Here is a 113,267-nt window from a genome sequence, read left to right as displayed (position 1 = left end):
CGTGTTGTTTCATTGTCTCGTCCGTATTGCCGATTTAATATTGAGCATTGAGCCAAAAAAATATCACTGGACACTTATGGTACCGTCAACATTTCTTCGTTCTAAGCCCGCGCGCTGTCTGCCCGTATTGCTGGCTACTCTTCTTTTTGCTGGCTGCGGCACCCACACGCAGGATCAAAGTACGGCGTTTATGCAGGGTACGTCGCAGGCCAACTCCAGTTTCTACTTGCAGCAGATGCAGCAAAGCACGAATGATAGCAAGACCAACTGGCAATTACTCGCCATTCGTGCACTGCTGCAGGAAGGAAAGAAGCAGCAGGCCATCGACCTGTTTAACCAGCTGCCGTCGAACCTGGACAGCACCCAGGCCCGTGAACAGTCACTGCTGGCGATAGAAGTGAAGCTGGCGCAGAACGACTATCAGGGGGCCCGTACGCTGCTGGCTAAGCTTGACCCGGCAAGCCTGGAGCAGCCTCAGCAGGCGCGCTACTGGCAGGCGCAAATCGATGCCAGCCAGGGTAAACCATCGGTTACGCTGCTGCGCGCCTTAATCGCCCAGCAGCCGCTGCTGAGCGATGCCAAACAGCGCCAGCAAAATATTGACGCGACCTGGCAAGCGCTGACCGCGATGACCCAGGATCAGGCCAATGCGCTGGTGATCAATGCCGATGAAAATACCCTCCAGGGCTGGCTGGATCTGCAGCGGATGTGGTTTGACAACCGCAACGATCCCACGCTGCTGAAAGCCGGCGTCAAAGACTGGCAGACGCGCTACCCGCAAAACCCGGGCGCCAAAATGCTGCCGACGGCGCTGGTGAACATGCAAAACTATAAGCCCGCCTCCATCAACAAGATTGCGCTTTTCCTGCCGCTGAACGGCCAGGCGTCGATCTTCGGCCGTACCATCCAGCAGGGCTTCGAAGCCGCCAAAAACGGCGCGCCGTCGGTGACGGGCAGCGCGGTTCCCGCTCAGGTCGCCCAGGCGGCGAACGCGTCCGGTAATGATGACGTGGTAAGCCCGTCGCAGGCGGAAATTAGCGATCTTACGGCTACCGGAAGTCGCGCTGAACCGGTGCAGGCCCCGGCGCAAACCCAGGCAACGCCAGCCGCGGAGCCGGCCGCTCAGGCCCCGGCAGCGGTCGCCGCGCCGCAGACCACCGCCTCTCCGGCCACCCAGCCGGTCACTGCCCCGGCCGCACAGCCGCAGCCAGTGGTCGCCACCGCCGCCAACCCCTCTGCAGAACTGAAAATTTACGATACCACCAGCCAGCCGATCGGCCAGCTGCTTGCTCAGGCTCAGCAGGACGGCGCCACCCTCGTCGTCGGACCGCTGCTGAAAGAGAACGTCGAAGATGTTATCAAGAGCAATACGCCGCTCAACGTGCTGGCGCTCAACCAGCCGGAGAAGGTCGAAGGCCGCGCTAATATCTGCTATTTCGCGCTGTCGCCGGAAGACGAAGCGCGTGACGCCGCCCGACATATCCATCAACAGGGCAAACAGACGCCGTTGCTGCTGGTTCCGCGCGGCGCGCTGGGCGATCGTGTGGTCAGCGCGTTTGCCGACGAGTGGCTGAAGCTGGGCGGCGCCAGCGTCCTGCAGCAGCGTTTTGGCTCCACGGCGGAGCTGCGCGCCGGCGTTAACGGCGGAGGGGGCATTGCGCTGAGCGGCACCCCGGTCTCCACCCTGCCATCAGCGCAGAACAGCGTCCTCGGCAGTGCGGATGAGATGCCGGTTAGCAGCGGCGGCAGCGTCGACGCGGCCTACATCCTCGCCACCCCGGAACAGATTGGCTATATCAAACCCATGATCGCGATGCGCAACGGCAGCCAGAGCAATGTCACCCTGTACGCCAGCTCGCGTAGCGCGCAGGGCACCGCAGGTCCGGATTTCCGTCTGGAGATGGAAGGCCTGCAGTATAGCGAAATCCCGATGCTGGCTGGCAGCAACCCGGCGCTGATGCAGCAGGCGCTGTCTGCGGTGCGCAATGACTACTCGCTGGCGCGTCTGTATGCGATGGGCGCTGACGCCTGGTCGCTGGCAAACCACTTCACGCAAATGCGCCAGACGCCGGGCTTCGAACTGAACGGGAATACCGGCGATCTGACGGCGACTCAGGACTGCGTGATTAACAGGAAACTGTCATGGCTCAAGTACCAGCAGGGACAAATCGTCCCGGCCAGCTAAGCAAACAGACCGGCGATGCATGGGAACACCGTGCTCGCCGCTGGCTGGAAGGCCAGGGCCTGCGTTTTATCGCCGCCAACGCCCGCGAGCGTGGCGGCGAAATTGACCTCATCATGCGCGACGGCGCCGTCACCGTCTTTGTCGAGGTGCGCTACCGCCGCAGCGCCCTGTACGGTGACGCGGCGGCCAGCGTCACCCCGCAAAAACAGCAACGCCTCCTTAAAGCCGCCCGTTTGTGGCTCTGCCGACAGAATGGGAGCTTTGAGACTGTGGATTGCCGTTTCGATGTGGTAGCCTTCACCGGAAACGACATCCAATGGCTAAAAAACGCCTTTGGCGAATAGCGTAATACCAGAAGTAAGGGATCCCGTGCTCGACAGAATCAAAGCCTGCTTTACCGAAAGCATTCAAACCCAAATTGCCGCAGCAGAAGCACTCCCGGACGCCATCTCCCGGGCGGCGATGACGCTCGTGCAGTCCCTGCTCAACGGCAACAAAATCCTCTGTTGTGGTAATGGCACTTCCGCCGCCAACGCACAGCATTTTGCTGCCAGCATGATTAATCGTTTTGAAACGGAACGCCCTGGTTTACCCGCCATTGCACTAAACACCGATAATGTGGTCTTAACTGCCATCGCTAACGATCGCCTGCATGACGAGATTTACGCCAAGCAGGTGCGCGCCCTGGGACATGCCGGCGATGTGCTGCTGGCAATCTCCACGCGCGGTAACAGCCGGGACATCGTCAAGGCAGTGGAAGCCGCCGTGACCCGCGACATGACCATCGTCGCGTTGACCGGCTATGACGGCGGTGAGCTGGCGGGCCTGTTAGGTCAGCAGGATGTCGAAATTCGCATCCCCTCGCACCGCAGCGCGCGTATCCAGGAGATGCATATGCTGACCGTCAACTGTCTGTGCGATTTGATAGATAACACTCTTTTTCCACACCAGGACGATTAAGGAGAACACATGAAGGCTCTCTCGCCCCTCGCCATCCTGCTTTCTGCACTACTGCTGCAGGGCTGCGTTGCCGCCGCGGTAGTCGGAACGGCAGCAGTCGGCACTAAAGCCGCAACGGACCCGCGTACGGTGGGAACCCAGGTCGATGACAGCACCCTGGAACTGCGCGTCAATAGCGCCTTGTCGAAAGATGAACAGATTAAGAAACAGGCCCGCATCAACGTTACCGCTTATCAGGGCAAAGTCCTGCTGACCGGTCAGTCGCCGACGCCGGACCTCTCAGCCCGCGCCAAGCAAATCGCCATGGGCGTGGAAGGAACCACGGAAGTGTTTAACGAAGTGCGCCAGGGCCAGCCGATTGGTTTAGGCACCGCCTCTTCTGATACCTGGATTACCACCAAGGTGCGTTCGCAGCTGCTGGGCACCGATCAGGTCAAATCCTCGAACGTGAAGGTGACCACGGAAAACAGCGAAGTCTTCCTGATGGGGCTGGTGACTGACCGTGAAGGCCGCGCGGCGGCGGATATCGCCAGCCGGGTGAGCGGCGTGTCCCGGGTGACTACCGCCTTTACCTACATCAAATAAAGCTGCAGTTTCCCGGCTGGCGCTACGCTTAGCCGGGCTGCAGTCCCCTGTTCGTTATGTGCCGGGTTAGGCGTAGCGCCGCCCGGCACACCATCCGGCTATCCGTACGTTTACAGCACACTACACCAGCGCCAGCGCACCGACAATCGCGCCGCACAGCGCCACCAGCCCGCCGGTCAGCCACAGCGCTTTGGCCGGGAAGGCTTTGCGCAGCATAATCAGCGACGGCACGCTCACCGCCGGCAACGTAATCAGCAGCGCCAGCGCCGGCGCGACGCCCATCCCTGCCAGCATCATCGTCTGGACAATCGGAATTTCCGCCGCGGTAGGGATCACAAACAGGCAGCCGGCGATCGCCATCGCGATGACCCAGAACAAGGTATTATCCACCACGCCATCAGCGTGCGGGAACAGCCAGACGCGCGCCGCCCCCAGCACCAGTACCGCAAGGATATAAACCGGGATGGTGTTCCAGAACAACGTCCACAGCGCCCGCAGCCAGCGGCTAAAGAAACCGCCCTGGGCCGCTTCCGGTTGCGCTTCAGGCACCACGGCAGGCTGCGTCGCCGCCTCTTTTACCCATTTTTGCACCAGCGTTGCGACAATCAGCACCGTCGCCAGGCCCGCCACCAGGCGAACCAGCGCAAACTGCCAGCCCAGAACAAAGCCCATAAACACCAATGTCGCCGGGTTGAGCAGCGGATTGCCCATCCAGAACGCCAGCGCCCCGCCCATCGACACCTGCTGTTTGCGCATCCCGGCCGCGACCGGCGCGGCGCAGCAGGTGCACATCATGCCTGGCAGCGAGAAAATCGCCCCCAGCAGCGTCCCCTGAAAACGCGATTGCCCCAGGGTGCGCAGCAGCCAGTCGCGCGGGATCAGCACCTGAATCAGCGACCCGAGCAGCACGCCGAGCACCGCCGCTTTCCAGACGGCAAGGAAGTAAACCATCGCGTAGTCCCACGCCGCCTTTAACGGATTAGCGTCGGCCTGGGCGAGAATGGATTTACCGATACTGTGGGTTTCCGCCGCGGTGAAGGCTTTCCCGTAGTACGGCTGCCATTTGACGAACCACAGGCCGACAATCACGACGAGAAAGAAAAGCGCGGGTTTCCACCATTGAAATGGTGACGCCGCCTGAGATGAAGACTGACCAGCCATAGCATTCCCCAGCAAGAAATGTGGATATGAATTGAAGCCGTGAATACTACGCCGGAAGCCTGCGTTTGCAAACCGCTATTCCGCCTGCCGCGCGGCGCGCTCCCGCAGCTCGGACGATGACAGAATTTGCACCCCTTCGTGAGTGGGCGACAGCGCCTCCTCCAGCAGGGCAATCGCCACGTCGCGGGCCGCAATGGATTTCCAGTTCCCCGGTAAGAGTCGGAACAGCGGTTCGAGGAAGGTCTCATTGGCCCGTTTTTTTTCCCGCTCGCCTGACAGCATCGACGGCCGGGCAATGGTCAGCCGCGGCCATCCCTGCTCGATCAGCGCCGCCTCCATTTCCCCCTTCACCCGATTGTAGAAAAATGGCGAGTGGGCGTTAGCGCCCATCGCGCTGACCACCAGCATATGCTGAGCGCCTAGCCGTTTGCCGGTCAGCGCCGTATCAACAACCAGCGTAAAGTCGGCATGGACAAAGGCCTCTTTACTTCCCGCTTCCCGGCGCGTCGTTCCCAGACAGCAGAAGACGATATCGACCGGGTCGACCACCTGCGCCAGGGCATCGGTCAGCTGCGGATCGTACGGATTAAACACGCCTTCCGCCGGCGCCAGTGGGCGACGCGTCGGGGCGGCGATGGTGCTGATGCGGGGTTCATTCTGCAGCAGCCGGAGTAAGTGACCGCCAACTAACCCGGTCGCGCCGGTCAATAATACCTGACTCATTGATTCTCCTTTACGGAATTCTCTGCCTTGCACTTTCGCGCTCATGTTCCAGGCTTAATACCTTACAAGGTAAGTATCCACCATCATCATGGAATTACCTCATTGACCATCCAGACAGCGGAGGAAGCATGAGTAAAAAGATAGCCGTGCTCATTACCGACGACTTTGAAGATTCTGAATTTACCTCTCCCGCCGAGGCGTTTAAGCTCGCCGGGCATCAGGTCGTGACGATCGAAAAGCAGGCTGGCAAGACGGTGAAGGGTAAACAGGGAGAAGCAGAGGTCGCCATCGATCGGGCCATTGATGACGTCACACCGGGTGAATTTGATGCCTTGTTGCTGCCAGGGGGCTATTCCCCGGACCAGCTGCGCGGGGATGAACGCTTTGTCACCTTTACGCGCGATTTTGTCAACGGCGGGAAGCCGGTCTTCGCCATCTGCCACGGCCCGCAGCTGCTGATCAGCGCCGATGTGATCCGCGGGCGCAAGCTCACGGCGGTAAAACCGATCGTGGTGGATGTGAAAAACGCCGGGGGCGAGTTTTACGACCAGGAGGTGGTGGTCGATAACGAACAGCTGGTCACCAGCAGAACGCCGGACGATCTGCCGGCCTTCAATCGCGAAGCGCTACGCCTGCTCGGCGCCGGCATCGCGCCGCCAGTGTAGCTTTTTCCCGAACCCCAGCGTGTTGTCGGTAAACTTGATTTCGTCCGGACGAATCTCCCAGACCGGCGCCGACAGCATGCGGGCCACCGGGAAACGCTTGACGTAGCGCTGGCGCATTCGCGCCTCTTCGTCGCCGCGCAGACGACGGATCTCGCCCTGGAACTGCACGCCGCGGATCAGGGCCACGGTCTTGGGCTGACCGTTGACCGTCCCGGCCACCTTCGCCCGCTCGCCGGTCATCTGGCCGTGGCGGGTGTGCTCCTCGCTGAGCAGATAAAAGGCCACGGCATCCGGGTCATAGACGTAAAAGGCATTCGCACACCACAGCTCGTCGTCACGGGAGACGCACCAGGTGACGACGTGCTGTTTACTCAGCCAGCGGCCAATGGCGGCAAGCGTATCCATCTTTCTTCTCCGTTATGCTATGGTGCATACACCTTACCATAGTGACTTTGTGACCGTGTGCTGGTTTCTGTATCTCATTCGAACCGCGGATAATCGCCTCTATACCGGCATCACCACCGATGTGCAGCGCCGCTTTCGCCAGCATCAGGCAGGGAAAGGCGCGAAGGCGTTGCGCGGCAAAGGCGACCTGCGACTGGCCTTTAGTCATGAAGTTGGTGAACACTCACTTGCTTTGCGGCTGGAATACCGCATTAAGCAGCTAACGAAGCGCGAAAAAGAGCGCCTCGTTGCCGGAGAGGATACCGTTGAAACCCTGCTGGCAAGGCTTAAAAACGATTAAAGTGGTCGCTGTATTCGACCTGGCCGTGGACGCCTTCGAGGGCGTCATCCGCCAGGCGATGCACCTGGAACGCCTCCGCGCTGTCCGGCCAGCGGCAGCGGAGATCGAAGCGCGCGGCCGGTTCAAAACCAAAGCGACGGTATAACGCCGGGTCGCCCAGCGTCACCACCGCGGCATAGCCAAACTCATTCAGCGAATCCAGCCCTTCATAGACCAGCTGCCGGCCAATGCCCTGTCCGCGATAGCGTTCATCCACCGCCAGCGGCGCCAGGCCGACCCACTGCAGCTCTTCACCTTCCACCGCAACCGGGCTGAAGGCAACGTAGCCGATCACCTGGCCTTCATCATCCGTCGCCACTACCCCCAGCGTGATCAGTCCATCTTCACGCAGATCGTGCACCAGCTGCGCTTCGGCATCGCGGCCGAAGGTACGACGCAGCAGCGCGTCGATTCCCGGTGCATCAATCCCAATTTCCACTCGAATCAGCATGCCTCACCTACCGATGTCTGTTCAGGTTTCTGCGGGCTCTTCAGTCCAGCTTCGACAAAATCCGCCAGTTGCAGCAACATCACGCGCAGCGCTTTGGGCATCTGCTCGAGCTCAATGGCGTCCATCAAATTTTTTACATACAGCCCCAGCTCCGTATCGCCTTCAATAACCAGACGACGCTGGAAGAATAGCGTATCCGGATCCTGCTTGCGCGCGGCGATCATTAACAGATCGCTGGCGTCGGCGCTGAAGCTGACGTCGGCGTCGGCCTGCTGGCTGACCACCAGGCGACCATCGACTACCGAGGTATACCACAGCAGACCGATGTCACGCACATGAATACTTAACCAGCGCCCCTCGAGAAACTCCAGCTCACCCTCCGCCAGCGCCTGGCGAAACTGCCAGCTAAGCACCTGCTCCAGCACCTGGCGCTTGAGGGCAAAAGGCGCCAGCTTAACCGGCACGCTCATTAAAGACGGGCCAAAGTGGACCAGCCGGGAACGCAGTTTATCCAACACAAGCTTTACTCCATGAATGCAATTGTGCCGCTATTGTGCCATATCACATAAACAACATAGCGGCGTAAATCAACAAAAACGCGATGACGGCAGCCAGTTATTGGCGCCGCCAATACACTTTTAACTGCCTCAAATCAAAAATTGTCACCAGAAGGTTAACTAAAATCCCTGCTCGTTAACCATTCAGCGTCCCTGACGGGCCGCATTTTTCAGGAAAAATTATGGAGCTGCTCTGCCCAGCCGGTAACCTTCCGGCGCTTAAGGCGGCCATCGAAAACGGCGCCGATGCCGTCTATATCGGGCTGAAAGATGACACCAACGCCCGCCACTTTGCCGGCCTTAATTTCACCGAAAAGAAACTGCAGGAAGCCGTCAGCTTTGTGCATCAGCACCGTCGTAAGCTGCATATCGCCATCAACACCTTCGCCCACCCCGACGGCTACGCCCGCTGGCAGCGCGCGGTGGATATGGCGGCTCAGCTGGGCGCCGATGCGCTCATTCTGGCCGATATCGCCATGCTGGAGTACGCCGCGGAGCGCTATCCGCATATAGAACGCCATGTGTCGGTACAGGCTTCCGCCACCAATGAAGAGGCCATTCGCTTCTATCATCGCAACTTCGACGTGGCGCGCGTCGTACTGCCGCGGGTGTTATCTATTCACCAGGTCAAACAGCTGGCCCGCGCCACGCCGGTGCCGCTGGAAGTCTTTGCCTTCGGCAGCCTGTGCATCATGGCGGAAGGCCGCTGCTATCTCTCTTCCTACCTGACCGGCGAATCGCCCAACACCGTCGGCGCCTGTTCGCCTGCGCGCTTCGTGCGCTGGCAGCAAACCCCGCAGGGGCTGGAATCGCGTCTCAATGAGGTGCTGATTGACCGCTATCAGGATGGGGAAAACGCGGGCTACCCAACGTTGTGTAAAGGCCGCTACCTGGTCGATGGCGAGCGCTATCACGCGCTGGAGGAGCCCACCAGCCTCAACACTCTGGAACTGTTGCCGGAGCTGATGGCCGCCAATATCGCCTCAGTGAAAATCGAAGGCCGTCAGCGCAGCCCAGCCTACGTCACCCAGGTGGCGAAAGTCTGGCGCCAGGCGATCGATCGCTGCAAAGCCGATCCGCAGAATTTCGTGCCGCAATCCGCATGGATGGAAACCCTTGGCTCCATGTCCGAAGGGACACAAACCACCCTTGGCGCCTATCACCGTAAATGGCAGTGAGAAACATGAAATATTCATTAGGGCCGGTGCTTTACTACTGGCCAAAAGAGACGCTGGAAGATTTTTACCAGCAGGCGGCAAACTGCAGCGCCGACACCATTTATCTCGGCGAAGCGGTGTGCAGCAAACGCCGCGCCACCAAAGTCGGCGACTGGATCGAGATGGCGAAAGCGCTGGCCGGCAGCGGCAAGCAGGTGGTGCTGTCTACCCTCGCGCTGGTGCAGGCCTCCTCTGAACTGGGCGAGCTGAAGCGCTATGTCGATAACGGTGAGTTCCTGATTGAGGCCAGCGATTTGGGCGTGGTGAACCTCTGCGCCGAACGCAAGCTGCCGTTCGTCGCCGGGCATGCGCTGAACTGCTACAACGCCGTCACTCTGCGTCTGCTGCTTAAGCAAGGTATGGTGCGCTGGTGCATGCCGGTGGAGCTTTCCCGCAACTGGCTGGCTAATTTACTGACCCAGTGCGAAGAGCTGGGTATTCGCAATCAGTTTGAAGTCGAAGTGCTGAGCTACGGCCATCTGCCGCTGGCTTATTCCGCCCGCTGCTTTACCGCCCGCTCGGAAGATCGGCCAAAGGATGAGTGCGAGACCTGCTGCATCAAGTACCCAACCGGGCGCAGCATGCTGTCCCAGGAGAACCAGCAGGTGTTCGTGCTCAACGGTATCCAGACCATGAGCGGCTATGTCTACAACCTCGGCAATGAGCTGACGTCCATGCACGGCCTGGTGGATATGGTGCGCCTGTCGCCGATGGGCAACGAGACCTTCGCCATGCTCGACGCCTTCCGCGCCAATGAAAACGGCGCTGCGCCGCTGGCGCTCACCGGCAACAGCGATTGCAACGGCTACTGGAAACGGCTGCCTGGGCTGGCGCTGCAGGCCTGATAAACCGCTCACTTTGTTAACAGCAGTGCTCAGATTTTAATGCATTATTAAAGATGCAGCTTTTCTGGCTGGCGCGTCCTGGATGCGCCAGGCTGGAAGAAGACCTTCAATCTGATGACGATGCTGTAGCAAAGTGAGCCTTTATGACTGACAAATCTGTTCCGTTCTCGGTGCTCGATCTGGCGCCGATCCCGCAAGGATCTTCTGCTAAAGAAGCCTTTACCCACTCTCTGGATCTCGCCCGGCTGGCCGAATCGCGCGGCTATCACCGCTACTGGCTGGCGGAGCACCACAATATGGTCGGCATTGCCAGCGCAGCGACCTCGGTGCTAATTGGCTATCTCGCAGCCAATACCACCACCCTGCATCTGGGGTCCGGCGGGGTGATGCTGCCCAACCACTCTCCGCTGGTGATTGCCGAGCAGTTCGGTACGCTCAATACGCTCTACCCGGGACGCATCGATCTCGGCCTTGGCCGCGCGCCGGGCAGCGATCAGCCCACCATGCGCGCCCTGCGTCGCCATATGAGCGGCGATGTCGATAACTTCCCGCGCGATGTCGCGGAGCTGGTGGACTGGTTTGACGCCCGCGATCCGAACCCGCACGTGCGCCCGGTTCCCGGCTATGGCGAACGAATTCCGGTGTGGCTGCTGGGCTCAAGCCTCTACAGCGCCCAGCTGGCGGCGCAGCTCGGCCTGCCGTTCGCGTTCGCTTCGCACTTCGCGCCGGATATGCTGTTCCAGGCCCTGCACCTGTATCGCAGCAACTTTACGCCCTCAGCGCGGCTGGAAAAACCGTATGCCATGGTGTGCATCAATATCATCGCCGCCGACAGCAACCGCGATGCGGAGTTTCTCTTCACTTCCATGCAGCAGGCATTTGTGAAGCTACGTCGCGGCGAAACCGGACAGCTACCGCCGCCGGTGGAAAATATGCATCAGCTGTGGTCAGCGTCCGAGCAGTATGGCGTGCAGCAGGCGCTGCGCATGTCGCTGGTGGGTGATAAAACCAAAGTCCGCCACGGCTTAGAGTCGATTTTGCGGGAAACCGAGGCGGACGAAATCATGGTCAATGGCCAAATCTTCGACCACCAGGCGCGCCTGCATTCTTTCGATTTAGCGATGCAGGTGAAAGAGGAATTGTTGGGTTAATCAAAATCCAGGCCCGGTGGACGTCGCGCCACCGGGTAAGCCTCTTACTGGTAAACCGGCAGCAGATTAACGCTCGACAGAATGTGCACGACCGCATTGCCCAGGCCAAACAGCAGGATCAGCACAATCATCGGTGTTCCGCCCCATACGCGGAACTGTGGGCTGCCAAAGCGTTTACGCGAGGCGCGAGCCAGCAGCGCCGGTACAATCGCCGCCCAGATCGTCGCCGCCAGGCCGGCATAGCCGATGGCGTAGAGGAAGCCATCGGGTTTCACCAACCCGCCAATCATCGGCGGAATAAAGGTCAGCAGCGCAGTTTTAAAGCGCCCCAGTGCGCTGTCGTCAAAGCCAAACAGATCCGCCAGGTAGTCGAACAGCCCCAGCGTGACGCCAAGGAAGGAGCTGGCGACGGCAAAGTTAGAGAACACCACCAGCAGCAGATCCAGGCTCCGGCTGTTCAGCACCCCGCTCAGGGCCTGCACCAGCACATCAATGTTGCCGCCCTTCTGCGCGATGTCGATAAACTGCGGGCGCGGGATATTGCCCATCGTCACCAGCAACCAGACCACGTACAGACCCAGCGCCAGCAACGTACCGTAGGTTAAGCAGCGGATGATGGTACGTGGATCTTTTCCGTAGTATTTCATCAGGCTCGGCACGTTGCCGTGGTAGCCAAACGAGGCCAGGCAGAACGGCAGCGTCATCAGCAAGTATGGCGCATAGGAGGCGTTCTTTTCCGCGACGTTAAACAGCGTCGCCGGCTCGACGTGCCCCAGCAGACTGCCGAAGGTCAGAAAGAAAGTGATCACCTTGGCGCCAAGCACGATAGCCGTCATGCGGCTCACCGCTTTGGTGCTCATCCAGACGATAAATGCCACCAGCAGCGCAAAGCCAAAACCCGCCGCCCGCGCCGGTACGTTCAGCGACATCTCGCTAAACGTATGATGCAGTATCGAGCCGCTGGCTGAAATATAGGCGTAGGTCAGAATATACAGCACAAAGGCGATCGACACGCCGTTGACCAGGTTCCAGCCCTTGCCGAGCAGATCTTTGGTAATGGTGTCGAAGCTGGAGCCGATCCGGTAGTTAAGGTTGGCCTCGAGGATCATCAGACCGGAGTGCAACATGCAGAACCAGGTGAAGACCAGCGCCGCCAGCGACCAGAAAAACCACGCGCCGGACATCACCACCGGCAGCGAGAACATGCCCGCGCCGATAATCGTGCCGCCGATGATCACCACGCCGCCAAACAGGGACGGTCGGGTTGCCGTAGTGGTTAGTGTCGCCATTTACCGAAATCTCCAGTCAAAAATACTTTCCCACGATGGGTGTGACGCACTGTACCAGTACACGAGTACAAAAGAAATAAAAAAAGCCCCAATCATAACGATCGGGGCTGTATTATTTAGTTTACGCTAGCGGGCTGCGTTAATTACGCATCGCCACCGAAGCGACGGCGACCGGCAGAGTCATCGCGGCGCGGCGCGGATGCATCGTCACGACGCGGCGCACGGCCTTCACGACGTTCGCCGCTGAAACGACGACCATCACCACGACCACCTTCACGACGCTCGCCACCGAAGCCACGACCGCCTTCACGACGCTCACCGCCGAAGCTACGACCGCCTTCACGACGTTCACCGCCGCCACGACGTTCGGTGCGCGGCTGCGCATCGCCCAGCAGCTGCATGTTCATCGGCTTGTTCAGGATACGGGTACGAGTAAAGTGCTGCAGCACTTCGCCCGGCATCCCTTTCGGCAGTTCGATGGTAGAGTGAGAAGCGAACAGCTTGATGTTACCGATGTAACGGCTGCTGATATCGCCTTCGTTAGCGATCGCGCCAACGATATGACGTACTTCAACACCGTCATCGCGACCCACTTCAATGCGATACAGTTCCATATCGCCTACGTCACGACGCTCACGCTTCGGACGATCTTCGCGATCGCCACGCGGAGCGCGGTCGTTGCGGTCGCCACGACGCTCGAAGCGATCGTCACGGTCACGGAACTCACGACGCGGACGCATCGGCGCATCCGGCGGCACGATCAGCGAGCGTTCGCCCTGGGCCATTTTCAGCAGCGCAGCAGCCAGCGTTTCCACGTCCAGCTCTTCGCCTTCCGCCGTCGGCTGGATTTTCGCCAGCAGCGCACGGTACTGGTCCAGATCGCTGCTTTCCAGCTGCTGCTGAACTTTCGCGGCGAATTTTTCCAGACGACGTTTGCTCAGCAGCTCTGCGTTCGGCAGTTCAACTTCCGGAATGGTCAGCTTCATCGTACGTTCGATGTTGCGCAGCAGACGACGCTCGCGGTTCTCAACGAACAGCAGCGCGCGGCCGGCGCGGCCCGCACGACCGGTACGGCCGATACGGTGAACGTAAGACTCGGAATCCATCGGGATGTCGTAGTTCACCACCAGGCTGATACGCTCAACGTCCAGACCACGGGCTGCAACGTCAGTCGCAATCAGGATATCCAGACGACCGTCTTTCAGACGCTCCAGGGTCTGCTCACGCAGCGCCTGGTTCATGTCGCCGTTCAGCGCCGCGCTGTTGTAGCCGTTACGCTCCAGCGCTTCAGCCACTTCCAGGGTCGCGTTTTTGGTACGGACGAAGATAATCGCCGCATCAAAATCTTCCGCTTCCAGGAAACGCACCAGCGCTTCGTTTTTACGCATGCCGTAGGCAGTCCAGTAGCTCTGGCTGATGTCCGGACGAGTCGTCACGCTGGACAGAATACGCACTTCCTGCGGCTCTTTCATAAAGCGGCGGGTAATGCGACGGATCGCTTCCGGCATGGTGGCGGAGAACAGCGCGGTCTGATGCCCTTCCGGGATCTGCGCCATAATGGTTTCTACGTCTTCGATAAAGCCCATGCGCAGCATTTCATCTGCTTCATCCAGTACCAGGCCGCTCAGTTTAGAAAGGTCCAGGGTGCCGCGCTTCAGGTGGTCCAGCAGACGACCCGGGGTACCGACAACGATCTGCGGACCCTGACGCAGGGCGCGCAGCTGCACGTCATAACGCTGGCCGCCGTACAGGGCAACCACGTTTACGCCGCGCATATGTTTAGAGAATTCCGTCATTGCTTCAGCAACCTGTACCGCCAGCTCGCGGGTCGGCGCCAGCACCAGGATCTGTGGTGCTCTCAGCTCAGGATCGATGTTGTTCAGCAGCGGTAAAGAGAACGCTGCGGTTTTACCGCTACCGGTCTGGGCCATACCCAGAACGTCGCGGCCGTCCAGCAGATGCGGAATGCACTCAGCCTGGATCGGAGATGGTTTTTCGTAACCCAGATCGGTAAGCGCTTCAAGGATAGGAGCCTTCAGGCCCAGATCTGCAAAAGTGGTTTCGAATTCAGCCATGTAGTACGTGTGCCTCAAAATTAATGGCGGCCAGTCTACATAACTCATCGTGAAAATTTACGGTAATTTTCATTGAAAAGTGTGAACCGGCTCAAAGTAGGTGTATTAACGAACAACAACGCCCTCACCCGCGAAGGTGATGGCAAGCAAAAAACTATGGGCTGATGTGTTCGTCAGCTATTGCTGGTCCGATTCTGCCAGGTCATCTTGCTCCTGGCCCAAGAGCGATAATTCCAACAATGCGTATCGGTGCTCAACGTAGTTATGTACGTTGTTGGCGACCGCCAGTTTGAACAGTGCCGTAGCGCTGTCCTTGTCCCCCAGACTTAGGTAGTACTTACCTAAATAGAAGTTGGTTTCACTGAGATGCTCAGCGAGCGAGGTGTTATCCGTTGCGTCTGCCTTCAGACGAGTCATCAGCTCTTTTTCGCTAATGTCGCCAAGGTAGAACTCGACAATGTTCCATCCCCATTGCTCTTTGTCCGACTTGTCTAAGCGCTCTCTGAGTGCTTCAAGCGCCCGCTTCTCGTCGAGTTTACGCTCGGCGATATAAAGCCACAGGCTACGGAAAGGATCATTGGGATCGTCTTGATAAAACGCCAGCAGATCATCTTGCGCTAACTTAGCCCGGCCGCCGTAATACAGGGCGATACCGCGGTTCAAGTGCGCGTAGTTGTAAGTTGGATCAAGCTCAAGTACAGAATCAAACGCTTCATAGGCAGCATCAAAATTGCCTGCCTGCGTTAAGTAAATGCCTAAGTAATTGAATACTTCAGGCATATCGGGTCGGATTGCCAGCGCTTGTGAAAAATCATTTCGCGCTAATGCCCTCAGACCGAGACTATCATACAACACTCCGCGCTCATATAAAAGCTGTGCGCGTTCGTCATCGGATAAAGCCCGACTGGCAAGAATTTGTTCCATACGTGCCAGAATCACTTCTTGCTGTAAAGTCGGTTGCAATGGTACTGCGAGGACGGCGTCCTTACGCCAGGCGGTGCTACTGCATCCTGCCAGCGTGAGAGCTGTCGCCACGAAACACCAGCGCAAAAAAGGCTTCATTTCCCACTCCCGAAGACAACGATTGGATGAACGTCCTGTTCCCCGGCTGCAAACGAGGCGTCCTGCCCGTAAAACGCCCTCCGCAAAAGCGGAGGGCTAACGGCAACCTTACTCGCCCTGCTCGGCAGCCGGAACTTCCGGCGCTGCGGCAGACGGAGTCTGTTCAGTTGCTTCTTTGATGCTCAGACGGACACGGCCCTGGCGGTCAACTTCCAGAACCTTAACCGGTACTTCCTGACCCATCTGCAGGTAGTCAGTCACTTTCTCAACGCGCTTGTCGGCGATCTGCGAGATGTGAACCAGACCTTCTTTACCGCCGCCGATGGCGACGAACGCGCCAAAGTCAACGATACGGGTCACTTTACCATTGTAGATACGGCCAACTTCGATCTCAGCGGTGATCTCTTCGATACGACGGATAGCATGTTGTGCTTTGTCGCCGTCGGTCGCTGCGATCTTCACGGTACCGTCATCTTCGATTTCGATGGTGGTGCCGGTCTCTTCGGTCAGGGCACGGATAACAGAACCGCCTTTACCGATAACGTCTTTGATCTTGTCCGGGTTGATCTTGATGGTGTGGATGCGCGGTGCGAATTCAGAGATGTCGCCGCGCGGCGCGTTAATCGCCTGCTCCATCACGCCCAGGATGTGCAGACGCGCACCTTTAGCCTGGTTCAATGCAACCTGCATGATTTCTTTGGTGATACCTTCAATTTTGATATCCATCTGCAGCGCAGAGATACCGTCGCGGGAACCCGCTACTTTGAAGTCCATATCGCCAAGGTGGTCTTCGTCACCGAGGATGTCAGACAGCACGACGAAGTTGTCGCCTTCTTTCACCAGGCCCATGGCGATACCCGCCACGGCGGCTTTCACCGGCACACCAGCGTCCATCAGCGCCAGAGAGGCACCACAGACGGAAGCCATGGAAGAAGAGCCGTTGGATTCGGTGATTTCAGACACCACGCGAACGGTGTACGGGAATTCGTCGATAGTCGGCATCACGGCCAGAACGCCGCGCTTAGCCAGACGACCGTGACCGATTTCACGACGCTTCGGAGACCCCACCATGCCAGTTTCACCTACGGAGTACGGAGGGAAGTTGTAGTGGAACAGGAAGGAGTCGGTACGCTCGCCCATCAGTTCGTCGATGTTCTGCGCATCGCGTGCGGTACCCAGAGTCGCGGTAACCAGCGCCTGCGTTTCGCCACGGGTGAACAGTGCGGAACCGTGAGTACGCGGCAGAACGCCGGTACGAACGTCCAGACCACGGATCATATCTTTTTCGCGGCCATCGATACGCGGCTCACCGGCCAGCACGCGGCTACGAACCACGTTTTTCTCGATAGCGTGCAGGATTTCACCCAGTTCGTTAGCGTCCAGGGTTTCATCTTCTGCAACCAGCGTAGCGATGGTTTCAGATTTGATCACATCAACCTGAGCGTAACGCTCTTGTTTGTCGGTGATACGGTAAGCATCGCTCAGGCGGGATTCAGCCAGCGCAGCCACGCGCGCGTTCAGCGCTTCGTTGACGGCTTCCGGCTGCCAGTCCCAACGCGGTTTACCGGCTTCTTTCACCAGGTCGTTGATGTTCTGAATAACAATCTGCTGCTGCTCGTGGCCAAAGACCACCGCGCCCAGCATCTGGTCTTCGCTCAGCAGTTCCGCTTCGGATTCCACCATCAGCACGGCCGCTTCGGTACCGGCAACCACCAGATCCAGTTTGCTGGACTTCAGCTCTTCCTGGGTTGGGTTCAGTACGTACTGGTCGTTGATGTAACCCACGCGCGCGGCGCCGATTGGGCCATTGAACGGAATACCAGACAGGGACAGCGCTGCGGAAGCGCCGATCATCGCGACGATATCCGGGTTAACCTGCGGGTTAACGGAAACCACGGTGGCGATAACCTGAACTTCGTTAACGAAGCCTTCCGGGAACAGCGGGCGAACCGGGCGGTCAATCAGACGCGCGATCAGGGTTTCGCCTTCGCTTGGGCGGCCTTCACGACGGAAGAAACCACCCGGGATTTTACCGGCAGCGTAGGTACGCTCCTGGTAGTTAACCGTCAGCGGGAAAAAGTCCTGGCCTGGCTTCGCTTTTTTCTGGCCCACAACGGTCACAAATACCGCAGTGTCATCCATGCTAACCATTACAGCGGCCGTTGCCTGGCGCGCCATCATGCCGGTTTCCAGAGTCACGGTATGCTGGCCGTACTGGAATTTACGAACGATCGGATTAAGCAAAATTCTATCCTTTTTATCTATAAATCACGCCATATCTACGACATAGCGTCTATTGACCCGATCCTCTGCATCCTCGCGACTAATGACAACCTTTACCCGCCCCTGCGGATGAAGCCTCTCATTAGCCGCGCGAACCTCTGCATGAAGATCATTACTAGCAACAATACATGAGTTTTGAATGAATTGCTGCCGCCCGGTCGAAAAAAGGGGCCGTCAGGCCCCTTTTTCTGAAACTCGCAGAATTAGCGACGCAGACCCAGACGCTCGATCAGCGCAGAGTAACGTGCAACATCTTTACGTTTCAGGTAGTCGAGCAGTTTACGACGCTGAGAAACCATGCGCAGCAGACCACGACGGCTGTGGTGATCTTTTTTGTGCTCTGCAAAGTGGCCCTGCAGGTGGTTGATCTGTGCAGTCAGCAGTGCAACCTGAACTTCGGTAGAACCGCTGTCGTTTTCGCCACGACCAAACTCAGAAACGATTTTTGCTTTAGCTTCAACGCTTAGAGACATTTTAGAACTCCAAAATTAAAAGAAAGAAAGGGTGCCGATCTCTAATTCAGCGACCCCTGATGCAACGCCCGAAAATGTTAAAACACTTTAGCGGACGTTAAGCGGCGATATTCTACTCGTAGCAGGCTTTTATCGCAAGAAAAGCGCTTACGCCGGGTATTCCACCACCAGACGACGCGGCGCCACGCGGCCTTCATCGTCAATTTCGCCCATGCCGAGAAACTTGCCGGATTCGCTTTCCATCACCCGCACCAGCCCGTTAAGCGGCGCGCCTGACTGACGTACCGGGTTGCCGTTTTTAAAGTAGACCGCGGAGGTCTCCGGGATCGTCACCAGCGGATAGTCCGACGCCGGGCTGTCCATGGGCATCAGCAGCGGATCGAGCAGCTGCGCGGCAGGAATATCCTGCGCCACCGCCTGATCGACCAGCGCCTGCAGCTGCTCGAGGGTCACCATCCGCTCAACCGGGTATTTGCTCACCGCCAGGCGACGCAGGAAAATCACGTGCGCGCCGCAGCCGAGCTTCTCACCTAAATCATCGATAATCGTCCGGATGTAGGTGCCCTTCGAACAATGGATCTCCAGCTCCAGTTCATCGCCTTCATGGCGAATAAACAGCAGCTCATAAACGGTAATCGGCCGAGCTTCACGCGGGACCTCAATCCCCTGACGGGCATATTCGTACAGCTTCTTGCCCTGATATTTCAGCGCCGAATACATCGACGGCACCTGCTGCGTCTCGCCGCGGAAGCTGTCCAGCGCCGCCGCCAGCTGTTCATCGCTAAAGGTCAGCGGGCGCTCTTCCACCACCTGGCCATCGGCATCGGAGGTATCGGTGCGCTGGCCAAGTTTAGCTATCACGCGGTAGCGCTTATCGGAGTCCAGCAGGTATTGGGAAAACTTGGTCGCTTCGCCAAGACAGATCGGCAGCATACCGGTCGCCAGCGGATCCAGCGCGCCGGTGTGTCCGGCGCGATTGGCGTTATATATACGCTTTACTTTCTGCAGCACATCGTTGCTGGAGGCGCCCTGAGGCTTATCCAGCAGCAATACGCCGTGCACGTCGCGGCCGCGACGACGAGGACGACTCATCAGTCCTCCTTGCTGTCGTCCGGGTTCACACGACGCTCATCGTCGTGTTTCACCACGCTGGTGACCAGGTTGGACATACGCATCCCTTCCACCAGTGAGTTGTCGTAGAAGAAGGTCAGCTCCGGCACGATGCGCAGGCGCATCGCTTTCCCCAACAGAGAGCGGATAAAGCCAGAGGCTTCCTGCAGCGCTTTGATGCCCGCTTTCACCGCGGCTTCATCTTTGTCGTTGAGGAAGGTGACATACACCTTGGCATAGGCCAGGTCACGGGACATTTCCACACCGGAAACGGTGGTCATCATGCCCAGACGCGGATCTTTAATTTCACGCTGCAGGATGATAGCAATCTCTTTTTGCATCTCCTGGGCCACGCGCTGCGGGCGACCAAATTCTTTCGCCATAATAAATTCTCCAGAATAAAGACAAAAAAGGGGCCTAAAGCCCCTTTTTAAAATGATTGCCGGGTGGCGCTTCGCTTCCCCGGCGGCTTAGCCATCCGATGATTAATCGATGCTACGCTGGATTTCGATGATTTCGAACACTTCGATCATATCGCCAACGCGAACGTCGTTGTAGTTCTTCACACCGATACCACATTCCATGCCGTTACGGACTTCGTTAACGTCATCTTTGAAGCGGCGCAGGGATTCCAGCTCGCCTTCATAGATAACCACGTTGTCACGCAGCACGCGGATTGGGTTGTGACGTTTGATCGTCCCTTCGGTAACCATACAGCCCGCGATGGCGCCGAATTTCGGCGATTTAAAGACATCACGCACTTCAGCCAGACCGATGATCTGCTGTTTCAGTTCCGGAGACAGCATGCCGCTCATCGCCGCTTTCACTTCGTCGATCAGGTTATAGATGACGGAGTAGTAACGCAGATCCAGGCTTTCCGCTTCGATAACTTTACGCGCAGAGGCATCGGCACGAACGTTGAAGCCAACCAGAATCGCGTTGGATGCTGCAGCCAAGGTGGCGTCGGTTTCGGTGATACCACCTACGCCGGAACCGATGATCTTCACTTTCACTTCGTCGGTAGACAGTTTCAGTAAGGAATCGGAAATCGCCTCGACAGAACCCTGTACGTCCGCTTTCAGCACGATGTTCACTTCGTGAACTTCGCCTTCGGTCATGTTAGCGAACATGTTTTCCAGTTTAGATTTCTGCTGACGCGCCAGCTTAACTTCACGGAATTTGCCCTGACGATACAGCGCCACTTCACGCGCTTTTTTCTCGTCACGAACCACGGTCACTTCATCACCGGCAGCCGGCACACCGGACAGGCCGAGGATTTCCACCGGAATGGACGGACCCGCTTCCAGCACTTCGCGACCCAGTTCGTCACGCATCGCACGCACACGACCGTATTCGAAGCCGCACAGAACGATATCGCCCTTGTGCAGCGTACCTTCGCGAACCAGAACGGTAGCGACCGGACCACGACCTTTATCAAGGAAGGATTCGATCACCGCGCCGCTCGCCATCCCGTTACGGACCGCTTTCAGCTCGAGTACTTCAGCCTGCAGCAGGATCGCGTCCAGCAGGTCGTCGATACCGGTACCGGCTTTCGCGGAGACGTGGACGAACTGGCTCTCGCCGCCCCACTCTTCCGGCAGGATGCCGTACTGGGACAGTTCGTTCTTCACACGGTCCGGATCGGCTTCAGGCTTATCGATCTTGTTCACCGCAACCACCACCGGCACCTGCGCCGCTTTGGCGTGCTGGATAGCTTCGATAGTCTGCGGCATCACGCCGTCGTCTGCCGCCACCACCAGAACCACGATATCCGTCGCCTGCGCACCACGAGCACGCATGGAGGTAAACGCGGCGTGGCCCGGGGTATCCAGGAAGGTGATCATGCCGTTGTCGGTTTCTACATGGTAAGCACCGATGTGCTGGGTAATACCACCCGCTTCGCCGGAGGCAACCTTAGTGGAACGAATGTAGTCCAGCAGCGAGGTTTTACCGTGGTCAACGTGCCCCATGATGGTCACAACCGGTGCGCGCGGTTCAGCCGCCGCGCCGGTGTCACGGTCGCTCATTACCGCTTCTTCCAGCTCGTTTTCACGACGCAGGATAACTTTGTGGCCCATCTCTTCGGCAACCAGCTGTGCGGTTTCCTGGTCGATGACCTGGTTGATGGTCGCCATGGCGCCCAGCTTCATCATCGCTTTGATGACCTGCGAACCTTTCACCGCCATCTTGTTAGCCAGTTCGCCAACGGTGATGGTTTCACCGATCACGACGTCACGGTTAACGGCCTGCGCCGGCTTCTGGAAGCCCTGCTGCAGAGCGGAACCTTTACGGTGCTTACCGCCTTTGCCGCCGCGAACGGCCGCACGGGCTTCTTCACGATCGGCTTTAGATTCAGCGTGTTTGTTGCCTTTCTTCGCCGGACGCGCCGCTTTGCTGCTACGGCTGCGGCTGCGGCCGCCTTCGACTTCACGATCGTTATCATCTTCAGCCTGACGAGCATGCTGTGACGTGGTGACGTGATAGTCGCTGGTGTCTTCCGGGCTGTCTGAAGTTTCAGACCAATTTTTTTCGTTTTCTTCTGCCATACGGCGTGCTTCTTCCGCTACACGGCGCGCTTCTTCTTCAAGTTTGCGGCGTGCTTCTTCTTCCGATTTGCGCTTCAGTTCCGCGGCTTCGTTCTCGCGACGGATCTTTTCAGCCTGGGCGGTTTTGGTCATTTCGTCGGTATGTTGATTGCTCACTTTGTCTTTTTCCGCAGCTTCACGTTTCGCTTTATCAGCGACTTCACGTTTAGCTTGTTCTGCGGCCTCACGTTCAGCTTTTAATTGCGCCTCGCGTTTCGCTGCTTCTTCAGCTTCACGACGGGCCTGCTCTTCCGCTTCACGCTGCGCCTGCTCTTCCGCGGCCAGGCGTTCAGCCTCTTGCGGATCGCGTTTCACAAAGGTGCGTTTCTTGCGGACTTCGATTTGTACCGATTTACTCTTTCCACCGGTACCTGGAATATTCAACGTACTGCGCGTCTTACGCTGTAACGTCAGCTTGTCTGGCGCCGAACCGTGCTCACGGTTCAGGTGCGTCAACAAAGTTTGTTTCTCTTGCGAGGTCACAGAATCATCAGCCGTTTTGCGGATGCCTGCGTCAGCAAATTGCTGTATCAGGCGATCCACAGAGGTCTGAATCTCTGAGGCCAGCGCTTTAATAGTCACATCTGTCATGCTGTTCCTTCCTGCTACAGTTTATTACGCTTCGTCGCCGAACCAACAAATGTTGCGAGCGGCCATGATGAGCTCGCCAGCTTTCTCGTCGGTCATCCCTTCGATATCAGCCAGGTCATCAACGCCCTGCTCGGCGAGATCTTCCAGCGTACAAACACCACGGGCAGCCAGTTTGAATGCCAGGGCACGATCCAGACCTTCGAGATTCAACAGATCATCGGCAGGTTTGTTATCTCCCAGGCTTTCTTCCTGAGCCAGCGCCAGCGTAGTCAGTGCGTTTTTCGCACGCTCACGAAGTGCTTCAACGGTGGCTTCATCCAGACCGTCGATTTCCAGCAGTTCTTTCATCGGCACATAGGCCAGCTCTTCCAGTGAGGAGAAGCCTTCTTCAACCAGCACTGTCGCGAAATCTTCATCAATATCGAGATATTTGGTGAAGGTATCGATAGCGGCATGCGCTTCCGCCTGGTGCTTAGCCTGCAGATCGTCAACGGTCATCACGTTGAGTTCCCAGCCGCTAAGCTGCGAGGCCAGGCGGACGTTCTGACCATTACGGCCAATCGCCTGCGCCAGGTTGCCCGCTTCTACCGCGATATCCATGGTGTGTTTATCTTCATCCACCACGATGGACGCGACGTCTGCCGGCGCCATAGCGTTAATCACGAACTGCGCCGGGTTATCATCCCAGAGGACGATATCGATACGCTCGCCGCCCAGCTCGGTGGATACCGCCTGCACGCGCGCGCCGCGCATACCGACGCAAGCGCCAACCGGGTCGATACGCTTGTCGTTGGTTTTCACCGCGATTTTGGCACGAGAGCCCGGATCGCGAGCTGCCGCTTTGATCTCCAGCACTTCTTCACCGATTTCCGGCACTTCGATGCGGAACAGTTCGATCAGCATCTCAGGTTTGGAACGGGTCACGAACAGCTGGGCGCCACGCGCTTCCGGACGGACGGCGTACAGTACGCCGCGAATGCGGTCGCCCGGACGGAAGTTTTCACGCGGCAGCATATCTTCACGCAGGATCACGGCTTCAGCGTTGTTGCCCAGATCCAGAGTGATGTTGTCGCGGTTCACTTTTTTCACCACGCCGGTGATGATCTCACCTTCGTGCTCGCGGAACTGATCGACCACCATCGCGCGCTCGGCTTCGCGAACTTTCTGCACGATAACCTGTTTAGCGGTCTGGGTGGTGATGCGGTCGAAGGTGACAGATTCAATCTGATCTTCGACGTAGTCGCCGACGTTCATGCTTTCATCTTCGAAACGCGCGGCTTCCAGCGTGATCTCGCGCGTCGGCTGGGTGACTTCTTCTACAACCAGCCAGCGACGGAAAGTGTCGAAATCGCCGCTCTTGCGGTCGATTTCAACGCGAACGTCGATCTCTTGTTCGTATTTTTTCTTGGTGGCCGTTGCCAGCGCGCTTTCCAGCGCTTCGAAAATTTTCTCACGCGGCAGCGCTTTTTCGTTGGAAACGGCTTCAACAACAGCCAAAATTTCTTTGTTCATCGGGGCCTTTCACCTCAATCCAGACTGTTAAAAGTGGGGAACCAGGTTCGCCTTCTGGATGTTACTCAGCGCGAACACTTCATCTTTGCCTTCGACGGTTACCGTGATCATTTCACCGTCTACCGCTTTGATAATGCCCTGCCATTTGCGACGGTTCTGAACCGCCATGCGCAGCACCAGCGCAACTTCTTCGCCAGTGAAACGTTGATAGTGTTCGGCGGTGAACATCGGACGGTCGAGACCAGGCGAAGAGACTTCCAGGTTGTAAGCGACAGTGATCGGGTCTTCGACATCCATGACGGCGCTTACCTGGTGGCTCACATCAGCACAATCATCAACGTTGATGCCATCTTCACTATCAATATAGATGCGCAGTGTGGATGTGCGACCGCGAATAAATTCGATGCCGACCAGCTCAAAGCCAAGCGCTTCAACCGGCGCAGTGAGCATCTCTGTCAATTTTTGCTCTAATGTGGACAAACCCACCCCCAAGACATAAAAAAAGGGCGTATAGCCCAGTTATTCTGAAGTCAGATAACAAAAAACCCCGATAAATCGGGGCTTTAGATAACTGAACCCTGAGATCGCCATGGCGATCTGGAACACCTTCCGCAAGAATTCTTTCAAATTCGGCTACGAAGGACACCTAGTCCTCACAGTATATTTGAAAAAGTACTTAATGGGAAAGTGGTTGCGGGGGCCGGATTTGAACCGACGACCTTCGGGTTATGAGCCCGACGAGCTACCAGGCTGCTCCACCCCGCGCCTGAAACGTGGCATATTTTACTCTTTTTGAGCAAAAGACGCAAATACTGCTGGGATTTGGTACCGAAGACGGGACATAAAATCGGGATGAATTGTAACGACAATTAGTATATTTTGTCAACATGCATTTTATCGCCCCCGATTGCCGTTTGTGCTGGTATTTCAGGCTTTTTTAGCAAAAAGATGATGAAGCCCTTCCTGTCACCAGTAAAAGATGGTTAAATGAATACTCACAATTAATGCATAAAAATGCAGTTAAGGTTGTTGAGTCGAACTCACCACAGTCTATCGAGCAGGGTTTTATTTTATGACGACGATTCTCAAGCATCTCCCGGTTGGTCAACGTATTGGTATCGCTTTCTCTGGTGGACTGGATACCAGCGCCGCGCTGTTATGGATGCGCAAAAAAGGCGCCGTGCCTTATGCATATACCGCTAACCTGGGTCAACCGGACGAAGACGACTACGATGCTATTCCGCGCCGCGCGAAAGAGTACGGCGCCGAAGGCGCCCGTCTGATCGACTGCCGCAAACAGCTGGTCGCAGAAGGGATCGCCGCGATTCAGTGTGGCGCTTTCCATAACACCACCGGCGGGTTGACCTACTTCAACACCACGCCGCTGGGCCGCGCGGTCACCGGCACCATGCTGGTAGCGGCAATGAAAGAAGACGGCGTCAACATCTGGGGCGATGGCAGCACCTATAAAGGCAACGATATCGAACGTTTCTATCGCTACGGCCTGCTGACCAACGCTGAACTGCAGATCTACAAACCGTGGCTGGACAGCGATTTCATCAATGAACTCGGCGGCCGTCACGAAATGTCCGAATTTATGATCGCCTGCGGCTTTGACTACAAGATGTCGGTCGAGAAAGCCTATTCAACCGACTCCAACATGCTCGGCGCTACCCACGAAGCGAAAGATCTGGAGTTTCTGAATTCCAGCGTCAAGATCGTCAACCCGATTATGGGCGTGAAGTTCTGGGACGAAAACGTGAAGATCCCTGTGGAAGAGGTCACCGTACGCTTTGAGCAGGGTCACCCGGTAGCGCTTAATGGCAAAACCTTCGCCGATGATGTCGAGATGATGCTGGAAGCCAACCGCATCGGCGGTCGTCACGGCCTGGGCATGAGCGACCAGATCGAAAACCGGATTATCGAAGCGAAAAGCCGCGGCATTTATGAAGCCCCGGGGATGGCGCTGCTGCATATCGCTTACGAGCGTCTGCTGACCGGTATTCATAACGAAGATACTATCGAGCAATATCACGCTCACGGTCGCCAGCTGGGCCGTCTGCTGTATCAGGGCCGCTGGTTCGATTCCCAGGCGCTGATGCTGCGTGATTCGCTGCAGCGCTGGGTCGCCAGCCAGATCACCGGCGAAGTCACCCTTGAGCTGCGTCGCGGCAACGACTACTCGATCCTCAATACGGTATCAGACAACCTGACCTATAAAGCAGAGCGTCTGACCATGGAAAAAGGCGATTCCATGTTTACCGCTGAAGACCGTATCGGCCAGCTGACCATGCGTAATCTGGATATCACCGATACCCGCGAGAAGCTGTTCGGCTACGCGCAGTCTGGCCTGCTGAGCGCCTCCTCAGCGACGGGTTTACCGCAGGTTGAAAATCTGGAAAACAAAGGCAAATAATCGCCTGACGATGTTTGCTCTCTGCCGGCGGCTCTCCGCCGGCTTTTTTATTTTTTGTTACCAGTCTGCACCAGAAAATTCGAAAAGAGGCATTATTTCCTTATCGCCTGGTCAGCAAAATTGTTGACTATAATATCCTCAATTGATTAATTCGTATCTGGTGATAAACATCATGAATATTAAACCGCCTATCAGGCCGCAGAAGGCCATTGACCGATTGATCGATGTGCTTGAGCCACACGCGACGCCCGTTAACGCGATCGCCAGAAAAAGACTCACGTGGGAATATAAAGGCAAAACCCAGCTCTTTATTTTTAAAAAAGGCGAGTTGTCGATTATTCGTAATTCCGACAGGCTCTTGATGGTGACCGTCTATGAACCCCACCTTTTCGGCGTGGCGGAAATGCTGCAGCCCAGCCGCAGTCATAGCCTGCGTGCAGAGGTCTCATCCGAGCTGCTACGTATCGACTACGATCTGGCGTCGGCGCTATTTCGTCAGCATAATCTGTGGGAAGAAGTGACAATCCTGCTGGCCTATCATACCTCGTATATGGTGTATCGTGACGATCTGGTCTTGCAACAGCGAACCTATTCGGTGATCCGTAACCATCTGCTGGAAATGATGCTCTTAACCGAAGAGACACGACAGCGCGTATCTATTCTTGAATATATTCAGGACCGGACTCATCTCTCACGCAGCAGTATTCTTAATGTCTTGTCAGCCTTAAAGAAAGGCGGTTATATTGCCTTTGCCCGGGGGGGTTATTTACAAAGCATTGCCTCACTTCCTGAAAAATTCTGACTCGCGCCAACCTCTGTCATTTGTGGCTATTCATCTCACAGCTGAAGTTGTTTAAATTTAAACCAATAAACGCTAACGGTAACAAAAAAATAATTTTAAGCTAAATACCTGAGTTACCGGAGGACATCCTGTGCCGGGTACGACCAGCAGACAGCCAAGGCATGCATCGCCGAGCCTGCGCAGGTGCAGGATATGCCGCCGGCAATCGGCCAGGCGTGAGCAGCGGTAGCGGGAGTTGATCCCCTCTCCTACCGCCTGCTCGACCATAACGATGAGATCCAAAAACCCGTTAATTTTGCCCGAACACCCGTATCGGGCTTTTTTTTATCTGAAGGAATTCAACAATGAAGTCTATTGCTCCAAAAATGGTAGCCCTGATGATCGCTGTGGGGGCCAGCGGCGCCGCCTGCGCATCCGTTAATCTGCATGGTGAAGCCGGTAGCGAGTTTACCAATCTATCTGCCAGCTTTGGCGCCGGGGAACCTGGAATGACGTTCAATACCCAGTGGGCGCATAGTGACAATGACGGCGACACCATTGGACTGGGTATGGGTTATAACTTCAACCTCGGGCCTTTCCTGATGACGCTGGGCGGTAAAGGCATCTATCTGAACCCTAAAGATGGGGATGAAGGCTACGCCATCGCCGCGGGTGGCGGAGCAGAGCTTCCTCTCGGCCAGTACTTCACGCTCTTCGGTGAGGGTTATTACTCGCCGGACTCGATGTCCAGCGGCGTCGATGATTATGTGGAGGCCAATGCCGGGGTACGCCTTAACGTGCTGCCGTCGCTGAATATCGAAGCAGGCTATCGATATATCGATATGGCGGGGAAAGACGGCCATCGCGACAACACCCTCGCCGACGGGGCCTACGCCGGGGTTAACTTCCGCTTTTAATCCATGCACAGGGATTGCCATCCGGCAGTCCCTGCTTCATTCTTAACTGGCCTGTGGCACGCTTTTCAGTACGCGGTTAATCTCCTGCAGGCCAGCAACATTATTCTCTTTGCGGTAAACCTCATTCATAGACGCCATCTGCTCCAGGCGGGTCAGAGCGCCATACACCTGATACGCCTCGCTGTGTCTGTCGAACACATCGCGGCGCTCAACATCCTGCAGATAATGACTTTTCAACGAATGGTTAAGGCGGCCAATCAGTGCCGTATTGTCCTGGAAATAGCGCGTCACCGCCTGGGCATTGTTCGCTGCAACGCCAGGCTCACTGTATGATACCGGTACGGTTAGCGCATTAATCGTCTCCACCGTTTTGGATGGCGATGTTGAACTGCATCCCGCTAAACCGAGCGCGCCGGCGACGATAAGCAACCCGATCTTGTTCATTGTGTCACTTCACCTCTGTTGATTAGACGTGGCGACTTTAACGACAGTAAAAGGCGGGAGCCAGTGAAGAGATGTTTATTAATAAATGACCGGTGGGGATAAAAACAAAAAAAGACGCTTTTCAGCGTCTTTTTTCTGGAATATTGGTACCGAGGATGGGACTCGAACCCACAAGCCCGTTAGGGCACTACCACCTCAAGGTAGCGTGTCTACCAATTCCACCACCTCGGTACAGAATACTTAGTGCGGGATATCGCTGGTCGGCTGAGCCGGCGCAGTTGGCTGAGTTTGCTCTGTTTTCGGCGCGCTCAGGTTATCCCACTCACTTCCTTTACTGGTCTTGTTGCTGTTGATGTTACCCAGCGCCAGACTGATGATGAAGAACAGCGCAGCCAGGATACCGGTCATACGGGTCATGAAGTTACCAGAACCGCTGGACCCAAACAGTGTGCCGGAAGCGCCTGCACCGAAGGAGGCTCCCATATCAGCGCCTTTACCTTGCTGCAGCATAACCAGACCTACGAGGCCAATCGCTACAATAAGGAAAACAACCAAAAGAGCTTCGTACATAATCAACCTGTTCCTTGCGGATTCGCCGCATACCAAGTGCTTCGACCAATAAAGCGGGACGTTTTAACGTTTCCCACTGAAGCGGGTGTGAATACTAACCAAAGCGAATGACCTTCGCAAGGGCAATTTCGACACATTGTATCAACTGCAGAAAAAAACAGCAAAAAGCCGGTGTTCGATCATAAAAAAGGCGGCAAGCGCCGCCTTTTTAACCACTTAGCCGACAAGCTTAGACGCTTTTTACCGCTTCGGCGATGCGATGCGCAAACTCGTGCACCTGATCTTCATGCTCGCCTTCCACCATGACGCGGATCAGCGGTTCCGTACCCGATTTACGCAGCAGGACGCGGCCACGCTTACCTAACGCCGCTTCCACTTCTGCGGTCACCGCTTTGACATGCTCATTCTCCAGAGGGTTACCGCTGCCCTCGGTAAAGCGCACATTCACCAGCAGCTGAGGGAACATCTTCATGCCGCTGCACAGGTCATGCAGGCTCATGTGGTTGCGTACCATCGCCGCGACCACCTGCAAACTGGCGACGATGCCATCGCCGGTAGTGGTTTTATCCAGCAGGATCACATGGCCGGAGTTTTCCGCACCGATGCGCCAGCCTTTTTCCTGGAGCATCTCCAGCACATAGCGGTCACCCACCTTAGCGCGGGCAAACGGGATGCCCAGCTGCTTGAGCGCCAGCTCCAGGCCCATATTGCTCATCAGCGTACCGACGGCGCCGCCGCGCAGCTGTCCCTGACGCAGCCCTTCCCGGGCGATGATGTAGAGGATCTGGTCACCATCGACTTTATTGCCTTCGTGGTCAACCATGATCACCCGATCGCCATCGCCATCGTAGGCAATGCCCAGATCGGCTTTTTCCGCCAGCACGCGCGCCTGCAGCGCCCGCACGTCGGTGGCCCCGACCTCTTCGTTGATGTTGAGGCCGTTAGGCTCGCAGCCCATCGCGATAACCTGGGCGCCCAGCTCGCGGAAAACATTGGGCGCGATGTGGTAGGTTGCGCCGTGCGCACAGTCCACCACCACTTTCAGCGTGGAGAGGCTCAGTTCGTTAGGAAAGGTGCCTTTACAAAACTCAATGTAGCGGCCCGCGGCATCGACGATGCGGCTGGCTTTGCCCAGCTCAGCCGAGTCCACACAGGTGAGTTCTTTCTCCATTTCGGCTTCAATCGCCTCTTCCACATCATCCGGCAGCTTGGTGCCCTCAATGGAGAAGAACTTGATGCCGTTGTCGTAGAAAGGGTTATGTGAAGCGGAGATGACGATCCCCGCCTCGGCGCGAAAGGCGCGCGTCAGGTAGGCGATCGCCGGCGTTGGCATTGGCCCGGTGAACGACGCAGAGAGCCCCGCTGCCGCCAGCCCGGCTTCCAGCGCCGATTCCAGCATATAGCCCGAAATACGGGTATCCTTGCCGATGATAATTTTACGCGAGCCGTGACGCGCTAACACTTTGCCCGCCGCCCAGCCGAGCTTAAGCACAAATTCCGGAGTGATCGGCGCATCGCCGACGCGGCCACGAATACCATCGGTGCCAAAATACTTGCGGTTACTCATAACGTTTTTTTCCCTTAGCGGCGAGAGTGGCTTCCACCACGCGCAGCGCTTCTACCGTTTCTTTGACATCATGGACGCGGATAATCTGCGCGCCCTGCATTGCTGCAATGACGGCACACGCCAGGCTGCCGTTAAGCCGTTCCGACGGCCCGACGTTCAGCAACTGACCTACCATCGACTTACGCGACATACCGACCAGCAGCGGCAGACCAAAGTGATGAAACTCTCCCAGCCTGGCCAGCAATTGATAATTGTGGGTGAGATTTTTACCGAAACCGAATCCCGGGTCGAGCAGCAATTTTTCTTTTGCGATCCCTGCCTGTTCGCAGCGCACGATGTGTTCATTAAAAAAGCGCTCCACATCGGCGAAGACATCCTCATACTTCGGCGCCTCCTGCATGGTTTTCGGCTGTCCCTGCATATGCATCAGACACACCGGCAGCCCGGTGTCCGCCGCAGCCTGCAGCGCGCCGAGTTCGGTCAGCGAACGAATATCGTTAATGATATGCGCCCCTGCCCGGGCGGATTCGCGGATAACCTCCGCTTTGGAGGTATCCACGGAGATCCACACCTCAAAGCGCTGGGCGATAGCCTCCACCACCGGGATCACCCGCGCAAGCTCCTCTTCCACGCTAACCTCAGCCGCCCCTGGCCGCGTCGATTCACCGCCGATATCAATGATGGTCGCCCCGGCGTTGATCATCAGATTGGCATGCTTCACCGCCTCAATCAGCGAATTATGGGCGCCGCCATCGGAGAAGGAGTCAGGCGTCACATTAAGAATACCCATCACGTGGGGGTGAGAGAGATCGAGGGTTGAGCCCTGGGCTACAAGTTTCATCACAAAATCCCTGAGACTGAAGAGGTTAAAAAAGAAAAACCCCGGAGCGGGCGCCCCGGGGTTTTAAGGTTAAAACAAGACATCAACAGCGGCAGCTTATTTGTCGCCCAGCTGCTCTGACATGGTGTTGCCCGGGTTCGGCGTACGCGGTTCATCGACCGGACGCGGCGCACGAGGCGTGCCATTGTTGTCAGAGTTGTTAGAAGAACCGAGTTCTTCCCATCCCGCTGGCGGACGAACATCGCGACGAGCCATTAGGTCGTCAATCTGCGGCGCATCGATGGTCTCATACTTCATGAGCGCATCTTTCATCGCGTGCAGAATGTCCATGTTGTCGTTCAGCAGCTGGCGAGCACGACCGTAGTTACGCTCAATCAGCGATTTCACTTCCTGGTCGATGATACGTGCAGTTTCATCGGACATATGCTTCGCTTTCGCGACGCTGCGGCCGAGGAACACTTCACCCTCTTCTTCCGCGTACAGCAGCGGACCAAGTTTGTCGGAGAAGCCCCACTGGGTCACCATGTTACGCGCCAGGTTCGTCGCCACTTTAATGTCGTTAGACGCGCCGGTAGAAACATGTTCCGGACCGTAGATAATCTCTTCCGCCAGACGACCGCCGTACAGGGTGGAGATCTGACTTTCCAGTTTCTGACGGCTGGCGCTGATCGCATCGCCTTCCGGCAGGAAGAAGGTCACACCCAGCGCACGACCGCGCGGGATAATCGTCACTTTGTGCACCGGATCGTGCTCCGGCACCAGACGACCGATAATCGCGTGGCCCGCTTCGTGGTAAGCGGTGGACTCTTTCTGCGCTTCCGTCATCACCATGGAGCGGCGTTCCGCACCCATCATGATTTTGTCTTTCGCTTTTTCGAACTCAACCATCGATACGACGCGTTTGTTGCCGCGGGCAGCAAACAGGGCCGCTTCGTTGACCAGGTTGGCCAGGTCCGCACCGGAGAAGCCAGGGGTACCGCGAGCAATGATTGCCGCATCGATATCCGGCGCCAGCGGAACGCGACGCATATGCACTTTCAGGATCTGCTCACGACCGCGAACATCCGGCAGGCCAACCACCACCTGGCGGTCAAAACGGCCCGGACGCAGCAGCGCGGGGTCAAGAACGTCCGGACGGTTAGTCGCCGCGATAACGATAATGCCTTCGTTACCTTCGAAGCCGTCCATCTCAACCAGCATCTGGTTCAGGGTCTGCTCACGTTCATCGTGACCACCGCCAAGACCGGCGCCACGCTGGCGGCCGACGGCGTCGATTTCATCGATGAAGATGATGCAAGGCGCTGCTTTCTTAGCCTGTTCGAACATGTCACGTACACGGGATGCACCAACACCGACGAACATTTCTACGAAGTCAGAACCGGAAATAGTAAAGAACGGCACTTTTGCTTCGCCAGCGATCGCTTTCGCCAGCAGCGTTTTACCGGTACCCGGAGGACCGACCATCAGGACGCCTTTCGGGATCTTACCGCCCAGTTTCTGGAAGCGGCTCGGCTCACGCAGGTATTCCACCAGTTCGCCGACTTCCTCTTTCGCTTCGTCACACCCGGCAACGTCAGCAAAAGTGGTTTTGATCTGATCTTCCGTCAGCATACGGGCTTTGCTTTTGCCGAAGGACATCGCGCCCTTTCCGCCGCCGCCCTGCATTTGCCGCATAAAAAAGATCCAGACGCCGATCAACAGCAGCATTGGGAACCAGGAGATGAAGATGGAAGCCAGCAGGCTTGGCTCTTCTGGTGGTTCACCAACAACTTTGACGTTTTTAGTCAACAGGTTATCGAGCAGCTTCGGATCGTTAACCGGAATGTAAGTCGTGTAACGGTTACTATCTTTCTTGGTAACGTTGATCTCACGTCCGTTGATACGCGCTTCGCGAACCTGGTCCTGATTGACCTCTTGCAGGAAGGTAGAATAATCCACCTTGCGGCCATTCGACTCGCTGGGCCCAAAGCTCTGGAATACTGACATCAGCACAACGGCAATGACCAGCCAGAGTATTAGGTTTTTCGCCATGTCACTCAAGGGATTAACCTCTTATTACAACTGTGTTAAAAACAGCGTCAGGATACGCTATATCCAGTTTCTTTCAAACTTTCATTTGAAATCTGCCGGTTATGGTTTACGCCCGGTCGCTACAATATACACTTCACGCGAACGAGCGCGGGAAGAGTCCGGCTTACGAACTTTGACCTTCGTAAACAGGGAGCGAATTTCTCGAAGATACTCATCGAAGCCTTCGCCCTGGAACACCTTCACTACAAAACTACCACCTGGCGCTAATACATCACGAGACATTTCAAGCGCCAGTTCTACCAGATACATCGCCCGGGGAATATCCACCGCCGGTGTTCCGCACATATTCGGCGCCATATCGGACATGACCACTTGTACTTTACTGTCGCCTACTCGCTCAAGTAACGCTTTCAGGACTAATTCATCACGAAAGTCGCCCTGAAGGAAGTCCACACCAACGATTGGATCCATTGGTAAAAGATCGCAAGCGATGATGCGGCCGCTGTTGCCGATCTGCGTGACCGCATACTGCGACCAGCCTCCGGGAGCAGCGCCGAGGTCAACTATCGTCATCCCCGGCTTAAAAATTTTGTCACTTTGCTGTATTTCATCAAGTTTAAACCAGGCACGGGAACGTAACCCCTTTTTCTGTGCCTGTTGAACATATTTATCGCTAAAGTGTTCCTGAAGCCAGCGGCTTGAGCTGGCAGAACGCTTTTTACCTGTCATTTAACATTCCCGTTCGGGTTCATCGTACTTTACTGCGTAAAAATCGACGCGGTAGTTTGGCGATATATGGGAGATGGCGGTAGAATGACCCGTTTTCAATCCCAACGTAAGCAAAAAAATACGATGAATCTGAGTACTAAACAAAAACAGCACCTGAAAGGTCTGGCACATCCGCTCAAGCCGGTAGTTATGCTTGGCAACAATGGTTTGACCGAAGGGGTACTGGCCGAGATCGAACAAGCGTTAGGGCACCATGAACTCATCAAGGTGAAGATCGCCTCAGAAGATCGCGAAACTAAAGCCTTGATCGTGGAAGCCATCGTGCGCGAAACCGGCGCCTGTAACGTACAGGTCATCGGTAAAACGCTGGTTCTGTACCGCCCAACGCCAGAGCGTAAAATCTCGCTGCCACGCTAAGAATATCCTCAATCCCGACACAACTTTGTGTAAAACGAGGGATTTCTGTGGCCAGGCGAGCAAAATGCCATGCTCGTGACGTTGATAAAAGGCCGCTATGCGGCCTTTTTCCTTTCTTTACAATCTATAAACATCGTAGCGGGAAATACGCCTTACAGGTATTCAACCTTGGTAATTTCGTATTCCACTTCCCCACCCGGTGTACGGATAGTCACGACGTCATCCTGCTCTTTACCGATCAGACCACGGGCAATCGGCGAGTTCACGGAGATCAGATTCTGCTTAAAATCAGCTTCGTCATCGCCCACGATACGGTAGGTCTGTTCCTCGTCAGTATCGAGGTTCAGCACGCTGACAGTAGAGCCAAAAATCACCCGGCCATTATTCGGCATTTTGGTGATATCGATAACCTGCGCATTGGACAGCTTCGCTTCGATATCCTTGATACGCCCTTCGCAGAAGCCCTGCTGTTCACGCGCGGCGTGATACTCGGCATTCTCTTTCAGATCGCCGTGTTCACGGGCCTCAGCAATAGCGGCAATGATTTCAGGACGACGCACAGACTTCAGATAATCCAGTTCTTCGCGCAGTTTTTCAGCGCCACGTAAGGTCATCGGAATCGCTTGCATTAGTTATACCTCTTTATCATTCCTTCAGGAAACGGATAGCTCCGCTCCGCCACCTGTCCTGTCCACGGGCAGGACACGAGCAAAAAGAAACCGACCCGGGAAACACTCCCCAGGTCAGCAGCAATTTTTCATTTGATAGGTATTTTACCCCGAAGTTCATTATGGGTCATCGTTTACTTTACTGGGCGTTGCACCGTAGTATGACGGCCTGGCTTCAGGTTGTTAGCGCGAGATTATGCGATTTCCCAGATTTATCATCGGATTGACTGCCGGTATAGCGCTTAGCGCTCAGGCGGCGAATATTGACGAGTACATCACCCAGCTTCCCGCCGGTGCGAACCTTGCCTTTATGGCGCAAAAGGTCGGCGCATCGACGCCGGAAATCGACTATCACAGCCAGCAAATGGCGCTTCCGGCCAGTACGCAAAAGGTCATCACCGCGCTGGCGGCCCTGCTGCAGCTGGGTCCCGATTTTCGTTTCACCACCACGCTGGAAACCAAAGGCTCACTGGACGGCGGCATGCTGAAAGGCGATCTGATCGCCCGCTTCGGCGGCGACCCGACGCTGAAGCGGCAGGATATTCGCAATATGGTGGCGACGCTGAAAAAAGCTGGCGTGCAGCGTATCGACGGCAATGTGCTTATCGATACCTCGGTCTTCGCCAGCCATGATAAAGCGCCGGGGTGGCCGTGGAACGACCTGACGCAATGCTTCAGCGCTCCACCTGCAGCGGCGATTGTCGACCGCAACTGCTTCTCGGTCTCGCTGTATAGCGCGCAGAAGCCGGGCGATCTCTCCTTCATTCGCGTCGCCTCCTATTATCCGGTCACCATGTTCAGTCAGGTTCGCACCCTGGCGCGTGGCTCATCGGAAGCCCAGTATTGCGAACTGGACGTGGTGCCGGGCGACCTCAATCGCTATACCCTCACCGGCTGCCTGCCGCAGCGTAGCGAACCGCTGCCGCTGGCCTTCGCGATACAGGATGGCGCCAGCTACGCCGGGGCGATCCTTAAAGCGGAGCTGAAGCAGGCGGGGATCGCCTATAGCGGCACGCTGCTGCGTCAGACGCTGGCCAATGAGCCCGGCACGGTATTAGCCACCACCCAGTCGGCGCCGCTGCACGATCTGCTACGGATCATGCTGAAGAAATCCGACAATATGATTGCGGATACCGTTTTTCGTACCATCGGTCATGCCCGGTTCGGCGTACCAGGGACCTGGCGGGCAGGATCCGATGCCGTACGTCAGATCCTGCGTCAACAGGCTGGGGTTGATCTCGGCAACACCATCATCGCCGACGGCTCTGGCCTGTCGCGCCACAACCTGATCGCCCCGGCGACCATGATGCAGGTGTTGCAGTATATCGCCCAGCACGACACCGAGCTCAACTTCATCTCTATGCTGCCGCTGGCGGGCCATGACGGCTCGCTGCAGTATCGCGCCGGCCTCCATCAGGCGGGCGTCGATGGCAAAGTCTCGGCGAAAACCGGGTCGCTGCAGGGGGTTTATAACCTTGCGGGCTTCATCACTACCGCCAGCGGGCAAAAGGTGGCCTTCGTGCAATACCTCTCCGGCTACGCCGTGGAGCCAGCCGATCAGCGTAACCGCCGCATACCCTTGGTACGCTTTGAAAGCCGGCTTTATAAAGATTTGTACCAGAACAACTAAAAACAAAAGGGCCGCATCAGATGCGGCCCTTTTTGATCCAGAGAAGTCAGGATTAACGTTTGTAGATGAATTCAACGCCTTCTTCGTCGTCTTCGTCCCAGTCGTCATCCCAGTCTTCGTCATCTTCCACTTCGGCTTCGGCCTCTTCAAGCTGCTGACGGTGATAGTCGTCCCACATAAACTCGACTTTCTCCGGCTTCTGCTCTTCTTCCGCCTGCACGATGGGGTTTTCGATGATGAAGGTCATCACGTCCCAGCACAGATCTTTTACGCCCTGCTGGCTGGCGGCGGAGATCAGGTAGAATTTCTCTTCCCAACCCAGCGCTTCAGCAATCGCCTTCGCTTTAGCTTCGGCTTCCGCTTTGTCCATCAGGTCAATCTTGTTAAAGACTAACCAGCGCGGTTTGGAGGCCAGCTTCTCGCTGTATTTCTCCAGCTCGCCGATGATGATGCGCGCGTTCTCAACCGGATCGGAACCGTCGATAGGCTCGATGTCGATCAGGTGCAGCAATACGCGGCAGCGCTCAAGGTGCTTGAGGAAGCGGATGCCGAGGCCTGCGCCTTCCGCTGCGCCTTCAATCAGCCCCGGGATATCGGCGACCACAAAGCTCTTCTCATTGTCCATACGCACCACGCCCAGGCTTGGTACCAGGGTGGTAAACGGATAGTCAGCCACTTTCGGCTTGGCGGCGGAGACCGCACGGATGAAGGTGGATTTACCGGCGTTCGGCATCCCGAGCATTCCGACGTCCGCCAGCAGCATCAGCTCCAGCTGCAGGTCGCGCTTATCACCCGGCGTACCCATAGTCTTCTGACGCGGCGTACGGTTAACGGATGATTTAAAACGGGTGTTGCCCAGACCGTGCCAGCCGCCCTTCGCCACCATCAGACGCTGACCGTGTTTGGTCATATCGCCCATGGTCTCGCCGGTGCCCTGGTCGATAACCCGGGTCCCGACCGGCACTTTTACCGTCACGTCTTTACCACGCTTACCGGTACAGTCGCGGCTCTGGCCATTCTGCCCGCGTTCGGCGCGGAAAGATTTTTCAAAACGGTAGTCGATCAGGGTATTCAGGTTTTCGTCCGCTTCCAGCCAGACATCGCCGCCGTCACCGCCATCGCCGCCGTCCGGGCCGCCTTTCGGAATATATTTTTCGCGGCGGAAGCTTACGCAACCATTGCCGCCGTCACCTGCTACGACCAGGATCGTTGCTTCATCTACAAACTTCATTTTACTCTCCGTAAATCATTCGCCTGAGCGGGGCAGCGGTACTACCGCCTCTCGCTTACGCCAACGTCCCCAAAGACGATGACCGATGGCGGAATACATCGCGCCCGCAACCACGACAAACGCACCGAGATAACCAATCAGGTTTAACATCGGTCTGGCGAAAACATCGGGCCAGGCCATTGATAATAAATCAGAAAACAGTAGCGTAAACAGTGGCGTCAAGGTGATTAACGCGCTGACCTGCGCCGCCTGCCAGCGCGCCATGGCTTCCGCCAGCGCCCCGTAGCCGACAAGGGTATTCAGCCCGCAAAAAATCAGGCATGCCAGTTGCCAGCTGCTTAACCGGGATATCACACCAGGCTCAGCGAGCGGCAGTAATGCAATCGTACATAAAGTGTACAGCAAAAATAGTATCTGCTGTGATGCCAGACGGCGCAATAACACCTTTTGCGCGACGCCGTAGCTTACCCACACCGTGGCGGCAGCAACGCCGAAAATTACCCCCCACGTGTAGTCCGTCAGGCGGGTAAAGATTTCAATCAGGCTGGTGTTGAAGAACATCACCAACCCGCTGAGCAGCATTAACGCGCCCACCACCTGGGTGCCGCGCATGCGCTCTTTCAGAATCACGACGCTAGCCACCATCATGCCTACCGGCGATAGCTGGCCGATGACCTGAGAAGCCGTGGGGCTGAGATACTGCAGGGAAGAACTGAACAGGATGAAGTTACCGAACAGGCCGCCGGTGGCAATCGCTAATAAGACCAGCCAGCGCGGCTTGCGAAAAATTCGCAGCGGCGGCAGTTTGCCTTTGATCGCGAGGATCGCGCCAAGGCCAATACTGGCCATCAGGAAGCGATAAAACACCACCGTTGGCGGCGCCATCACCTCAAGAACCTGCTTCATTGCAATCGGCAACGCTCCCCAACACATCGCGGTGGTAAGCGCCAGAATAATGCCAATCCCAGCCTGCTGCTTCATGCCTGTTTCCCTGCAAAAATTTTCCGGTAGACGAATGTAAAAAGCCCCGCAACGTGTTGCGGGGCTTTCATCCGTTACCGGGACGCGAAAAACTTATTCAGCAACGATGCTGATGAATTTACGGTTTTTCGGGCCTTTAACTTCGAACTTGACTTTACCGTCAGTCAAAGCGAACAGAGTGTGGTCACGGCCGCAACCAACGTTGGTGCCAGCGTGGAATTTGGTACCACGTTGACGAACGATGATGCTACCTGCCAGAACTGCTTCACCGCCGAAACGTTTTACGCCCAGACGTTTAGCTTCTGAATCGCGACCGTTACGAGTCGAGCCGCCAGCCTTTTTATGTGCCATTTAAATCTACTCCTCAGGTCTTAGGCGCTGATGCCAGTGATTTTCACATCAGTGAACCACTGACGATGGCCCTGCTGCTTACGATAGTGTTTACGACGACGAAACTTAACGATTTTAACTTTCTCGCCACGACCGTGAGCAACAACTTCAGCTTTGATTACGCCGCCCTCAACGAAAGGAACGCCGATCTTGATTTCTTCACCGTTTGCGATCATCAGCACTTCAGCGAACTCAACAGCTTCGCCAGTTGCGATGTCCAGCTTTTCCAGGCGAACGGTCTGACCTTCGCTTACTCGGTGTTGTTTACCACCACTTTGGAAAACCGCGTACATATAAAACTCCGCTTCCGCGCACCTCTTCGTGTGATTCAGAGTGCGCTATAAATATTCACAATAGGGCGCGAATATTACGCAAAACGCGAGCCTTTGACAAGAGCGATTAGCGATCAATGCAGAAAAAAAACACAACTTTCACGACAACGTTTATCTACGGCAATTTTTCAGTACAATCATAACTTCTTTTAATTCTGTCTTAATCCTTCTGTGATCCCACCTGGATTCATGGTAACAGGACATTTGGCCCGGCTTTTGCGATGAATTTAGAAAAAATCAATGAGTTAACCGCGCAAGATATGGCGGGTGTCAATGCGACGATTCTTGAGCAACTCAACTCCGATGTTCAGCTTATCAATCAGTTAGGCTATTACATCGTCAGCGGCGGCGGCAAACGCATTCGCCCGATGATTGCTGTGCTCGCCGCCCGCGCGGTGGGCTATCAGGGGAGCGCGCATGTCACCATTGCTGCGCTGATTGAATTTATTCATACCGCCACCCTGCTGCATGACGACGTCGTCGATGAGTCTGATATGCGTCGCGGCAAAGCCACGGCAAATGCGGCGTTTGGCAATGCCGCCAGCGTGCTGGTCGGCGATTTTATCTATACCCGCGCCTTTCAGATGATGACCCAGTTGGGCTCGCTGAAGATCCTCGAGGTCATGTCGGAAGCGGTGAACGTCATTGCCGAAGGCGAAGTGCTGCAGCTGATGAACGTCAATGACCCGGATATCACGGAAGAGAACTACATGCGCGTCATCTACAGCAAGACGGCGCGTCTGTTTGAGGCAGCCTCGCAGTGTGCGGGATTACTGGCCGACTGCACTGCGGAAGAAGAGCGCGCGTTGCAGGATTATGGCCGCTATCTCGGCACCGCTTTCCAGCTGATCGACGATTTACTCGATTACAGCTCCGACGGAGAGCGGCTTGGTAAAAACGTTGGTGACGACCTCAACGAAGGCAAACCGACGCTACCGCTGCTGCACGCCATGCACCATGGTACCGCCGATCAATCGGCGATGATTCGCGGGGCAATCGAGCAGGGCAACGGCCGCCATCTGCTGGATGCCGTCCTGGAAACGATGGCTGCCTGCGGTTCGCTGGAGTGGACGCAGAAACGTGCCGAAGAAGAAGCTGACAAAGCGATTGCCGCGCTGCAGGTTCTCCCTGACACCCACTGGCGTGAAGCCTTGATCGGGCTGGCGCATATCGCGGTTCAGCGCGATCATTAATCCCCTCCCCCTTCCCGCGCAATGCGCGGGAAAGTTCCAGTAAAAACCCATTCCCTACCGTAAATTTCCGGATACCTTGATACATTCTGAATATTCCGGCGCTTTAACAGAACTTGTTAGAACCTTACCTGGTGCGCGGGTATAGTGTCCCCGTCGCCCATATGGGCCGATCAGGATCTTTATCACCAGGAGAATTTATGGATAAGTTCATCGACTGGCATCCCGCAGATATTGTTGCGGGATTACGTAAACGGGGAACATCGCTGGCGGCAGAGTCGCGACGGCACGGTCTGAGTTCTTCAACGCTGGCGAACGCCCTGACCCGCCCCTGGCCGAAAGGCGAATTAATCATCGCCACGGCGCTGGATACACAGCCGTGGGTCATCTGGCCGTCACGCTACCATGATCCGGTAACGCATGAGTTTATCGACAGAACGCAGATGATGCGTCAAAAGAAGATGGACAAGTGATGTGATTGTTCGACAAGGACCCGGGATAGACGCCCGGGCCCTGACAGGATGCGGTTACTCGCCTTTCACGCGCTGAATATTGGCACCCAGCGCCTGCAGTTTATCTTCGATACGCTCATAGCCACGATCGATATGATAGATGCGATCGACGATGGTGGTTCCCTCAGCGATACAACCTGCCAGCACGAGGCTCGCCGAGGCACGCAAATCGGTCGCCATCACCTGCGCGCCCGAAAGCTGCTCCACGCCGTGACAGATCGCGGTATTGCTCTCGATCTCCGCGTGGGCGCCCATACGGATCAGTTCCGGAATGTGCATAAAGCGGTTTTCAAAGATCGTTTCGGTGATCACGCCGGTCCCTTCCGCGACCAGGTTGAGCAGCGTGAACTGGGCCTGCATATCCGTCGGGAAGCCCGGATGCGGCGCGGTACGCACGTTAACCGCTTTCGGACGGTTGCCGTGCATATCAAGGCTGATCCAGTCTTCGCCCGTTTCGATGTCGGCTCCGGCGTCGCGCAGCTTCGCCAGTACGGCGTCCAGGGTATCTGGTTGCGCGTGACGGCAGAGGATCTTGCCGCCGGAAATGGCTGCGGCAACCAGGAAGGTCCCGGTTTCAATACGGTCCGGCAGCACGCGGTAAACGCCGCCGCCCAGACGCTGCACGCCTTCGATGGTGATGCGATCGGTGCCCTGGCCGCTGATTTTTGCGCCCAACGCGTTAAGGAAGTTCGCGGTATCGACGATCTCCGGCTCGCGAGCGGCGTTTTCGATAATCGTCGTCCCCTCGGCGAGGGTCGCTGCGCTCATGATAGTGACGGTGGCGCCGACGCTCACTTTATCCATCACGATATGCGCGCCTTTCAGACGACCATTGACCGAGGCTTTAACATAACCTTCTTCCAGTTTGATCTCGGCGCCCAGCTGTTCCAGCCCGCTAATATGCAGATCGACCGGACGCGCGCCGATGGCGCAGCCGCCAGGCAGAGAGACTTGTCCCTGACCGAAACGCGCCACCAGCGGGCCCAGCGCCCAGATGGAGGCGCGCATGGTTTTCACCAGATCGTACGGAGCACAGAATACATCGACCGGGCCGGCGTCAATCCACACCGAACCATTGCGCTCTACCTTCGCGCCCAGCTGACTCAGCAGCTTCATGGTGGTATCGATGTCTTTCAGCTTAGGTACGTTCTGGATCTCTACCGGCTCTTCGGCAAGCAGCGCGGAGAAGAGGATTGGCAGGGCGGCGTTTTTTGCACCGGAGATGGTGACTTCGCCCTGAAGGCGAGTCGGCCCCTGAACACGGAATTTATCCATTGATTCTGTTCTCTATTAAAAATTCACATACGCTGCAGGGGATCCCCCACAGCTTAGAAGCCATTTAGTTTGCGGTCTCGCGCCCACTCCTGCGGAGTAAAGGCCTTGATCGACAGCGCATGGATGCGGTTGTCAGCAATATATTCCATCAGCGGCGCGTAGACGCTCTGCTGCTTTTTAACCCGACTCATGCCATCGAACATCTCACCCACAGCAATAACCTGAAAGTGGCTGCCATCGCCAGAGACGTGGACTTCCTGGAGGGGGAGTGCGTTCATCAGCACGGTCTGAATTTCATGATTTTCCATGGGCTCAAATTTATCTGATAGTGAAAACAGCCCAACATCTTAGAGGAAAGTGGCGCGGTCTTAAACAAGCAAAAAGCCCCGGCGAAAAGATTGCCGGGGCTTTCGGAATAGCTTCAATGCTAAGGCACTGAAAAGATTATGGGATCATATCGGCAGGCAGGTTGTAAAGACCGACCAGCGTTTGCAGATTTTCGCTCTTGCCGATCAGCTGCGCTTCCCGGCCCTGGCGGCGAATCAGCGCGACAAAATGCACTAACAGCGCCAGGCCCGCCGTATCCACGCGCGTGGTCTGGCTGAGATCGATGATCGCTGTCCCCGCCGTCGCCTGGGCGCGTGCCTCCCAGAGCGGGACCAGCAGATCCTGATCCAGCTCTCCGTGCAGCGCCAGCGTCTCGCCATCACGAGTCCAGCTCAGCTGCCCGCTCATTATTTTTTCTGTTCCAGGGTGATCGGCTGAGCGGAGATCGCTTTCAGCTGCGCGGTCAGGCCATCAACGCCCTTGGTACGCAGCAGATCGCTCCACTCGTTTTGTTTGGTGGTGATCATGCTGACCCCTTCCGCGATCATATCGTAGGCCTGCCAGTTGCCGGTCTGGGTGTTTTTACGCCACTGGAAGTCGAGACGTACCGGCGGACGGCCATTCGGGTCGAGGATGGTGACGCGGATCGGAATGATGGTCGCGCTGCCCAGCGGCTGTTCCGGGGCAATCTGGTAGGTCTGACCGTGGTACATGGCCAGCGCCTGGCCATAGGCCTGCTTCAGGTATTCACGGAAGGCGGCAAAATAGGCTTCACGCTGCGCCGGGGTGGCTTCTTTGTAATAGCGGCCCAGCACCAGCGCGCCGGCATACTTCACCTGCACATACGGCAGAAGCTCCTGGTCGACGATGTCGCGCAGATAGTTAGGGTTGGCCTTGATCTTCGGCTGTTCATTCTTCAGGCGATCGAAGGTTTTCTGCGCCGCTTCATTCATCAGCTTATACGGATTGGACTGGTCTGCCGCCTGGACCGCGGTCAGCGGGGCAATCACCAGCATGGCGACCATGAGTAAGCGTTTAAACATATCGTATTTCTCCTGAAATTAATGCGTCTTGCCGGCTGCCGGCGTCGCGTCAGTATGACCTTCTGCCTCGGCCTTATCATTGCCAGAATTCTGATTGTCGCCGCCCTTGCTGTTATAAAGGAACTGACCAATGAGATCTTCCAGCACCATGGCGGACTTGGTGTCCTGGATAGTACCGCCGTCTTTAAGGATAGTCGTCCCGAGGTCCGGGTCTTCAAAACCGACGTTCAGCGCCAGATACTGCTCGCCCAGCAGGCCAGAGGTGCGGATCGCCAGCGAACTGGTATCGGGGATATGGTTGTAGCGCTCATCAATATCGAGCTCCACGCGCGGCAGATAGGTTTTCGGGTCGAGGGTGATGTCCGCCACGCGGCCAACAACCACACCGCCGATGCGCACCGGCGAGCGCGCTTTCAGGCCGCCGATATTATCGAAGGTCGCGTAAAGACGGTAAGTCGGCTCGGTACGTAACGAGGTGACGTTGGCCGCCTTCAGGCAGACAAACAGCGCCGCCAGCAGCGCCACCAGTAAGAACACCCCTACCCAGATTTCATTTTTTTTCGTTTGCATGAACTCAATTCCCAAACATCAGCGCAGTCAGCACAAAATCCAGCCCCAGAACCGCCAGCGACGCATGCACCACGGTGCGCGTAGTCGCCCGGCTAATCCCGGCGGAAGTGGGGATAGCGTCATAACCATTGAATAACGCAATCCAGGTTACCGTAATGGCGAATACCAGGCTCTTAATCAGGCAGTTCACCAGATCCATTCGCCAGTCGACGGCATTTTGCATCGCGGTCCAGAAAAAACCACCGTCAATGCCCTTCCAGCTCACGCCCACCAGCGCGCCACCCCAGATCCCCACCGCGACGAAGATAATCGTCAGCAGCGGCAGCGAAATGACGCCGGCCCAGAAACGGGGAGAAATGACGCGGCGCAGCGGATCCACCGCCATCATCTCCATACTGGAGAGCTGTTCCGTGGCCCGCATCAGGCCAATCTCGGCGGTCAGCGCCGACCCGGCGCGACCGGCAAACAGCAGCGCGGCGACCACCGGCCCCAGCTCGCGCAGCAGCGACAGCGCCACCAGCATGCCAAGACTGGTCTCTGCGCTGTAGGTGGTTAAGACCAGATAACCCTGCAGCCCGAGCACCATACCGATAAACAGGCCCGATACAATGATAATCAGCATCGACAGAACGCCGACGTTGTAGAGTTGACGAACCAGCAGCGGCGCGTGCTTGCGAAACTCTGGTTTGCCGACAACGGCGTTAAACAGCATTAATCCGGCGCGTCCAAAGGTCGCGGTGGTTTTAATACCGCGATGGCCTAGCGCGGCCAGCGCATTAAACAGCATCAGTCGCTCAACTCCCTATGCCTAATAAATCATGGTGATAGTCGCCAGCCGGATAACGGAACGGCACCGGGCCGTCGGCAATACCATCAATGAACTGACGAACCCGAGGGTCGGCATTCTCCCGTAGCGACTGGGCGCTGCCGTGGGCGACAATCTTTTTATCCGCCACGATATACGCATAGTCCGCGATGCTCAGCACCTCAGGCACATCGTGCGAAACCACGATGCAGGTGACGCCCAGCGTGCTGTTGAGTTCAGAAATCAGCTTCACCAGCACGCCCATGGTGATGGGATCCTGCCCGACGAACGGTTCGTCGAACATAATGAGATCCGGCTCCAGGGCGATGGCCCTCGCCAGGGCGGCGCGGCGCGCCATGCCGCCGGAAAGCTCGGAGGGCATTAACTTCGCCGCACCGCGCAGCCCCACCGCCTCCAGCTTCATCATCACCGTCGTATGCAGCAGCGCAGGCGGCAGATGCGTATGTTCTCGCAGCGGGTAGGCGACGTTGTCAAAAACATTGAGGTCGGTAAACAGCGCCCCGGACTGGAACAGCATGCTCATCCGCTTACGCACCGTGTACAGACGTGAACGGGTCATCTGCGGTACGTTCTCGCCATCGAACAGGATCTCTCCCCTGTCCGGCGGGATCTGTCCGCCGATCAGGCGTAACAGGGTAGTCTTGCCGATCCCCGAAGGTCCCATAATCGCAGTAATTTTACCGCGCGGCACCGACAGCGAGATGTCGTCGAAGATCACGCGATCGCCGCGAGAAAAGCGGATACCGCGCACTTCAACTAAATTCGCCTGAGTTTGGCTCATAAAATCATCCTTACTAAGCACCTGATGGGCAAGCATCGCCCTTTCTTACGCCACAATCACAACATTTTTACAGAATCTTACCTGCACAGGTTAGCGAAAGCTGGCATTTGTTTTACTTTTGGCACGCATAAAGTCAAAATTAAGAATTCGTTACGCTGCGTAGGGATAACCCAGCGAGGCGACGATTATACCTGAAGAAAGGACTTTAGATGCTCTTAGCGACGGCTCTGTTAATTATTGGTTTATTGCTGGTTGTCTACAGCGCCGATCGTCTGGTCTATGCCGCCTCCATCCTTTGTCGCATGTTGGGGATCCCGCCGCTGATCATCGGTATGACGGTGGTGAGTATTGGCACCAGCCTGCCAGAGATCATGGTTTCCACCGCGGCCTCGCTGCATGGGCAGACCGATCTGGCGGTGGGCACCGCGCTCGGCTCCAATATCACCAATATTCTCCTGATCCTCGGTCTGGCTGCCTTACTCAGGCCATTTACCGTGCATTCTGATATTCTGCGCCGCGAATTACCGCTAATGTTGCTGGTCAGCGTGCTGGCGGGGCTGGTGCTCTATGATGGTCAACTGTCCCGTCTCGACGGCCTGTTTTTACTGGCGCTGGCGCTGCTATGGCTGCTGTTCACCATCAAGATTGCCCGTCTGGCGGAACGCCAGGGAAGCGATAGCCTGACCCGCGAACAGCTGGCGGAACTGCCGCGTGAAGGGTCGCTGCCGGTCGCTCTGCTGTGGTTAGGGGTGGCGATGATCGTCATGCCGATGGCCACCCGCATGGTGGTGGATAACAGCACGGTGCTGGCAAACTATTTTGCCATCAGCGAACTAACCGTCGGCCTGACGGTAGTGGCGATAGGCACCAGCCTGCCGGAGCTGGCCACCGCCATCGCCGGGGCGCGCAAAGGGGAAGATGACATTGCCATCGGCAATATCATCGGCGCGAATATCCTCAATATTGCGCTGGTGCTGGGTTTGCCGGCGCTGATCGCGCCAGGAGCCTTTGCGGCGGAAGCTTTTACCCGCGACTATGGCGTGATGTTGCTGGTCAGCCTGATCTTCGCGGTGCTGTGCTGGCGCCGTAGGCAGCAGCCGGGACGACTGGTTGGCGCGCTGCTGGTCGGTGGTTTTGTGGTTTGGTTGGCGATGCTGTTCTGGACAGCGCCGCTCTTCGTTGAATGACTCGGGATAACATCATGTCGCAAATAGATTTGCCCACGGATTTTGACTTTCAACAGGCCGGCCGTCAGGTGCTGGAAATTGAACGTGAAGGTCTGGCCCAGCTCGATCAATATATAAATGAAGATTTCATCCGCGCCTGCGAAACGATTTTCCGCTGCGGCGGGAAAGTCGTGGTGATGGGGATGGGCAAATCCGGTCATATCGGCCGCAAAATGGCGGCAACCTTCGCCAGTACCGGCACGTCGGCATTTTTTGTCCACCCTGGCGAAGCCGCGCACGGCGATTTGGGCATGGTTACGCCGCAGGACGTGGTGATTGCGCTGTCGAACTCCGGCGAATCGAACGAAATCCTCGCGCTGATCCCGGTCCTGAAACGCCAGCAGGTGAAGCTTATCTGCATCACCAGCCGGCCTGAAAGCAGCATGGCGCGCGCGGCGGATATCCATCTGTGCGTGAAAGTGCCGAAAGAGGCTTGTCCATTAGGGCTGGCCCCCACCTCCAGCACCACCGCCGCGCTGGTGATGGGCGATGCCCTCGCCGTCGCCCTGCTGGAGGCCCGCGGCTTTACCGCTGAGGATTTCGCTCTCTCGCATCCGGGCGGCGCACTCGGTCGTAAGCTGTTGCTGCGCGTCAATGATATTATGCATACCGGTGATGAGATCCCGCACGTCGGCCTGCAGGCCACCCTGCGCGATGCGCTGCTGGAAATCACTCGTAAAAATTTAGGTATGACCGCTATCTGCGATGACGACATGAACATCATCGGTATCTTTACCGATGGTGACCTGCGCCGGGTCTTCGACACCGGCGTCGATATGCGCGATGCCAGCATTGCCGACGTCATGACCCGGGGAGGGATCCGCATCCGTCCCGGCACCCTCGCGGTGGATGCGCTAAACCTGATGCAATCCCGTCATATCACCTGCGTGCTGGTTGCCGATGGCGACCATCTGCTGGGTGTGGTACATATGCACGATCTCCTGCGCGCGGGCGTAGTGTAAGTAAGGAAAAAATAATGAATAATGCTGATGCTCAGTTAGCGACCTGCTATGGGCCGGTAAGCCAGACGTTTCTCGATCGCGCGGCTAAGATCCGTCTACTGATCCTCGATGTCGACGGTGTATTATCCGACGGGCTTATCTATATGGGTAATCACGGCGAGGAGCTGAAAGCGTTCAATGTCCGCGATGGCTATGGTATCCGCTGCGCGCTGACCTCTGGCATTGAAGTGGCGATTATTACCGGACGAAAAGCTAAACTGGTAGAAGATCGCTGTCAGACGCTGGGCATTACGCATTTGTATCAGGGGCAGTCGGACAAGCTGCTGGCGTTCCGCGATCTCATTGACAAACTGGGCGTGCGGCCAGAGGAAGTCGCCTACATCGGCGACGATCTGATTGACTGGCCGGTGATGGCCGAAGTGGGCCTCAGCGTCGCCGTCGCGGATGCGCATCCGCTGCTGCTGCCGCGCGCCGATTACATCACCCGGATTAATGGCGGACACGGCGCGGTACGCGAAGTCTGCGATTTGTTACTATTGGCGCAGGGCAAGCTGGATGAGGCCAAAGGGCAATCAATATGAGTAAAACCAGACGTTGGGTTATCATTTTACTGTCGCTGCTTGCGCTGATCCTCATCGGCCTGAATCTGGCGAATACGGACGACACGGCCCAGCCGGAGGTCAATCCCAACGACCCGACGTATAAAAGCGAACACACTGACACCGTGGTGTACAGTCCGGAAGGCGCCCTGAGCTATCGGCTGATCGCCGAGCACGTGGAGTATTTTTCCGATCAGGAGGTCTCCTGGTTTACCAAACCGGTGATGACCACCTTTGATACCAATAAGGTGCCGACCTGGTCAGTCAGGGCTGATAAAGCGAAGCTGACAAATGACCGGATGCTCTATCTTTACGGGCACGTTGAGGTGAATGCGCTCGCGCCAGACTCTCAACTGCGCAAAATTACGACGGATAACGCCCAGATAAATCTGGTAACGCAGGACGTTACCTCCGATGACATGGTGACGTTATACGGCACCACATTTAATTCCAGCGGCCTGAAAATGCGTGGAAACCTTCGCAGCAAAAATGCCGAGCTGATTGAAAAGGTGAGAACCTCTTATGAAATTCAGAACAAACAAACTCAGCCTTAAGATTGCGCTCGCCGGCGCGTTACTGGCCGCCAGCCTCCCGGCCCTCGCCAAGACGGGCGATACCGATCAGCCGATCCATATCGAATCCGATCAGCAGTCGCTGGATATGCAGGGCAACGTCGTCACCTTCACCGGTAACGTGGTCGTGACTCAGGGGACGATCAAGATTAACGCTGATAAAGTGGTAGTCACCCGTCCGGGCAATGAAAAAGGCAAAGAGGTGATCGAAGGTTTCGGTAACCCGGCCACCTTCTACCAGATGCAGGATAACGGCAAACCGGTAAAAGGCCGGGCGTCGAAAATGCGCTATGAGCTGCAGAACGATTACGTCGTGCTGACCGGCAACGCGTACCTTGAACAGCTCGACAGCAACATCAAGGGCGACAAGATCACCTATCTGGTGAAAGAGCAAAAAATGCAGGCCTTCAGCGACAAAGGTCGACGCGTCACCACCGTTCTGGTGCCGTCCGAGCTGCAGGACAAAAGCGGCAACCAGCAAAAGAAGAGTAACTAATCCGTTATGGCAACCTTAACTGCGAAGAATCTCGCTAAAGCGTATAAAGGCCGCCGCGTGGTGGAAGATGTCAGTCTCACCGTTAACTCGGGGGAGATTGTCGGCTTGCTCGGCCCCAACGGCGCCGGTAAAACCACCACCTTCTACATGGTGGTCGGGATTGTGCCGCGCGACGCGGGCAATATCATCATTGATGACGAAGACATCAGCCTGCTGCCGCTGCACGCGCGCGCGCGCCGGGGGATCGGCTATCTGCCGCAGGAAGCCTCGATTTTCCGTCGCCTGAGCGTCTATGACAACCTGATGGCGGTCCTGCAGATCCGTGACGATTTGAGCAGCGAACAGCGGGAAGATCGCGCCAAAGAGCTGATGGAAGAGTTTCATATTGAGCACCTGCGCGACAGCCTCGGTCAGGCGCTCTCCGGTGGCGAACGCCGCCGCGTCGAAATCGCTCGCGCGCTGGCGGCAAACCCGAAATTTATTCTTCTGGATGAACCCTTTGCCGGCGTGGATCCGATCTCGGTTATCGATATCAAACGCATCATTGAGCATTTGCGCGACAGCGGCCTCGGCGTACTGATTACCGATCATAACGTCAGAGAGACGCTCGCCGTCTGCGAACGCGCGTATATTGTCAGTCAGGGACACCTTATCGCTCATGGTACACCGCAGCAGATCCTCGAAGATGAGCAGGTTAAGCGCGTGTATCTTGGGGAAGACTTCAGACTCTGATAGGGTAGAGGTTACAGACGTTTTAGCCGGAGATATTTACCCTGAACATGAAGCAAGGTTTGCAATTAAGGCTTAGCCAACAGCTTGCCATGACGCCGCAGCTGCAGCAGGCGATTCGTTTGCTGCAGTTGTCCACGTTAGAACTCCAGCAAGAGCTCCAGCAAGCGCTGGAAAGTAACCCGTTGCTTGAGCAAACCGATCTTCACGACGAGGTAGAGGCGAAAGAGGTGGAGGACCGCGAGTCTCTCGATACCGTCGACGCGCTTGAGCAAAAAGAGATGCCCGACGAGCTTCCTCTCGATGCCAGCTGGGATGAAATCTATACCGCCGGTACGCCGTCAGGCAACGGCGTGGACTACCAGGACGACGAACTCCCCGTTTATCAAGGCGAGACCACCCAGACGCTGCAGGATTACCTGATGTGGCAGGTCGAGCTGACGCCCTTCACCGATACCGACCGCGCCATCGCCACCTCCATTGTCGACGCCGTCGACGATACGGGCTACCTCACCGTTCAGATTGAAGATATCGTCGACAGCATCGGCGATGAGGAGATCGGCCTCGAAGAAGTGGAAGCCGTCCTGAAGCGCATCCAGCGTTTCGATCCGGTTGGCGTCGCGGCGAAAGATCTGCGCGACTGCCTGCTGATCCAGCTCTCGCAGTTCGCCAAAGAGACGCCATGGCTGGAAGAGGCCCGGCTGATTATCAGCGATCATCTCGATCTTCTGGCCAACCATGATTTCCGCACCCTGATGCGGGTGACCCGCCTGAAAGAAGAGGTGCTGAAAGAGGCGGTAAATCTGATCCAGTCCCTGGATCCCCGTCCTGGCCAGTCCATTCAAACCAGCGAACCGGAATATGTCATTCCCGACGTGCTGGTGCGCAAGGTCAGCGGCCGCTGGACCGTGGAGCTCAACGCCGACAGCATTCCACGGCTGAAAATTAATCAGCAGTATGCGGCAATGGGCAACAGCGCCCGCAATGACGCCGACGGCCAGTTCATTCGCAGCAATCTTCAGGAAGCCCGCTGGCTGATCAAAAGTCTTGAAAGCCGCAACGACACCCTGCTTCGCGTCAGCCGCTGCATCGTAGAACAGCAGCAGGCTTTTTTCGAACAGGGTGAAGAGTATATGAAGCCGATGGTGCTGGCCGATATCGCCCAGGCCGTCGAGATGCATGAATCGACGATTTCCCGTGTCACCACGCAAAAATATCTGCACAGTCCGCGCGGTATTTTTGAACTGAAGTATTTCTTCTCCAGCCATGTTAATACCGAAGGCGGCGGCGAAGCCTCGTCGACGGCGATTCGCGCGCTGGTGAAGAAACTCATCGCCGCGGAAAACCCCGCGAAGCCGTTGAGCGACAGTAAGCTCACCTCCATGTTGTCCGAGCAGGGTATCATGGTCGCGCGCCGCACTGTCGCGAAGTACAGAGAGTCTTTATCCATCCCGCCGTCAAACCAGCGTAAACAACTGGTCTGACACAACCGATAAGGAAGACACTATGCAGCTCAACATTACAGGACACAACGTCGAGATCACTCCCGCGATGCGCGACTTCGTCACGGCGAAGTTCAGCAAGCTGGAACAATTTTTCGACCGGATCAATCAGGTCTATATTGTGTTAAAAGTAGAGAAAGTGACGCAAATTGCGGACGCGAATCTGCATGTCAACGGTGGCGAAATCCATGCCAGTGCGGAAGGGCAGGATATGTATGCGGCTGTCGATGGTCTTATCGACAAGCTGGCAAGGCAGTTAACGAAGCATAAAGATAAACTAAAACAACACTAATTGTCCGGGCCCCCCTGCGTCCGCCGTCAGTTAACATCGGCGACGGGCGCGGGGGCGCTCAGGTGAAATTATGATGAACAACGATTCGGCTCTACAACTGAGCAACGTCCTGAACCAGGAATGTACCCGTAGCCAGGTTCACTGCCAGAGCAAGAAGCGTGCTCTGGAAATCATTAGCGAACTGGCCGCCAAACAGTTAAGTTTGCCGCCGCAGGTGGTGTTCGAAGCGATCCTCACCCGTGAAAAAATGGGCAGTACCGGGATTGGCAATGGTATCGCCATTCCCCACGGAAAACTGGAAGAGGATACGCTGCGTGCTGTCGGCGTTTTTGTCCAGCTGGAAACCCCCATCGCCTTCGACGCGATCGACAATCAGCCTGTCGACCTGCTGTTCGCGCTGCTGGTGCCGGCCGATCAGACAAAAACCCACCTGCATACGCTCTCCCTGGTGGCCAAACGGCTGGCCGACAAAGCGATTTGTCGTCGCCTGCGCGCGGCGCAGAGCGATGAAGAGTTGTATGAGATCATCACCGAAGCAGGAAGCAGCGATGACGCATAACGGCAGTCGCACCTTATCCTTTATCGTACTGAGGAGAAACGGTACATGGTACTGATGATCGTCAGCGGCCGCTCGGGCTCGGGTAAATCCGTCGCTCTGCGAGCGCTGGAAGATATGGGCTTTTACTGCGTGGATAACCTGCCGGTCGTGCTGCTGCCCGATCTGGCACGGTCGCTGGCTGACCGCAATATTTCGGCGGCCGTCAGCATCGACGTGCGGAACATGCCGGAATCACCGGAGATCTTCGAGCAGGCCATGAAAAACCTGCCGGAGTGCTTTTCGCCGCAGCTGCTGTTTCTCGATGCCGATCGCAACACGCTGATCCGTCGATACAGCGACACCCGTCGCCTGCATCCGCTGTCGAGCAAGAATTTGTCGCTGGAAAGCGCCATCGACGAAGAGAGCGATCTGCTGGAGCCCCTGCGCTCGCGGGCCGACCTGATTGTCGATACCTCGGAGATGTCGGTTCACGAGCTGGCGGAAATGTTGCGCACCCGGCTGCTGGGTAAACGTGAACGCGAACTGACCATGGTCTTCGAATCCTTCGGCTTTAAGCACGGTATCCCGATCGATGCCGATTACGTCTTTGACGTGCGCTTTCTGCCAAACCCGCACTGGGATCCGAAGCTGCGTCCTATGACCGGTCTGGATAAACCGGTGGCCGCCTTCCTCGATCGGCACACCGAAGTGCACAACTTTATTTACCAGACCCGGAGCTATCTTGAGCTATGGTTACCGATGCTGGAGACCAACAATCGCAGCTATCTGACGGTGGCCATTGGCTGTACCGGCGGTAAACATCGTTCGGTTTATATTGCTGAACAACTGGCTGACTACTTCCGCTCGCGCGGCAAAAACGTACAGTCTCGTCATCGGACGCTGGAAAAACGTAAATCATGACCGTAAAGCAGACCGTTGAAATCACCAATAAGCTGGGCATGCACGCCCGCCCGGCGATGAAGCTGTTCGAACTAATGCAGAATTTCGATGCCGAGGTGTTGCTGCGCAACGATGAAGGCACGGAGGCGGAAGCCAACAGCGTCATTGCCCTGCTGATGCTGGACTCGGCGAAAGGACGGCAGATAGAGGTGGAGGCCAGCGGTCCGCAGGAAGTGGAAGCCCTCGCCGCGGTGATTGCCCTGTTTAATGCCGGGTTTGACGAAGATTAAACGTGAAGCTTCCCGGCGACGGACGACTGGCGACTGTACCAGCCCCGGCGCCGGATTAACCCGCTAATAGAGCTTATGCTCACGCATGAACCCTTCCCCACCCAGCTGTCGCATCTGACGTAAGATCCAGGCCTGGCGGTTGCGCACATAGCCCGAAGGCGCGTCGGCGCGATAGCGGATCGGGTTTGGCAGCACCGCGGCCAGCAGAGCCGCTTCCCCCGGCGTCAACTGGCTGGCGGGCTTATGAAAATAGCGCTGGGCGGCCGCTTCCACGCCAAAAATCCCATCGCCAAACTCGGCAATATTCAGGTAGACGGTCAGGATCCGCTTTTTACTCCACACGGTTTCTATGCCGACGGTCAACCCGGCTTCCAGCCCCTTGCGCAGCCAGCTACGTCCATCCCACAGAAACAGGTTTTTCGCCGTCTGCTGCGACAGCGTTGATGCGCCGCGAATGCGGGTATCGTGACGCTCATTGTGCGCCAGCGCCTTTTCTATCGCCGGGACGTCAAACCCCCAGTGTTCCGGGAACTTCTGATCTTCGGCGGCAATCACCGCCAGCCCCATCCACGGGGAGATGTTATCCATGGCGACCCAGTCGGAGTGCGCCAGATAGTGGACATCTCCGGACAGCCAGGCGCTAACCTGCCGCTCAAGCATGACCGCCGAAAAGGGCACCGGCAGCACGCTAAACAGCGCGATCCCCCCGCCCCAGAAGACGGCGGCGATCAGCAGCAGACGCAGCGCCAGTCGTTTAAGCAGCGCGAAGGGCGCAATGCGGAACTTCATGCGCTCAGCGCCAGCACGCGGGCGACCAGTTTTTCGATCCCGGTAGCGGCTTGCGCAATATTCTCCGCCAGCATATACGCCGGAGTGGTAACCACTTTGTTCTCTTCATCCACCACGATGTCGTCGACCGGGCAAGGCACATGCTCCGCCCCCATCTCCTCCACCACATCGGCGGTGTCGAGATCGGTCCCGATAGTCATCCGCAGCGGAAACGCAAAGATCTTCGGCAGCAGCGCCGGAGCGATGCACATAAAGCCCAGCGGCTTGCCGGCCTGATGCATCGCCAGCGTCAGGGCCCGCAGATCGCGGTCCACCTCGCATTCGCTGCCCTCGGCGGCGAAGCTGCTTAAGTTTTTCGCCGCGCCGAAGCCGCCGGGGACGATCAGCGCGTCCAGCGTCTCCTCACGCGCCTGCGCCAGCGGCAGGATGTCGCCGCGGGCGATGCGCGCCGCTTCAACCAGCACGTTGCGTTGCTCGGTCAACGGTTCGCCCGTCAGATGGTTGATGACGTCGCGCTGCGGTTTATCGGGCGCAAAACAGACCGCCTGCGCGCCGTTGCGCGCGATCGCCAGCAGGGTAATCACTGCCTCATGAATTTCACTGCCGTCGTACACGCCGCAGCCGCTCAGTACCACACCAATTTTTTTCATCGCCTTCGCTCCTCCATGCAACTCGCTGAAACCAGTCAAAAATGTCGATTTACTCGCTATGCTTCACATATTTTACTGATTCATGTAACAAATTAGTTAAGCTTTGCTATCTTAATGAGCGAGCAATCCACTTCTCAGGTTGCGCCACGTAACAACATCACTCAAATCACACTGGCTCAACCACCAGTTCCCTGGTGTTGGCGCAGTATTCGCGCACCCCGGTCTGTCCGGGGTCATTTTTTCCCGGCCTTCGCCACCCACGCCTTCAGAACCGCCACGTCGTTTTGCCACTCGGATTTCATCTCTTCAACCCATTCAGCGACATTATCAGACCAGGCAGGCAGGTCCGGCGTCTGGATCTGCTGACCCAGCTGCTGGATGTGGCGCAGGCCAATAGAGCCCGCAGCCCCTTTGATCTTATGCCCCTCTTCAACGATCCCTTTTTGATCCCGGGCGGTGAGATTAGACTCAAGGACGGACATATAGCCCGGCATCATCTTCTCAAACACCGCGAGGCCATCGTTGATAAGCTTCGGTCCCACCAGTTCGATATATTGCTCAAGCATATCGGTATCCAGCACCGCGTCGGCTTTATGCCGATCGGCCGCCGGCGCTTCCTGCGCCTCCTCTTCCGGCGCATCCCAGAATTTTTTAATCATGGCCGTCAGCGCCGGCACCGATAGCGGCTTGCTCAGCACATCGTCCATGCCGGCATCCAGATACTCTTTCTTATTCTTCAGCACGTTGGCGGTCAGGGCCACCAGCGGCGGCAGCTCATCCGCGGCAAAATTTTGTTTTAGCTGACGAGAAATATCCAGTCCCGTCATATCCGGCAGCTGGATATCCAGCAGCACCAGGTCGTACTCGCCAGGCTCAAACATCTCCAGCGCGGCTTTGCCGGTCATCGCGACATCCACGCTGTTGCCCAGCTTTTCCAGCACCGAGCGCGCCACAATGACGTTGAGCTCAATATCTTCCACCAGCAGCACGTTGAGCGCCGGTAATGGCATGTCGTCTTCCGCCAGCGTATCTTCCACTTCTTCCGCAATGGCAGGCGCATGGACGGTGAGCGTAAAGGTCGCCCCTTTACCCGGCTGGCTGGTGACGCTGATATCGCCGCCCATATTGCGCGCCAGGCGACGCGATACGGCGAGGCCAATCCCGGTGCCGGTGGCGGGTTTGCCGCCGTGGCTGTCTTTGACCTGGTAATACATGGCGAATATTTTGTCCTGCTCCGCTTCAGGAATACCAATCCCGGAGTCTTCCACTTCGAAGTGCAGGATATCGCCTTCGTCATAGCGCACGCGGACGTTCACCCCTCCGCCCTGTGGGGTAAACTTCACGGCGTTGCTGATAAGATTCCACAGGATTTGCCGCAGGCGGGTGCCATCGGTGATCACCTTGTGCGGCAGCGGCAGGCTCGGCTCCAGCACAAAGCGCAGTCCCTTCTGCTGCGCCTGCAGACCGGAAAGGTTTTCCAGGTCGGCAAGGAAGCTGGTGAAGTCCACCGGCTGGTTATCGAGCTGCACCTTACGGCGCTCCATTTTATCCATGTCGATAATATCATTGAAGATATTCCCCAGCGTCACCGCTGAGACATGGATGGTTTTCAGGTATTTTTCCTGCTCGCTGGTCAGTTCGGTATCCAGCAAAATTCGGCTCAGCCCGACAATCCCGTTCAGCGGGGTACGCAGCTCATGGCTGATGGTGGAGATGAAGGTGGTTTTATCCCGGCTGGCGCGTTCGAGGGCGTCCTGATAGCGTTTTCGTTCGGTGATATCGCGTCCGAAGCCCATCAGACCACGACGCTTACCGACGCGATCGTAGTACGGGACCTTGCGGATTTCGAAGCACGCTTTACGACCATCGGGATAGTCCAGCCACTGCTCATAGGTCAGCGATACATTGTGGCGGAACACCTTCTCATCGGTTTCCAACACCTTTTCCGCCGCCTCTTCGCTATAGACATCCTGCGGTTTGAGGTGGATCAGCTGTTTCTCGCTTTTGCCGGTCAGCAGCTCCATCGCCCGGTTACAGCCGGAAAACTCTTTATCCTCATTGCGGTAGAAGACCAGGTCCGGGGAGGCATCGAGGAAAGAGCGCAGAAAGGAGGATTGCTGTTCGAGCTGGATCTGCGTCTCTTCACGCTCTTTCATCTCGATCTTCAGCTGCTCGAGGGTGGTCTCACGCTCGGCTTCCGCCTTTTCACGTTCGCCAATCTCCTGATTCAACTGCGCGATATTGTCTTTCAGCTGCACGTTCAGCTTCAGATCGCGCTCACGCATCTCCTCCAGTTTCTCCACCAGCCGCGAAAGACGCTGGCGGGACTCTTCAAGCTGCTCCACCACCACCGAGAGAAAATAGACCGCCCACGGGGTGATCAGCAGACCGAAGAAGATAGAGCGGATAACGTCGATGCTTTCAACCTGGCCATGCAGCACCATGGTGACCGCCATCTGTACCACGATGGCCAGCACCACCAGCGCAAGTGCCAACAGCATTGAAAAGCGGACCAGACCCAGCTTCATCATCAGGTCGACATAATACTGCGCCAGCATACGAATTTGCTTCATAGGGGATTCCTTCACGACAACTCCGCACAATAATACTCAATTCTGAGCAATGCGCTGTAAGTTGTGCAAAAAATGCGGGAAGGAGCCGATATGACGGCTGGCCGCCGAGGCGAACCAGCCGCGAAAAAGAGGCATGGTCAGGAGGGGGTTAGCGCTTGCTTAGCGCCTCCCAGAGACCTTTGAGGTAGGTCACCCCGAGTGCGCGATCGTATAAACCATAGCCCGGGCGTCCGGTCTCTCCCCAGATAAAGCGGCCATGATCCGGGCGTATATAGCCGTCGAAGCCGTTGTCGTGCAACGCTTGCATCACCTTGTACATATCCAGGGAGCCGTATTCTGACGGATGGGCGCACTCGTAAAAGTCTTTATCCTGCATCAGTTTAATATTGCGGACGTGGGCAAAATGGATCCGCTTGCGGCGGGTAAACTCAGCCAGAATAGCGTATACGTCGTTATCCGGATCTTCGGCAATCGAGCCGGTGCAGAGGGTGATGCCGTTGGCGGGTGAATCGACAGCCCGGCAGATCCAGTCCAGATCGTCGCGGTTTTTGACCACCCGCGGCAGGCCAAATATCGAGTACGGCGGATCGTCAGGGTGGATCGCCATTTTCACGCCCACCTCTTCGCAAACCGGGATCACCGCCTGCAGAAAATAGACCAGGTTCTCCCGCAGCTTATGGTCATCCACCGCGCTATATTTGGCAAACAGGGTCTGCACTTCCGCCAGCCGTTCCGGCTCCCAGCCCGGCAACGCGAAGCCGTTTGAATTCTCAAGCACCTCCTTCACCACGTCTTCCAGCCGCTTATCGATATCTTTCTTCTCAAAAGCCATCGTCAACGAGCCATCCGGCAGGACGTAGTTCATATCCGTCTTCATCCAGTCGAACACCGGCATGAAGTTATAGCAGATGACTTTGACGCCGAAGCGGGCAAGGTGGCGAATGGTCTGCTGATAGTTGGCAATATAGCGGTCACGAGAAGGGAGGCCGATTTTGATATCGTCATGGATGTTGACGCTCTCTATTACCTCCATTTTCAGGCCTGCGGCATGGGCCTGGCTGACCAGACGCTCAATTTTATCCTCCGGCCATACCTCGCCCACCGCGACGTCATAGAGCGCGCCGACCACCCCCTCCACGCCGGGGACCTGGCGTATATGCTCTAATGAAACCTTATCTTCCTCTGGTCCAAACCAGCGCATTGTCATCTGCATCGTCATCACCTGCTCAACATAGTTTAATTTCACCCTACTACCATACCAGTAATCATAATTGATTGAGCCTTAACTGTCGTGATGGCGATCACATTCCTGCTGACCGGCTCGCCGGTGAGGTCGCTTTCGCTACATTCATAATTTTTCTCAATTTATTTCAATAGATTAATCATTGCCGGGCTTTTTCTGACGACCTTCGCCAAATGTGATCCAGAGCTAGTTATGATCAATTGCATACTTGTATGGTAATAAAAGTCACGATATTTGTTCAGAAAACAGACAAGGGAAGGAACAGAAATGAGAAGCGTCGTTGTCAAAGAGCCAGGCCAACTGAACATCGAATCACGTCCGGTTCCCGCTCCGGGCGCCCACGAAGTCCGGGTGAAAATCGCCTTTGCCGGGATCTGCGGTTCCGATGTGCATATCTATCAGGGCCACAACCCCTTCGCGAAATATCCCCGCGTGATCGGCCATGAATTCTTCGGCATCATCAATGCCGTCGGCGAACAGGTCTCTCCGGCACGCATCGGCGAGCGCGTCGCAGTCGACCCTGTCGTCAGCTGCGGCCAGTGTTATCCCTGCTCGGTGGGGCGGCCGAATGTCTGTGCGCAGCTCCAGGTCATCGGGGTTCACCGCGACGGCGGATTCAGCGACTACGCCTGCGTGCCGGCGAAAAACGCCTGGCGCATTCCGGAAGCCATCAGCGATCGTCAGGCGACGATGGTTGAGCCTTTTACCATTGCGGCAAACATTACCGCCCAGCTGCAGCCCATGGCGCAGGATATCGCCCTGATCTACGGCGCAGGTCCGATGGGTCTGACGGTGATCCAGGCGCTGAAGGGGGTGTATGGCGTTAAGCAGGTGATCGTCGTGGACCGCATTGCCGAACGTCTGCAGATGGCGCGGGACAATGGCGCCGATCTGACGCTGGATAACACTCACCAGCCGCTGGCGGAACAGCTGGCGCAGCGGCAGATAGCCCCCACGCTGGTCATCGATGCCGCCTGCCACCCGGCGATCCTTCAGGAGGCCATTCTCCTCGCCTCTCCCGCCGCACGCATCGGCATACTCGGCTTCTCCGGCGAGGCGTCCACCCTCACCCAGCAAAGCATCACCAGTAAAGAGATCTCCATTTTCTCCTCCCGGCTGAACAGCGGACGTTTTCCGCTGGTCATCGACTGGATGGAGAAAGGCCTTATCCAGCCTGAGGCGTTAATCACCCACTGCATGCCGCTGGAGCAGGTAAAAGAGGCTATGGAGATTTTTGCCAACGATCGGAAAACCTGCTGCAAGGTATTGCTGCAGCTGGGGTAAATGCTAAATAACGGGCGACGTGAATATTAATATCCGTCGCGCCAGAGCTCAATAACATACTCATCACGGTGTCATCATGGGAAAAAATATCCGCTGGATTATCGTCCTGTTATTATTTTTAGTATATATGATTAATTATCTGGACCGGGTGGCGTTATCCATTACGGTACCGATGATTGAAAAGGATCTGGCGCTAAACGCCGAACAGTTTGGTATTATTTTCGGCAGTTTTTTCTTCGGCTACGCGGTATTTAATTTTATTGGCGGTCTGGCCGTGGATAAGTTTGGCGCAACGCTGGTCCTGGGGCTGGCGGTGGGGATGTGGTCGCTATTTTGCGGCTTAACCGCCTTTGCCACCGGCTTTTATTCCATGCTGATGCTGCGCGTCCTCTTCGGGATGGCTGAAGGCCCGATTTGCGCGTCGGCGAACAAGATGATCAACGGCTGGTTTCCTAAGAAGCAAGCGGCTACCGCCGTAGGGCTGCTCAGCGCCGGCTCTCCGCTGGGCGGCGCGGTTGCCGGCCCCATCGTCGGTTATCTGGCCCTCGCATTCGGCTGGCGCCCGGCGTTTATGATTATTTTCGCCATCGGTATTGTGTGGATGGTCGTGTGGTTTTTTATTGCCGCCAACTCGCCTGACAAACATAAGCATGTCAGTCAGGAAGAGCTCATGCTCATTAATAAAATGAAGCAAGAGGAGGACGCCCTGGAAACCGTAGAAAATCAAACCGCTCACTCACTGGGTTATTATCTCAAGCAGCCTATTATTCTGGTAACGGCCTTTGCGTTCTTCTGCTACAACTATATTTTGTTTTTCTTCCTCAGCTGGTTCCCGTCCTATCTGGTTCAGCAGCACCATCTGGATATTAAACAGATGAGCCTCACCACCATGATCCCATGGATAGTCGGCTTTGTCGGCCTGGCGCTGGGAGGCTATATTTCTGATAAAATTTTTAAACTCACCGGACGCCTGCTGCTGTCGCGCAAAATTGTGCTGGTGGTATGTCTGCTGATGGCCGCCATCTGTGTGGGGCTTGCCGGTACCGTCAGCAGCGTCGTTCCTGCCGTTCTGCTGATGTCGATCTCCATCTTTTTCCTCTATGTCACCGGCGCGATCTACTGGGCGATTATCCAGGACGTGGTGCATAAATCCCGCGTCGGCGGCACCAGCGGCTTTATCCACCTTATCGGCAGCGTCTCCGGCATCGTGGGGCCGATTGTCACCGGCTATATCGTGCAGTCTACCGGTAAATTCGACAGCGCCTTTGTCCTCGCCGGCACTATCGCCGCGCTCGGCGCCCTGCTGGTGCTGTTCGTGATCAAAACGCCACGCGTGACAATGAAAGCCAGTCAGGCATAGTCGACAGCAATACCATGCCCGGCGCAGTCATCACGCCGGGCATCCTCTGAGACTATTTCACCGCCTGGGGCGCGACCCAGCTGCGGCCCAGCGCCGAACCCTGAGCGCCCTGCTCATTCAGATAGCGATCCAGTTCAACCATTCCGGTCCAGCGATTTTCGCACCACAGCGGCGCGAGCAGCGTGGGCCGACGGGCGCTGGCCGATATGCGATGGTAGATCACCTCCGGCGGGGTGTGGCGGATCATCTCCCCGGCGGTGACGGTATACGCCTCCAGTTCGATGCCATCGAGACGTCCGGCCTGCCATGCTTTTGCCATAATGCTGCCTTTAACGATATGCAGCGGGTGCAGCTTGATGCCATCCACGCCGGTGGTCACGACCCGCTCCAGCGTCTCGAGGCCGTGCTCCTGGGTCTCCCCGGGCAGGCCGACAATGAGATGCGCGCAAACCTTCAGTCCGCGCTCACGCGCCAGACGCGCGGTGCGCTGGTAACAGGCGAAATCATGCCCGCGGTTAATGCGATGCAGGGTCTTATCATGCGCGGTCTGCAGCCCCAGCTCCAGCCATACCTCATACCCCTGCTGGTGGTATTCACTGAGCAGGTCGAGAACCGCCTCCGGCACGCAGTCCGGGCGGGTGCCGACGCAGAGGCCAACGATATTCGCCTCGCTGACGGCCTGGCGATACATCGAGCGGAGCACCTGCACTTCAGCAAAGGTGCTGGTATAGGCCTGAAAATAGGCCAGATAGCGCTTTGCCCGGTTAACGAGCTGCGCCTGATGGGCGAGCTGTTCGGCGATGGATCGATGCTGCTGGGCTTCATCCGCAAACGAGGCCACGTTACAGAAAGTGCAGCCGCCACGGCCCAGCGTACCGTCGCGGTTCGGGCAGCTAAAACCGCCGTGCAGCGTTAGCTTATGGACCTTTTCGCCATAGCGGCGCAGAAGATCCCCACCAAACATATTGACTAATTTCTGTAACTGCATAATCTGATAGACCGGCCTCAACAAAGGGGGCCAAGCCTGCCACTTTTCGTCACCGACGGCGATGACCTGGATCAATCGTCAGCGCGGCGCCCCGCTTCACTGCATAAACAATCATGATTACTGCAATTTCATTCATCCGCAGGGTAATGAGTTTTCCTTATATTTCTTCATCGCGCGGCCCTAATCTACTTTATAGTAAAAAACAGTATTAATATCCACAACATAAATTAATAGCAGTAAAATATGCTAATAATGAAATATATTTCAGCGCAGATCGGTAATGCAAAGCCGCGCGCACAGTGAGACAGATCACACTAGTCTTACCCTCTACGGACGTATCCAAAGCATAAAAAAAGGCATTATTTATTTTAAAAACAATAAGTTAACACCTGTATAGCACATTTTTGTATTAATAAGATTGCCATTTGACGTAAGTGTGGATTCCCGATAAGTTGGGAATCCGCTGGAAGCTTTCTGGATGAGCACTCTGCTCATCATATTTATGCAGTAATTGAGATTCCCTCTTAACAGCAAGTCCTCAAACTTGTGTACCGATGCAAAAAGGATTTAAAGAGGGCGAATGCGAGGTGCAAACCCCGTCGCCATGCTCTTTCTGTGCCTGTGCGCAATCGGTATCGGAGGGGGTCCGTAGAGCCTGGGGAGGTTCACTGATATGTTGTACGACAAATCCCTTGAGAGGGATAACTGTGGTTTCGGCCTGATCGCCCACATAGAAGGCGAACCTAGCCACAAGGTAGTGCGAACCGCGATACACGCACTGGCCCGCATGCAGCACCGTGGCGCAATCCTTGCCGATGGTAAAACCGGCGACGGTTGCGGTCTGCTGCTGCAAAAACCCGATCGTTTCTTCCGCATCGTTGCCGAAGAGCGCGGCTGGCGTTTAGCCAAAAACTACGCCGTTGGGATGCTGTTCCTGAATAAAGATCCTGAACTGGCGAAAGCGGCACGCCGCATCGTTGAAGAAGAACTTCAGCTTGAGACCCTGTCGATTGTTGGCTGGCGCGATGTGCCGACCAACGAAGGCGTGCTCGGTGAAATCGCCCTCTCCTCGCTGCCCCGTATTGAGCAAATCTTTGTTAACGCCCCGGCTGGCTGGCGCCCGCGCGATATGGAGCGTCGTCTGTTTATTGCGCGTCGTCGCATTGAAAAACGCCTGCAGGAAGACAAAGATTTCTACGTTTGTAGCTTGTCCAACCTGGTCAACATCTATAAAGGTCTGTGTATGCCGGCGGATTTGCCGCGCTTCTACCTGGACCTCGCGGACCTGCGCCTGGAGTCGGCTATCTGCCTGTTCCACCAGCGCTTCTCCACCAACACCGTACCACGCTGGCCGCTGGCGCAGCCGTTCCGCTACCTGGCGCACAACGGTGAAATCAACACCATCACCGGCAACCGCCAGTGGGCTCGCGCCCGTACCTATAAATTCCAGACCCCGCTGATCCCGGACCTGCACGACGCCGCGCCGTTCGTTAACGAAACCGGCTCCGACTCCAGTTCAATGGACAACATGCTGGAGCTGCTGCTGGCCGGCGGGATGGACATCGTGCGCGCCATGCGTCTGCTGGTGCCGCCAGCCTGGCAGAACAACCCGGATATGGATCCGGAGCTGCGTTCGTTCTTCGACTTTAACTCCATGCATATGGAGCCATGGGACGGCCCGGCGGGTATCGTCATGTCCGATGGTCGCTACGCGGCCTGTAACCTCGACCGTAATGGCCTGCGCCCGGCGCGCTACGTCATTACCAAAGATAAGCTCATCACCTGCGCCTCTGAAGTCGGCATCTGGGACTACCAGCCGGACGAAGTGGTTGAGAAAGGCCGCGTGGGTCCGGGCGAGCTGATGGTTATCGATACCCGTGCCGGACGCATTCTGCACTCAGCGGAAACCGATGACGATCTGAAGAGCCGCCATCCGTATAAAGAGTGGATGGAGAAAAACGTTCGTCGCCTGGTGCCATTTGAAGATCTGCCGGACGAAGAGGTTGGCAGCCGCCAGCTGGACGACGATCTGCTGGCCAGCTACCAGAAACAGTTTAACTACAGCGCGGAAGAGCTGGACTCGGTGCTGCGCGTGCTCGGCGAAAATGGCCAGGAAGCGGTCGGCTCAATGGGCGATGACACGCCTTTCGCCGTCCTTTCCAGCCAGCCGCGCATTATCTACGATTATTTCCGTCAGCAGTTCGCCCAGGTGACGAACCCGCCTATCGATCCGCTGCGTGAAGCGCACGTCATGTCGCTGGCCACCAGCATCGGGCGCGAAATGAACGTCTTCTGCGAAGCGGAAGGCCAGGCGCATCGTCTGAGCTTCAAATCGCCGATCCTGCTGTACTCCGATTTCAAACAGCTGACGACGATGGAAGAAGAGCACTATCGTGCCGACGTCCTCGACATCACCTTCAACCCGGCAGAGGCTTCCCTCAGCGAGACGGTGAAGGCACTGTGCGACAAAGCGGAGCAAATGGTACGCGATGGTACCGTGCTGCTGGTTCTTTCTGACCGCAACATCGCCAAAGACCGCCTGCCGGTGCCGGCGCCGATGGCCGTTGGCGCGATCCAGACCCGTCTGGTCGATAAAAGTCTGCGCTGCGATGCCAACATCATCGTTGAAACCGCCAGCGCCCGCGATCCGCATCACTTCGCCGTACTGCTGGGCTTCGGCGCGACAGCTATCTATCCGTACCTCGCCTATGAAACGCTGGCGAAGCTGGTCGACAGCAAAGCTATCGATAAACCGTACCGTGCGGTGATGCTGAACTATCGCAACGGTATCAATAAAGGTCTGTATAAGATCATGTCCAAGATGGGGATCTCGACCATCGCCTCCTACCGCTGCTCGAAGCTGTTCGAAGCGGTCGGTCTGCATCGCGATGTCTCCGATCTCTGCTTCCAGGGCGTGGTCAGTCGCATCGGCGGCGCCGGCTTCGACGATTTCCAGCAGGACCTGCTGAATCTGTCGAAACGCGCCTGGCTGGCGCGCAAGCCGCTGGCTCAGGGCGGTCTGCTGAAGTACGTTCACGGCGGCGAATATCACGCCTACAACCCGGACGTGGTGCGTACCCTGCAGCAGGCTGTGCAGAGCGGCGAGTACAGCGATTATCAACAATACGCGAAGCTGGTTAACGAACGTCCGGCGGCCACGCTGCGCGATCTGCTGGCGCTCAATCCGGGCGAAGACGCCATCAGCATCGACGACGTGGAGCCGGCGAAGGAGCTGTTCAAACGCTTCGATACCGCAGCGATGTCGATCGGCGCCCTGAGTCCGGAAGCGCACGAATCGCTGGCGGAAGCGATGAACAGCATCGGCGGCTTCTCTAACTCCGGTGAAGGCGGTGAAGACCCGGCGCGATACGGCACCAATAAAGTGTCGCGCATCAAGCAGGTGGCGTCCGGCCGCTTCGGCGTCACCCCAGCCTATCTGGTCAATGCCGACGTTATCCAGATCAAAGTCGCCCAGGGCGCGAAGCCGGGTGAAGGCGGCCAGCTGCCGGGTGATAAAGTCACTCCGTACATCGCCAAACTGCGCTATTCGGTACCGGGCGTGACGCTGATCTCCCCGCCGCCGCACCACGATATCTACTCTATCGAGGATTTGGCGCAGCTGATTTTCGACCTCAAGCAGGTCAACCCGAAAGCGATGATTTCGGTCAAACTGGTTTCTGAACCGGGCGTGGGCACCATCGCCACCGGCGTAGCCAAAGCTTATGCCGACCTGATCACCATCGCCGGCTACGACGGCGGCACCGGGGCGAGCCCGCTCTCTTCCGTGAAATATGCCGGCTGTCCGTGGGAGCTTGGTCTGGTGGAAACCCAGCAGGCGCTGGTCGCTAACGGCCTGCGTCATAAGATCCGTCTGCAGGTGGATGGCGGCCTGAAAACCGGCCTCGATATCATCAAAGCGGCGATCCTCGGTGCGGAAAGCTTCGGTTTCGGTACCGGCCCGATGGTGGCGCTGGGCTGTAAATACCTGCGTATTTGCCACCTGAACAACTGCGCGACCGGCGTGGCGACCCAGGATGACAAACTGCGCAAGAACCACTATCACGGTCTGCCGTTCAAAGTGACCAACTACTTTGAATTTATCGCCCGTGAAACCCGCGAGCTGATGGCCCAGCTGGGCGTCAAGCGCCTGGTGGATCTGATTGGCCGCACCGATCTGCTCAAAGAGCTGGATGGGTTCACCGCCAAGCAGCAGAAACTGGATCTGGGTAAACTGCTGGAGACCGCAGAGCCTCATCCTGGCAAAGCGCTGTACTGCACCGAAAATAACCCGCCGTTCGATAACGGCGTGCTCAACGCCCAGCTGCTGCAGCAGGCGAAACCGTACGTGGATGAAAAGCAGAGCAAAACGTTCTGGTTCGATATCCGCAATACCGACCGCTCCGTGGGAGCCTCGCTGTCCGGGTATATCGCCCAGACCCATGGCGACCAGGGACTGGCGGGCGACCCGATCGTCGCTCACTTTAGCGGCACCGCGGGCCAGAGCTTCGGCGTGTGGAACGCCGGCGGCGTGGAACTGCATCTGACGGGCGACGCCAACGACTATGTCGGCAAAGGCATGGCGGGCGGTCTGCTGGCCATTCGTCCGCCGGTGGGCTCCGCTTTCCGCAGCCACGAAGCCAGCATTATCGGCAACACCTGCCTGTACGGCGCGACCGGTGGTCGTCTGTACGCCGCAGGCCGCGCAGGTGAGCGTTTCGCGGTGCGTAACTCCGGCGCCATCACCGTGGTTGAAGGCATCGGCGACAACGGCTGTGAATACATGACCGGCGGTATCGTCTGCGTGCTCGGTAAAACCGGCGTCAACTTTGGCGCAGGGATGACCGGCGGCTTTGCCTATGTCCTGGATGAAGATGGCGACTTCCGTAAACGCGTGAACCCGGAGCTGGTGGAAGTGCTGGACGTTGACTCTCTGGCCATCCATGAAGAGCACCTGCGCGGTTTAATCACCGAGCACGTGCAGCTTACCGGTTCGCAACGCGGCGAAGAGATCCTCGCCAACTGGCCGGCCTTCTCCGCGAAGTTTGCGCTGGTTAAACCGAAGTCCAGCGATGTTAAAGCACTGTTGGGTCACCGTAGTCGTTCCGCAGCTGAGCTGCGGGTGCAGGCGCAGTAAGGGGTTAAGATGAGTCAGAACGTTTATCAATTTATCGACCTGCAGCGCGTTGATCCGCCTAAGAAACCGCTGAAGATCCGTAAAATTGAATTTGTGGAAATTTACGAGCCGTTTTCAGAAGGCCAGGCCAAGGCGCAGGCGGATCGCTGCCTCTCCTGCGGCAACCCGTACTGCGAGTGGAAGTGCCCGGTGCATAACTACATCCCGAACTGGCTGAAGCTGGCCAACGAGGGGCGTATTTTTGAGGCGGCTGAGCTGTCGCACCAGACCAACACCCTGCCGGAAGTCTGCGGGCGCGTCTGCCCGCAGGACCGCCTGTGTGAAGGCTCCTGTACGCTGAACGATGAGTTCGGCGCGGTGACCATCGGCAACATCGAACGCTATATCAATGATAAGGCATTCGAGATGGGCTGGCGTCCGGATCTCTCCGGTGTGAAACCGACCGGTAAAACCGTCGCGATCATCGGCGCTGGCCCGGCGGGCCTCGCCTGTGCCGACGTGTTGACCCGCAACGGCGTCAAGGCGGTGGTGTTTGACCGCCATCCGGAAATCGGCGGCCTGCTGACCTTCGGTATCCCGGCGTTCAAGCTGGAAAAAGAGGTGATGACCCGCCGCCGGGAGATCTTCACCGGCATGGGCATTGAGTTCAAACTCAATACCGAAGTGGGCCGCGACGTACAGCTCGACGACCTGCTGAAAGAGTACGATGCCGTGTTCCTCGGCGTCGGCACCTATCAGTCGATGCGCGGTGGGCTGGACAATGAAGACGCCCCGGGCGTCTACGACGCGCTGCCGTTCCTGATCGCCAACACCAAGCAGATCATGGGCTTTGGCGAAACCGCCGATGAGCCCTACGTCAGCATGGAAGGCAAACGCGTGGTCGTGCTCGGCGGTGGCGATACCGCGATGGACTGCGTACGTACCTCCGTCCGCCAGAATGCGGCGCACGTGATCTGCGCCTATCGTCGTGACGAAGAGAACATGCCGGGTTCAAAACGCGAAGTGAAAAACGCGCGTGAGGAAGGCGTTGAGTTCCAGTTCAACGTCCAGCCGCTGGGCGTGGAAGTGAATGCCAACGGCAAAGTGTGCGGCGTGAAGATGGCGCGCACCGAGATGGGCCAGCCGGATGCGAAAGGCCGCCGTCGCGCGGAGATCGTCGCCGGCTCTGAGCACGTGGTGCCGGCAGACGCCGTCGTCATGGCGTTTGGCTTCCGTCCCCACAGCATGGAGTGGCTGGCGAAGCACAGCGTCGAGCTGGACTCCCAGGGCCGCATCATTGCGCCGGAAGGCAGCGAGAACGCCTTCCAGACCAGCAACCCGAAAATCTTCGCCGGCGGTGATATCGTTCGCGGTTCCGACCTGGTGGTCACCGCGATTGCGGAAGGACGTAAAGCGGCTGACGGGATCCTCAACTACCTTGAAGTCTGATTAGGCCCGGAGTCTCAGCGCATAAAAGCCCGATGGTTAACGCCATCGGGCTTTTTTATTGCCCATTCGCCGGGCAGACCGCCGCTTTCAGCGCCGTATTATACCAGCCGCAGATATGTTCCAAGCGGGTGATCGCCGAGCCGACGGTCACCGCCCACGCGCCGCAGCGCATTGCCTCAGCCGCCTGCGCAGGCGTATTGTAGCGTCCCTCAGCGACCACTCTGCAGCCCGCGGCGCTCAGGCTTTTCACCAGCGCCAGATCCGGCTCGACCGGTGTCTCCTCTGCGGTATAGCCCGAGAGGGTGGTGCCAACCATATCGAAGCCCAATTGCCAGCATTCAAGGGCGTCGTCGAGAGAGGAACAATCTGCCATCGCATTTTTCCCCTGGCGGTGAATTGCCGCCAACAACGATGCGACAGAGGCCGGACGCTGACGCCGCGTGCCGTCAACCGCAATGATATCGGCCCCTGCCTGCGCCAGGGCATTCACATCCTCAAGCCACGGCGTAATACGCACCGGGCTATCATGCAGATCGCGCTTAATCAGCGCGATAACAGGCACCGTCACTAACGGACGAACGGCCTGCAGGTTGGCCAGACCTTCGATGCGCAGCGCCACCGCCCCCGCCTGCTCCGCCGCCAGCCCCATCGCCGCGACGATGGCGGGGTTATCCAGCGGGCTGCCCGGCACCGGCTGGCAGGAGACAATTAATCCGCCATGATGACGGATATGCTGGTCCAGTTGTGCGAGTAAAGACATGTCGGCTCCCTGAAAGCTACCTGTGGCGATGACAGTACCAGCCATGGGGCGCCTCGTTTGTGGCAGAGTTAACAAAGCGGACAGACAAAAAAACAGGCCCCGCAGGGCCTGTCAGAGAAGGGATTTACTTCACCACGCGCAGCGCCGGGCGACCGCCGCGCGGCGGCGGCGTGTCGTCAGGATCGTCGTCGTGATTATCGGGCTTATCGCCATCAATCACCGACATCACCGTTTCGCTTTCACTCTCAGGCGCGACGTCATCATCGTTGAGGCTGCTGACGTCTTCGTCATAGGCCGCTTCCGGTTCAAACATCGTGCCGGCGCCGTTCTCACGGGCATAGATGGCGAGTACCGCAGCCAGCGGGACAGATACGTTGCGCGGCACGCCGCCAAAGCGCGCGTTGAAGCGCACTTCGTCGTTCGCCAGCTCAAGATTACCTACCGCACGCGGGGCAATATTGAGAACGATTTGCCCGTCGCGCGCATACTCCATCGGCACGAGCACGCCCGGCAGCGTGACATCCACCACCAGATGCGGCGTCAGCTGGTTATCCAGCAGCCAGTCATAAAACGCCCGCAGCAGATACGGGCGACGCGGCGTCAGCTGTGATACATCCATTATTTAGCCCCGACCGAGGCGCATTTCACGCTCGGCTTCAGTTAAAGAGGCGAGGAAGGAATCACGCTCAAATACGCGAGTCATATAGCCTTTGAGCTCTTTCGCGCCTGCGCCAACCAGCTCCACACCGAGAACCGGCAGACGCCACAGCAGCGGCGCCAGGTAGCAATCCACCAGGCTGAACTCATCGCTCAGGAAGTAAGGTTTCTGGGTGAACACCGGCGCGATGGCCAGCAGTTCTTCACGCAGTTGCTTACGCGCAGCATCAGCTTGCGCTGCGGTACCGCTCTGGATGGTGTTCATCAGCGAATACCAGTCCTTCTCGATACGTTGCATATACAGACGGCTTTCGCCACGCGCCACCGGATAAACCGGCATTAACGGCGGGTGCGGGAAACGCTCATCCAGGTATTCCATAATGATGCGGGATTCCCACAGAGTGAGCTCACGATCCACCAGCGTCGGTACGCTTTGATTCGGGTTGAGGTCAATCAGATCCTGAGGCGGGTTGTCCTTCTCCACGTGCTCTATCTCAAAACTGACACCCTTCTCGGCCAGCACAATGCGGACCTGATGGCTATAGATGTCAGTAGGACCAGAAAACAGCGTCATTACCGAACGTTTGTTGGCAGCGACAGCCATGAAAACCTCCAGGTATATTCAGAATTTTGTACTGCTGCCAGCCACTCATGGCCGGCCAGATGTAAAAACCCCAGTAGCGCGATGTCACCTTCGTTCACGAATAAAACAAAAAATGAACAATCACCAGCATTTGGGCAGAAAATTGGATGATAGTTTACCAGATTTTGAAGACGTTGTGGTGAGGGGATTCTGGAAATGCTGAAAAAGTGGCAAGAACCGGCGGTAAGCTTGTGGATAACAGCCGTTTTATCCATAAAAAAACCCGCCGGAGCGGGTTTTTTCGCAAATTGTTCTGCGTGAGCAGAAAACAATTAACGTTTGGAGAACTGCGGACGACGACGTGCTTTACGCAGACCGACTTTCTTACGTTCAACCTGACGAGCGTCACGAGTGACGAAGCCAGCTTTACGCAGTTCAGAACGCAGGGACTCGTCGTACTCCATCAGAGCGCGGGTGATACCGTGACGGATCGCACCAGCCTGACCAGAGATACCACCACCTTTAACAGTGATGTACAGATCCAGTTTCTCAACCATGTCGACCAGTTCCAGCGGCTGACGAACTACCATGCGGGCAGTTTCACGACCGAAGTACTGTTCCAGAGAACGCTGGTTGATAACGATTTTGCCGTTGCCCGGTTTGATGAAAACGCGAGCTGCGGAACTTTTGCGGCGACCAGTGCCGTAGTATTGATTTTCAGCCATTGCCTATAATCCCGATTAGATGTCAAGAACTTGCGGTTGCTGTGCCGCGTGGTTGTGCTCGTTACCCGCGTAAACTTTCAGTTTACGGTACATAGCACGACCCAGCGGGCCTTTTGGCAGCATGCCTTTAACCGCGATTTCAATCACACGCTCAGGACGGCGGGCAATCATCTCTTCAAAGGTCGCTTCTTTGATACCACCGATGTGGCCGGTGTGGTGGTAGTACATTTTGTCTTCGCGCTTGTTGCCGGTAACAGCAACTTTTTCTGCGTTCAGAACGATGATGTAATCACCGGTATCAACGTGCGGAGTGTATTCCGCTTTGTGCTTACCGCGCAGGCGACGAGCCAGTTCAGTAGCCAGACGGCCCAGAGTTTTACCGGTCGCGTCAACAACATACCAGTCGCGTTTTACGGTTTCTGGTTTAGCTGTAAAAGTTTTCATTAAAAGCTTACCCAAATAATAAGTTACACGTTGGTGAACACCCAAACGTTTAGTCAGTTGAGGTTCACACGACATTGTCCAGCAAACCTACCCCTTCGAATAGCCTATGCCGGCACATAGAAAGTTTCGGGAAAAAAACCTTCTCGTAACGTGGGGTCGCAAGATTATAGAGAAGTCGGGGTCAAAGATCGACCCCTTTATGAGATTTTTCAGGCAGCTCCCGGGGCGGCCCTGCGGCCCTGAATTCGCCGGGAAAAAGTATCCTGTCAGGGCATATGCGGGCGCTTGAGGTACTCTTCGCTCTGCATCTCCTGCAGACGCGACAGACAGCGCTGAAACTCAAACTTCAGCCGCTCTCCCTGATAAATGTCGTACAGCGGCACCGCCGCGCTGACCACCAGCTTCACGTGGCGCTCATAGAACTCATCCACCAGGGCGATAAAGCGCCGGGCTTCGCTCTCCAGCTGCGCGGTCATCACCGGCACGTCGAACAGCATCACGGTGTGGAACAGGCGGGAGAGCGCGATATAGTCATGCTGGCTACGGGCATCCACGCACAGCGTGGCGAACGACGCCGCCAGCGTCTGGTTTTCCACGCCGAGGGTCGGCAGCTCGCGATGGTTGATCTCCAGCGTCGGCCCGGCAGCGCGCGGCGCGCCGGCCAGCGCCAGCCACAGTTTATCCATCTGTTCGCGGGTGTCGTTATTCAGCGGCGACAGCCACAGGTGCGCCTGGGTCAGGGTACGCAAGCGATAATCGATGCCGGCATCGACGTTCATAATATCGCAATGCTGCTTGATGGCGTCGATAGCGGGCAGAAAACGGGCGCGCTGCAGGCCATTGCGATAGAGCTCATCCGGCGGAATATTGGAGGTCGCCACCAGCGTGATGCCGCGGGCGAACAGGGCCTTCATTAGCCCGCCCAACAGCATGGCGTCGGTAATATCGGAGACAAAAAACTCGTCGAAACAGAGCACGTCGGTTTCCGCTTTAAAGCGGTCGGCGACAATGTCCAGCGGGTCGCTATGGCCCTGCAGGGTGGTCAGCTCTTCGTGCACCCGCAGCATAAAGCGATGGAAATGCAGGCGCTGCTTACGCTCGCCCGGCAAGCTCTGGTAAAACAGGTCCATCAGCCAGGTTTTCCCCCGCCCCACGCCGCCCCACATATACAGGCCGCGGACGGGCGCCGCCTCGGCTGCTGGTTCGCGCTTACCCAGCAGTTTGCCGAATTTCGCGCGCAAACCGCCGCCTGACGCGACGGGCGCGGGCTGAGTCTGCAGTTCCTGGTAAATGGTATCGAGGCGGCTCACCGCTTCTTGCTGGACGTCGTCGGGTTGATGGCTGCCCTCTTTCAGGGCTGAAAGGTAACGCGATGTTGGAGACAGGCTTTGCATGATCTAATTGTTATTCCTTGAAAACCGTGATGTCGAAGCTCACGATTGACGAAAAAAAGGCCGTTCTACACTACGCGATGATACGCCAGGATTCCACTTCTGTGGAATTAGCGGTTATAGTGGCACTATCGGGCGCAGGCGGAGAGCCTAAGAGCCACCCTACGGAACCACAATACAACGGGAGATGTTCATGACCTGGGAATACGCGCTAATTGGGTTAGTCGTCGGTATCATCATTGGTGCCGTCGCCATGCGTTTCGGCAACCGCAAACTGCGCCAGCAGCAGGCGCTGCAGTTCGAACTGGAAAAGAATAAAGCCGAGCTTGAAGAGTACCGTGAAGAGCTGGTCAGCCATTTTGCGCGTAGCGCCGAGCTGCTGGATAACATGGCGCACGACTACCGTCAGCTGTATCAGCATATGGCGAAAAGCTCTAACAACCTGCTGCCGGATTCCATGGCAGACGCCAACCCGTTCCGCAACCGCCTGGAAGAGTCTGAAGCCAGCAACGATCAGGCGCCGGTCCAGATGCCGCGCGACTACTCCGAAGGCGCATCCGGTTTACTGCGCGGTGGCGCAAAACGCGATTAAACAATCGCCTCTGATAAAATATTCTCCGGGCGCGCCCATCGCGCCCGCTCCTTCCCCCACTTCCCGGCTACAATTTAAACCAGTCCCCACATTGTTACCTGCGCAAAAATTCAATAACATCAGGTTATTCAGGACATTTTTCCATACACCTCAGGTTACGAGAGCCAGCATCTAATGAAGAAACAGACTTTGCTGTTGAGTGCGTTAGCGTTAAGCATTGGGTTATCGTTGTCGGTTCTGCCTCCGGCAGCAGCATCCTTACCGACTCAGGTGCCCGGCCAGGGCGCGTTACCAAGCCTGGCGCCGATGCTGGAAAAGGTCCTGCCGGCGGTAGTCAGCGTCCAGGTGGAAGGCACTGCCTCGCCGACGCTCAATATGCCGGAAGAGCTGAAGAAATATTTTGGCGATAACGCCCCGCAAGAACAGGCGCAGCCGTTCGAAGGGCTTGGCTCCGGCGTCATTATCGACGCAGCGAAAGGCTACGTGCTGACCAATAACCACGTCATCAATCAGGCGCAGAAGATCAGCGTCCAGCTGAACGATGGTCGTGAATTTGATGCCAAACTGGTCGGTAGCGATGAACAGAGCGACATTGCTCTGCTGCAGCTGATTAAGCCGTCAAACCTGACGCAAATCGCCATTGCTGACTCCGATAAACTCCGCGTCGGCGACTTCGCCGTCGCCGTCGGCAACCCGTTCGGCCTTGGTCAGACCGCCACCTCCGGCATTATCTCTGCCCTTGGCCGCAGCGGCCTGAACCTTGAAGGGCTGGAGAATTTCATCCAGACCGATGCCTCCATCAACCGCGGCAACTCCGGCGGCGCGCTGTTGAACCTCAACGGCGAGCTTATCGGGATCAACACCGCGATCCTGGCGCCGGGCGGCGGCAGCATCGGCATCGGCTTCGCCATCCCGAGCAACATGGCGAAAACCCTCGCCGACCAGCTCATTCAGTTTGGCGAAATCAAGCGCGGCCTGCTGGGCATTAAAGGCATGGAAATGAGCGCCGATATCGCCAAGGCGATGAACCTCAACGTTCAACGCGGCGCCTTCGTCAGTGAAGTGCTGCCAAACTCCGGGTCCGCCAAAGCGGGGATCAAATCCGGCGACGTCATTGTTAGCCTGAACGGCAAACCGCTGAATAGTTTTGCCGAACTGCGCTCGCGGATCGCCACCACCGAGCCGGGGACCAAAGTCAAACTGGGCCTGCTGCGCGATGGAAAACCGGTCGATGTCGAAGTGACGCTGGATAAGAGCACCTCCTCCACCGCCAGCGCTGAGCTGATTATCCCGGCTCTGCAGGGTGCCTCGTTCAGCGACGGTCAGATGAAAGATGGCACCAAAGGGGTGGTGATCGATAATGTCGATAAAGGCAGCGCCGCCGCCCAGGTCGGCCTGCATAAGGATGACATTATCATTGGCCTTAACCGCGAGCGTATTCATTCGATTGCCGAATTACGCAAAGTGCTCGAAGGCAAACCGCCGGTCATCGCCCTGAACGTGATCCGCGGCAACGAAAGCATCTATCTGCTGCTGCGCTGATTGTCTCCCCGGACATCGCCGCCATGTGCGATGTCCGGGCAACTCATGCTATGCTGCGCCTGACCATTCATTAACGATATCTGCATCATGCCTGGAAAGTTATTACGTTCAGTACTCATCGGTTTGCTTGTCGGGGGCCTGCTGTTGGCCCTGATGCCCTCGCTGCGCCAGTGGCAGCTAGCGCCGACCACCCAGAATGATACGGCAGACGACTCCCCGGCGAGCTATAACGCCGCCGTACGCCGCGCCGCGCCCGCCGTAGTGAACGTCTATAACCGCGCCCTGAACAGCACCAGCCATAATCAGCTGACGCTTGGCTCCGGGGTGATCATGGACCAGCGCGGCTATATCCTGACCAACAAGCATGTGATTAACGATGCCGACCAGATTATCGTCGCTCTGCAGGACGGCCGGGTCTTCGAAGCGCTGCTGGTAGGCTCCGATTCCCTGACCGACCTCGCGGTGCTGAAGATCAACGCTACCGGCGGGCTGCCGGTGATCCCGATCAACCCGAAACGCACGCCGCACATCGGCGATGTGGTGCTGGCGATTGGCAACCCCTATAACCTGGGACAGACCATCACCCAGGGGATCATCAGCGCCACAGGGCGCATTGGCCTCAACCCCACCGGCCGCCAGAATTTCCTGCAGACTGACGCCTCGATCAACCACGGTAACTCCGGCGGGGCGCTGGTGAACTCCCTCGGCGAGCTGATGGGGATTAACACCCTCTCCTTTGACAAGAGCAACGACGGCGAAACGCCTGAAGGCATTGGCTTTGCGATCCCGTTCCAGTTAGCGACCAAAATTATGGACAAGCTGATCCGGGATGGCCGTGTGATCCGCGGCTATATCGGCATTAGCGGCCGGGAGATCGCCCCGCTGCACGCGCAGGGCGGCGGGATCGATCAGATCCAGGGGATCGTCGTTAACGATGTCGCGCCGGACGGACCGGCCGCGCAGGCGGGGATCCGCGCCAACGACGTGATCATCTCCGTGAATGACAAACCCGCGGTCTCCGCGCTTGAGACGATGGATCAGGTGGCCGAGATCCGCCCGGGTTCGGAAATTCCGGTGGTCATCATGCGTGATGATAAGAAAATCACGCTCCATATCGCCGTCCAGGAATACCCGGCCACCAACTAAGCGGCTCCCCGTTTGGGGAGCCACGTTAATCGCTAAATACCGGACCGGCCGGGAATCTGACCAGAAACCCGGTCATCATGAATGCAAGACAATAAAAAGCCGGAACAACGGTTCCGGCTTTTTTGAGCGTGCGAGGTTACTTGTTGACGAAGTCTTCGCCGAGCGCGATATCTTTCTTCAGGGTGTCCAGCATGCCTTCCAGCGCCTGCTGCTCAAAGGCGCTGAGTTTGCCGATAGACTGACGCTCTTCTACGCCATTCTTCCCCAGCAGCAGCGGCTGAGAGAAGAAACGCGCATACTGGCCGTCGCCTTCCACGTAGGCGCACTCCACTACGCCTTTTTCTCCCTGCATGGCGCGAACCAGAGAAAGGCCAAAGCGCGCAGCCGCCTGACCCATCGACAAGGTCGCCGACCCGCCGCCCGCTTTCGCTTCCACGACCTCGGTACCGGCGTTTTGAATGCGTTTAGTCAGATCGGCCACTTCCTGATCGCTAAAGCTGACGCCCGGGATCTGCGACAGTAAAGGCAGAATGGTGACCCCGGAGTGACCGCCAATAACCGGGACTTCCACCTCGGTTGCCGATTGACCTTTCAGCTCCGCCACAAAGGTATTGGAGCGGATGATGTCCAGCGTAGTCACGCCGAACAGTTTGTTTTTATCGTACACGCCGGCTTTTTTCAGCACTTCGGCGGCGATGGCCACGGTGGTGTTCACCGGGTTGGTAATAATGCCGATGCAGGCCTGCGGGCAGGTTTTGGCAATCTGCTGCACGAGGTTCTTAACGATACCCGCATTCACATTAAACAGGTCGGAACGATCCATGCCGGGCTTACGCGCTACGCCCGCGGAGATCAGCACCACATCAGCGCCTTCCAGCGCCGGGGTAGCATCTTCACCGGAAAATCCTTTAATTTTTACATCTGTGGGGATATGACTTAGATCTACCGCCACGCCCGGCGTAACCGGAGCGATGTCGTACAACGAGAGCTCTGAACCTGAAGGCAGTTGGGTCTTAAGTAGTAGGGCAAGCGCCTGGCCGATACCACCGGCAGCGCCAAGGACTGCAACTTTCATCCTAAACTCCTTATTATGGTTAATTTAGTCTTTCGTTATTCCGTCGCCTGGACCTTAATTCACAAGATGAACAATTACAATGATTATGGCTGAAGAATGCATTATTGTGCGTAGCAATAGAACAGCGGCGCACTTTATGCTTCCTGACTGACCATCCAGCAAAGCGAAGTACCGGATCGACTATTGGTTACAATACACCCAGCCAGTTGCGCAAAACAACACCAACTCAATAACATTTCATTTACTTTTACATGCCTTTAAGCGTTGTGATGAGAACATGTTCCTTATACGGTTTTTTTGCTAAAATATGCCCCCTTCATAACATTATTGACCTATCCCCTCGCGGATTATTTGCATAAAAATTCACGGTTATGCATAATGATGTTGATTTTACCACCATAATCTGGGTGACTTATGCGAAGTTCGGCAAAACAAGAAGAACTGGTTAAAGCGTTTAAAGCGCTGCTTAAAGAAGAGAAATTCAGCTCGCAGGGAGAGATCGTCCAGGCGCTGCAGGAAGAAGGCTTCGAGAATATCAACCAATCGAAGGTTTCCCGCATGCTCACCAAATTTGGCGCGGTTCGTACCCGTAACGCCAAAATGGAAATGGTCTATTGCCTGCCTGCCGAGCTTGGCGTGCCGACCACCTCCAGCCCGCTGAAAAATCTGGTGCTGGATATCGATTATAACGATGCCGTCGTGGTGATTCACACCAGCCCCGGGGCAGCGCAGCTGATCGCCCGTCTTCTCGACTCGCTGGGCAAGGCGGAAGGTATTCTTGGCAGCATCGCCGGGGATGACACCATCTTCACCACGCCAGCGCGCGGTTTCACAGTGAAAGATCTGCACGACGCTATCCTGGTGCTGTTCGAACAGGAACTCTGAGCATTCCCCTCTGGCAACCGTCAGAGGGTGATTCCCCCTCTTCTCTCCCTCTCCCCCCTTTTAACTCAACAAAAATTTAACATTTCGTGTGATTTAGCCTGTCTATACGTTCTTTTACGTAAGGGAAACGCCTAAAACGCACGAAAGATCAAAATCGTATACCTTTATGATTTTATTAGAAATAAAACTTATCTCCGTCTGTGACTCGTCATTTTTAATTCTTATCGGTTATAAAAAGCGCAATTCATTGTAACTATTAACGCACAAAACAATTAGCATGGTATTAATATTTTTGGTGATTAGTGTATACTTGTTTTTGTGATGAGGGTCACGAAACAAAGACCCTCAACAAAAAGATTCGACGAGGTGAACATCATGAAAATCAAAACCACTGTAGCAGCTCTCAGCATCCTGTCCGTCATGTCGTTTGGCGCTTTCGCCGCTGATGTTATCAACAGCGAGCAAGCCCAGGGCCGCGAGGCCATCGGTACAGTTTCCGTCGGCGCGGTAGCCTCTTCCCCGATGGATATGCATGAAATGCTGAACAAAAAAGCGCAGGAAGAAGGGGCTTCTTCTTACCGCATTATCGAAGCCCGCACTGGCGACCACTGGCATGCCACTGCTGAGCTGTATAAATAAGTTTTAGATCGTCAACGATTAACCCGACAAAAATTCTCTACCGCGGCCCGGCTTCATTCATCGCCCCGCCGCGGAAAAACAAAGACTGGAGTAAAGATTATGAAACGCGCAATGATCATCGCATCCCTTGGCCTGGCTTCCCTTCTCTCTTTCGGCGCTAGCGCGGCCGTTCAGCAAGTGAACGCTGAGCAAGCCCAGAACCTGCAGTCCATGGGCACCATCTCGGTTTCCCAGGTAGGTAGTGCGCCAATGGACATGCGTCAGGAACTGGCCGCTAAAGCCGAGAAAGAAGGCGCCAGCAGCTACCGTATTATTGAAGCACGTACCGGCGATAGCTGGCACGCCACCGCTGAGCTGTACAAATAAACCCTCGTCGTCTTATTTCGACGACTTGCCCCCGCCTGCCGGGGGCTTTTTTATGCCTGCCGGGCGTTAAAACGTAACTCCCCCTCCAGCTCTTCCTCTGCTTCATCAAATAATAAAATTAACGCCCCAAAGCGCCGACGCTGCTTGTCATTTAAATGGATGAACTCAATGTCCAGCGGCAGCGGCAGCAGCCCACCGGTCACCGCGTCCCATAGCGAATCAAGGTTGTTGACCTTATCCTGTGCCAGCTCAAAGGTACGGGAAAACTCCCGGTAGAAATCCTGTTGCTCGGCGATTTCGTCAAAATCAAACGTATAGGTGGTCATGGCAGCCCCTCCCGCTTCTCTTCCTGTCGCCGTTAAGTATAGCGATAAAAAAACCGACGCCTGGGCGTCGGTTTATGGGTTAACTGCTGGTCAGCACATGCTGGTACTTGTGCAACATCTCAACCAGTCGCCGTACCGGCTCGGTCACCTGCGGCGAAGCCTCCCAGACCCGCAGCTTCTCCTGATAAACATCAAGCTCCGCCAGCAGCCGGGTAAAGTAGCGCCGACGCTTATCATCGCTCCCGGCGGAGATCACATGATCCGCGGTACGTCGCAGCTGGCGATGGAACGCCGACAGATCCTCATTCACCGGCACGGGCGCATCGCGCAGGCGCTGGTGGGCAATGATTAACGTCAACGCCAGACGGAAACGGGCGACATCGCCAGGGAATTTGTTGAGCAATAAAAACAGCTGCTGATAGAGCGCGGGCAGATGATTCTCTTTGCGACGCGCCGAGTTGGTGGTCAGCGAAGAGACCGCCGCGGAGACAAACTGGTTCAGCAGCACCCGACCGGTTCTTGCCCGGGAGTTATCCCTGACAATGAGAATAACCATCAGGGCGAGGAAACAACCGACGATCTGCCCCAGCGCGCTATCGAGGAACTGACTGAACTGGAACTGCATCGGGTTATCCAGCACCAGAATGTTGATGGTGCTCGCCAGCGCCCCCAGCGATCCGAGGCGCCTTTTCTGCACTTCGATACCGATAAAAAACGCCATCGCCGCCAGGCTGATACAAAGCAACAGCATACTCTGCTGCGTCGCCGGCATGATCACCAGAAAGTACAGGGTACCCAGCGGTAACGCCGCCAGAGTACCGTAGAGGAAGTCTATCGCCACCATTCGCGGGTTAGGCAAGCGCATCGCCAGCGCGGTAACCACGGCAATCATCACCATCGCGCCGCTACCTGAGGTCCAGCCCGTCCACAGCCAGAACAGCGTCCCAAGGATACAGGAGACGGAGGTACGCCAGAAGTTCACCATCGCGTGGTGACGCTCGGCGGACTCCACTTTAACCACCGTTTCGCCGCGCAATACACCGTCTTCGATACGGCTGATTTTGGTGTTGCCCACCACGCCACGCTTAAGCAGCAGGTAACGGGTGGCTGCGCCTACCCAGCTGTAGATGGTGACCGGCGTATTATGCTCGCCTTTCCAGGTCAGGAAGCGACGCATACGCTTCAGCTGCTGGTGAACATCCTGCACCGTCTCAACCGGCTCAGCGAACAGCTCGCGGTAGTCGTCCGTCACCATTTCCGGGCGCGAGTTCTGAATCAGGTAGGTTTCGCAAGCCTGGGTGATAAGCGTTAGCGAGAGGGTATTGATCGCCTTCAGGCGTTGATTCGCCTTAGCCCAGCGAGAGGATTCCATAATCAGGTTACTGCGCATTCCTTCCAGCGCCGTGGTGCGACGCACCAGCGCTCCCCAGGCCTGATCCACTTCATCTTTTTCTCCGTGCGCAACGCATAACTGCATCAGCTTATACTGTGCAATCAGCAAGTTATCCAGCTCAAGGTCGATCTCTTTTTTAATCGAACGCGGGGAGAACAGCAGATCGGCGACGATGGCGCTGACAATCCCGATGACGATTTCGCTGCAGCGCTCAACGGCAAACTGCGGCGCCAGCATCGGATCGGTGTGGATGGTAATAATGATAATCAGCGCGGTGTATCCGGCCAGCCCCCAGGCATAGGAGTTTTCGACCTTGACCAGCGACGAAACCCAGGTACAAAACCCGGCCCACAGGCAGCAGACCAGCATCATCAGCAGAGGGGCGCGGATCATCAGGATGATGATGACCAGCGCCGCAATACAGCCAATAAAGGTCCCGGCAATACGCAACATGCCGCGATAGCGGATCGCGCCGGAGTACGGCTCTCCCCCGGCGGCAAAGGCCGGGCCAGCGGCGACAATCGCCGCGGTCAGCACCGCCCAGCGCGGCGTTTCGAGCTGAAAATGGAAGCCGACGAACAGCGCCAACACCACCGCGCATGCAAGCTTAATAGCAAAGCGGAGATGCTGGGGAGCAATAGTATATGTCCCCATAGCGATTAACCGAATTCGCGCAGGCGCATAGCCAGTTTCTGGAAGAAGTTGGCCTGGCTGGTATCACGGTCTTCTTTACCGGTGATCACCACCGTCGCCGTCGTGCCCGATGGCCACAGATTCCCCTGCTGGTGGTCAAGGCGAATACGAACCGGCACACGCTGCGCCAGACGCACCCATTCAAGGTTGGAATCCACCGAAGCCATCCCTTTCGAGTCGCTGCTGCTGCTGGCGTTGGTTACCCCCGCAGCGATACTGTCCACCGTGCCTTTAATGGTTTTGCTGCTGCCAAGCGGGGTAATTTCCGCCCGGTATCCAGGGCGGACGCCTTCCAGTTTAGTCTCTTCCAGATAGGCCATGACGTAAAATGTATTCTCTTTCACCAGCGCCACCGCCGTGGAGCCGCGGGTGATAAATTCCCCGGTATAGACGTTAAGGTTGGTCACCCAGCCATCAGCGGGGGCGCGAATCTCTGTGCGCTGCAGGTCCAGTCTGGCCAGGTCGCGGCTGGCCACCGCTTTCGCCAGCTGATGCTCAACGGTCTGCAGCACGTTGTTCGCCTGGTCAATCTCTTCCCGCGACATCGCCTGGACGCCAAGCTTATTACGCCGACCGGCTTCGACACGTTTTTCCTGGGCTAAGGTCTGGTAGTAGGCGACATCGGCTTCCGCCTGCGCCAGCGCTTTTTGGTAACGAGGTTGGTCAATAACGAACAATACCTGGTCTTTCTTAACCAGTTGGTTATCCTTGACGTTTACCTGGGAAATTAGCCCGGAGACGTCGGGGGCAATGGCCACAATGTCGGCGCTAAAGCGCGCATCCCGCGTCCACGGCGAGGCGGTGTAGTAAACCCAGGCGCGGAAAATCGCCACGAAGGCCAAAATGACCAGTATCACGGTAATAGCGGTACGGAGGATATTTCTTGTTAGTGTTTTCACATCAACCTCAAACGAACAAGCGCGATATCAAATAAAAAAGGCAGCAATATAGCGCCGTATTAAACAGTGCAGGGTGCCAGACAAAATCGTAAATGCCGGTCGGAACCAGCAATCGGTGCACCAGCCAGAAGATGGCCAGCGACAAAAGCAACTCGAAGAAGATCGGCGGAAACGATAAGCCGAAAATCACGATGACAGGAAACAGACTCATGATGACCTTGAATAAGAAGCGTACAGGTAGTGAGCAGATGCGTTTATTATGTAGCTAACAATATATTAACGTAACGATTGCCGCATTATCTACAATGTGTGATCTAAATCACTTTTAAGCCAGAGTGAATAATGGAACGATTAAAGCGCATGTCCGTTTTCGCCAAAGTGGTCGAATTAGGTTCCTTCACCGCAGCGGCCCGCCAGCTTCAGATGAGCGTTTCCTCGATCAGTCAGACCGTCGCCAAACTGGAAGATGAACTGCAGGTGAAGCTGCTCAACCGCAGCACCCGCAGCCTTGGCTTAACGGAAGCGGGTAAAATTTACTATCAGGGCTGCCGTAGGATGCTGTTTGAAGCACAGGATGTCCATGAGCAATTATACGCATTTAACAACACCCCCATCGGAACGCTGCGTATCGGCTGCTCTTCAACTATGGCACAGAATGTTCTGGCGCGCATAACGGCGAAAATGCTGAAAGAATACCCCGGGCTCTCCGTCAATCTGGTCACCGGCATACCTGCGCCGGACCTGATCGCCGACGGTCTTGACGTGGTGATCCGCGTGGGCGCCCTGCAGGATTCCAGTCTTTTTTCCCGCCGTCTGGGCTCAATGCCGATGGTGTTATGCGCCGCGAAAAGCTATCTGGCGCAGGCTGGCAATCCGGAGAAACCGGCCGATCTTGCCGGGCATGCCTGGCTGGAATATAGCGTGCGGCCGGACAATGAGTTTGTCATTATCGCGCCGGAAGGGATCTCAACCCGCCTGACCCCGCAGGGGCGCTTTGTGACCAATGATCCCATGACGCTGGTGCGCTGGCTGACCGCCGGGGTGGGTATCGCCTATGTGCCGTTGATGTGGGCGATCGAAGAGATCAATCGCGGTGAGCTTGAGATCCTGCTGCCGAGCTACCAATCCGATCCGCGTCCGGTCTACGCCCTGTACACCGAAAAGGATAAACTGCCGCTGAAAGTGCAGGTCTGTATCAATTATCTGACGGAGTATTTTGTCGACGTGGCGAAGATCTATCAGGGGATGCACGGCAGAGGGATCGCCCGCTGAAGCGGTTCCCGGCGACGCCGGGAACCCGCTCAGGATCAGGCAGTGCCGCCGACGGTGAGGTTATCGACCTTCAGGGTCGGCTGGCCAACGCCCACCGGCACGCTCTGGCCCTCTTTGCCACAGACGCCGACGCCGTTATCCAGACGCAGATCGTTACCCACCATCGAAATCTGCTGCATAGTCTCAATCCCGGAGCCGATCAGTGTAGCGCCTTTCACCGCCTTCGTGACCTTGCCTTTTTCGATCAGATAGGCCTCGGAGGTGGAGAAGACAAACTTACCGGAGGTGATATCCACCTGCCCGCCGCCGAAGTTAGGCGCGAAGATACCGTAGTCCACCGACTCGATAATCTCCTGCGGCGTGGACTGGCCCGCCAGCATATAGGTGTTGGTCATACGCGGCATCGGCAGATGGGCATAGGATTCACGGCGGCCGTTGCCGGTCGGCGCGACGCCCATCAGACGCGCATTGAGTTTATCCTGCATGTAGCCTTTCAGGATGCCGTTTTCGATCAGCACATTGTATTGACCCGGCGTGCCTTCGTCATCGATGGCCACCGAGCCACGACGGTCGACGATGGTGCCGTCGTCCACGACGGTGCACAGCTCAGAGGCGACTAATTCCCCCATATGGCCGCTAAAGACCGAGGTGCCGCGACGGTTGAAATCGCCTTCCAGGCCGTGACCGACCGCTTCGTGCAGCAGAACGCCAGGCCAGCCGGCGCCGAGCACCACCGGCAGCATCCCCGCCGGGGCGGCGACCGCCGAGAGGTTAACCAGCGCCATGCGCACCGCTTCTTTCGCCCAGGCGTCGGCCCGTACTTCGCCCTCCTGAGAGGCGAGGAAATAGTCATAGCCAAAACGCCCGCCGCCGCCGCTGCTGCCGCGCTCGCGTTTGCCGTCCTCTTCCACCAGCACGCTGACCGAGAGGCGCACCAGCGGACGAACGTCGGCGGCCAGAGTGCCGTCGGTGGCGGCCACCAGAATCAGCTCATAGACCCCGCTCAGGCTGGCCGAAACCTCCTGCACGCGCTGGTCCGCCGCGCGGGCGACTTTGTCTACCCGGCGGAGAATATCCAGCTTCTCTTCCCGGCTCATACTCTGCAGCGGGTCGATGCTGGTATAGAGGGCGCTGTGCTCTACGGCACCGAGGGTCTGTACTTTGCCATTGCCAGTCTCGCGCACAATGGTCCGCGCCGCCTGGGCGCTCTGCTCCAGCGCCAGCTTGCTGATCTGGTCAGCATAGGCAAAGCCCGTTTTTTCGCCGCTGACGGCGCGCACGCCTACGCCCTGGTCGATATTGTACGACCCATCTTTAATGATGCTGTCTTCCAGAACCCAGGATTCGTGATAGCTCGACTGAAAATAGAGATCGCCGTAATCGAGGCGGCGCTCGGTCAGTTGACCAAGAATGGCAAACAGGTCCTGATGATTCAGGCCATTTGCCGACAGTAATTGTTCACTTACCAGGTTCAGACTCATCGTTATGCTACTCGTTTGTTGCCGCCTGACAGGCGGAAATACAGAAGGCTATCTATTGAGATTGCGGCAATTCCCGGCAATCGTCAAATCATTGCTTTTTGTTGCTGCGCGCCTGGCGCAGCACTTCATTGATCTGCGGCTGGTCAATCGGGCCGGTGATGCGATAGCGCAGTATCGAGACTTTGTTCCACAGCGGCCCCAGCACCTTGCTGGCGGCAAACACCGCCGCGCCGACAATTGGGTTGACGGCGAAGGCCGCCGCCACGCCGACGGTCGCGGAGATCTCCGGCGCCACCACCGCCTGCAGGTCCAGATGACGACGCACCAGATCGACCGACCCTTTCATGGCAATGTCCGCCTCCAGGCCATCCACCAGCGTATCATCGGTATGCAGTACACCATCCTTAATCCAGGCCGTACTGTTAATCGAGTCGAAGTAAAATCCTTCGCTAAAGGTATCGCTGAAGTCGAAGCGCAGTTTGCGCAGCAGGGCATCGACGCTCAGCAAACGCAGCAGCTGGCCTGCGTGTCCGGTACTCAGGTCGGTAAACTGACCCTTGCCGAGGTGGCTTTTAATGATCCCATTGAGCGACGCGACATCGGGTGACCAGGGCGGCGCGCGCCAGTGCAGATCGTAGTCGATATCAAACGGCGAATCCTTCACCGGTGTGGAAACGCCAAAGAAATCCGCAAATTCATTCGTTTTATTGCCATGCAGTCTGCCTTTCAGCGAGGTGCGCACCCCGGAAGGGGCGTTAACCCACACGCCGTCGGTCGTCAGCCGGCCAAACCCGGTATCCACCAGGCCGTTGGAGAGCGTTAAGGTATCGCCCTTGATCGCCACATCGCCGTCGATACGGCCATATTTTTGCCCCCACAGCCAGCATTCCGCGCAGCGCAGCTGCAGATCGGGCCAACCGTGGAAATCCAGCCGCGTCTCCGCCTGCGGGGCCACGTTCTCCGTTCCGCCCTTGCCGCTGGCGCTGGCCGGGTTGAAATAGAGATAACGCACATTTGCCAGCCACGGGGCATTGTCGCGCATCGTCAGGATGGCGTTGATCTCGCGCCCCTGCGCCTCAACCTGTGAACCGCCGGTGACCGGCTGCGACATCAGACTCACGTTGTTCCATTGCTGGCCGGCCAGCGCCAGCGACGGCGTACGCAGCACAATGCGCGGTGGAAAGAGGACGCTGCTGCTGACTTCATTCGCCGCGCCCTTCTGGAACAGCGCCAGCCACTGCGCGCCATCCATCGGCGGCAGATTGAGCTCAACGCCGGGCTGGTCGGGCAGCGGAGAGGGGCCTTTGCTGTCCGTCGTGAGGATCGCTCTGTCCATCGTCAGCTTACGGTTCAGCAACCAGCGGCTGTTGATATGATTCTTCGCGCCAACGGATCCGGTCAGGTCGAAGCTGCTCAGACCACCGGCAACGTTAATTTTGACCGGCAGGGGTTCGCCAGCGGACTTGTTGACCGGTGAAGGTAAGTGACTGCTCACATTCTTCAGATCACCATTGATATCAACCTTATAGCTGGCATTGCCATGGTACGGCAGTTCGATAGCGACTTTACCCTCCCACGGAACGCTACCGCTCAGCGCCTCATTAACCGCTTTCGGCAGCAGCCCGGTGCGCGACGGCTGCCAGCTGGCGTTCATCCCGACATCCACCAGAAACGCTTTTTCGCCTTCGCGGGTGGAAAAATTGAGGTTCAGCGGCTGATTAAACCAGGTCGCGCTCAACGTTTGACTATTAAGATCGCCATTCACAAAGCTGAAACTACCGCTCAGGTTCTGCAGCGTGGTATCTAACGGCTTGATAAACAGATCGTTATTCTGCAGATGCACATCGCCTTTCGCGGTGGTCATTTCGCCATCGAGGGGAATGTTCAGATGTAAGCGAGCGCTTACATCACCATCCAGCTGCAGGGAATCCAGCGCCGCTCCCAGGGTCTCTTTCAGCGGCGTGGTGTTGAAATAAGGTCCCACCTCTTTCCCCGGGCCTTTGATATCGGCATCAATCAGCAGTTTTTCCTGCGCGTAATCCGGGATCGCGGCATCGAGATTGCTGGCGGTCACGTTGCCGAGCATCGCTTTCTCCGCCCGCATCCACAGGCCGCTGTTGATAAAATTAAGGTCGATATTCAACCCGGTCAGCGCCGGCCAGTCCGGTTGAAAAGCGAAAGTGGCATTCTTCAGCGGGACGTAAACCTGGAACTGGCCTTCGTTGTGCGGATACGGGAACAAATGTGGGTTGCCGCCATACACCAGCGTCGCATCGCGTGCCTGTCCGGCTTTAATCGCGCCGCTGAGATAGTCCACCAGCGCTTTGCCCATCAGGTTTTCCGGGAAGTAACGCCACGCCTGGCCGCCATCGTTGGTGCTGATCCCCGCCAGAATACCCAGCCAGGGATCGTCCCCCTGCGGTTGCAGATAGCGGAAGCCGCCGCGGGCGCGTACCCCCGTCGCCTGCACGTCAATATCGCGGCCATCAAGCATAAACCCTTTGTCATTTTTCACCCAGCTGAGGGTGGCTTCGCCAGCGGCGATCTCCAGCGGGGCCCGGAAAACACCGGTATACGGCATCAGCGCCTTCGTCATGCGCGCGCGCAGTTCCCCATGCTCAACGCTGCCATTCAGGCTGCCGGAAAAGTGTTCCGCTCCCGGCAGGAGTTTCCACTGCTTCCACGCCAGATCGCTCCACTGCGCCTGAAAGCGCGTTTTCTCCGTCGCCTGCAGGGGAATATCGAGAGCCAGCAGGTTGATTTTGCCGCTGGGCTGCGTGGTGCGCCAGAGTTCGCCCAATGAAGGCGCCAGCTTATCGGCAAACGGCTGCAGTCCGCTCAGACCGCTGAGGGCTAAGTTGCTGGCGCGAATACGTAATTCATCGCTACTCTGATGACCGTCGCCACCGACATCCTGCGCCGGGATCCACGCCATCGCCAGCGCGCCGCTTGGCCAGGGTTTATCGTCGATCGCGATCCGCGTATCGGGAATGTAGAAGCCCCAGCTCTGCTTGTCGTGGAAGAGATGCGCCGTCAGGTTATCCACTGACAGGTGATGAACCTCGCTATCCCCCTGCCAGCTGGCGCCCCCTTTTTTCAGCCATACGTCGCCGCTGGCCACATCGCCTTTTTCAATGGTCATCCAGCCTTCGAGGCTGAAGCGGGCGCTTTTCAGGGCGATATTGTCCTGCATCCAGCGGCCCAGCCAGGGCTTGACGTCAATATCGTCAGCCTGCAGCCAGACCCGGCCTTTGTTCAGCAGGCCATCCTCGTCGCGGAGATCCATCCGCACCTGCATGACGCCATGCTGGCCGGTGAGACTGGAAAGGCTGAGCTGCCCCTCGGCGCGGTGACGGTTCCTGCCGTTAAGCCAGGTCAGCTGCGGGACCGCCAGCTCCGCCCGCTGACCGGAAATAGTCAGGAAGCTCAGATGACTGTCGCGCAGAGTAAAGTGGTCGAACTGACGTAAAAAGAGATCGCTGACGCGGTCGGTTTTCAGGCTTTCGCCGCCGTCATTGGTCTGAATAGGGGTATTGGTATGGATCTGCAGCTGCCAGAAGGTGAGATCGCGAAACTGCCAGCGCATATGCAACAGACTCTGCCAGACGTCCAGCGCCAGGGTCACGCGCTTGACCGCCATTGTCCCGCCATCTTTCAGCCCGACATGAATATCGCGGACATCTAATGTTGGGCCGAAAGTTTGCCAGCTGGCGGCGATCTGCGAGGCATCCACCGGTGTGCCGGTGAGAGAGGAGATCTTCTCCAGCAGCTGCGGACGCCAGGCATCGAGCTGCGGCAACACGAGACGCAAGCCACTCACCAGCAGCGCGACGATAACAATCAGTGTTGCCACGGTGAGCAATAAAATCCCGGGCAGTCGCCTCACGCCTCTCTCCTTGTCAGCCGCACAATGACGCAGTGTCTTACATCATAACCACATCGAACTGCTCTTGATTATAGAGCGGCTCAATTTGTACCTTCACTTGCTTGCCGACAAAGATCTCCACTTCCGCCAGCGCATGCGACTCTTCCCCTTTCAGGGTTTCCGCCACCGCAGGGGAAGCATAGACCAGGAAGCGATCGGAATCATAAGCATGATGCACGCGAACGATCTCACGCATAATCTCATAGCATACCGTTTCCACGGACTTTACCGTTCCGCGTCCGTGGCAGGTCGGGCATTCGTTGCAAAGCACATGCTCCACGCTTTCGCGGGTGCGTTTACGGGTCATCTCCACCAGCCCCAACTGGGAGAAACCGTTGATGCTGGTCTTCACCCGGTCTTTACTGAGGGCCTGCTCCAGGGAGTGCAACACCCGCCGGCGATGGTCTTCATTGTTCATGTCGATGAAATCAATGATGATAATGCCGCCGAGATTACGCAAACGCAGCTGGCGGGCTATCGCCTGGGTGGCTTCGATATTGGTATTGAAGATAGTATCGTCAAGATTGCGGTGCCCAACAAACGCCCCGGTGTTGATATCGATGGTGGTCATCGCCTCGGTCTGGTCGATGATCAGATACCCCCCGGACTTGAGCTCGACTTTACGTTCCAGCGCGCGCTGAATTTCGTTCTCAACGTCAAAGAGATCGAATATCGGCTGACGGCCGCTGTAGTGTTCCAGCTTGCTGGTCATTTCCGGAATATATTCGGCGGTAAATTCGAGCAGCGCCTCGTAGGTCAGCCGCGAGTCAACGCGAATCCGGTCGAGATGCGCGTCGGCAAAATCACGCAGCACGCGCTGAGCCAGGGCCAGCTCGCCGTACAGCTGATAGCGGGTCTGGTTGCGCTTTTTGCGCTCCATCACCTTGGTCCATACGCGCTTAAGATAGGCGGCATCGGCGGCCATCTCTTGCTCGTGAACGCCTTCCGCGGCGGTGCGAATGATAAATCCGCCCTGCTCGTCGCAGTACTCTGCCACGACCTTTTTCAGCCGCTCGCGCTCGGCTTCGCTTTCAATGCGCTGAGAGACCCCCACGTGGGAGGCGCCCGGCATAAAGACCAGATAGCGGGAAGGCAGAGTAATATCGGTGGTCAGACGCGCGCCTTTGGTGCCGAGCGGATCTTTAACCACCTGGACCATCAGGTCCTGGCCCTGGCGCACCAGCTCCGAAATATCGCGCACGGTAAACTGCTTTTGCTCCTCACCGGCAACGCACTCGGTATGCGGCATGATATCGGAGGCGTGGAGGAACGCCGCCTTATCCAGACCAATATCTACAAAAGCCGCCTGCATTCCCGGCAGCACTCGGCTAACACGACCTTTGTAGATATTGCCTACTATTCCGCGTCGCGCTTCACGCTCAATATGGATTTCCTGCAGAATACCGCCATCAATATACGCAACGCGCGTTTCGGATGGCGTTACGTTCACTAATAATTCAGCCGTCATCTTTATCCCTTTTCTTTACGCAGTGAGTTAAAGTTACTGAGCAACTCATACGTTTCCACCAGCGGTAAGCCGACTACGGCGTGATAGCTGCCATTAATCTTCCTGACGAAACAGCCACCCAGCCCTTGAATACCGTATGCACCTGCTTTATCTAAAGGCTCGCCGCTGGCCACATAATCGGCGATATCCTGCTCGCTGAGCGGCCGGAAGGTCACTTCCGTGACCACCAGACAATCCAGCGTCTGCTGCTTATCCGCCAGCGCCACCGCGGTCATGACCTGATGGGTTTGGCCGGAAAGCAGGCGCAGCATCGCTGCAGCGTGTTCGGCGTCGCGCGGTTTTTCCAGCACTTCGCCGTTCAAAATAACAATCGTATCCGCTCCCAAAACCGGCAAATCCCGCGATGCCAGCGCCACCCCGGCCTGCGCCTTTTCGCGCGCCAGGCGCACGACATAGTGCTGCGCGCTCTCCTGCGGCTGGCGCTGCTCCTCGATACCAGGAACCAGACGCTCGAACGCGAGACCAAGCTGAGTCAGCAGTTCCTGCCGACGCGGGGAACCAGAAGCAAGATACAGAGTTGTCATATCAACCTTATTGCACTGCAAATTGCTGACGCACTTTACGCATCAGCAGGAAGAGCCATGGCCAGAGGATACCGTTTACTACACTACTCCAGAATACTTCCGGACGGAAAGAGACGTTGATCACTAAAAACTCTGCCCAGAAAACAATGATATCCACGGCGAGGGATAACAGCATGACTACCAGCGCCTGTTGCCACAGCGCCAGGTTACGGAACAGCTGATACTTCAGCGCCACCAGATAGGCGACGATGCTTAAGGACAGCGCGCGAACGCCCAGCGTCGAGCCGCTGATGAGATCAAGAATAGCCCCCATCACGAAGCCCGTTCCCACATTCACCCGGTGCGGCAGCGCGAGGATCCAGTACAGCAGGATCAATAATACCCAGTTGGGCCGGAAAACGCTGATGTCCGCCGGCCAGGGCATAATTTGCAGCAATAGCGCGATAAGAAACGAGAGCCAGATAACCCAGCGTCCCTGGCTACGGTAACTTGCCACTATTGCCCCCCTGCAGGCTGCGACGGCTGAGACGGCGTCAGCCCGGTGGCGGGCGCCGGCATCTGCGGCCCCATCGCATCCGGCGCAGGCAACACCTGCGGCATCATCTGCATCAGGCGTTCGTTAGCCACCCGATGGACCTCTTCCGGGGTCATCGGGTTAGCGCCATTGCGATCGGCGCCCCACAGCAGCAGCAGATAGCGCAAACGCTGCAGACCGGCCGTCGGACGCGCCTGGATCACCGTGTAGGCGCGCTGGGTGTCCAGTTTCACTGAAGAGACAACCCCAACCGGGTACCCTTCAGGGAAACGACCGCCCAGACCGGAGGTCACCAGCACATCGCCGACGCGAATATCGGTATTTGCCGGCAGATGCTCAAGCTGGAGGTCGTCGGTGCAGCCGTTACCGGCGGCAATGACGCGAATATCGTTCCGCAGGACCTGGATTGGCAACGCATGGGTGGCATCACAGATCAGCAGTACCCGGCTGGTCATTTTCGCCACGGCTACGACCTGCCCCACCACGCCTTTATCACTGATAACCGGCTGGCCTTCGTAGACGCCGTTGACGCTGCCCTTATCGATAACCACCTGATCGCTGTAGGGGTCGTTGACCGTTGAGATGACCTGGGTCACCATTTTTTGCTCGTCCTGGCGCAGCGGCGAGCCAAGCAGTTCACGCAGGCGCGCATTCTCCTGCTTGTACTGGCCCAGCATCAGCAGATCGCTGTTTTTCAGCAACAGCTCCTGACGCAGCGCGCGGTTTTCCAGTTCGAGCTGGTCACGGGTAGCCAGCGTCTGCGATACGCTGTCGAGCAGTTCCCGGGGACCATTAGAGACAAAGTAGAAAGGGCTGACGGCTGTATCCATGTACGTTCTGATTTGACTGAACGTACCCAGGCGGCTGTCGGCGATAATCACGCCAAGCGCCACCAGCACCGCCAGAATAAGGCGAATCTGTAGCGAGGGGCCACGGCTAAAAATTGGCTTCATAGGCTATGCGTATTCTCGTGTCAGTAAAGACCAGGGGCAGCGCGGAAGCCACCCCGGACCTTCAGGCTGACTACTCTTCGCTAAACAGGTCGCCGCCGTGCATGTCGATCATTTCCAGCGCCTTGCCGCCGCCACGCGCTACGCAGGTCAGCGGATCTTCAGCAACCACGACTGGAATACCGGTTTCTTCCATTAACAGACGGTCCAGGTTGCGCAGCAGCGCACCACCGCCGGTGAGAACCATCCCGCGCTCGGAGATGTCAGACGCCAGTTCCGGCGGGCACTGCTCAAGGGCAACCATGACCGCGCTCACGATGCCGGTCAGCGGCTCCTGCAGCGCTTCAAGAATTTCGTTTGAGTTCAGGGTGAAGCCGCGTGGAACACCTTCCGCCAGGTTACGGCCGCGCACTTCAATTTCACGCACTTCATCGCCCGGGTAAGCCGAACCGATTTCATGTTTGATACGCTCAGCGGTCGCTTCACCGATCAGGGAGCCGTAGTTACGACGCACGTAATTGATGACGGCTTCGTCGAAGCGGTCGCCGCCGATACGCACGGAAGAAGAGTAAACCACGCCGTTCAGGGAGATAACCGCTACCTCGGTGGTACCGCCGCCGATATCCACCACCATGGAACCGGTCGCTTCAGAAACCGGCAGGCCAGCGCCGATCGCGGCCGCCATCGGTTCTTCAATCAGGAACACTTCGCGAGCGCCAGCGCCCTGCGCGGATTCACGGATAGCACGACGCTCAACCTGGGTGGCGCCAACCGGCACGCAGACCAGTACGCGCGGGCTCGGGCGCATAAAGCTGTTGCTGTGCACTTGTTTGATAAAGTGCTGCAGCATCTTTTCCGTCACGAAGAAGTCAGCGATAACGCCGTCCTTCATCGGGCGAATCGCCGCGATATTACCCGGGGTACGGCCGAGCATCTGCTTCGCTTCATGACCCACGGCGGCGACGCTTTTCGGCGATCCGGCACGATCCTGACGAATGGCCACCACGGAAGGCTCATTCAATACGATGCCTTGTCCTTTTACGTAAATAAGGGTATTCGCGGTACCCAGGTCAATGGACAGGTCATTGGAAAACATGCCACGAAATTTTTTTAACATACTAAGGGATAATCCTGAAAGCTGGGGCGGAAAACAAAATCCGCTTACTTTACCAACCACACGCAGCAGCGACAAGGCGCAAAAATCACCTGCTGCGGTGAAAATTAGTGCAGTTCATTTCCTTTGTTACAAATTTTTCCGACTCCGTTCATTGCTGAAATCTTCAGCAGCGCTCCACGCCTGAATTTGTAACCTGTCAAAGGAGGGTCACTGGCATTTACATTGCGATGATCCGGCAGGTAGACAAGCACACCCCCTTCACGATGGCGCGCGTTATTCTACGTGAAATCACGCTAAACGGCAGATCAAACCGAGTATCTTTGCGAATATTTTTTCACATTTGTGTCAAGTGGCTGTGAGGCGGCAAAAAATTCCCCCTGCCCGCCCGTGACACCGCATTGGGACAGTACCAGCCACTCGCTGCGGCTGCGTACGCCCGTCGCAAAAACTTGCATAGGCATGCCTTTACAGGCTTCCACCAGGCTTTGCACCAGCAGCTGGTTCTCGCTGCGCTTTTCGATGTTGCGCGCCAGGCCCGGATGCAGTTTGATCAGCTCCGCATCCAGCTGCTTGATCCAGCTGGTTCCCACCAGGGTTAACCCTGCCTGAACCACCGCCACCCGAACGCCAAGCGCGTTAACCAACCGCATAACCGGCTGCAGACGGCCGATATATTGACAAACATCTGCCTCAGCAAGTTCAAAAATAATCCGTTGACGCTGCGATTTTTCACACTGCATCAGAGCATCGCGCAGCCAGCGCTGGAAACGCGGACGGATCAGCGACTCCACCGACAGCTGCAGCGCCAGATTCTCCTCGGGCCAGAAGCCTAAAAACGGCAGCAGGCGCGTCACCTGCAGGCGGTCATACTCCTCCGCCAGGCCAAACTGCAGCACCATCGGCATGTACTCGGCGGCAATCACCTCTTCTTTACCGTCGTACATCCGCGACATCAGTTCACGGTGATGCACCCGACCGTCGCGGGTGACGGCGGGCTTCTGGTACAACCGCGGCCCGCCGCGGCTCAGCATCTGTTCGATCAGCGTCCGCCAGCGAACGTTGCCGCGGCCTTTCTCCGGAAGGGTATCGTCATAGACCGACCAGCTGTTGCTGCCCTGCAGCACCGCGTTGCGCGTTGCCGCTTCGGCATGTTCCATCACTTGCGCCGCCGATTGTCCGCTGCGGAAAGAACAGATGCCGATATGCATCATATCGTCACGATCGAGGATCCGCGTCGGAGGCAGCGCGTCCATGGCTTTCAGCAGCAGCCCGGCGATACTATCCGCCTCTTTTAACGTGCGGTGCGGCAGCAGCACGGCGAAGTCGCTACGGTGATAGCGCGCCAGCAGCGCGCCAGGGTAACGCATAATAAAGGTAGAGAGCAGGTTGATAAGCGTGAAGTAATGTTCTTCGGCCGCCGCCCGCCCCCAGTTGTCCCGTAGCAGATCAAACTCCGGTAGACGGATCATCATCACGATGCCGTACGCCCCCACCTTCTCCTGATCTTCCAGCAGTGTGGCCAGCTGATTGTCAAAAAACAGGCGATTATTCAGCCCGGTTTTAGAATCCTGTGCCGCATAGGAGCGAATCAGCGTATCCATCCGGCTGCGCTGATCGCTGGCAAACTGCAGCTCCGACAGCAGCATATCCAGCGCGCTACTGGTGCTGGCAGGCCATTCATAGACTGAGCCGCGCACCTGCGGCCCGCGCTCGCCGCTCAGGATACGCGTGGAACGAAGCTCAAGCAGCTCCTGACCCGCCAGCTGGCGGCGGATCCAGCGGACGGCGAAGAAAATAATCACCACCATGAAGCCGATGGAGATCGACAGCGGGGCGGTAATCGACAGCGAACGGAAATAGTTCACCATCGGGTCAACGTAGACCAGATGCAGAGAGATACCGGGATGTTTCAACGACGGGACCGTGATCTCACGGAATTGCTCATGACTGCCAAGCGGGCGATAGCTGTCGGTTCGGGAGTGGCTGTAGAGCGGTTTACCGTTAAGCATGAAATCGATATGCACGATCTCTATCGGCGTCATCAGCTCATCCAGCTGCGGCTCAAGCTTATCAAAAGAGGTGGTGATGAGCCGGTTATCCAGCATGGTCGCCACCGCCTGAACCCGGTTTTCGACCTTGTTCTCAATGCCGTTGTAAAAACTCAGCGAAGCGCCAATCAGCGTGACAAAGATGGTCAGGCTAGTTAGCAGCGTGATAAAGGCTGAGAACTTCGTCGTTAATCGCATCCCTGTGTTAACTCCGCGAGTGAATGACTGCCCGATGAACCATCAGGCTCCCGTGCCGGCGCGCGCCTTGACGCTAGCATTAACCTTTTAAAGCGCGACGCATACTATCAAAGATGGCGAGTCTGGCAATGGAATGCGTATTATCGGCGAAAGTATGCCGATAGCGAGTATAGTCGGCAGAAAAAATTTGCCAATCGCAGCCCGCCTGCGGCCTGCGCCAGAAGCGCTTTAATTTTAGACGCTGGATGGCAAACCCGCGCCAGCGGCGCACATTATTGCCGATTTTCCGTCCTGCCAGCCTCCCGCGCGCTTTTTTCCCTGCTAAAGATGCCGGGTCAGGCGCGGTAAAGGAAACGTCTTGCGCCACTTTCCGATGATTCCTGGACGACCGCGCCCCTGCTTCGGCGGCGGCTCATGCTCCTAATGTGCAATTTTTCGTGACATATTCGCGATTCATCGCCGCCTCCGTCATGCTTAAGGAAACGCATGACGGAGGACACCATGAAAAGAAAAAAATTGACGGAAGCCGACGTCACGGCCGAATCCGTTTTTATGCTCCAGCGGCGCCAGGTGCTGAAAATGCTGGGCATCAGCGCGACCGCCCTTTCGCTTCCCGCCGCCGCGCAGGCCGACCTGCTGGACTGGTTTAAAGGCCATGACCGTCCGCCAGCCCCGGCAGGCAAAGCCCTGGACTTTGCTAAACCCGCTGAATGGCAGGCTAAGCTGACGCTTACCCCGGAAGATAAAGTCTCCGGCTACAATAACTTTTATGAATTCGGCCTCGATAAAGCCGATCCGGCGGCGAACGCGGGTAGCCTGCGCACCGATCCCTGGACATTGACCATCGGCGGTGAGGTGGCGAAGCCGCTGACTCTCGACCATGACGATCTGACCAAACGCTTCCCGCTGGAAGAGCGTATTTATCGTATGCGCTGCGTGGAAGCCTGGTCGATGGTGGTCCCCTGGGTCGGCTTCCCGCTGCATAAGCTGTTGGCGCTGGTGGAGCCCACCAGCAATGCGCGCTATGTGGCCTTCAAAACCCTCTATGCTCCGGATCAAATGCCCGGGCAGAAAGATCGGTTTATCGGCGGGGGACTGGCTTACCCTTACGTGGAGGGGCTGCGGCTGGATGAAGCGATGCATCCGCTGACGCTGCTCACCGTCGGGGTGTATGGCAAAGCGCTGCCGCCGCAAAATGGCGCGCCGGTCCGCCTTACTGTGCCGTGGAAGTACGGTTTCAAAGGCATTAAATCCATCGTCAGCATTGAACTGACCCGCGAGCGGCCGCCGACCACCTGGAACCTGGCGGCACCGGACGAATACGGCTTCTTCGCCAACGTCAATCCGCACGTCGATCACCCCCGCTGGTCGCAGGCCAGCGAGCGGTTTATCGGCGCTGGCGGCGTACTCGATGTCAAGCGTCAGCCAACCCTGCTGTTTAACGGCTATGCCGACGAGGTGGCGTCGTTGTATCGCGGCATGAATCTGCGGGAGAACTTCTAGTGCGTTTCACCGTCAAACAGATCGCCTGGCTGAAGGTTTTACTTCATCTGGCGGGTTTTTTGCCGCTGGTCTGGCTATTCTGGGCCGGACATCAGGGCTACTTTAGCGCCGATCCGGCCAAGGATATCCAGCATTTTACCGGCAGGATGGCGCTGAAGTTTCTGCTGGCGACGCTGCTGGTCTCCCCGCTGGCGCGCTATGCGAAACAACCATTATTGATTCGCGTTCGTCGCCTGTTAGGTTTATGGTGTTTCGCCTGGGCGACGCTGCACCTGACCAGCTATACCCTGCTGGAGCTGGGCATTAACAATCTGGCGCTGCTGGGCTCGGAGATTATCAACCGCCCCTATCTGACGTTAGGCATGGTCAGCTGGGCGATCCTGCTGGCGCTGGCGGTGACGTCGACGCAGGCGATGCAGCGAAAACTGGGCCGCCGCTGGCAACTTTTACACAACTTCGTCTATCTGGTGGCGATCCTCGCGCCGATTCACTACCTGTGGTCAGTGAAGATCCTCTCGCCGCAGCCCATCATTTATGCCCTGCTGGCAGTGGCGCTGCTGGCATGGCGTTACAAGAAGTTCCGCCAGTGGTGGCGCTGAATCCCGTAATGTGCAGTTTCCCGCAGATCCTTTATCAACCGCGACTCTTTTTAAGATAGCGGTTGATAATCTTCCCTGATAAGACCAGTATTTAGCTGCCAATTGCTACGAAATCGTTATAATGTGCGACTTTGGCTTTCCTGACGGGGTTTTCTGACCCTGAAAAGGTGACAAGGGCGCATTGAAGGTATATGTTGTTTTTTACCCGAAAATGGCAGGAGATCGCCACACGATGGCAAAGAAGTTTCACATTTTGCTTTTGAATGGTCCAAACATTAACATGCTCGGTACCCGCGAGCCTGAGAAGTATGGTCCGCTCACGCTGGCGGAGATTGTTAACCATTTAACATCTGAAGCGGCGGCGCTGAATGTGAGCCTGGATCACCTGCAGTCCAACGCGGAGCATGCGTTAATCGACCGAATTCATCAGGCTAAAGACAACGTGGACTATATCCTGATTAATCCGGCCGCGTTCACGCATACCAGCGTAGCAATCCGTGACGCTTTGCTTGCCGTGAACATCCCGTTTATCGAGATTCACCTGAGCAATGTGCATGCACGCGAACCCTTCCGCCAGCATTCGTATCTGTCAGATGTCGCCGCTGGCGTCATCTGCGGACTGGGGGCGGACGGCTATTCATACGCTTTACAGACGGCGGTAAAACGCCTGTCACAATCACACTAAACAAAGAGTACGGAACCCACTCATGGATATTCGTAAGATTAAAAAACTGATCGAGCTGGTTGAAGAATCAGGTATCTCCGAACTGGAAATTTCTGAAGGCGAAGAGTCTGTTCGCATCAGCCGCTCTGCACCGGCCGCAAGCTATCCGGTTATGCAGCAGGCTTATGCTGCGCCGATGATGCAGCCTCAGGCACCTGCCGCCGCGGCTGCCGCGCCAGCTGCAGCAGCAGAAGCGCCGGCAAAAGCGGAAATCAGTGGTCACATCGTACGTTCCCCGATGGTTGGTACTTTCTATCGTACGCCAAGCCCGGACGCGAAAGCGTTTGTGGAAGTTGGCCAGAAAGTTAACGTGGGCGACACCCTGTGCATCGTCGAAGCGATGAAAATGATGAACCAGATCGAAGCCGACAAAGCCGGCGTGGTGAAAGCCATTCTGATCGAAAGCGGCCAACCGGTAGAATTCGACGAGCCGCTGGTAGTTATCGAGTAACGAGGCGAACATGCTGGATAAAATTGTCATCGCTAACCGTGGCGAGATCGCACTGCGCATCCTGCGTGCCTGTAAAGAACTGGGCATCAAGACCGTTGCTGTGCATTCCACCGCGGATCGCGATCTAAAACACGTATTGTTAGCGGATGAGACGGTCTGTATCGGTCCGGCTCCGTCCGTAAAAAGCTATCTGAACATCCCGGCTATCATCAGCGCCGCTGAGATCACCGGCGCGGTAGCGATTCACCCGGGGTATGGCTTCCTCTCCGAGAACGCCAACTTTGCTGAGCAGGTTGAGCGCTCCGGCTTTATCTTCATCGGCCCGAAAGCCGACACTATCCGCCTGATGGGCGACAAAGTGTCCGCGATCACCGCCATGAAAAAAGCCGGCGTCCCGACCGTACCCGGTTCTGACGGCCCGCTGACCGACGACATGGACGCTAACCGCGCCCATGCAAAACGCATCGGCTATCCGGTGATCATCAAGGCCTCCGGCGGCGGCGGCGGTCGCGGTATGCGCGTTGTGCGCAGCGACGCTGAACTGGCCCAGTCCATCTCCATGACCAAAGCGGAAGCCAAAGCGGCTTTCAACAACGATATGGTCTACATGGAGAAATACCTGGAAAATCCACGTCATATTGAAATTCAGGTACTGGCGGACGGTCAGGGCAACGCTATCTATCTGGCTGAACGTGACTGCTCCATGCAGCGTCGTCACCAGAAAGTGGTCGAAGAAGCGCCGGCGCCGGGCATCACTCCGGAACTGCGTCGCTACATCGGCGAGCGTTGCGCGAAAGCCTGTGTCGATATCGGCTACCGCGGGGCGGGTACCTTTGAGTTCCTGTTCGAAAACGGCGAGTTCTACTTCATTGAAATGAACACCCGTATCCAGGTAGAGCATCCGGTAACTGAAATGATCACCGGCGTTGACCTGATCAAAGAGCAGCTGCGTATCGCAGCCGGCCAGCCGCTGTCCATCAAGCAGGATGAAGTGGTGGTTCGCGGCCATGCGGTGGAATGCCGTATCAACGCCGAAGACCCGAACACCTTCCTGCCGAGCCCGGGTAAAATTACCCGTTTCCACGCGCCGGGCGGCTTTGGCGTGCGCTGGGAGTCCCATATTTACGCCGGCTACACCGTACCGCCGTACTATGACTCCATGATCGGCAAACTGATCTGCTACGGCGAAAGCCGTGACGTGGCGATTGCCCGCATGAAGAATGCGCTGCAGGAGCTGATCATCGATGGCATCAAGACCAACGTCGATCTGCAGATGCGCATTATGAGCGACGAGAACTTCCAGCATGGTGGCACCAACATCCACTATCTGGAGAAAAAACTCGGCTTGCAGGAAAAATAATTCTGCTCTCTCAGCAAAAGGCCGGATTTTCCGGCCTTTTTTCTTTTTCTCTCTCCTCATCTATACCATGCGGTACAATCCCCGCTTTCTTTATCCTCAAGGGACAAAAAATGGACAAACGCTTTGTTCAGGCCCACAAAGAAGCGCGCTGGGCGCTGTGGCTGACCCTTCTCTATCTTGCCGCCTGGCTGGCCGCCGCCTATCTGCCGGGGGTGGCTATCGGTTTTACCGGCCTGCCCCACTGGTTTGAAATGGCCTGCCTGCTGGTTCCGCTGCTGTTTATTCTGCTGTGCTGGGCGATGGTCAAACTGGTTTTCCGCGACATTCCTCTGGAGGACGATGATGCAGTTTGAGGTCATTATTCCCCTGATCGCCTATCTGGTGGTGGTGTTCGGCTTATCCCTTTACGCCATGAGAAAACGCGCCTCAGGAAGCTTTCTTAATGAGTACTTTCTCGGCAGCCGCTCGATGGGCGGCTTCGTGCTGGCCATGACGCTAACCGCCACCTATATCAGCGCCAGCTCATTTATCGGCGGACCCGGCGCCGCCTATAAATACGGCCTGGGCTGGGTGCTGCTGGCGATGATCCAGCTCCCCGCCATCTGGCTGTCGCTGGGCGTACTGGGAAAAAAATTCGCCATCCTTGCGCGTCGTTACAATGCCGTCACCCTCAATGACATGCTGTTTGCGCGCTACCAGAGCCGTCTGCTGGTCTGGCTGGCCAGCCTGAGCCTGCTGGTAGCCTTCGTTGGCGCCATGACCGTCCAGTTTATTGGCGGCGCCCGCCTGCTGGAGACGGCTGCGGGTATTCCCTACGATACCGGTCTGCTGATCTTCGGCATCAGCATCGCGCTGTATACCGCCTATGGCGGCTTTCGCGCCAGCGTGCTCAACGACACCATGCAGGGCATGGTGATGCTGATCGGCACGATCGTGCTGCTGGTGGGGGTGATCCACGCCGCCGGCGGGATTAGCCATGCGGTAGAGACCCTGCAGTCGATCGACGTCAAGCTGGTGTCCCCGCAGGGGGCGGAAGATATCCTCTCGCCAACCTTTATGGCCTCGTTTTGGGTGCTGGTCTGCTTCGGCGTCATTGGCCTGCCGCATACCGCCGTACGCTGTATCTCCTACAAAGACAGCAAAGCCGTGCATCGCGGCATCATTATCGGCACTATCGTAGTGGCGATCCTGATGTTTGGCATGCACCTGGCCGGCGCGTTAGGGCGGGCGGTGATCCCCGACTTAACCGTACCGGATCTGGTGATCCCGACGCTGATGGTCAAAGTGCTCCCGCCCTTTGCGGCAGGGATCTTTCTGGCCGCGCCGATGGCGGCGATTATGTCGACGATCAATGCCCAGCTTCTGCAAAGTTCCGCTACGATCATCAAGGATCTGTATCTGAACTGGCGTCCGGATCAGGCGACTAACGAAAAGCGGCTAAAACGCATGTCCGCCGGCATCACGCTCCTGTTGGGTGTTCTGCTGCTGCTCGCGGCCTGGCGACCGCCGGAGATGATTATCTGGCTGAATCTGCTGGCCTTCGGCGGCCTGGAAGCCGTCTTCCTGTGGCCGCTGGTACTGGGCCTGTATTGGGAACGTGCTAACGCGGCTGGCGCGCTGAGCGCGATGATCGTGGGCGGCGTGCTGTATGCCGTACTTGCCACGCTGAAAATGCAGTTTCTCGGCTTCCACCCGATCGTTCCCGCGCTGCTGCTGAGTTTACTGGCGTTTGTGGCAGGGAACCGTTTCGGCCGTCCCGCACCACAGCCACCTATTTTGACTACTGATAAATAAAGAGTTTTGCTATGCCATGGATCCAACTGAAACTAAATACCACCGGCGCGAACGCTGAAGATCTTAGCGATGCGCTGATGGAGGCCGGATCGGTCTCGATCACCTTCCAGGATACGCACGATACGCCGGTATTTGAGCCGTTGCCCGGGGAAACCCGGCTGTGGGGCGATACCGACGTGATCGGCCTGTTCGAGGCCGAAACCGATATGAAAGCGGTCGTTGCCCAACTGGAGCAGCACCCGCTGCTGGGCGCCGGCTTCGCGCATAAGATCGAGCAGCTGGAAGATAAAGACTGGGAGCGGGAATGGATGGATAACTTCCATCCGATGCGTTTCGGTGAGCGGCTGTGGATCTGCCCGAGCTGGCGCGACGTTCCGGATGAAAATGCCGTCAACGTGATGCTCGATCCGGGTCTGGCCTTCGGTACCGGCACGCACCCGACGACATCCCTGTGCCTGCAGTGGCTCGATGGACTCGACCTCAACGGAAAAACGGTCATTGATTTTGGCTGCGGTTCCGGCATCCTGGCGATTGCCGCGCTGAAGCTGGGGGCCGCAAAAGCGATCGGCATTGATATCGACCCGCAGGCTATTCAGGCCAGCCGCGATAACGCGCAGCGTAACGGCGTCTCTGAGCGTCTGGAGCTCTATCTTCCTCAGGACCAGCCGGAGTCGATGAAAGCCGACGTCGTGGTCGCCAATATCCTGGCTGGCCCGTTACGTGAGCTGGCGCCGTTAATCAGCGTCCTGCCCGTTTCAGGCGGTTTGCTGGGACTTTCCGGCATCCTTGCCAGCCAGGCGGAGAGCGTCTGTGAAGCCTACGCCGATCTCTTCACCCTTGACCCGGTGGTCGAGAAAGAGGAGTGGTGCCGGATCACCGGCCGGAAAAACTAAGCGCAATGCGGCCTGTGGGCCGCATTTTTGTTTCCAGTAGCCACCAAATAATGCCAGGAAATGAGAGGCAGATCGCACTACAGAGCACTTTTTTGGCTATAAAAACAGCGTTTTATATCGCCTGGTAGCGAGTTTGTCTAAGAAAAATAGAGAAGTTTTATGATTTTATAAATGGACACAAATTATCCATCAGCCATTAAATCAATGATTAATATAAGTATTTATTCATTCCTTTTACGTTAGTCCCGGATTCATTGATCTGCAACAGAGGATTGCTCAAAGTTTGGCCTTTCATCTCGTGCAAAAAATGCGTAATATACGCCGCCTTGCAGTCACAGTATGGTCATTTCTTAACTCATGCGCATCGGACACCACCAGCTCAGAAATCGCCTGATCGCAGCGCCCATGGCTGGCATTACTGACAGACCATTCCGGACGCTGTGCTACGAGATGGGAGCGGGTTTAACCGTTTCCGAGATGATGTCCTCTAACCCACAGGTGTGGGAGAGCGACAAGTCCCGTTTACGGATGGTGCATATTGATGAGCCCGGTATTCGTACCGTGCAAATCGCCGGTAGCGTGCCGGAAGAGATGGCTGCCGCCGCGCGGATTAACGTGGAAAGCGGCGCCCAGATTATTGATATCAATATGGGATGCCCGGCGAAAAAGGTGAATCGCAAGCTTGCAGGTTCAGCCCTCTTGCAGTACCCCGACCAGGTGAAGTCGATCCTGACGGCGGTCGTGAATGCGGTGGACGTTCCTGTGACTCTCAAGATTCGCACCGGTTGGGAACCGGAACACCGTAACTGCGTAGAGATTGCCCAACTGGCCGAAGAGTGTGGCATTCAGGCTCTGACTATTCACGGACGCACCCGCGCCTGCTTGTTTAACGGAGACGCTGAGTACGACAGTATTCGGGCAGTTAAGCAGAAAGTTTCCATTCCGATTATCGCGAATGGCGACATTACTGACCCGCTTAAAGCCAGAGCTGTGCTCGACTATACAGGGGCTGATGCCCTGATGATAGGCCGTGCAGCTCAGGGAAGACCCTGGATCTTTCGGGAAATCCAGCATTATCTGGACACTGGAGAGCTGCTGCCCCCGCTGCCGCTGGCAGAGGTCAAGCGCTTGCTTTGTGCGCACGTTCGGGAATTGCATGACTTTTATGGTCAGGCAAAAGGGTACCGAATCGCGCGTAAACACGTCTCCTGGTATCTTCAGGAACATGCTCCAGATGACCAGTTTCGGCGCACATTCAACGCCATTGAGGATGCCAGCGAACAGCTGGAGGCGTTGGAGGCATACTTCGAAAATTTTGCGTAATAGAAATAAAGAGCTGACAGAACTATGTTCGAACAACGCGTAAATTCTGACGTACTGACCGTTTCTACCGTTAACTCTCAGGATCAGGTAACTCAAAAGCCCCTGCGTGACTCGGTTAAACAGGCACTGAAGAACTATTTTGCTCAACTGAACGGTCAGGATGTGAATGACCTGTATGAGCTGGTACTGGCTGAAGTTGAACAGCCCCTGTTGGACATGGTGATGCAATACACCCGTGGTAACCAGACCCGCGCTGCCCTGATGATGGGCATCAACCGCGGTACGCTGCGTAAAAAACTGAAAAAATACGGCATGAACTGATACTAGTCAGTTGCTTGCTTGATATAAAAGGCGCTCTTCGGCATGGGGAAGCGCCTTTTTTATTACCTGCGGCAGCGGGACACATTACTGATTCACCGCCCGCAGTACCGGCGTCTCCGATACACGAGCAGCACAGACTACCGCCATAATATTATCCACCAGCGCAGGCGCCTGCTGATAAAGATCGACGCGTTGCGGATCGAGCAGCCAGTTTTTAATTAGTCCGGAAAAGGCGCTGTGTAAAACAATTAATATCACTTCAATATTTGTTTCGGCTGGCAATATATTGTTACGCACACAGCACTGCAGCATGCCGCCGATGAGCGAATAATTAAAGCCAATGCGCTGGCGAATTTCATTTTCCGAAAGCATATCATTGGCAAACTCGCAGCGCTGATAAAGAATTTGCATCAGCGCGCGCTGGCGAGGATTCGCAGCAATATAGCGGAGCCCGGTAATAAACCGCTCGCGCAATGCATTTAAAGGCTCCTGTTCATTCTCTGTTGCGAGGCTATGCTGAATCAAATCCCTGAGCGGTGGCTGCTGCTGCCACATTTCATTAAACAGCTCGGTCTTACTGGCAAAATGCCAGTAGACGGCGCCGCGGGTCACTCCCGCCGCATCAGCAATATCCGTCAGGGTCGTGTTGGTCACCCCCCGCAGAGCGAACTGCTGGATCGCGGACTCAATCAGGAGCTGCCGCGTGCGTAGCGCCTCTTCTTTCGTTTTTCTTGCCATACAAGCCCCCTTCCCGCCGGACAGGATATTTAGGATTTTCTGAAGATCGCTTAACCTAACATTTGTCATGGAATATTTTTTAGCAAAAATGCAGACAAGTTAATTCTGACGCCATCGTCAAATAAATTACCCAAATCAATATTAATAAATAACTCATTCACGGAATTGATGTCTATTTATTAAGATTTACAATTAAGGTAAACAGAATAAAAAGGCTGCGCGCTTTTTTGTTTTTGCGTGCCTTGCTGATTGTCCCAAAATAACTATCCCTTACATCCAGCGGCGTTTATTTGTAGGATGGCAAACTGCTTTTTAATTCCCTCTTTCTTTCACAGATTCGCCGCCGAATTTGGCACGTAATCTATAAGGAACCGCCATGACTACTCACGCCAGAGTGACACTTTTATCCGGTTTAATTATCTCGGCCTTATTGCTTACCGGCTGCGATAATTCGGACAATCCGCAACCCCATGCCCAAGCGCCGCAGGTGACGGTCCATGTCGTGAACAGCGCGCCGCTGTCGGTCACCACCGAACTGCCAGGCCGAACTTCAGCTTTTCGCGTGGCGGAAGTCCGCCCTCAGGTAAGCGGTATTATCCTGAAGCGTAACTTTGTTGAAGGAAGCGATGTCGAAGCAGGCCAGTCGCTCTATCAGATCGATCCGGCAACCTACCAGGCGGCGTGGAACAGCGCCAAGGGCGATGAAGCAAAAGCCGAAGCCGCAGCCGCCATCGCCCACTTGACGGTGAAACGCTACGTTCCGCTGCTGGGTACCCAGTATATCAGTCAACAGGAATACGATCAGGCGGTAGCCACCGCCCGCCAGGCCGATGCCGACGTCATCGCAACCAAAGCCTCCGTGGAAAGCGCCCGCATCAACCTGGCCTACACCAAAGTGACCTCTCCCATTAGCGGACGCATCGGTAAATCGAGCGTCACCGAGGGGGCATTGGTTACCAACGGTCAGTCGGATGCCCTGGCCACCGTCCAGCAGCTCGATCCGATCTACGTCGACGTGACGGAATCCAGCAATGACTTCATGCGCCTTAAGCAGGAAAGCCTGCAACGCGGCGGCGACACCAAAAGCGTTGAACCGCTGATGGAGAACGGCCAGGCCTATCCGCTTAAGGGTTCGCTGCAGTTCTCCGACGTCACTGTCGATGAAAGTACAGGTTCAATTACCCTGCGCGCTATCTTCCCTAACCCGCAGCATGTCCTGCTGCCGGGGATGTTCGTCCGCGCCCGCATCGATGAAGGCACCGATCCGCAGGCCATCCTGGTGCCGCAGCAGGGGGTGACTCGAACGCCGCGGGGCGATGCCTCCGTCATGCTGGTGAATGACAAAAATCAGGTTGAGACCCGTCAAGTGGTGGCTTCCCAGGCCGTGGGCGATAAGTGGCTTATCACCAGCGGGCTGAAGCCGGGCGATAAGGTGATTGTCAGCGGCTTACAGAAAGTCCGTCCGGGCGTCACCGTTAAAGCAGAAGTGGAGCGTGCGGCACCGGTCGCGCAATAAGGATACCCAGCCATGTCTAATTTTTTTATCCATCGACCGGTCTTTGCCTGGGTGCTGGCCATCATCATGATGATTGCCGGCGGTCTGGCCATTCTCCAGCTGCCGATAGCGCAGTATCCGACGATTGCGCCCCCTGCGGTGGCGATCTCCGCCACCTATCCCGGTGCGGATGCTCAGACCGTGCAGGACACGGTCACTCAGGTTATTGAGCAGAACATGAACGGTATCGACAACTTGATGTATATGTCGTCGACCAGCGATTCCGCCGGCTCAGTAACCATCACGCTTACCTTTAAGTCCGGCACCGATCCGGATATCGCCCAGGTGCAGGTGCAAAACAAACTGCAGCTGGCCACCCCGCTGCTGCCTCAGGAAGTCCAGCAGCAGGGAATTAGCGTAGAGAAGTCCAGCAGCAGCTTCCTGCTGGTGGCCGGCTTTATCTCTGATAACCCGGTCACCACCCAGGATGATATTTCCGACTATGTCGCCTCTAATGTTAAAGATCCCATCAGCCGACTCAACGGTGTGGGCGATGTACAGCTGTTCGGCGCGCAGTACGCCATGCGCATCTGGCTGGATGGCAACCTGCTGAACAAATACAACCTGACGCCGGTGGACGTCATCAATGCGCTGCAGGTTCAGAACGATCAGATCGCCGCCGGCCAGCTGGGCGGTACGCCAGCGCTGAAAGGCCAGCAGTTGAACGCGTCGATCATTGCCCAGACGCGGCTTAAAGATCCGCAGGAGTTTGGCAAGGTCACGCTGCGGGTCAATGCCGATGGTTCTGTCGTCCATTTGAAAGATGTCGCCCGCGTTGAGCTGGGCGGAGAGAACTACAATGTCGTCGCCAGAATTAACGGCAAGCCCGCCTCTGGTCTGGGTATTAAGCTCGCGACCGGCGCCAACGCGCTGGATACTGCCACCGCGATTAAAGCGAAGCTGGCCGAACTGCAGCCTTACTTCCCCCAGGGAATGAAGGTGGTCTATCCGTACGATACGACCCCTTTCGTCAAAATCTCTATTCACGAAGTGGTCAAAACGCTCTTTGAAGCGATTATTCTCGTCTTCCTTGTCATGTATCTGTTCCTGCAGAACATGCGCGCTACGCTCATTCCGACCATTGCCGTGCCCGTCGTGCTGTTGGGTACCTTCGCGGTCCTGTCGATGTTTGGCTACTCCATCAACACCCTGACGATGTTTGGTATGGTGCTGGCGATAGGTCTGCTGGTCGATGACGCCATTGTGGTGGTGGAAAACGTCGAACGTGTGATGGTTGAGGAGAAGCTCTCGCCAAAAGAAGCGACGGAAAAGTCGATGTCGCAGATCCAGGGGGCGCTGGTGGGTATCGCCATGGTGCTCTCTGCGGTTTTCGTGCCGATGGCCTTCTTCGGCGGTTCCACCGGCGCGATTTATCGCCAGTTTTCGATCACCATCGTTTCCGCCATGGCGCTCTCCGTGCTGGTTGCCCTGGTGCTGACGCCAGCGCTCTGCGCCACGTTGTTGAAGCCAGCCTCAGCTGAACACCATGAGAAAAAAGGATTTTTCGGCTGGTTTAACGCCCGTTTTGACCAGAGCGTTAACCACTACACCAACAGCGTCAGCGGTATTTTGCGTGGAACCGGCCGTTACCTGGTGATCTATCTGCTGATCGTCGTGGGAATGGCCGTGCTGTTTATGCGTCTTCCGACATCCTTTCTACCCGATGAAGACCAGGGGGTCTTCCTGACCATGATCCAGCTGCCTTCCGGCGCTACCCAGGAGCGGACACAGAAAGTGCTGGATACCGTGACCGACTACTATCTGCATAACGAGAAGGCTAACGTCGAAAGCGTCTTTACCGTTAACGGCTTCAGCTTCAGCGGCCAGGGACAAAACTCCGGCATGGCGTTTGTCAGCCTGAAACCATGGGAAGCACGCAGCGGTGATAAAAACAGCGTGGAGTCCATCATCAAGCGAGCCACCGTGGCCTTCAGCCAGATCAAAGACGCCATGGTTTTCCCGTTCAACATGCCTGCCATTATTGAGCTGGGTACCGCCACCGGCTTCGACTTTGAGCTGATCGACCAGGGCGGGCTAGGCCATACTGCCCTGACGCAGGCGCGCAATCAACTGCTGGGCATGGTGAAACAGCATCCGGATCAGCTGGTACGGGTACGGCCTAATGGGCTGGAAGATACGCCGCAGTTCAAACTGGATGTCGACCAGGAAAAAGCGCAGGCGCTGGGCGTATCGCTCTCCGATATCAATGAAACGATATCCGCTGCGCTGGGCGGGTACTACGTCAATGACTTTATTGACCGTGGTCGCGTCAAGAAAGTGTACGTCCAGGCTGATGCCCATTTCCGTATGCTGCCGAGCGACATTAACAATATGTATGTTCGTAGCGCCAATGGCGAAATGGTTCCGTTCTCCGCCTTCGTCACTTCGCGCTGGATATATGGCTCGCCGCGTCTGGAACGCTACAACGGTTTACCCTCCATGGAGATCCTCGGTGAAGCCTCGCCGGGCAAGAGTACCGGGGAAGCCATGGCGCTGATGGAAGCGCTGGCCAGTAAACTGCCGAGCGGTATTGGTTACGACTGGACCGGGATGTCTTACCAGGAACGCCTTTCCGGCAACCAGGCTCCCGCGCTCTATGCCATCTCGCTGATTGTCGTCTTCCTGTGCCTGGCGGCGCTGTATGAGAGCTGGTCGATTCCGTTCTCAGTCATGCTAGTGGTTCCGCTGGGTGTGATCGGCGCGCTGTTAGCCGCCACGCTGCGTGGGCTGAATAATGACGTTTACTTCCAGGTAGGCCTTCTGACCACGATCGGTTTGTCGGCGAAGAACGCGATCCTGATCGTCGAATTCGCCAAGGATCTGATGGAGAAAGAAGGGAAAGGGATCATTGAAGCAACCCTGGAGGCATCGCGGATGCGCCTGCGACCCATTCTGATGACCTCTCTGGCTTTTATTCTCGGGGTCATGCCGCTGGTGATTAGCCATGGTGCCGGCAGCGGGGCGCAGAATGCGGTGGGTACCGGTGTCATGGGCGGGATGCTAACCGCGACACTGCTGGCGATCTTCTTTGTTCCGGTCTTCTTTGTGGTCGTCAGACGACGTTTTACCCGGCACGCTGAATAACCCGGCCTGGTATTAAAAGCGCCCCTGCGGGCGCTTTTTTTTCGCCTGGTATATGAGCAACCACTACAGCTTACCGCTATCTGACAACCGCTATCGCGCGCGGCAGCGATGGGATACGATCGTTCTCTCCATCTTTTCTGCATATTCCCCTGCTTATCTTCACGATATTTACGTGGCTCATATATTGAGATGATTTCGGCATCCGGGCCGGACAATCCGCGGTGATAAAATAAGCCATTCCGTTCTGCACTGGCTCTCAGTACAACCCTGCGGATTATCCAGAGGTAATATCATGAAAAAGTATTTAATCGTGGCGCTGCTGGCCTCTCTGCTGGCAGGCTGTGCCCATGACTCTCCCTGCGTACCGGTGTATGACTCGCAAGGCCGCTTAGTCCACACCAATACCTGTATGAAAGGCACAACAGAAGACAACTGGGACACCGCAGGCGCGATCGCCGGGGGCGCCGCCGCGGTAGCCGGCCTCACGTTAGGGATCGTCGCGCTGACCCGCTAATTCTCCCCCGACCAGCAGATACAGGGGCTAGCGTCGAACCTGTATCTGCTCTTCTGCGCATCATCCACATGACAACCGAACAAACAAACTCACTGTCCCTTGCTGCATTACGCGCAAATCGGCTTTGACGGGTTTCCCCCTGGCGGCAGGACTGCTTATCGACAGATAACACAAAAGCAGAAGGCCCAGTCTTTCGACTGGGCCTTCTGCTTTATTTGATGCCTGGCGATTCCCTACTCTCACATGGGGAGACCCCACACTACCATCGGCGCTACGACGTTTCACTTCTGAGTTCGGCATGGGGTCAGGTGGGACCGCCGCGCTATTGTCGCCAGGCAAATTCTTTACAACGTGCCGAACTTTAACCTAAAAAGTGGTGCTGATACCCAGAGTCGAACTGGGGACCTCACCCTTACCAAGGGTGCG

112 protein-coding genes, 2 tRNA genes, 1 rRNA gene and 1 pseudogene (1 of these 116 running past the window's edge) are annotated in these 113,267 nt (G+C 56.7%); 51 read left to right on the top strand and 65 right to left on the bottom strand.

Features of this window, described 5'->3' with window-relative positions; translation table 11 throughout:
- Positions 1-13, bottom strand: the 5' end (the start) of a protein-coding gene (rsmI, locus tag ABLX76_RS19660; RefSeq protein WP_023291102.1) for a 16S rRNA (cytidine(1402)-2'-O)-methyltransferase. The gene continues 851 nt to the left of window position 1, outside the view; only the first 13 of its 864 coding nucleotides appear in the window; it begins with the start codon at positions 11-13; its stop codon lies off the left edge, out of view.
- Positions 14-76: 63 nt separating this feature from the next.
- Here rsmI and ABLX76_RS19655 point away from each other — a divergent pair, with 63 nt between their 5' ends.
- Genes ABLX76_RS19655 through dolP form a run of 4 tightly spaced genes read left to right on the top strand, consistent with a single transcriptional unit; the run spans position 77 to position 3,730 of the window.
- Positions 77-2,185, top strand: a complete 2,109-nt coding sequence (locus tag ABLX76_RS19655; RefSeq protein ID WP_048298403.1) for a penicillin-binding protein activator — start codon at positions 77-79, stop codon at positions 2,183-2,185.
- The gene (locus ABLX76_RS19650) at positions 2,143-2,529 is read left to right on the top strand and encodes a YraN family protein (protein WP_023291104.1); all 387 of its coding nucleotides are present in this window, start codon (positions 2,143-2,145) and stop codon (positions 2,527-2,529) included. The genes ABLX76_RS19655 and ABLX76_RS19650 overlap by 43 nt, the downstream gene beginning before the upstream one ends.
- 25 nt (positions 2,530-2,554) lie before the next feature.
- A complete protein-coding gene (gene diaA / locus ABLX76_RS19645) occupies positions 2,555-3,145 on the top strand; it encodes a DnaA initiator-associating protein DiaA (protein WP_002918211.1) in 591 nt (196 codons plus the stop codon).
- Positions 3,146-3,154: 9 nt separating this feature from the next.
- Positions 3,155-3,730 (top strand): division/outer membrane stress-associated lipid-binding lipoprotein, encoded by a 576-nt coding sequence (dolP, locus tag ABLX76_RS19640; RefSeq protein WP_023291105.1) that lies wholly within the window; start codon positions 3,155-3,157, stop codon positions 3,728-3,730.
- Positions 3,731-3,850: 120 nt separating this feature from the next.
- Here dolP and ABLX76_RS19635 read toward each other — a convergent pair whose 3' ends face one another.
- A complete protein-coding gene (locus ABLX76_RS19635) occupies positions 3,851-4,891 on the bottom strand; it encodes a permease (protein ID WP_023291106.1) in 1,041 nt (346 codons plus the stop codon).
- Between the two features lie 75 nt (positions 4,892-4,966).
- On the bottom strand, positions 4,967-5,614 hold the full coding sequence (locus tag ABLX76_RS19630; protein WP_023291107.1) for an NAD(P)H-binding protein: 648 nt from the start codon (positions 5,612-5,614) through the stop codon (positions 4,967-4,969).
- 128 nt (positions 5,615-5,742) lie between these two features.
- Here ABLX76_RS19630 and ABLX76_RS19625 point away from each other — a divergent pair, with 128 nt between their 5' ends.
- Positions 5,743-6,279: a type 1 glutamine amidotransferase domain-containing protein gene (locus tag ABLX76_RS19625; RefSeq protein ID WP_004206160.1), complete on the top strand. Its 537-nt coding sequence runs from the start codon at positions 5,743-5,745 to the stop codon at positions 6,277-6,279.
- On the opposite strand, the gene ABLX76_RS19620 is transcribed toward ABLX76_RS19625, so the two are convergent.
- Positions 6,241-6,684, bottom strand: a complete 444-nt coding sequence (locus tag ABLX76_RS19620) for a YhbP family protein (protein WP_065882612.1) — start codon at positions 6,682-6,684, stop codon at positions 6,241-6,243. The two genes, ABLX76_RS19625 and ABLX76_RS19620, sit on opposite strands and share 39 nt — an antisense overlap.
- Positions 6,685-6,733: 49 nt before the next feature.
- Between ABLX76_RS19620 and ABLX76_RS19615 the strand changes: the two genes are divergently transcribed.
- Positions 6,734-7,024: a GIY-YIG nuclease family protein gene (locus ABLX76_RS19615; RefSeq protein ID WP_074186135.1), complete on the top strand. Its 291-nt coding sequence runs from the start codon at positions 6,734-6,736 to the stop codon at positions 7,022-7,024.
- On the opposite strand, the gene ABLX76_RS19610 is transcribed toward ABLX76_RS19615, so the two are convergent.
- Together ABLX76_RS19610 and ABLX76_RS19605 are read right to left on the bottom strand one after the other, a co-directional pair.
- Positions 7,011-7,514 carry an N-acetyltransferase gene (locus ABLX76_RS19610; RefSeq protein WP_023291110.1) on the bottom strand — a complete coding sequence of 168 codons (504 nt, stop codon included), beginning with the start codon at positions 7,512-7,514 and terminating at the stop codon, positions 7,011-7,013. The genes ABLX76_RS19615 and ABLX76_RS19610 overlap by 14 nt on opposite strands.
- Positions 7,508-8,032 (bottom strand): SCP2 domain-containing protein, encoded by a 525-nt coding sequence (locus ABLX76_RS19605; RefSeq protein WP_002918231.1) that lies wholly within the window; start codon positions 8,030-8,032, stop codon positions 7,508-7,510. The genes ABLX76_RS19610 and ABLX76_RS19605 overlap by 7 nt, the downstream gene beginning before the upstream one ends.
- 221 nt (positions 8,033-8,253) lie before the next feature.
- On the opposite strand from ABLX76_RS19605, the gene ABLX76_RS19600 reads away from it, so the two are divergent.
- The 3 genes from ABLX76_RS19600 to ABLX76_RS19590 all read left to right on the top strand — a co-directional run bounded on the left by ABLX76_RS19600 (position 8,254) and on the right by ABLX76_RS19590 (position 11,284).
- Entirely contained in the window at positions 8,254-9,249 is a 996-nt protein-coding gene (locus tag ABLX76_RS19600; protein WP_004206164.1) for a peptidase U32 family protein, read from the top strand.
- A gap of 5 nt (positions 9,250-9,254) precedes the next feature.
- A complete protein-coding gene (locus ABLX76_RS19595; protein ID WP_348875112.1) occupies positions 9,255-10,133 on the top strand; it encodes a U32 family peptidase in 879 nt (292 codons plus the stop codon).
- A 143-nt stretch (positions 10,134-10,276) separates the two neighbouring features.
- A complete protein-coding gene (locus tag ABLX76_RS19590) occupies positions 10,277-11,284 on the top strand; it encodes an LLM class flavin-dependent oxidoreductase (protein ID WP_017899898.1) in 1,008 nt (335 codons plus the stop codon).
- A 44-nt stretch (positions 11,285-11,328) separates the two neighbouring features.
- On the opposite strand, the gene mtr is transcribed toward ABLX76_RS19590, so the two are convergent.
- The 12 genes from mtr to ABLX76_RS19530 all read right to left on the bottom strand — a co-directional run bounded on the left by mtr (position 11,329) and on the right by ABLX76_RS19530 (position 25,029).
- On the bottom strand, positions 11,329-12,573 hold the full coding sequence (gene mtr / locus ABLX76_RS19585; RefSeq protein ID WP_023291113.1) for a tryptophan permease: 1,245 nt from the start codon (positions 12,571-12,573) through the stop codon (positions 11,329-11,331).
- Between the two features lie 143 nt (positions 12,574-12,716).
- Complete coding sequence (locus tag ABLX76_RS19580; RefSeq protein ID WP_348875110.1) at positions 12,717-14,648, bottom strand: DEAD/DEAH family ATP-dependent RNA helicase; 1,932 nt, start codon at positions 14,646-14,648, stop codon at positions 12,717-12,719.
- The gene (gene yrbN / locus ABLX76_RS19575) at positions 14,641-14,721 is read right to left on the bottom strand and encodes a protein YrbN (RefSeq protein ID WP_085903200.1); all 81 of its coding nucleotides are present in this window, start codon (positions 14,719-14,721) and stop codon (positions 14,641-14,643) included. The genes ABLX76_RS19580 and yrbN overlap by 8 nt, the downstream gene beginning before the upstream one ends.
- Positions 14,722-14,825: 104 nt before the next feature.
- A complete protein-coding gene (gene nlpI / locus ABLX76_RS19570; RefSeq protein WP_004206169.1) occupies positions 14,826-15,710 on the bottom strand; it encodes a lipoprotein NlpI in 885 nt (294 codons plus the stop codon).
- A gap of 108 nt (positions 15,711-15,818) precedes the next feature.
- The gene (pnp, locus tag ABLX76_RS19565) at positions 15,819-17,954 is read right to left on the bottom strand and encodes a polyribonucleotide nucleotidyltransferase (RefSeq protein WP_023291115.1); all 2,136 of its coding nucleotides are present in this window, start codon (positions 17,952-17,954) and stop codon (positions 15,819-15,821) included.
- A 242-nt stretch (positions 17,955-18,196) separates the two neighbouring features.
- The gene (gene rpsO / locus ABLX76_RS19560; RefSeq protein ID WP_002918244.1) at positions 18,197-18,466 is read right to left on the bottom strand and encodes a 30S ribosomal protein S15; all 270 of its coding nucleotides are present in this window, start codon (positions 18,464-18,466) and stop codon (positions 18,197-18,199) included.
- Positions 18,467-18,613: 147 nt separating this feature from the next.
- Positions 18,614-19,558 carry a tRNA pseudouridine(55) synthase TruB gene (gene truB, locus ABLX76_RS19555; RefSeq protein ID WP_348875109.1) on the bottom strand — a complete coding sequence of 315 codons (945 nt, stop codon included), beginning with the start codon at positions 19,556-19,558 and terminating at the stop codon, positions 18,614-18,616.
- Positions 19,558-19,959 carry a 30S ribosome-binding factor RbfA gene (rbfA, locus tag ABLX76_RS19550; RefSeq protein WP_002918248.1) on the bottom strand — a complete coding sequence of 134 codons (402 nt, stop codon included), beginning with the start codon at positions 19,957-19,959 and terminating at the stop codon, positions 19,558-19,560. Before rbfA ends, truB begins: the two co-directional genes overlap by 1 nt.
- 102 nt (positions 19,960-20,061) lie before the next feature.
- Positions 20,062-22,752, bottom strand: coding sequence for a translation initiation factor IF-2 (gene infB, locus ABLX76_RS19545; RefSeq protein ID WP_023291117.1), 2,691 nt, complete (start codon positions 22,750-22,752; stop codon positions 20,062-20,064).
- 24 nt (positions 22,753-22,776) lie between these two features.
- Positions 22,777-24,264, bottom strand: coding sequence for a transcription termination factor NusA (gene nusA / locus ABLX76_RS19540; protein ID WP_002918252.1), 1,488 nt, complete (start codon positions 24,262-24,264; stop codon positions 22,777-22,779).
- A gap of 27 nt (positions 24,265-24,291) precedes the next feature.
- A complete protein-coding gene (rimP, locus tag ABLX76_RS19535; protein WP_002918364.1) occupies positions 24,292-24,744 on the bottom strand; it encodes a ribosome maturation factor RimP in 453 nt (150 codons plus the stop codon).
- Between the two features lie 208 nt (positions 24,745-24,952).
- Positions 24,953-25,029, bottom strand: a tRNA-Met gene (locus tag ABLX76_RS19530).
- 307 nt (positions 25,030-25,336) lie between these two features.
- On the opposite strand from ABLX76_RS19530, the gene argG reads away from it, so the two are divergent.
- The 3 genes from argG (at position 25,337) to ABLX76_RS19515 (ending at position 28,378) form a co-directional block, all read left to right on the top strand.
- Entirely contained in the window at positions 25,337-26,680 is a 1,344-nt protein-coding gene (gene argG, locus ABLX76_RS19525; protein WP_101970117.1) for an argininosuccinate synthase, read from the top strand.
- Positions 26,681-26,852: 172 nt separating this feature from the next.
- Entirely contained in the window at positions 26,853-27,482 is a 630-nt protein-coding gene (locus ABLX76_RS19520) for a winged helix-turn-helix transcriptional regulator (RefSeq protein WP_023291118.1), read from the top strand.
- A 344-nt stretch (positions 27,483-27,826) separates the two neighbouring features.
- Positions 27,827-28,378 (top strand): YfaZ family outer membrane protein, encoded by a 552-nt coding sequence (locus ABLX76_RS19515; protein WP_032454172.1) that lies wholly within the window; start codon positions 27,827-27,829, stop codon positions 28,376-28,378.
- Positions 28,379-28,420: 42 nt separating this feature from the next.
- On the opposite strand, the gene ABLX76_RS19510 is transcribed toward ABLX76_RS19515, so the two are convergent.
- The 7 genes from ABLX76_RS19510 to rlmE all read right to left on the bottom strand — a co-directional run bounded on the left by ABLX76_RS19510 (position 28,421) and on the right by rlmE (position 34,560).
- Positions 28,421-28,669 (bottom strand): hypothetical protein, encoded by a 249-nt coding sequence (locus tag ABLX76_RS19510; protein ID WP_072420646.1) that lies wholly within the window; start codon positions 28,667-28,669, stop codon positions 28,421-28,423.
- A 297-nt stretch (positions 28,670-28,966) separates the two neighbouring features.
- Positions 28,967-29,053, bottom strand: a tRNA-Leu gene (locus ABLX76_RS19505).
- Positions 29,054-29,062: 9 nt separating this feature from the next.
- Entirely contained in the window at positions 29,063-29,392 is a 330-nt protein-coding gene (secG, locus tag ABLX76_RS19500) for a preprotein translocase subunit SecG (protein WP_002918369.1), read from the bottom strand.
- 229 nt (positions 29,393-29,621) lie between these two features.
- Positions 29,622-30,959 (bottom strand): phosphoglucosamine mutase, encoded by a 1,338-nt coding sequence (glmM, locus tag ABLX76_RS19495; protein WP_065882608.1) that lies wholly within the window; start codon positions 30,957-30,959, stop codon positions 29,622-29,624.
- Positions 30,952-31,800, bottom strand: coding sequence for a dihydropteroate synthase (folP, locus tag ABLX76_RS19490; protein ID WP_348875106.1), 849 nt, complete (start codon positions 31,798-31,800; stop codon positions 30,952-30,954). Before folP ends, glmM begins: the two co-directional genes overlap by 8 nt.
- A 96-nt stretch (positions 31,801-31,896) precedes the next feature.
- Positions 31,897-33,831, bottom strand: a complete 1,935-nt coding sequence (gene ftsH / locus ABLX76_RS19485; protein ID WP_348875104.1) for an ATP-dependent zinc metalloprotease FtsH — start codon at positions 33,829-33,831, stop codon at positions 31,897-31,899.
- A 99-nt stretch (positions 33,832-33,930) separates the two neighbouring features.
- The gene (rlmE, locus tag ABLX76_RS19480) at positions 33,931-34,560 is read right to left on the bottom strand and encodes a 23S rRNA (uridine(2552)-2'-O)-methyltransferase RlmE (protein WP_008806638.1); all 630 of its coding nucleotides are present in this window, start codon (positions 34,558-34,560) and stop codon (positions 33,931-33,933) included.
- A 123-nt stretch (positions 34,561-34,683) separates the two neighbouring features.
- Here rlmE and yhbY point away from each other — a divergent pair, with 123 nt between their 5' ends.
- Positions 34,684-34,977 (top strand): ribosome assembly RNA-binding protein YhbY, encoded by a 294-nt coding sequence (yhbY, locus tag ABLX76_RS19475; RefSeq protein WP_002918374.1) that lies wholly within the window; start codon positions 34,684-34,686, stop codon positions 34,975-34,977.
- 152 nt (positions 34,978-35,129) lie between these two features.
- Here the strand turns inward: yhbY and greA are convergent, their stop codons facing one another.
- Positions 35,130-35,606 (bottom strand): transcription elongation factor GreA, encoded by a 477-nt coding sequence (greA, locus tag ABLX76_RS19470; protein ID WP_002918375.1) that lies wholly within the window; start codon positions 35,604-35,606, stop codon positions 35,130-35,132.
- A 235-nt stretch (positions 35,607-35,841) separates the two neighbouring features.
- Between greA and dacB the strand changes: the two genes are divergently transcribed.
- Complete coding sequence (dacB, locus tag ABLX76_RS19465) at positions 35,842-37,275, top strand: serine-type D-Ala-D-Ala carboxypeptidase (RefSeq protein ID WP_348875103.1); 1,434 nt, start codon at positions 35,842-35,844, stop codon at positions 37,273-37,275.
- A 52-nt stretch (positions 37,276-37,327) separates the two neighbouring features.
- Here the strand turns inward: dacB and cgtA are convergent, their stop codons facing one another.
- The 4 genes from cgtA to rplU all read right to left on the bottom strand — a co-directional run bounded on the left by cgtA (position 37,328) and on the right by rplU (position 40,170).
- Positions 37,328-38,506: an Obg family GTPase CgtA gene (gene cgtA, locus ABLX76_RS19460; protein WP_004206186.1), complete on the bottom strand. Its 1,179-nt coding sequence runs from the start codon at positions 38,504-38,506 to the stop codon at positions 37,328-37,330.
- A gap of 15 nt (positions 38,507-38,521) precedes the next feature.
- On the bottom strand, positions 38,522-39,487 hold the full coding sequence (locus ABLX76_RS19455; RefSeq protein WP_004206187.1) for a DMT family transporter: 966 nt from the start codon (positions 39,485-39,487) through the stop codon (positions 38,522-38,524).
- 93 nt (positions 39,488-39,580) lie between these two features.
- Positions 39,581-39,838, bottom strand: coding sequence for a 50S ribosomal protein L27 (gene rpmA, locus ABLX76_RS19450; RefSeq protein WP_002434222.1), 258 nt, complete (start codon positions 39,836-39,838; stop codon positions 39,581-39,583).
- Between the two features lie 20 nt (positions 39,839-39,858).
- Positions 39,859-40,170: a 50S ribosomal protein L21 gene (rplU, locus tag ABLX76_RS19445; RefSeq protein WP_002918379.1), complete on the bottom strand. Its 312-nt coding sequence runs from the start codon at positions 40,168-40,170 to the stop codon at positions 39,859-39,861.
- A gap of 260 nt (positions 40,171-40,430) precedes the next feature.
- Here rplU and ispB point away from each other — a divergent pair, with 260 nt between their 5' ends.
- Positions 40,431-41,402, top strand: a complete 972-nt coding sequence (gene ispB, locus ABLX76_RS19440) for an octaprenyl diphosphate synthase (protein WP_086075713.1) — start codon at positions 40,431-40,433, stop codon at positions 41,400-41,402.
- Positions 41,403-41,599: 197 nt separating this feature from the next.
- Positions 41,600-41,872 carry a DNA-binding transcriptional regulator SfsB gene (gene sfsB / locus ABLX76_RS19435; RefSeq protein ID WP_004206189.1) on the top strand — a complete coding sequence of 91 codons (273 nt, stop codon included), beginning with the start codon at positions 41,600-41,602 and terminating at the stop codon, positions 41,870-41,872.
- Between the two features lie 54 nt (positions 41,873-41,926).
- Here sfsB and murA read toward each other — a convergent pair whose 3' ends face one another.
- From murA to mlaF, 7 genes are all read right to left on the bottom strand, one after another.
- Positions 41,927-43,186 (bottom strand): UDP-N-acetylglucosamine 1-carboxyvinyltransferase, encoded by a 1,260-nt coding sequence (gene murA / locus ABLX76_RS19430; protein WP_023291124.1) that lies wholly within the window; start codon positions 43,184-43,186, stop codon positions 41,927-41,929.
- 53 nt (positions 43,187-43,239) lie between these two features.
- Positions 43,240-43,494: a BolA family iron metabolism protein IbaG gene (gene ibaG / locus ABLX76_RS19425; protein ID WP_004144910.1), complete on the bottom strand. Its 255-nt coding sequence runs from the start codon at positions 43,492-43,494 to the stop codon at positions 43,240-43,242.
- A gap of 136 nt (positions 43,495-43,630) precedes the next feature.
- Entirely contained in the window at positions 43,631-43,921 is a 291-nt protein-coding gene (gene mlaB / locus ABLX76_RS19420; RefSeq protein WP_023291125.1) for a lipid asymmetry maintenance protein MlaB, read from the bottom strand.
- Positions 43,921-44,556 carry a phospholipid-binding protein MlaC gene (gene mlaC, locus ABLX76_RS19415; protein WP_023291126.1) on the bottom strand — a complete coding sequence of 212 codons (636 nt, stop codon included), beginning with the start codon at positions 44,554-44,556 and terminating at the stop codon, positions 43,921-43,923. The genes mlaB and mlaC overlap by 1 nt, the downstream gene beginning before the upstream one ends.
- A gap of 18 nt (positions 44,557-44,574) precedes the next feature.
- Complete coding sequence (mlaD, locus tag ABLX76_RS19410) at positions 44,575-45,126, bottom strand: outer membrane lipid asymmetry maintenance protein MlaD (protein ID WP_348875102.1); 552 nt, start codon at positions 45,124-45,126, stop codon at positions 44,575-44,577.
- Between the two features lie 4 nt (positions 45,127-45,130).
- Positions 45,131-45,913, bottom strand: a complete 783-nt coding sequence (gene mlaE / locus ABLX76_RS19405; protein ID WP_004150949.1) for a lipid asymmetry maintenance ABC transporter permease subunit MlaE — start codon at positions 45,911-45,913, stop codon at positions 45,131-45,133.
- Between the two features lie 7 nt (positions 45,914-45,920).
- Positions 45,921-46,733: a phospholipid ABC transporter ATP-binding protein MlaF gene (gene mlaF / locus ABLX76_RS19400; RefSeq protein WP_004206196.1), complete on the bottom strand. Its 813-nt coding sequence runs from the start codon at positions 46,731-46,733 to the stop codon at positions 45,921-45,923.
- 209 nt (positions 46,734-46,942) lie between these two features.
- Between mlaF and ABLX76_RS19395 the strand changes: the two genes are divergently transcribed.
- The 11 genes from ABLX76_RS19395 (at position 46,943) to npr (ending at position 54,839) form a co-directional block, all read left to right on the top strand.
- Positions 46,943-47,920, top strand: a complete 978-nt coding sequence (locus ABLX76_RS19395) for a calcium/sodium antiporter (RefSeq protein ID WP_023291127.1) — start codon at positions 46,943-46,945, stop codon at positions 47,918-47,920.
- A gap of 14 nt (positions 47,921-47,934) precedes the next feature.
- Positions 47,935-48,921 (top strand): arabinose-5-phosphate isomerase KdsD, encoded by a 987-nt coding sequence (gene kdsD, locus ABLX76_RS19390; protein WP_348875100.1) that lies wholly within the window; start codon positions 47,935-47,937, stop codon positions 48,919-48,921.
- 14 nt (positions 48,922-48,935) lie between these two features.
- Entirely contained in the window at positions 48,936-49,502 is a 567-nt protein-coding gene (kdsC, locus tag ABLX76_RS19385; RefSeq protein WP_348875098.1) for a 3-deoxy-manno-octulosonate-8-phosphatase KdsC, read from the top strand.
- Complete coding sequence (gene lptC / locus ABLX76_RS19380) at positions 49,499-50,074, top strand: LPS export ABC transporter periplasmic protein LptC (RefSeq protein ID WP_002918413.1); 576 nt, start codon at positions 49,499-49,501, stop codon at positions 50,072-50,074. The genes kdsC and lptC overlap by 4 nt, the downstream gene beginning before the upstream one ends.
- The gene (gene lptA, locus ABLX76_RS19375; protein WP_002918415.1) at positions 50,043-50,588 is read left to right on the top strand and encodes a lipopolysaccharide ABC transporter substrate-binding protein LptA; all 546 of its coding nucleotides are present in this window, start codon (positions 50,043-50,045) and stop codon (positions 50,586-50,588) included. The genes lptC and lptA overlap by 32 nt, the downstream gene beginning before the upstream one ends.
- A 6-nt stretch (positions 50,589-50,594) precedes the next feature.
- Complete coding sequence (lptB, locus tag ABLX76_RS19370) at positions 50,595-51,320, top strand: LPS export ABC transporter ATP-binding protein (RefSeq protein WP_004206203.1); 726 nt, start codon at positions 50,595-50,597, stop codon at positions 51,318-51,320.
- Between the two features lie 47 nt (positions 51,321-51,367).
- A complete protein-coding gene (gene rpoN / locus ABLX76_RS19365) occupies positions 51,368-52,801 on the top strand; it encodes an RNA polymerase factor sigma-54 (RefSeq protein ID WP_004206204.1) in 1,434 nt (477 codons plus the stop codon).
- Between the two features lie 22 nt (positions 52,802-52,823).
- Positions 52,824-53,111 carry a ribosome hibernation promoting factor gene (gene hpf / locus ABLX76_RS19360; protein ID WP_004206206.1) on the top strand — a complete coding sequence of 96 codons (288 nt, stop codon included), beginning with the start codon at positions 52,824-52,826 and terminating at the stop codon, positions 53,109-53,111.
- Between the two features lie 70 nt (positions 53,112-53,181).
- Positions 53,182-53,670, top strand: coding sequence for a PTS IIA-like nitrogen regulatory protein PtsN (gene ptsN / locus ABLX76_RS19355; protein ID WP_004144926.1), 489 nt, complete (start codon positions 53,182-53,184; stop codon positions 53,668-53,670).
- 45 nt (positions 53,671-53,715) lie between these two features.
- Positions 53,716-54,570 carry an RNase adapter RapZ gene (gene rapZ / locus ABLX76_RS19350; RefSeq protein ID WP_004206208.1) on the top strand — a complete coding sequence of 285 codons (855 nt, stop codon included), beginning with the start codon at positions 53,716-53,718 and terminating at the stop codon, positions 54,568-54,570.
- Entirely contained in the window at positions 54,567-54,839 is a 273-nt protein-coding gene (npr, locus tag ABLX76_RS19345) for a PTS phosphocarrier protein NPr (RefSeq protein WP_002918431.1), read from the top strand. Before rapZ ends, npr begins: the two co-directional genes overlap by 4 nt.
- A 63-nt stretch (positions 54,840-54,902) precedes the next feature.
- On the opposite strand, the gene mtgA is transcribed toward npr, so the two are convergent.
- The 4 genes from mtgA to uxuA form a co-directional block, all read right to left on the bottom strand.
- Positions 54,903-55,628, bottom strand: coding sequence for a monofunctional biosynthetic peptidoglycan transglycosylase (gene mtgA, locus ABLX76_RS19340; protein ID WP_065882604.1), 726 nt, complete (start codon positions 55,626-55,628; stop codon positions 54,903-54,905).
- Complete coding sequence (elbB, locus tag ABLX76_RS19335; protein ID WP_023291132.1) at positions 55,625-56,278, bottom strand: isoprenoid biosynthesis glyoxalase ElbB; 654 nt, start codon at positions 56,276-56,278, stop codon at positions 55,625-55,627. The genes mtgA and elbB overlap by 4 nt, the downstream gene beginning before the upstream one ends.
- 233 nt (positions 56,279-56,511) lie before the next feature.
- Positions 56,512-58,851 (bottom strand): aerobic respiration two-component sensor histidine kinase ArcB, encoded by a 2,340-nt coding sequence (arcB, locus tag ABLX76_RS19330; RefSeq protein WP_032454177.1) that lies wholly within the window; start codon positions 58,849-58,851, stop codon positions 56,512-56,514.
- 148 nt (positions 58,852-58,999) lie between these two features.
- Positions 59,000-60,064 carry a mannonate dehydratase gene (gene uxuA / locus ABLX76_RS19325; protein ID WP_025999212.1) on the bottom strand — a complete coding sequence of 355 codons (1,065 nt, stop codon included), beginning with the start codon at positions 60,062-60,064 and terminating at the stop codon, positions 59,000-59,002.
- A 297-nt stretch (positions 60,065-60,361) separates the two neighbouring features.
- On the opposite strand from uxuA, the gene ABLX76_RS19320 reads away from it, so the two are divergent.
- Positions 60,362-61,378, top strand: a complete 1,017-nt coding sequence (locus ABLX76_RS19320) for a Zn-dependent oxidoreductase (RefSeq protein WP_348875097.1) — start codon at positions 60,362-60,364, stop codon at positions 61,376-61,378.
- Positions 61,379-61,454: 76 nt separating this feature from the next.
- The gene (locus ABLX76_RS19315) at positions 61,455-62,738 is read left to right on the top strand and encodes an MFS transporter (protein WP_348875095.1); all 1,284 of its coding nucleotides are present in this window, start codon (positions 61,455-61,457) and stop codon (positions 62,736-62,738) included.
- A 52-nt stretch (positions 62,739-62,790) separates the two neighbouring features.
- Here ABLX76_RS19315 and ABLX76_RS19310 read toward each other — a convergent pair whose 3' ends face one another.
- Complete coding sequence (locus tag ABLX76_RS19310; protein WP_023291137.1) at positions 62,791-63,726, bottom strand: TIGR01212 family radical SAM protein; 936 nt, start codon at positions 63,724-63,726, stop codon at positions 62,791-62,793.
- 673 nt (positions 63,727-64,399) lie between these two features.
- Between ABLX76_RS19310 and gltB the strand changes: the two genes are divergently transcribed.
- Positions 64,400-68,860 carry a glutamate synthase large subunit gene (gltB, locus tag ABLX76_RS19305; RefSeq protein WP_044524842.1) on the top strand — a complete coding sequence of 1,487 codons (4,461 nt, stop codon included), beginning with the start codon at positions 64,400-64,402 and terminating at the stop codon, positions 68,858-68,860.
- Between the two features lie 9 nt (positions 68,861-68,869).
- A complete protein-coding gene (gene gltD, locus ABLX76_RS19300) occupies positions 68,870-70,288 on the top strand; it encodes a glutamate synthase subunit GltD (protein ID WP_032454181.1) in 1,419 nt (472 codons plus the stop codon).
- Positions 70,289-70,343: 55 nt separating this feature from the next.
- On the opposite strand, the gene ABLX76_RS19295 is transcribed toward gltD, so the two are convergent.
- From ABLX76_RS19295 to zapE, 7 genes are all read right to left on the bottom strand, one after another.
- A complete protein-coding gene (locus ABLX76_RS19295) occupies positions 70,344-71,048 on the bottom strand; it encodes an N-acetylmannosamine-6-phosphate 2-epimerase (protein WP_050534396.1) in 705 nt (234 codons plus the stop codon).
- Positions 71,049-71,172: 124 nt separating this feature from the next.
- Complete coding sequence (gene sspB / locus ABLX76_RS19290) at positions 71,173-71,667, bottom strand: ClpXP protease specificity-enhancing factor (RefSeq protein ID WP_002918465.1); 495 nt, start codon at positions 71,665-71,667, stop codon at positions 71,173-71,175.
- 3 nt (positions 71,668-71,670) lie between these two features.
- Entirely contained in the window at positions 71,671-72,309 is a 639-nt protein-coding gene (gene sspA / locus ABLX76_RS19285) for a stringent starvation protein SspA (RefSeq protein ID WP_002918467.1), read from the bottom strand.
- Positions 72,279-72,563 (bottom strand): hypothetical protein, encoded by a 285-nt coding sequence (locus ABLX76_RS19280; RefSeq protein ID WP_136070768.1) that lies wholly within the window; start codon positions 72,561-72,563, stop codon positions 72,279-72,281. Before ABLX76_RS19280 ends, sspA begins: the two co-directional genes overlap by 31 nt.
- 57 nt (positions 72,564-72,620) lie before the next feature.
- Positions 72,621-73,013, bottom strand: coding sequence for a 30S ribosomal protein S9 (gene rpsI / locus ABLX76_RS19275; protein ID WP_000829818.1), 393 nt, complete (start codon positions 73,011-73,013; stop codon positions 72,621-72,623).
- A 15-nt stretch (positions 73,014-73,028) separates the two neighbouring features.
- Positions 73,029-73,457 carry a 50S ribosomal protein L13 gene (gene rplM, locus ABLX76_RS19270; RefSeq protein ID WP_002918559.1) on the bottom strand — a complete coding sequence of 143 codons (429 nt, stop codon included), beginning with the start codon at positions 73,455-73,457 and terminating at the stop codon, positions 73,029-73,031.
- Positions 73,458-73,723: 266 nt separating this feature from the next.
- Positions 73,724-74,851 (bottom strand): cell division protein ZapE, encoded by a 1,128-nt coding sequence (gene zapE / locus ABLX76_RS19265; RefSeq protein WP_023291141.1) that lies wholly within the window; start codon positions 74,849-74,851, stop codon positions 73,724-73,726.
- Between the two features lie 190 nt (positions 74,852-75,041).
- On the opposite strand from zapE, the gene zapG reads away from it, so the two are divergent.
- The 3 genes from zapG (at position 75,042) to degS (ending at position 78,128) form a co-directional block, all read left to right on the top strand.
- The gene (zapG, locus tag ABLX76_RS19260; RefSeq protein WP_012540461.1) at positions 75,042-75,440 is read left to right on the top strand and encodes a Z-ring associated protein ZapG; all 399 of its coding nucleotides are present in this window, start codon (positions 75,042-75,044) and stop codon (positions 75,438-75,440) included.
- Between the two features lie 174 nt (positions 75,441-75,614).
- Complete coding sequence (gene degQ / locus ABLX76_RS19255) at positions 75,615-76,982, top strand: serine endoprotease DegQ (RefSeq protein WP_017899931.1); 1,368 nt, start codon at positions 75,615-75,617, stop codon at positions 76,980-76,982.
- 87 nt (positions 76,983-77,069) lie between these two features.
- On the top strand, positions 77,070-78,128 hold the full coding sequence (gene degS / locus ABLX76_RS19250) for an outer membrane-stress sensor serine endopeptidase DegS (protein WP_002918568.1): 1,059 nt from the start codon (positions 77,070-77,072) through the stop codon (positions 78,126-78,128).
- A gap of 136 nt (positions 78,129-78,264) precedes the next feature.
- Here degS and mdh read toward each other — a convergent pair whose 3' ends face one another.
- Positions 78,265-79,203 carry a malate dehydrogenase gene (gene mdh, locus ABLX76_RS19245; RefSeq protein ID WP_023291150.1) on the bottom strand — a complete coding sequence of 313 codons (939 nt, stop codon included), beginning with the start codon at positions 79,201-79,203 and terminating at the stop codon, positions 78,265-78,267.
- A 414-nt stretch (positions 79,204-79,617) separates the two neighbouring features.
- Here mdh and argR point away from each other — a divergent pair, with 414 nt between their 5' ends.
- From argR to yhcN-B, 3 genes are all read left to right on the top strand, one after another.
- Positions 79,618-80,088 (top strand): transcriptional regulator ArgR, encoded by a 471-nt coding sequence (argR, locus tag ABLX76_RS19240; protein WP_002918625.1) that lies wholly within the window; start codon positions 79,618-79,620, stop codon positions 80,086-80,088.
- Between the two features lie 375 nt (positions 80,089-80,463).
- On the top strand, positions 80,464-80,727 hold the full coding sequence (yhcN, locus tag ABLX76_RS19235) for a peroxide/acid stress response protein YhcN (protein WP_017899932.1): 264 nt from the start codon (positions 80,464-80,466) through the stop codon (positions 80,725-80,727).
- Between the two features lie 99 nt (positions 80,728-80,826).
- On the top strand, positions 80,827-81,093 hold the full coding sequence (gene yhcN-B / locus ABLX76_RS19230) for a DUF1471 family stress response protein YhcN-B (RefSeq protein ID WP_002918627.1): 267 nt from the start codon (positions 80,827-80,829) through the stop codon (positions 81,091-81,093).
- A gap of 50 nt (positions 81,094-81,143) precedes the next feature.
- Here the strand turns inward: yhcN-B and ABLX76_RS19225 are convergent, their stop codons facing one another.
- The 4 genes from ABLX76_RS19225 to aaeX all read right to left on the bottom strand — a co-directional run bounded on the left by ABLX76_RS19225 (position 81,144) and on the right by aaeX (position 84,615).
- Positions 81,144-81,419 carry a barstar family protein gene (locus ABLX76_RS19225; protein WP_002918629.1) on the bottom strand — a complete coding sequence of 92 codons (276 nt, stop codon included), beginning with the start codon at positions 81,417-81,419 and terminating at the stop codon, positions 81,144-81,146.
- Between the two features lie 79 nt (positions 81,420-81,498).
- A complete protein-coding gene (gene aaeB / locus ABLX76_RS19220) occupies positions 81,499-83,466 on the bottom strand; it encodes a p-hydroxybenzoic acid efflux pump subunit AaeB (RefSeq protein ID WP_023291151.1) in 1,968 nt (655 codons plus the stop codon).
- A gap of 5 nt (positions 83,467-83,471) precedes the next feature.
- Complete coding sequence (gene aaeA / locus ABLX76_RS19215; protein WP_023291152.1) at positions 83,472-84,404, bottom strand: p-hydroxybenzoic acid efflux pump subunit AaeA; 933 nt, start codon at positions 84,402-84,404, stop codon at positions 83,472-83,474.
- A gap of 7 nt (positions 84,405-84,411) precedes the next feature.
- The gene (gene aaeX / locus ABLX76_RS19210) at positions 84,412-84,615 is read right to left on the bottom strand and encodes a p-hydroxybenzoic acid efflux pump operon protein AaeX (RefSeq protein ID WP_002918640.1); all 204 of its coding nucleotides are present in this window, start codon (positions 84,613-84,615) and stop codon (positions 84,412-84,414) included.
- Between the two features lie 131 nt (positions 84,616-84,746).
- Between aaeX and aaeR the strand changes: the two genes are divergently transcribed.
- Positions 84,747-85,676 (top strand): HTH-type transcriptional activator AaeR, encoded by a 930-nt coding sequence (gene aaeR / locus ABLX76_RS19205; protein WP_002918641.1) that lies wholly within the window; start codon positions 84,747-84,749, stop codon positions 85,674-85,676.
- Between the two features lie 35 nt (positions 85,677-85,711).
- On the opposite strand, the gene tldD is transcribed toward aaeR, so the two are convergent.
- The 9 genes from tldD to ABLX76_RS19160 form a co-directional block, all read right to left on the bottom strand.
- A complete protein-coding gene (tldD, locus tag ABLX76_RS19200; protein ID WP_004206236.1) occupies positions 85,712-87,157 on the bottom strand; it encodes a metalloprotease TldD in 1,446 nt (481 codons plus the stop codon).
- Positions 87,158-87,245: 88 nt separating this feature from the next.
- On the bottom strand, positions 87,246-91,043 hold the full coding sequence (gene yhdP / locus ABLX76_RS19195; protein ID WP_348875093.1) for an AsmA2 domain-containing protein YhdP: 3,798 nt from the start codon (positions 91,041-91,043) through the stop codon (positions 87,246-87,248).
- A 37-nt stretch (positions 91,044-91,080) separates the two neighbouring features.
- Positions 91,081-92,550 (bottom strand): ribonuclease G, encoded by a 1,470-nt coding sequence (gene rng / locus ABLX76_RS19190; protein ID WP_004206239.1) that lies wholly within the window; start codon positions 92,548-92,550, stop codon positions 91,081-91,083.
- A 2-nt stretch (positions 92,551-92,552) separates the two neighbouring features.
- On the bottom strand, positions 92,553-93,134 hold the full coding sequence (locus tag ABLX76_RS19185) for a nucleoside triphosphate pyrophosphatase (protein WP_023291155.1): 582 nt from the start codon (positions 93,132-93,134) through the stop codon (positions 92,553-92,555).
- Positions 93,135-93,141: 7 nt separating this feature from the next.
- Positions 93,142-93,630 carry a rod shape-determining protein MreD gene (gene mreD, locus ABLX76_RS19180; RefSeq protein ID WP_002918648.1) on the bottom strand — a complete coding sequence of 163 codons (489 nt, stop codon included), beginning with the start codon at positions 93,628-93,630 and terminating at the stop codon, positions 93,142-93,144.
- Positions 93,630-94,622, bottom strand: coding sequence for a rod shape-determining protein MreC (gene mreC / locus ABLX76_RS19175; RefSeq protein WP_004206242.1), 993 nt, complete (start codon positions 94,620-94,622; stop codon positions 93,630-93,632). Before mreC ends, mreD begins: the two co-directional genes overlap by 1 nt.
- A gap of 70 nt (positions 94,623-94,692) precedes the next feature.
- Positions 94,693-95,736, bottom strand: coding sequence for a rod shape-determining protein MreB (gene mreB / locus ABLX76_RS19170; protein WP_002918653.1), 1,044 nt, complete (start codon positions 95,734-95,736; stop codon positions 94,693-94,695).
- Positions 95,737-96,041: 305 nt separating this feature from the next.
- On the bottom strand, positions 96,042-97,982 hold the full coding sequence (gene csrD, locus ABLX76_RS19165; RefSeq protein ID WP_044524921.1) for an RNase E specificity factor CsrD: 1,941 nt from the start codon (positions 97,980-97,982) through the stop codon (positions 96,042-96,044).
- Between the two features lie 79 nt (positions 97,983-98,061).
- Positions 98,062-98,253, bottom strand: a complete 192-nt coding sequence (locus tag ABLX76_RS19160) for a hypothetical protein (protein WP_348875120.1) — start codon at positions 98,251-98,253, stop codon at positions 98,062-98,064.
- Positions 98,254-98,483: 230 nt separating this feature from the next.
- Between ABLX76_RS19160 and msrP the strand changes: the two genes are divergently transcribed.
- The 10 genes and pseudogenes from msrP to fis all read left to right on the top strand — a co-directional run bounded on the left by msrP (position 98,484) and on the right by fis (position 106,950).
- Positions 98,484-99,485, top strand: coding sequence for a protein-methionine-sulfoxide reductase catalytic subunit MsrP (gene msrP, locus ABLX76_RS19155; protein ID WP_032454192.1), 1,002 nt, complete (start codon positions 98,484-98,486; stop codon positions 99,483-99,485).
- Positions 99,485-100,084, top strand: coding sequence for a protein-methionine-sulfoxide reductase heme-binding subunit MsrQ (gene msrQ / locus ABLX76_RS19150; protein ID WP_023291158.1), 600 nt, complete (start codon positions 99,485-99,487; stop codon positions 100,082-100,084). Before msrP ends, msrQ begins: the two co-directional genes overlap by 1 nt.
- A gap of 232 nt (positions 100,085-100,316) precedes the next feature.
- Positions 100,317-100,769, top strand: coding sequence for a type II 3-dehydroquinate dehydratase (gene aroQ, locus ABLX76_RS19145; protein WP_023291159.1), 453 nt, complete (start codon positions 100,317-100,319; stop codon positions 100,767-100,769).
- A 22-nt stretch (positions 100,770-100,791) separates the two neighbouring features.
- On the top strand, positions 100,792-101,259 hold the full coding sequence (gene accB / locus ABLX76_RS19140; protein WP_004206250.1) for an acetyl-CoA carboxylase biotin carboxyl carrier protein: 468 nt from the start codon (positions 100,792-100,794) through the stop codon (positions 101,257-101,259).
- Positions 101,260-101,269: 10 nt separating this feature from the next.
- The gene (gene accC / locus ABLX76_RS19135) at positions 101,270-102,619 is read left to right on the top strand and encodes an acetyl-CoA carboxylase biotin carboxylase subunit (protein ID WP_004174096.1); all 1,350 of its coding nucleotides are present in this window, start codon (positions 101,270-101,272) and stop codon (positions 102,617-102,619) included.
- Positions 102,620-102,729: 110 nt separating this feature from the next.
- Complete coding sequence (locus ABLX76_RS19130) at positions 102,730-102,972, top strand: DUF997 family protein (RefSeq protein WP_004206253.1); 243 nt, start codon at positions 102,730-102,732, stop codon at positions 102,970-102,972.
- On the top strand, positions 102,962-104,413 hold the full coding sequence (gene panF / locus ABLX76_RS19125) for a sodium/pantothenate symporter (RefSeq protein ID WP_086075700.1): 1,452 nt from the start codon (positions 102,962-102,964) through the stop codon (positions 104,411-104,413). The genes ABLX76_RS19130 and panF overlap by 11 nt, the downstream gene beginning before the upstream one ends.
- An 11-nt stretch (positions 104,414-104,424) precedes the next feature.
- Entirely contained in the window at positions 104,425-105,306 is an 882-nt protein-coding gene (prmA, locus tag ABLX76_RS19120; protein WP_348875089.1) for a 50S ribosomal protein L11 methyltransferase, read from the top strand.
- A 357-nt stretch (positions 105,307-105,663) separates the two neighbouring features.
- A pseudogene (gene dusB / locus ABLX76_RS19115) lies at positions 105,664-106,672 on the top strand (tRNA dihydrouridine synthase DusB).
- Positions 106,654-106,950, top strand: a complete 297-nt coding sequence (gene fis / locus ABLX76_RS19110) for a DNA-binding transcriptional regulator Fis (protein WP_000462905.1) — start codon at positions 106,654-106,656, stop codon at positions 106,948-106,950. The pseudogene dusB and the gene fis overlap by 19 nt, the downstream one beginning before the upstream one ends.
- 84 nt (positions 106,951-107,034) lie before the next feature.
- Here the strand turns inward: fis and envR are convergent, their stop codons facing one another.
- On the bottom strand, positions 107,035-107,688 hold the full coding sequence (envR, locus tag ABLX76_RS19105; RefSeq protein WP_023291162.1) for an acrEF/envCD operon transcriptional regulator: 654 nt from the start codon (positions 107,686-107,688) through the stop codon (positions 107,035-107,037).
- Positions 107,689-108,064: 376 nt separating this feature from the next.
- On the opposite strand from envR, the gene ABLX76_RS19100 reads away from it, so the two are divergent.
- From ABLX76_RS19100 to ABLX76_RS19090, 3 genes are all read left to right on the top strand, one after another.
- Positions 108,065-109,204 carry an efflux RND transporter periplasmic adaptor subunit gene (locus ABLX76_RS19100; RefSeq protein WP_348875087.1) on the top strand — a complete coding sequence of 380 codons (1,140 nt, stop codon included), beginning with the start codon at positions 108,065-108,067 and terminating at the stop codon, positions 109,202-109,204.
- Between the two features lie 12 nt (positions 109,205-109,216).
- Entirely contained in the window at positions 109,217-112,327 is a 3,111-nt protein-coding gene (locus ABLX76_RS19095) for an efflux RND transporter permease subunit (protein ID WP_348875086.1), read from the top strand.
- Between the two features lie 292 nt (positions 112,328-112,619).
- Positions 112,620-112,841, top strand: a complete 222-nt coding sequence (locus ABLX76_RS19090) for a membrane protein (RefSeq protein ID WP_004206262.1) — start codon at positions 112,620-112,622, stop codon at positions 112,839-112,841.
- Between the two features lie 220 nt (positions 112,842-113,061).
- Here the strand turns inward: ABLX76_RS19090 and rrf are convergent.
- A 5S ribosomal RNA gene (gene rrf / locus ABLX76_RS19085) occupies positions 113,062-113,177 on the bottom strand.
- Positions 113,178-113,267: the final 90 nt, after the last annotated feature.

This window comes from Klebsiella sp. JB_Kp004 (assembly GCF_040065795.1).
Taxonomy (GTDB): domain Bacteria; phylum Pseudomonadota; class Gammaproteobacteria; order Enterobacterales; family Enterobacteriaceae; genus Klebsiella; species Klebsiella quasipneumoniae.
The sequence above is the reverse complement of the archived record's forward strand: the minus strand, read 5'-3'. Positions and strand labels throughout refer to the sequence as shown.

What these genes read in the sequence shown, in the direction of transcription:
- rpsO (WP_002918244.1), bottom strand. Translation starts at nt 18,466, where the DNA reads ATGTCTCTAAGCGTTGAAGCTAAAGCAAAAATCGTTTCTGAGTTTGGT.
- yhbY (WP_002918374.1), top strand. Translation starts at nt 34,684, where the DNA reads ATGAATCTGAGTACTAAACAAAAACAGCACCTGAAAGGTCTGGCACAT.
- dolP (WP_023291105.1), top strand. Translation starts at nt 3,155, where the DNA reads ATGAAGGCTCTCTCGCCCCTCGCCATCCTGCTTTCTGCACTACTGCTG.
- hpf (WP_004206206.1), top strand. Translation starts at nt 52,824, where the DNA reads ATGCAGCTCAACATTACAGGACACAACGTCGAGATCACTCCCGCGATG.
- ABLX76_RS19130 (WP_004206253.1), top strand. Translation starts at nt 102,730, where the DNA reads ATGGACAAACGCTTTGTTCAGGCCCACAAAGAAGCGCGCTGGGCGCTG.
- rplM (WP_002918559.1), bottom strand. Translation starts at nt 73,457, where the DNA reads ATGAAAACTTTTACAGCTAAACCAGAAACCGTAAAACGCGACTGGTAT.
- ABLX76_RS19655 (WP_048298403.1), top strand. Translation starts at nt 77, where the DNA reads ATGGTACCGTCAACATTTCTTCGTTCTAAGCCCGCGCGCTGTCTGCCC.
- lptA (WP_002918415.1), top strand. Translation starts at nt 50,043, where the DNA reads ATGAAATTCAGAACAAACAAACTCAGCCTTAAGATTGCGCTCGCCGGC.
- ABLX76_RS19185 (WP_023291155.1), bottom strand. Translation starts at nt 93,134, where the DNA reads ATGACAACTCTGTATCTTGCTTCTGGTTCCCCGCGTCGGCAGGAACTG.
- fis (WP_000462905.1), top strand. Translation starts at nt 106,654, where the DNA reads ATGTTCGAACAACGCGTAAATTCTGACGTACTGACCGTTTCTACCGTT.
- aaeR (WP_002918641.1), top strand. Translation starts at nt 84,747, where the DNA reads ATGGAACGATTAAAGCGCATGTCCGTTTTCGCCAAAGTGGTCGAATTA.
- mlaB (WP_023291125.1), bottom strand. Translation starts at nt 43,921, where the DNA reads ATGAGCGGGCAGCTGAGCTGGACTCGTGATGGCGAGACGCTGGCGCTG.
- glmM (WP_065882608.1), bottom strand. Translation starts at nt 30,959, where the DNA reads ATGAGTAACCGCAAGTATTTTGGCACCGATGGTATTCGTGGCCGCGTC.
- accC (WP_004174096.1), top strand. Translation starts at nt 101,270, where the DNA reads ATGCTGGATAAAATTGTCATCGCTAACCGTGGCGAGATCGCACTGCGC.
- mdh (WP_023291150.1), bottom strand. Translation starts at nt 79,203, where the DNA reads ATGAAAGTTGCAGTCCTTGGCGCTGCCGGTGGTATCGGCCAGGCGCTT.
- argG (WP_101970117.1), top strand. Translation starts at nt 25,337, where the DNA reads ATGACGACGATTCTCAAGCATCTCCCGGTTGGTCAACGTATTGGTATC.
- secG (WP_002918369.1), bottom strand. Translation starts at nt 29,392, where the DNA reads ATGTACGAAGCTCTTTTGGTTGTTTTCCTTATTGTAGCGATTGGCCTC.
- ABLX76_RS19100 (WP_348875087.1), top strand. Translation starts at nt 108,065, where the DNA reads ATGACTACTCACGCCAGAGTGACACTTTTATCCGGTTTAATTATCTCG.
- mreB (WP_002918653.1), bottom strand. Translation starts at nt 95,736, where the DNA reads ATGTTAAAAAAATTTCGTGGCATGTTTTCCAATGACCTGTCCATTGAC.
- truB (WP_348875109.1), bottom strand. Translation starts at nt 19,558, where the DNA reads ATGAGTCGTCCTCGTCGTCGCGGCCGCGACGTGCACGGCGTATTGCTG.
- ABLX76_RS19600 (WP_004206164.1), top strand. Translation starts at nt 8,254, where the DNA reads ATGGAGCTGCTCTGCCCAGCCGGTAACCTTCCGGCGCTTAAGGCGGCC.
- envR (WP_023291162.1), bottom strand. Translation starts at nt 107,688, where the DNA reads ATGGCAAGAAAAACGAAAGAAGAGGCGCTACGCACGCGGCAGCTCCTG.
- gltB (WP_044524842.1), top strand. Translation starts at nt 64,400, where the DNA reads ATGTTGTACGACAAATCCCTTGAGAGGGATAACTGTGGTTTCGGCCTG.
- mlaD (WP_348875102.1), bottom strand. Translation starts at nt 45,126, where the DNA reads ATGCAAACGAAAAAAAATGAAATCTGGGTAGGGGTGTTCTTACTGGTG.
- uxuA (WP_025999212.1), bottom strand. Translation starts at nt 60,064, where the DNA reads ATGCAGATGACAATGCGCTGGTTTGGACCAGAGGAAGATAAGGTTTCA.
- greA (WP_002918375.1), bottom strand. Translation starts at nt 35,606, where the DNA reads ATGCAAGCGATTCCGATGACCTTACGTGGCGCTGAAAAACTGCGCGAA.
- yrbN (WP_085903200.1), bottom strand. Translation starts at nt 14,721, where the DNA reads ATGAAAATTACCGTAAATTTTCACGATGAGTTATGTAGACTGGCCGCC.
- kdsD (WP_348875100.1), top strand. Translation starts at nt 47,935, where the DNA reads ATGTCGCAAATAGATTTGCCCACGGATTTTGACTTTCAACAGGCCGGC.
- rng (WP_004206239.1), bottom strand. Translation starts at nt 92,550, where the DNA reads ATGACGGCTGAATTATTAGTGAACGTAACGCCATCCGAAACGCGCGTT.
- mlaF (WP_004206196.1), bottom strand. Translation starts at nt 46,733, where the DNA reads ATGAGCCAAACTCAGGCGAATTTAGTTGAAGTGCGCGGTATCCGCTTT.
- rbfA (WP_002918248.1), bottom strand. Translation starts at nt 19,959, where the DNA reads ATGGCGAAAGAATTTGGTCGCCCGCAGCGCGTGGCCCAGGAGATGCAA.
- sspA (WP_002918467.1), bottom strand. Translation starts at nt 72,309, where the DNA reads ATGGCTGTCGCTGCCAACAAACGTTCGGTAATGACGCTGTTTTCTGGT.
- degQ (WP_017899931.1), top strand. Translation starts at nt 75,615, where the DNA reads ATGAAGAAACAGACTTTGCTGTTGAGTGCGTTAGCGTTAAGCATTGGG.
- ABLX76_RS19295 (WP_050534396.1), bottom strand. Translation starts at nt 71,048, where the DNA reads ATGTCTTTACTCGCACAACTGGACCAGCATATCCGTCATCATGGCGGA.
- ABLX76_RS19625 (WP_004206160.1), top strand. Translation starts at nt 5,743, where the DNA reads ATGAGTAAAAAGATAGCCGTGCTCATTACCGACGACTTTGAAGATTCT.
- mlaE (WP_004150949.1), bottom strand. Translation starts at nt 45,913, where the DNA reads ATGCTGTTTAATGCGCTGGCCGCGCTAGGCCATCGCGGTATTAAAACC.
- ABLX76_RS19515 (WP_032454172.1), top strand. Translation starts at nt 27,827, where the DNA reads ATGAAGTCTATTGCTCCAAAAATGGTAGCCCTGATGATCGCTGTGGGG.
- ABLX76_RS19520 (WP_023291118.1), top strand. Translation starts at nt 26,853, where the DNA reads ATGAATATTAAACCGCCTATCAGGCCGCAGAAGGCCATTGACCGATTG.
- folP (WP_348875106.1), bottom strand. Translation starts at nt 31,800, where the DNA reads ATGAAACTTGTAGCCCAGGGCTCAACCCTCGATCTCTCTCACCCCCAC.
- ABLX76_RS19635 (WP_023291106.1), bottom strand. Translation starts at nt 4,891, where the DNA reads ATGGCTGGTCAGTCTTCATCTCAGGCGGCGTCACCATTTCAATGGTGG.
- kdsC (WP_348875098.1), top strand. Translation starts at nt 48,936, where the DNA reads ATGAATAATGCTGATGCTCAGTTAGCGACCTGCTATGGGCCGGTAAGC.
- ABLX76_RS19315 (WP_348875095.1), top strand. Translation starts at nt 61,455, where the DNA reads ATGGGAAAAAATATCCGCTGGATTATCGTCCTGTTATTATTTTTAGTA.
- nusA (WP_002918252.1), bottom strand. Translation starts at nt 24,264, where the DNA reads ATGAACAAAGAAATTTTGGCTGTTGTTGAAGCCGTTTCCAACGAAAAA.
- ABLX76_RS19395 (WP_023291127.1), top strand. Translation starts at nt 46,943, where the DNA reads ATGCTCTTAGCGACGGCTCTGTTAATTATTGGTTTATTGCTGGTTGTC.
- rapZ (WP_004206208.1), top strand. Translation starts at nt 53,716, where the DNA reads ATGGTACTGATGATCGTCAGCGGCCGCTCGGGCTCGGGTAAATCCGTC.
- aaeX (WP_002918640.1), bottom strand. Translation starts at nt 84,615, where the DNA reads ATGAGTCTGTTTCCTGTCATCGTGATTTTCGGCTTATCGTTTCCGCCG.
- ABLX76_RS19310 (WP_023291137.1), bottom strand. Translation starts at nt 63,726, where the DNA reads ATGCAGTTACAGAAATTAGTCAATATGTTTGGTGGGGATCTTCTGCGC.
- csrD (WP_044524921.1), bottom strand. Translation starts at nt 97,982, where the DNA reads ATGCGATTAACGACGAAGTTCTCAGCCTTTATCACGCTGCTAACTAGC.
- ABLX76_RS19580 (WP_348875110.1), bottom strand. Translation starts at nt 14,648, where the DNA reads ATGGCTGAATTCGAAACCACTTTTGCAGATCTGGGCCTGAAGGCTCCT.
- rpmA (WP_002434222.1), bottom strand. Translation starts at nt 39,838, where the DNA reads ATGGCACATAAAAAGGCTGGCGGCTCGACTCGTAACGGTCGCGATTCA.
- mlaC (WP_023291126.1), bottom strand. Translation starts at nt 44,556, where the DNA reads ATGTTTAAACGCTTACTCATGGTCGCCATGCTGGTGATTGCCCCGCTG.
- rpoN (WP_004206204.1), top strand. Translation starts at nt 51,368, where the DNA reads ATGAAGCAAGGTTTGCAATTAAGGCTTAGCCAACAGCTTGCCATGACG.
- ABLX76_RS19280 (WP_136070768.1), bottom strand. Translation starts at nt 72,563, where the DNA reads ATGGATAAAACGGCTGTTATCCACAAGCTTACCGCCGGTTCTTGCCAC.
- ABLX76_RS19610 (WP_023291110.1), bottom strand. Translation starts at nt 7,514, where the DNA reads ATGCTGATTCGAGTGGAAATTGGGATTGATGCACCGGGAATCGACGCG.
- arcB (WP_032454177.1), bottom strand. Translation starts at nt 58,851, where the DNA reads ATGAAGCAAATTCGTATGCTGGCGCAGTATTATGTCGACCTGATGATG.
- ABLX76_RS19455 (WP_004206187.1), bottom strand. Translation starts at nt 39,487, where the DNA reads ATGAAGCAGCAGGCTGGGATTGGCATTATTCTGGCGCTTACCACCGCG.
- ABLX76_RS19095 (WP_348875086.1), top strand. Translation starts at nt 109,217, where the DNA reads ATGTCTAATTTTTTTATCCATCGACCGGTCTTTGCCTGGGTGCTGGCC.
- murA (WP_023291124.1), bottom strand. Translation starts at nt 43,186, where the DNA reads ATGGATAAATTCCGTGTTCAGGGGCCGACTCGCCTTCAGGGCGAAGTC.
- panF (WP_086075700.1), top strand. Translation starts at nt 102,962, where the DNA reads ATGCAGTTTGAGGTCATTATTCCCCTGATCGCCTATCTGGTGGTGGTG.
- rpsI (WP_000829818.1), bottom strand. Translation starts at nt 73,013, where the DNA reads ATGGCTGAAAATCAATACTACGGCACTGGTCGCCGCAAAAGTTCCGCA.
- elbB (WP_023291132.1), bottom strand. Translation starts at nt 56,278, where the DNA reads ATGAAAAAAATTGGTGTGGTACTGAGCGGCTGCGGCGTGTACGACGGC.
- dacB (WP_348875103.1), top strand. Translation starts at nt 35,842, where the DNA reads ATGCGATTTCCCAGATTTATCATCGGATTGACTGCCGGTATAGCGCTT.
- ABLX76_RS19595 (WP_348875112.1), top strand. Translation starts at nt 9,255, where the DNA reads ATGAAATATTCATTAGGGCCGGTGCTTTACTACTGGCCAAAAGAGACG.
- sspB (WP_002918465.1), bottom strand. Translation starts at nt 71,667, where the DNA reads ATGGATGTATCACAGCTGACGCCGCGTCGCCCGTATCTGCTGCGGGCG.
- tldD (WP_004206236.1), bottom strand. Translation starts at nt 87,157, where the DNA reads ATGAGTCTGAACCTGGTAAGTGAACAATTACTGTCGGCAAATGGCCTG.
- aroQ (WP_023291159.1), top strand. Translation starts at nt 100,317, where the DNA reads ATGGCAAAGAAGTTTCACATTTTGCTTTTGAATGGTCCAAACATTAAC.
- rplU (WP_002918379.1), bottom strand. Translation starts at nt 40,170, where the DNA reads ATGTACGCGGTTTTCCAAAGTGGTGGTAAACAACACCGAGTAAGCGAA.
- ptsN (WP_004144926.1), top strand. Translation starts at nt 53,182, where the DNA reads ATGATGAACAACGATTCGGCTCTACAACTGAGCAACGTCCTGAACCAG.
- yhcN (WP_017899932.1), top strand. Translation starts at nt 80,464, where the DNA reads ATGAAAATCAAAACCACTGTAGCAGCTCTCAGCATCCTGTCCGTCATG.
- aaeB (WP_023291151.1), bottom strand. Translation starts at nt 83,466, where the DNA reads ATGGGGACATATACTATTGCTCCCCAGCATCTCCGCTTTGCTATTAAG.
- ibaG (WP_004144910.1), bottom strand. Translation starts at nt 43,494, where the DNA reads ATGGAAAATCATGAAATTCAGACCGTGCTGATGAACGCACTCCCCCTC.
- ispB (WP_086075713.1), top strand. Translation starts at nt 40,431, where the DNA reads ATGAATTTAGAAAAAATCAATGAGTTAACCGCGCAAGATATGGCGGGT.
- sfsB (WP_004206189.1), top strand. Translation starts at nt 41,600, where the DNA reads ATGGATAAGTTCATCGACTGGCATCCCGCAGATATTGTTGCGGGATTA.
- rlmE (WP_008806638.1), bottom strand. Translation starts at nt 34,560, where the DNA reads ATGACAGGTAAAAAGCGTTCTGCCAGCTCAAGCCGCTGGCTTCAGGAA.
- yhcN-B (WP_002918627.1), top strand. Translation starts at nt 80,827, where the DNA reads ATGAAACGCGCAATGATCATCGCATCCCTTGGCCTGGCTTCCCTTCTC.
- argR (WP_002918625.1), top strand. Translation starts at nt 79,618, where the DNA reads ATGCGAAGTTCGGCAAAACAAGAAGAACTGGTTAAAGCGTTTAAAGCG.
- prmA (WP_348875089.1), top strand. Translation starts at nt 104,425, where the DNA reads ATGCCATGGATCCAACTGAAACTAAATACCACCGGCGCGAACGCTGAA.
- mtgA (WP_065882604.1), bottom strand. Translation starts at nt 55,628, where the DNA reads ATGAAGTTCCGCATTGCGCCCTTCGCGCTGCTTAAACGACTGGCGCTG.
- lptB (WP_004206203.1), top strand. Translation starts at nt 50,595, where the DNA reads ATGGCAACCTTAACTGCGAAGAATCTCGCTAAAGCGTATAAAGGCCGC.
- ftsH (WP_348875104.1), bottom strand. Translation starts at nt 33,831, where the DNA reads ATGGCGAAAAACCTAATACTCTGGCTGGTCATTGCCGTTGTGCTGATG.
- ABLX76_RS19630 (WP_023291107.1), bottom strand. Translation starts at nt 5,614, where the DNA reads ATGAGTCAGGTATTATTGACCGGCGCGACCGGGTTAGTTGGCGGTCAC.
- ABLX76_RS19225 (WP_002918629.1), bottom strand. Translation starts at nt 81,419, where the DNA reads ATGACCACCTATACGTTTGATTTTGACGAAATCGCCGAGCAACAGGAT.
- npr (WP_002918431.1), top strand. Translation starts at nt 54,567, where the DNA reads ATGACCGTAAAGCAGACCGTTGAAATCACCAATAAGCTGGGCATGCAC.
- ABLX76_RS19620 (WP_065882612.1), bottom strand. Translation starts at nt 6,684, where the DNA reads ATGGATACGCTTGCCGCCATTGGCCGCTGGCTGAGTAAACAGCACGTC.
- lptC (WP_002918413.1), top strand. Translation starts at nt 49,499, where the DNA reads ATGAGTAAAACCAGACGTTGGGTTATCATTTTACTGTCGCTGCTTGCG.
- mreC (WP_004206242.1), bottom strand. Translation starts at nt 94,622, where the DNA reads ATGAAGCCAATTTTTAGCCGTGGCCCCTCGCTACAGATTCGCCTTATT.
- zapG (WP_012540461.1), top strand. Translation starts at nt 75,042, where the DNA reads ATGACCTGGGAATACGCGCTAATTGGGTTAGTCGTCGGTATCATCATT.
- zapE (WP_023291141.1), bottom strand. Translation starts at nt 74,851, where the DNA reads ATGCAAAGCCTGTCTCCAACATCGCGTTACCTTTCAGCCCTGAAAGAG.
- ABLX76_RS19650 (WP_023291104.1), top strand. Translation starts at nt 2,143, where the DNA reads ATGGCTCAAGTACCAGCAGGGACAAATCGTCCCGGCCAGCTAAGCAAA.
- degS (WP_002918568.1), top strand. Translation starts at nt 77,070, where the DNA reads ATGCCTGGAAAGTTATTACGTTCAGTACTCATCGGTTTGCTTGTCGGG.
- nlpI (WP_004206169.1), bottom strand. Translation starts at nt 15,710, where the DNA reads ATGAAGCCTTTTTTGCGCTGGTGTTTCGTGGCGACAGCTCTCACGCTG.
- gltD (WP_032454181.1), top strand. Translation starts at nt 68,870, where the DNA reads ATGAGTCAGAACGTTTATCAATTTATCGACCTGCAGCGCGTTGATCCG.
- ABLX76_RS19320 (WP_348875097.1), top strand. Translation starts at nt 60,362, where the DNA reads ATGAGAAGCGTCGTTGTCAAAGAGCCAGGCCAACTGAACATCGAATCA.
- msrP (WP_032454192.1), top strand. Translation starts at nt 98,484, where the DNA reads ATGAAAAGAAAAAAATTGACGGAAGCCGACGTCACGGCCGAATCCGTT.
- accB (WP_004206250.1), top strand. Translation starts at nt 100,792, where the DNA reads ATGGATATTCGTAAGATTAAAAAACTGATCGAGCTGGTTGAAGAATCA.
- ABLX76_RS19090 (WP_004206262.1), top strand. Translation starts at nt 112,620, where the DNA reads ATGAAAAAGTATTTAATCGTGGCGCTGCTGGCCTCTCTGCTGGCAGGC.
- ABLX76_RS19590 (WP_017899898.1), top strand. Translation starts at nt 10,277, where the DNA reads ATGACTGACAAATCTGTTCCGTTCTCGGTGCTCGATCTGGCGCCGATC.
- mtr (WP_023291113.1), bottom strand. Translation starts at nt 12,573, where the DNA reads ATGGCGACACTAACCACTACGGCAACCCGACCGTCCCTGTTTGGCGGC.
- cgtA (WP_004206186.1), bottom strand. Translation starts at nt 38,506, where the DNA reads ATGAAGTTTGTAGATGAAGCAACGATCCTGGTCGTAGCAGGTGACGGC.
- infB (WP_023291117.1), bottom strand. Translation starts at nt 22,752, where the DNA reads ATGACAGATGTGACTATTAAAGCGCTGGCCTCAGAGATTCAGACCTCT.